The following is a 112,527-nucleotide window of genomic DNA, read 5'->3' as shown; positions in this document are numbered from 1 at the left end:
CCGGCACACACCACCGAGGTCTCGGTCGCCGTCGCGGTGACCGAGAAGATCGAGGACGACTCGGCCCAGGCCGGGATCTCGCTGCCGGGTCCGAGCCGGACGACGGCCAGGGTCTCGGGGAACTGGTTCAGCTTCACGGGGCGACTCCGATCGTCGTCAGGCCCAGGCCCTCGTCGAGGCCGAGGGCGAGGTTCATGCACTGCACCGCGGCGCCCGCGGTGCCCTTCGCGAGGTTGTCCACCGCGCCCACCGCCACCAGCCGGCCGGCCGCCTCGTCGACCGTCACCTGGACGTGGACGGCGTTCGAGCCCGTGACCGACTTCGTCTGGGGCCACTGGCCCTGCGGCAGCACGTGCACGAACGGCTCGTCGGCGTACGCCTTGCGGTAGGCGTCGTGGGCCTCGTCCGCGGTCAGCGGGCCGGCGAGCGGCGCCGAGCAGGTCGCCAGGATGCCGCGGGGCATCGGCACGAGCAGCGGCGTGAAGCTGACCCGGACCTCACCATCGACCAGGCCGGAGAGGTTCTGGACGATCTCGGGGGTGTGCCGGTGGGTGCCGCCCACGCCGTAGGCGCTCGCGTTCCCCATGACCTCGCTGCCGAGCAGGTGCGGCTTGGCCGCCTTGCCGGCCCCGCTGGTGCCGGACGCGGCCACGACCGTGACGTCGGGCTCGACCAGTCCGGCCGCGATCGCGGGGGCCATGGTCAGCGTGGACACCGTCGGGTAGCAGCCGGGGACGGCGACCCGGGTGGCGCCGGTCAGCAGGGCGCGCTGCCCGGGCAGCTCGGGCAGGCCGTAGGGCCAGGTGCCGGCGTGCGTGCCGCCGTAGAACTTGTCCCAGGCGGCGGGGTCGGCGAGCCGGAAGTCGGCGCCGCAGTCGATCACCACGACGTCGTCGCCCAGCAGAGCTGCGATCTCCCCCGACTGGCCGTGCGGGAGCGCCAGGAACACGACGTCGTGACCGGAGAGCGTCTCGAGGTCGGTCGGGTCCAGCACGCGGTCCGCCAGCGGCACCAGGTGCGGCTGGAGCCCGCCCAGGGGCTGTCCGGCGTTGGACGCGCCGGTGAGCGCTCCGATCTCGACCTCGGGATGCGCGAGCAGGTGCCGGAGCAGCTCGCCCCCGGCGTACCCGCTCGCGCCTGCGACGGCGACTCGTCTCCTCGTCATGTGCATGACTATACAGATTCATGCATGACCATGTAGACCCCGGCCGGCCCTGTTGGTGTGTCGGTCGTCACGACTACCTTGCGATCCATGGCCAAGCTCGAGTTCGCCGACTACCTGCGGCACATCCGTGACGAGTCCCGACGCTTCCGTGACGTGCTCGCGTCGTGCCCTCCCTCCGCTCGTGTACCCAGCTGCCCCGACTGGGAATCGTCAGACCTTCTCTGGCACCTCGCCGAGGTGCAGTGGTTCTGGGCCAAGGTGGTGCGCACCAGGCCCGCGGCCCCGGACGAGGGGGACGAGGGGCCGACGCGTCCGGACTCCCACGAGGGCCTGCTAGCAGCCTTCGACGAGCACTCCGCCGCGCTCCTCGCCGAGCTCGAGGCCGCCGACCCCGCGGAGACTGCCTGGACCTGGGCCACCGAGCAGTCGGTGGGCTTCATCTTCCGACGGCAGGCGCACGAGGCCCTGATCCACCGGCTCGACGCCGAGCTGACCGCCGGGACGGTCACCCCGCTGGACCGCGAGCTGGCGGCCGACGGGGTGCTCGAGTGCCTGGACGTGATGTTCGGGGGGTGCCCGCCCTGGGGCGAGTTCGCGCCGCTCCCCCACCACGTCCGCGTCGACATCACCGACACCGGGGAGTCGGTGTGGGTCCAGATCGGTCGGTTCACCGGCACCGACCCGCGGACCGAGGTCCACCACGACGAGGACGACGTCCGCGTCGTGGACGACCCCGGCACCGATCCCGACGCGGTGGTCGACGGGCCGGCCGGGGCACTGGACGCGTGGCTGTGGCGGCGTGGGGACGACAGCCAGGTCCGGGTGCACGGCGACCGGGCCGTCTACGACCACTTCCGGCTGGCGGTCAATCACCCCATCACCTGAGCCGCGCGCCCAGCCGGTCGTCCCGGCGATGTCCGCCCTGAAGCGGCCGAGCATGAGGCGATCCCGATGTCGACCGCGAACGAGGTACAGACCGCGGAGCAGACCCTCGCGTCGTAGGGCCGCCTGCTCCACGACCCGCACGGACGCCGCATCGGCCGGGTCGCACGTGGCAGAGGATCGCCCGCGGTCCAGGTGGTCCAACCAGGGCTCGACGAGCAGCCGCGACACTCCTGTCGCGTCAGCCCGACCCCAGCCGGCGCGCCGGATCGTGGTGTGCCCGTGAAGCGACACACCACCGGGTCCGAGACGAACGCGTGGACGGCCTCGACGTCGCCCTCACGAAACCGGGCGAGCACCACGCGCGATCCGCGACTCAGGACTTCCCCCGGGACGTCGGCAATGCGTCAGGAGGTCTTTGCCGGGTGCCACCCGGCCCCGCTCCACGACCCGGATCAGGCCCGCTGGACCGCGCCGGTGCGCTCGGCGGCCAGCGCCACCGCAGCATCGCGGGCAGCGGCCGTCTCGTGCTCGGTGAGCGTCCGGTCAGGGGCGCGGAACCGCAGCGCGAAGGCGAGCGACTTGTGCCCCGCACCGACCTGGTCGCCCGTGTAGACGTCGAACAGCCGGATCGTCTCGAGCAGCTCGCCGGCACCCTCGCGCAGCGCCGCCTCGACGGATGCCGCGGTGACGGTCTCGCCGACGACCAGGGCCACGTCCTCCTTGGCGACGGGATAGGACGAGAGCACCGGGCCCGCGACGACGTCGCGCGCGTGGCGCATCAGCAGGTCGAGGTCGATCTCGACGGCGGCCGTGCGCGGGGGCAGGCCGAAGGCCTGGCAGACCCGCGGGTGCAGCTCACCGGCGTGCCCGAGCTCCTGGCCGCCCACCGAGACGCGCGCGCACCGCCCGGGGTGCCAGGGCATCCGCGTGGCCGCGTCCACGGCGATGTCGACGCCGAGCTCGCCGGCGAGCCGGCGCACCAGCTCGATCGCGTCGGACCAGCCGGCCTCGCGACCTGCGCCCCACCAGCCGGCCCGCTCGCGCTCGCCGGCGAGGACCACGGCGAGGTGCAGCGGCTGCTCCGGCAAGGCCTCGACCAGCCTGGCGATCTCGTCGTCGGTGGGCCGCGCCTCGACCCCGTAGATCGGCGCAGCGCCGCGATCGACGGGGAAGGCGACCGTGCCGGTCTCGAAGAGGGACACCCCGGGGGCTCCGCGGCCCACGTTGCGGGCCGCAGCCTTCAACAGCCCCGGCAGCAACGTGGTGGTGTAGCCCGGCTCCTCGCTGGAGAGCGGGTTCGCGAGGCGCACGGTGTGTCGCAGCGGGTCGTCGGCGGGCAGCCCGAGCGCGTCGAACGCCGCGTCCCCGATGAACGGGAAGCTCAGCACCTCGACGCAGCCCGCGCCGGCCAGCGTCCGACCGACCCGGCGACGCAGCCGCTGCTCGCGGCTCAGGCCCCGCCCGGAGGAGGCCGTCGGCAGCACCGACGGCACCTGGTCGTAGCCCACGATGCGCGCGACCTCCTCGACGAGGTCGTAGGGGTCGTTCAGGTCCGGGCGCCAGGACGGCGGGGTGGCGGTGAGCCGGTCACCGTCGACGTCCACCTGGCAGCCCACGGCACGCAGGTTCCCGATGGTCGTGTCGGGCTCGATCGCCATGCCGGTGACGCGCGCCGGGAGGTCGACGTCGATCTCGATGGCGGGGCGGGCGGGTGCGCGGCCCACATGGGTCACCCCGGGCTCGACGGTGCCGCCGCCGTACGTCGTCAGCAACTCGGCCACGCGGTCGGCGGCGTACGGCGGGAGCTCGGGGTCGACGCCCCGCTCGAAGCGCTTGGATGCCTCGGAGGGCAGCTTGTGACGCTTCTGCGTGCGGAAGACCGAGACCGGGTCGAAGTGCGCGGCCTCGATCACGACGTGGGTGGTGGTCGCGGAGAGCTCGGTGGTCTCGCCGCCCATCACGCCGGCCAGGCCGATCGGACCGGAGTCGTCGGTGATCAGCAGGTCCTCGGTCGACAGCACGCGGTCGACACCGTCGAGGGTGCGCAGCCGCTCCCCCTCCGTGGCGCGCCGGACGCGGATCGGGCCGGCGAGCTTGTCGCCGTCGTACCCGTGGATCGGCTGGCCGAGCTCGAGCATCACGTAGTTGGTGACGTCCACGGCGAGCGAGATCGGACGCATGCCCGCCAGGAACAGGCGGCGCGCCATCCAGGTGGGCGTGGGCGCGGCCGGGTCGAACCCGGTCACCGTGCGCGTCACGAAGACCGGGCAACCCCCGGCGTCGTCGACGACCACGGGGTAGCCGTCGTCGTTCGCCTCCGGGACCGTGCGCGACGCGGGGTCGGTGAACGGGATCGACAGGGCGAGGGCCGCCTCGCGGGCGATGCCGCGCAGCGAGAGCGCGTAGGCCCGGTCGGGGTTGATCTCGAACTCGATCACCTCGTCACGCAGGTGCAGCAGCTCGAAGACGTCGTCACCGGGCTTCCCGGCGTCGGCGGGCAGCACGATGATGCCGTCGTGGTCGTCGCCGAGGCCCAGCTCGCGGGCCGAGCAGATCATGCCGGCCGACAGGTGGCCGTAGGTCTTGCGTGCGGAGATCTCGAAGTCGCCCGGCAGCACGGCGCCCGGGAGCACGACGACCACCAGGTCACCGGGCGCGAAGTTGTGGGCACCGCACACGATGCCCTGCGGCTCGCCCGTGCCGTTGGCGTCGCCCACGTCGACGGTGCACCAGTTGATGGTCTTGCCGTTCTTCTGCGGCTCGGGCTCCATCGTGAGCACGCGGCCGACGACCAGGGGGCCGGTGATGTCGTGGCCGGGCCGCTCGAGCGCCTCGAGCTTGAGGCCCAGCGCGGTCAGCTCGTGCGCGAGCTGCTCGGCCGTGAGGTCCTCGGGCAGCTCGACGTGGTCACGGATCCAGGACAGGGGGGCACGCATGCTCAGATTTCCGTTCCGAAAGCGGTGGTGAAGCGGACGTCGCCCTCGAAGAATCCGCGCAGGTCCTCGATGGCGTGGCGGAACATCAGGGTGCGGTCGATGCCCATGCCGAACGCGAAGCCGGTGAAGCGCTCGGGGTCCACGCCGCAGGCCCGGAGCACGCGCGGGTTGACCATGCCGCAGCCACCCCACTCGATCCAACCCTCGCCACGGCAGGTGCGGCAGGTCTCGACGACGCCGGCGGCGCCACGGCACACGAAGCACACGAGGTCGACCTCGGCGCTCGGCTCGGTGAAGGGGAAGTACGACGGGCGGAAGCGGGTGGTGATGCCCTCACCGAACATCGCCTCGGCGAAGTGGTCGAGAGTGCCCTTCAGGTGCGCCATGGTGATGCCCTCGTCGACGACGAGCCCCTCGACCTGGTGGAACATCGGGCTGTGCGTGGCGTCGTACTCGTCGGTGCGGAAGACGCGCCCGGGGCAGACGATGTAGATCGGGGGCTTGCGCGTGAGCATGGTCCGGGCCTGGACCGGCGAGGTGTGGGTCCGCAGCACGACGCCCTGGTCCTGGGGGTCGGTCCAGAAGGTGTCCTGCATGGTGCGGGCCGGGTGGTCGGCGCCGAGGTTGAGGGCGTCGAAGTTGAGCCACTCGGCCTCGATGACCGGGCCCTCGGCGACCTCCCAGCCCATCGCGACGAACACGTCGGCGATCCGCTCGGAGCCGGTCGTGATCGGGTGCCGGGCGCCGGCGGGCGACCGGTCGCTCGGGAGGGTGACGTCCACCGTCTCCTCGACGAGCATCCGCTCCTCGTGCTCGACCTCGAGCACCGCCTGCCGCTCGGCAAGGGCCTTGTTGACCGCTCCGCGAGCCTGACCGATGCGCTGCCCCGCCTCCTTGCGCGCCTGCGGCGGCAGGGCACCGATCTCCCGGTTGGCGAGGGCCAGCGGTGAGCGGTCACCGGCGTGCTCGAGACGCGCCCGCTTCAGCGACTCGAGGTCCGCGGCCGCGGCGATGGCAGCCAGCGCGGCGTCCCGGGCGGCCTCGACCTCCTCGGGCTTCAACGGGGTGACCTCCACGGGGTCGTAATCGGTGTTCGGTCCCGACATGACTGCCTTTCGGGGCTTCGACTTCTGGGGCCGCGTCCGGCGGCTGCCGGTCGCGGGTGCCCGCCAAGTCTAGGAAGGCCGGGCAGCGGGTCGCGACCGGGTTCTGCCCGCCGGTCCCGGCAGCGGCGTGGCTAGGGTCGCCGGTCCTCGCTCGGCCAGGTGAGCGCGATCCGGGCACCACCGCCGGGCGCGTCGTCGATGACGACCGTCCCGCCGTGCGCACGGACCAGTCCGTTCACGATGTAGAGACCCAGCCCGGAACCGCCGCGGACGCTGTCCTTCCAGAACTTCGTGAACACCCGGCGACGCATCTCGGGCGGGATCCCGCTGCCCTCGTCGTCGACGACGAGGCGTACGCCGCGACTGCCGTCCGCGTCCTCCGTGCCGACTGCCTCGAGCGCGACGCGCACGGTGCCGTCACCGTGCCGGACGCCGTTCTCCACCACGTTGGTCACCACCTGCGTGAACTTGTCCGGGTCCACGCTGATCTCGGGCAGCTCACCGGCGATCTCCAGCTCGATCGGCCTGCTGGTGCTGGCGCGGACCGACTCGACCACGCGGGTGACCAGGACCGCTGCGTCCGAGGGCCGGGGGTAGAGCTGGAGCCGTCCGGTGTCGATGCGGGCCACGTCGAGCAGCTCGGCGATCAGCCGGCTGAGCCGGTCGGAGTCCGAGGCGACCGTGGTCAGCATCAGCTTCTTCTGCTCGTCGCTGAGCTTGTCCCAGCGGTTCAGGAGCGCCTGCACGAATCCCTTGACGCCCGTGAGGGGCGAGCGCAGCTCGTGCGCGACGGTCGCCACCAGGTCGGACCGCTCCCGGTCGAGCCGGGCGCGTCCGCGACCGGAACGGATGCTGACGGCCACCCGGTCCACCGGCGCGTCGAGGGAGGGGCGGTGGATCCGGGCCACCACGAGGACCTCGCTGCCGTCGGGGACCAGCCAGGGCTGCTCCGGCACCGCGGTGCGCGTGCGCAGCCCGCGATAGGGGCAGTTGGTGGAGAACCAGTCGCGGCCCTCCTGGTCCCGCAGCGCGAGGACCTCGCCGAGTGGCCTGCCCACCGCTTCCTCGGGGCGGACGCCGAGCAGCAGCCCGGCCGCCCGGTTGACGCCCGTCACCGTCCCGGCGCCGTCCGCGATCACGGCGCCGTCGGGCAGCGCGTCGAGGTCCGTGGAGGTCACGCGCTCACCTTAGGCCGTGGGCGAGGGCTCCGCGCCGACCCGACGGTCGACGCTCTCCTGCCCGGCCCGCTCCCCCACGACCGTCAGGGCGGACAGCCTCGCGGTCGGGACGACGGTCAGCGCGAGCAGGACCGCGACAACAGTCAGGGCGGCCTCGACTCCGGCACGCTCGGCGACCAGTCCCAGCACCGGCGTCGCCAGGAGCACGGGGCCGGTCTGCGCCAACCCCAGGAGCGACTGGAACCTCGCCAGCATGCCCGGCGGGGTCGAGGCCACGAACGCAGGGAGCAGGGACGTCGTGAGCAGTGACGTCCCGACGCCGACCAGAGCCTGGGCCACCAGCGCGACCACGAGGTTGCCGGCCACCGCGAACACGGCCACGCCGGCCGCGGCGACGACCAGCCCGGCCACCGCGAAGCGGCGGGGCAGGACTCCCCGGCGGGCGACGACGAGCGTGACCACGAGCCCACCGACCAGCCAGGCGGCCGACACGGCGCCGGTCTGGCCGGCGGTCCAGCCACGGTCCCGACCCGCCAACGGAACGCACAGCATCACCAGCGGGAGCACACTGGCGGCCAGCCCCACCACGGTGAGCAGCATCGCGGGGATGCCCGGCGTGCGTGCGGCCGCCCGAGCGCCGTCGGCCACGCCGCGCCACCCTCGCGAGGGCGTGGCGCCGGCGGACGTGTGCTCGTTCTCGTACGGCGGCCGAACCGCCAGGAGGGCGAGCAGGACGACGCCGTAGGTCGAGGCGTCCAGGAGCGAGGTCGTCGCCAACCCGCCCACCGCCACCAGGACTCCGCCCAGCGCCGGCCCAGCGAGCCGCGCGAGCTCCAGGCTGGTGCCGGTCGTGGCCATCAGCCTGCCCAGCTCCTCGGTCGACGCGAACAGCCGCGGGAACACCCCCTCGGCAGGGCGGCGCAGCGCCGCGACGGTCCCCGACAGCAGCCCCAGCGCCACCAGCGACCAGAACGGCACGCCGGCCAGCGACACGCAGCCGAAGACGGTCATCACCAGCAGCATCGCCGCGTCGCAGCCGAGCATGACGCGACGGGTGCCGTGCCGGTCGGCCAGCTGGCCGCCGACCAGGATCAGCAGGCACAGCGGCACCCCCTCGACCGTCAGCACCAGGGAGGCTGCGTCGCCACCGAAGCCGGCCGCCACCCAGCCGAGGGCGAAGAAGGTGATCGAGTCCCCCAGCGTCGACACCGTGGCAGCACACAGCCACACCGCGAACGGGTGACGCTGCACCGTTCGCGTGGAGAGCCGCACCATCAGGCCGGTCGGATCGGCATGACGACTGCCAGGAAGCCGGCCTGGTACGGCGAGCGCAGCACCACCGGGCGCTCCGGCGCCGACACCTCGACGACCACCTCGTCCCCGAGGCAGGAGGAGAGCGCACGCCGGGCCAGCGTGGCCCCGAGGACGACGGTGACCTCGTGACCGTCGACCACGCCGTCGACACGATGTCCGGGCACCGCCCCGCCCACATGAGCCTCGCCCTCCGGCACGCCGACGCCGGCCCCGCCGGCCGTCAACGCCAGGGCGACCTCGGCGCGCCCCACCCGGTCGATGCTGTCACGCAGGTCCATGGCCGACACGACGCCCCGGGTCATCGCCGGCTCCAACCCCTCGAGGACGATCCGGTGCGCGGGGTAGGCACCCGCGCGCCCCCGGACCACGTGCGGTCCCGCAGCGTCCGTGCGCACCGTCAGCGTGTTGCCGAGCACCTCCAGCGTCACCACGCCGGAGCTGTCCAGCAGGGCGACCAGGGCGACCAGGTCCGGGAGCGCCACGACCACGCGTCCGCCCTCGCCGGTGGACTCCGGGACGGCCAGGGTGCGGACCGCCATCCAGTACCGGTTCGTGGCGACCACGTCGACCGAGCCCTCGGCGAGGTCGACCAGGACGCCGCTCAGTGGCGACATGGGGTCGCTGTCAGCCGCGGGGCGCACCTGGCGCAGGGCCGCGGCGAGGACCGGCCCCTCCAGGGACACCGTCGCCGGCCGCGCGGGCCCGGAACCCGCCTCGATGGCCGCCTGCACCTCGCGCAGCGAGGCCTCTGCCTGCGCCAGGCCGGCGGCCCGCTCGTCGATGAAGGCCCCGAGGACTGCACGGGCGTGGGCCGGAGTCCCGTCGAGCACCGTGCGCATCGACTCGATGGGCACACCGGCCCCGCGCATGGCAACGATCAGACGGGCTCGCTGCGCGAGGTCGGGCGTGTAGTAGCGGTAGCCGGTCGTGTGGTCGACCTCGGCCGGCACGAGCAGCCCGCACTCGTCGTAGTGCCGCAAGGCGCTGGGAGTCAGTCCGACGGCGCGCGCGAAGGCGCCGATCGTGAGCAGTGGTGGTGAGAACACGCGCACCACGGTCCGGCTTCAGGTGACCTGAAGGTCAAGCCCGACGCTGCTGGCGCGCGGAGGCGTAGAGGCACAGCGCGGCCGCGGTGGACAGGTTCAGGCTCTCCGCCCGGCCGTGGATCGGGATGCGGACCCGGTGGTCGGCGAGCGCGGCGAGCTCGTCGGGCAACCCCCAGGCCTCGTTGCCGAACAGCCAGGCGGTCGGAGCGGCGAGCAGCTCGTCGGACTCGTCCAGATCGACCTCGCCCGACCCGTCGGCAGCCAGCACCGTCAGGCCGGCCGACCGGGCGACCCGCACGGCCTCGGCCGGGTCCGGCTCCACGGCCAACGGCAGGTGGAACAGGCTGCCGACGCTGGCCCGCACGGTCTTGGGGTTGTAGGCGTCGACCGACTGACCGGCGAAGACCACCGCGTCGGCGCCGGCCGCGTCAGCGCAGCGCACGACGGTGCCGGCATTGCCGGGGTCGCGGACGTCGGCGCAGATCGCGACGAGCCGGGGGCCGCGGTCCAGCACGTGCCCGAGGGGTCGGTCCACGAAACGGCACACGCCGACGACGCCGGCGGGCGACACGCTGTCGCTGAGCGAGGCGAGCGCCTTGTCGTCCACGAGCGTCCAGGCGGGCGCGGCGGCCGCCAGCTCGGCGTACTGCTCGGTGGCGGTCGGCGTCGCGAAGACCTCGACGACGCAACCGGGGACCGTCAGGGCACCCTCGACGGCCTTGGGACCGTCGGCAAGGAAAAGCCGCCGCTCGGCGCGAACCGAGCGGCGGCTGAGCTTGCGCGCCTCCTTGACCCTGGTGTTGCCCGAGGTCAGGGGAGCCACGATCAAGCAGAGACCTTGGGCGCGTTGACGTCCTCGGGGAGGGCGGCCTTGGCGGTCTCGACGAGCGCGTTGAACGCGGCGATGTCGTTGACGGCCAGGTCGGCGAGGATCTTGCGGTCGACCTCGACGCCGGCCAGGTTCAGGCCCTGGATGAAGCGGTTGTAGGTCATGCCCTGCGCACGCGCGGCCGCGTTGATGCGCTGGATCCACAGCTTGCGGAAGTTGCCCTTGTTCTTGCGCCGGTCGTTGTAGCTGTAGACCAGCGAGTGGGTGACCTGCTCCTTCGCCTTGCGGTAGAGGCGCGAACGCTGTCCGCGGTAACCGCTGGCGCGCTCGAGGACGACCCGGCGCTTCTTCTGGGCGTTCACTGCCCGCTTGACGCGTGCCACGTTGTTACTCCTTGTTGCTTGGTTCGGGGTGCGCTGGTCGCGACGGACCGGCGGTGGTTCAGGACGAGCTGGGTCAGAGACCCAGCATCTTCTTGGCGCGCGAGACGTCGGACTTGGCGAGCTCGGTGGTGCCCGTCATCCGACGCGTCACCTTCGAGGGCTTCTTCTCGAGGTTGTGGCGCTTGCCGGCCTTCTCGCGAAGGATCTTGCCCGAGCCCGTGACCCGGAACCGCTTGCCAGCACCGGAGTGCGTCTTGTTCTTCGGCATCTCTCTGCTCTCTATCTCGTGGTCAGGCCGCACAGGGGCGGCCGATCATGTCGTCAGCGTGGGTGACCCGGCCAGGCGCCGGATCAGGCCTCGATCTCGGGGTCGAGGTTCTCGGAGCGTCCGCGCTCCTTCTTCTGCGCCACCGGACCGGCGGCGTGCGCCGCGTCGCGCTCCGCCTTCTCGTCGGCCTCGAGCGCGGCACGCTCGGCGGCCTTGCTCTCCTTGGCGGCCTTCATCTCGACCTTGGCGTCGGCCTTCTTCTTGTGCGGGCCGAGCACCATGATCATGTTGCGCCCGTCCTGCTTGGGCGCGGACTCGACGAAGCCCAGGTCGGTGACGTCCTCGGCCAGGCGCTGCAGCAGCCGGAAACCGAGCTCGGGACGGTGCTGCTCGCGGCCACGGAACATGATCGTGATCTTGACCTTGTCACCGGCGCGGAGGAACCGCACGACGTGACCCTTCTTGGTCTCGTAGTCGTGCGCGTCGATCTTCGGACGAAGCTTCATCTCCTTGATGATGACGTTCGTCTGGTTCCGGCGCGCCTCACGAGCCTTCTGGGCGTTTTCGTACTTGAACTTGCCGTAGTCCATGAGCTTGCAGACCGGCGGACGCGCCATGGGAGCGATCTCGACCAGGTCGAGGTCGGCCTCCTGCGCAAGGCGCAGCGCGTCGGCGGTGGGAACGATGCCGACGGTCTCGCCACTGGGGCCAACGAGACGGACCTCGGAAACCCGGATCCGGTCGTTGATTCGAAGCTCGGTGCTGATGTGTCCTCCTGATGGGAATCTGGCCGGAGGTCTCTGCACGTCCGGGCACCCGCCCGGAAATCAACAAAGGCTTCCGCTTGTCATCAAGCGGAAGCCAGTCACGACACCTCTCCCGTCAGGGAAATGCATCACCGGGTGCCCTGCTCCGCGCGGTGCGCCGAACCTGGCTCTCGGGACCGGACCCGACGACCTGGACACCCGGAGGTGAGGCGGTCGATGCGGGTGGGAGAACGTCGTGCCTGATCTCCGCTTGTTGGATCAGCTCCCCTACCTGCACAGGGCGGACAGGAGAACTGATCGGTCAACACGGGATGTTAGCGGATCATTCCGCCTCAGGCCGAATCCAGGCAGGGCGACTCCCGACCAGGACCGGGCGCCAGCCGGCCGCCAGGCCCCGCAGGTCCTCTCCCTCGATCACGAGCGCGGTCGGGCCCGCGACGTCGACCAGGAGCGCAGCGGCGCCGTCCTGCACCGCCGACTGTGCCGCGACCTGGGTGGTCACCGGCACCGGCCGCGCCTCGGGGTTCCAGGCGGTCAACGACTCGGTGCCCGTGAACGCCAGCAGCGCGAGTCGGCCGTCGTTCCCCTGGAGCAGCACCGCCGCCATGTCGCTGGTCTTGTCGTGGGCGAGCCCGGCGTCGTCGTACTCGACCTCGCCGAGGACCGCGACGACCGGGACCAGGAGCCTCGCCTGCTGGAGCGCTGCCAGCACGTCGGTCCACGCGGCGCGCGGGTCGGCGGCGTACGCCGTGAGCGCGCGCGACACCTCCTCGGAGACACGGCCGTGGTCGCCTGCGAACCCGGAGTCCGGGATCCGGCGGCGCTCTCCGTCGCCAGGGGGCTCGATCACTCCTCCATTCTCCCCGACGCAGGATCGCGCCGGAGTGGGCCACCCGCGGCGGCCACCGCGACGTGATCCAGGACACCGGTCCAAAGTCGAGTGTTCCGCTTGATTTAAGTCTATTAAGTCCGTAGACATAGCCACCATGTCGACGACAACCGTGGCGGCTCCACCCGCCCCCACCCCGACCCGGCGTCGGTCGCGCCCCCGCGGCTCGCGCCTCTCGTTCCTGCGCAGATGGGTCTCACCGATCGTCCTGATCGCCCTCTGGCAGCTGCTCAGCAGTGCCGGGGTCATCGACCCGCGGACCATCGCCTCCCCGCAGCAGATCGCGGCGACGGCCGCCGACCTGGTGCGCGACGGCACCCTCGGCGCGGCCACCCTGGTGTCGGTCCAGCGCGTCGCGATCGGCTTCCTGGTCGGCGCCGTCATCGGACTGGTGCTGGCTGTCCTCGCCGGTCTGAGCGGGCTCGGCGAGCACACGATCGACCCGCCGATGCAGATGCTGCGCACCCTCCCGCACTTCGGCCTGATCCCGCTCTTCATCATCTGGATGGGGATCGGTGAGGCGCCGAAGCTCGCGCTGATCGCGATGGGTGTGGCGTTCCCGCTCTACCTCAACACGCTGGCCGGCATCCACGGGATCGACCGCAAGACCGTCGAGGCCGCCCGCGCCATGGGGCTCACCTGGTCCCAGCGGATCCGGCACGTGGTCGTCCCCGGAGCACTCCCCCAGACCCTCGTCGGGCTGCGCCAGAGCCTCGGCATCGCGTGGCTCTCGCTCATCGTCGCGGAGACCATCAGCGCCCACTCCGGGCTCGGCTACATGATCAACCACGCCCGCGACTTCCTCCAGACCGACGTCATCGTCGTCGGTCTCGCCGTCTACAGCCTCCTCGGTCTCGCGACCGACGCGGTTGTCCGATACCTCGAAGGCAGGGCCCTCACATGGCGCGGCTGAACACGACCCGCAAGCCCGGCACCACGGAGCCCGGCACCCCGACCACCGACGGCACCTCCGGCGCGTACGCCGCCCGGGTGACCGCGCACAACCGGTCGTTCGGCGACACCCACGTGCTGAAGTCGATCGATCTCGACATCCGCCCGGGCGAGTTCGTGGCCCTGCTCGGTCGCAGCGGCTGCGGCAAGTCCACGCTCCTGCGCAGCCTGGCGCGACTCGACGCCGTACCCGCCGGCGAGGTCACCATCTCCGGCCGCACCTCCGTCGCGTTCCAGGAGCCGCGCCTCCTGCCGTGGCGCCGGGTGCGCGACAACGTGGAGCTGGCACTCCTGAACACCCCGGAGCGCCGCTCGCGCGGCGAGCGGGCAGCCCAGACGCTCGCCGAGGTCGGCCTGTCGGAGAAGCTCGACAGCTGGCCGAAGGAGCTCTCCGGCGGGCAGGCCCAGCGCGTCTCGCTGGCGCGCGCCCTCGTCAGCAACCCGTCCCTGCTGCTCCTCGACGAGCCGTTCAGCGCCCTCGACGCGCTGACCCGCATCGAGATGCACCAGCTCGTGATCGACCTGTGGCGCCGCCACTCGATGGCGGTCCTCATCGTCACCCACGACGTCGACGAGGCACTCGCCCTCGCCGACCGCGTCGTGGTGATGGACGAGGGCCGGCTCGCGCACAGCTGGCAGATCACCCTCCCCCGCTCCGACCGGGCACCGTCCCAGCCGGAGATCGCCGGGGCGCGCGCCCAGCTGCTCGACGCGCTGGGCGTCAAGCCGACCCCGCCGAACCCGAACCGCAACCCCCTGAACCGGCAAGGAGCCGCATGAACACCCAACGCCTGCACCGTCTGCACCGTGGAAGGAGGCGCGCCCCACTGGCCGCCGTGGCGGGTGTCGTCGCCGGCGCCCTGCTCCTCGCGGGCTGCGGTGGCTCCGCCACCGGCAACGAGGGCGCCGTCAAGAGCGACGGCTCGGTCGACCTGTCGAAGGTCACCCTGATCGTGGGCGACCAGAAGGGCACCAGCGCCCAGGCGCTGCTGAAGGCAGCCGGGCTCGACGACACCGACTACAAGATCCAGTGGCAGGAGTTCACCTCGGGTCCGCCGCTCCTCGAGGCGCTCAACGCCGGCTCCATCCACGTCGGGATGGTCGGCAACACCCCGCCGATCTTCGCCGCAGCCGCCAAGGGCACCTTCAAGATGGTCCAGGCCGTCACCTACACCGGCAAGGGCGACGTGATCCTCGTGCCGAAGGACTCGCCCATCAAGACCGTGGCCGACCTCAAGGGCAAGGACGTCGCCGTCGCCGAGGGCAGCTCGGCGAACTACAACCTGCTGGCCCAGCTGGACGATGCCGGACTGAAGTACGGCGACATCAACGTCTCGAACCTCCAGCCCGCCGACGCACTGGCCGCCTTCTCGTCCGGGCACCTCGACGCCTGGGCGATCTGGGACCCGTTCACATCGCAGGCCGTCATCGACGAGGGGGCCCGCGTCCTGGCCGACGGCAACGACCTCGTCAACGGCCTCAACTTCCAGGTGGCCTCCGACGCCGCCCTCGAGGACAAGGCGACCAAGGCCGCGCTGCAGGACTACCTGGGCCGGATCACGCAGGCACAGCTCTGGGCCGGGCAGCACCAGGACGAGTGGTCGAAGGTGTGGGCCGAGCAGACCGGTCTCTCTCCCGAGGTCACCCTCGCGGCCGCGAAGCAGCGCCCGGTGAGCGTCGTACCGATCGACCAGGACGTCATCGACTCCGAGCAGGAGATGGCCGACGCGTTCACCGCGAACGACCTGCTGCCGGGGTCGGTCAACGTGTCCGACTACTTCACCGACGAGTTCAACGACTACATCGCCGAGCAGGCCGAGAAGAACGGAGGGGCAGCATGAGCGCCCACCGCACGAAGCGCACCCACCGCACGATCCTCGCCGCGGCGGCGGCCCTCCTCGGGCTGTCGGTCCTCGCGGGTTGCGGCGGCTCGGCCACCGGCAACGAGGGCGCCGTCAACGACGACGGCTCGGTCGACCTCGACCAGGTCACGCTCATCGTCGGCGACCAGAAGGGCGGCTCCAAGGCGCTGCTCCAGGCCGCCGGGCAGCTCGACGACGTGCCCTACAAGATCCAGTGGCAGGAGTTCACCTCCGGGCCGCCGCTGCTCGAGGCCCTGAACGCCGGGTCGATCCACATCGGGGGCGTGGGCAACACCCCGCCGCTGTTCGCGGCCGCCGCCAAGGGCACGTTCCAGGTCGTCCAGGGGGCGACGTACGGCGGCACCGGTGACGCGATCGTCGTGCCGAAGGACTCCCCCATCAAGAGCGTGGCCGACCTGAAGGGGAAGAAGGTCGCCGTGGCCGAGGGCAGCTCGGCCAACTACAACCTGCTCGCACAGCTGGACAAGGCGGGCCTGGGCTACGACGACGTCGAGGTCCAGAACCTCCAGCCCGCCGACGCGCTCGCCGCGTTCTCCTCGGGGCACCTCGACGCCTGGGCCATCTGGGAGCCCTTCACCTCCCAGGCGGAGCAGGAGGCCGGCGCCCGCGTGATCACCACCGGCAGCGGCCTGGTCAACGGCTACGTCTTCCAGGTGGCTTCGCAGGCCGCGCTCGACGACCCGGCGACCACCGCCGCCCTGAAGGACTACGTCGGCCGCATCGCCCGCGCGCAGGTGTGGTCGCAGACGCACAAGGAGGAGTGGTCCAAGGTCTGGTCCGAGGAGACCGGTCTGAGCGAGGACATCACCCTGGCAGCGACGAAGAAGCGCGAGGTCGCTCTGGTGCCGATCGACCAGAAGGTCATCGACTCCGAGCAGGGCATGGCCGACGCGTTCACCGACAACGGCCTGCTGCCCGGCAAGATCGACGTGGCGCCGTTCTTCACCGACGACTTCAACTCCGAGACGACGGGGAAGTGACATGGGCCTGAAGCTCCACTGGTTCCTGCCCACGTCCGGAGACAGCCGCTCCCTCGTCGGCGCCGGGCAGGGCGTACCCGGCGAGGTGCGCAACCTGCGCGAGACGTTCACCGGCGCCGACGGGTTCCGTGAGCCCAGCATCGACTACCTCGCCCAGGTGGCGCGGACGGCCGAGCAGCTCGGGTTCGAGGGCGTCCTCACCCCGACCGGGACGTTCTGCGAGGACGCCTGGCTGACCACCGCCGCGCTGCTGCGCGAGACGTCGCGACTGAAGTTCCTCGTGGCGTTCCGGCCGGGTGTGATCAACCCGGTGCTGGCCGCCCAGATGGCCGCGGCGTACCAGCGGATCTCGAACGGTCGGCTGATGCTGAACGTCGTCACCGGCGGGGAGCCGAAGGAGCAGGCGCGCTTCGGCGACACCGCTCCCAAGGACGTGCGGTACGCCCGCACCGAGGAGTTCCTGTCCGTCGTCCGCGGGACGTGGAACGAGGCGCCGTTCGACTACGACGGCGAGCACTTCTCGGTCCGCGGAGCGATGGTCAGCGGCGACATCTCCGCACCCGACATCTACTTCGGCGGGTCGTCCGGCCCGGCCGGACCGGTGGCCGCGAAGCACGCCGACGTGTACCTCACCTGGGGCGAGCCGCCCGCGCTGGTGCGGGAGAAGATCGACTGGATGCGCGACCTGGCCGCGGCCGAGGGACGCACCCTGCGGTTCGGGCTGCGCATCCACACGCTCTCGCGCGACAGCAGCGACGAGGCCTGGCGGCACGCGCAGTGGCTCCTCGACGGGCTCGACCCGGCCACCATCTCGCGGGCCCAGAGCGCGTTGAGCGCCAGCGAGTCCACCGGCCAGCAGCGGATGCTGTCGCTGCGTGGCGGCCGTTCGTCGTACTCCTCGGCGCGCGAGCTGGAGGTGGCTCCCAACCTGTGGTCCGGGGTCGGTCTGGTGCGTGGCGGCGCCGGCACGGCGCTGGTGGGGAGCCACGAGGAGGTCGCCGACCGGCTGGAGGAGTACCACCGGCTCGGCATCGACGAGTTCATCCTCTCGGGCTACCCGCACGTGGAGGAGGCGTACTGGTTCGCCGAGGGCGTGATGCCGCTCCTGCGCCGGCGCGGCCTGCTCGGCGGCACCCTGGCGACGCACCCGGTGGTCGCGTCGGCGTGACTCACCGTCCACGCCCCCAACGTTGTGCAACGCTGGGGGTGTGGACGACGTGACCTGGGCGGCACTCACGCTCACCCTGACCCTGCTCGGGGGGATCTGGACCTGGCTCTTCTTCCGCCGGCGCGGACTGGCCTCGGGGCTGCGCGCGGCGGCGTTCACCCTGCTGCCGATGGCGGCCTACCTGACCCGGACCCTGCGGATGTTCACCCGGATCGGCGAGGCGGTCGCCGACTGGGCCACCAGCCTCGTGCTCAACCCGTTCGTGTGGGTCGGCTTCGCCCTCGCCGGGGTCTCCGCGGCGCTCTTCGTGGTCTCCGGCATCCTCCGGGCCCGCGAGCTCGGCGGTCAGCCCGCCAAGCCCGCCAAGCCCGTGAAGCCCGGCAAGCGCGGCTCCGAGCTGCCGCCGGCCAAGCGCGGCGCCCCCGCCATCGACGACGACATGGCGGAGATCGAGGCACTCCTGCGCAAGCGCGGCATCTCTTGATGGCGCACTCCTTCGTCGACCGCAACCGGCTCTGGTCGCGGCTCGACCGGGCGATGGCCGGGCACGGGACTCCCCTGCCGACCCCGCTGATGGTGGTGGACCTCGACGCCTTCGACGCCAACGCCGCGGACCTCGTGCGCCGCGCCCACGGGACGCCGGTCCGGGTCGCCTCGAAGTCGCTGCGAGTGCCGGCGCTGCTGGGTCGGGCGCTCGACCACGACGGCTTCAGCGGCGTGCTGTCCTACACCCTGCGGGAAGCGCTCTGGCTCCACGAGCACGAGGTGTCGGACGACCTGGTGGTCGCCTACCCGACGGTGGACCGCGGCGCGCTCGCCGAGCTCGTCGCCTCGCCCTCCGCGGCCGCCCACATCACCCTGATGGTCGACGACGTCGCCCACCTCGACGTCGTCGACTCCGTCCGGGCGTCCCGGGCGGTGCCGGTGCGCGTGGCGATCGACGTCGACGCGGGGCTGCGGATGGGCGGCCAGCACGTCGGCCCGAAGCGGTCGCCGCTGCACGACACCGCGTCGGTCGTGGCCCTCGCCCGCACGGTCGCGAGCCGCGACGGCTTCCGGCTGGTCGGCGCGATGACCTACGAGGGCCAGGTCGCCGGGCTGGCCGACGACGTGCCCTCCCAGCGGGCCCGGTCGGTCGTCGTACGACGCATGAAGTCGCTGTCGCTGAACCAGCTCGAGGCCCGGCGACGGGAGATCGCCGAGGCACTGGCCGACGTCGCCGTGCTGGAGTTCTGGAACGCCGGCGGGTCGGGCTCGGTGGAGGAGTCGGCCCACGACCCCGTGGTCACCGAGGTGGCCGCCGGGTCGGGCCTGCTCGTCCCCACCCTCTTCGACCACTACCGGTCCTTCGACCCGCGCCCGGCGTCGTACTTCGGCGTCCCCGTCGTCCGCCGTCCCACACCGCAGGTGGTGACCGTGCACGGCGGCGGGCTGGTCGCCTCGGGCCCCGCGGGCGGGGACCGGCTCCCCACACCGTGGGCGCCGGCCGGGCTGGAGCTCACCGGGCTCGAGGGCGCGGGCGAGGTCCAGACGCCGCTCACCGGACACGGCGCCGCCCTGCTGGAGATCGGCGACCTGGTGTGGTTCCGGCACGCCAAGTCCGGGGAGCCGTTCGAGCACGCGAACGCCGTCCACCTGCTGAGCGGCGACTCGTTCGTCGACGCCGTCCCGACCTACCGCGGCCTCGGCCTGGCCTTCTGAGCCCCGCCGTGGACACCGCCGGGCTGCTGCTCGAGGTCGCCGAGTCGCGTCCCCCGACGCTGGGCGGCGCCAGGCTGGTCTGCATCGACGGTCCCGCCGGGTCGGGCAAGACCACGCTCGCGGCGGCGGTCGCCTCGCGGCGCCCGGGCACGCCCGTGGTGCACATGGACGACCTGTACGACGGGTGGGACGGCCTCCCCCGGCTCACCGACCAGCTCGCCGGACTGCTCCTGCCCCTGGCCGCCGGCCGGCCGGGCAGCTACCGGCGCTACGACTGGCACGCCGGGCACTACGTGGAGACGGTCACGGTCCACCCGGCCCCCCTGGTCGTGCTGGAGGGCGTGGGCTGCGGTTCCCGGCCGCACGCCGACCTGGTCACGCTGCTCGTGTGGGTGCACGCGCCGGCCGGTCTGCGGCTGCGTCGTGGGCTCGAGCGGGACGGCGTCGCGCTCGAGGGCCGGTGGCGGCAGTGGATGACCGACGAGGCCGTGCACCACGCGCTCGAACGGACCGAGGAGCGCGCCGACCTGCTCGTCGACGGGACCGGGGTGGAGCCGCCACAGGTCCGATGACCCTAGGGTTGGGTGCATGCTCCCTCCCAGTGGCGACCAGTTCGAGATCACCGGTGGCGGCTACCGCGCCGTCGTCACGGAGAGCGGTGGCGCGCTGCGCCTCCTCGAGCACGCCGGACGCCCGCTCCTCGACGGGTTCGCCGAGGACGAGATGGCGCCGGGCGGGCGCGGCCAGCTGCTGATGCCCTGGCCCAACCGGATCCGGGACGGGGCGTACGGCTTCGGCGATCGCGACCTGCAGCTGCCCCTGACCGAGCCGCGGCTGGGCAACGCCTCGCACGGCCTCGTGCGCTGGGTGGCGTGGAGCCTGGAGGAGCACACGACGCACTCGGTGTCGTTGGTCTACCGGCTGATGGCCCAGACCGGCTACCCATGGACGCTGGACCTGCACGTCCTCTACGACCTGTCGGCCGACGGGCTCACCGTCACCCAGACCGCCACGAACATGGCGGCCTCGCCCGCTCCGTTCGCCAGCGGGGCCCACCCCTATCTCGTGGTCGGCCAGGGTCGGATCGACGGGCTCGAGCTGACGCTGCCTGCCGCGAGCCGGGTGCTGGTCGACGACCGGTTGCTGCCGGTGGGCCGCGAGGAGGTCGAGGGCACGGCCTACGACTTCCGGATGGCACGACCGGTGCGCGAGACCCCCTTCGACGACGCGTTCACCGACCTCGAGCGCGACGAGCAAGGGGTCGCGACGGCCGTGCTGCGCGACCCCTCCAGCGGGCACGGCGTGGCCGTCTGGGTCGACGAGCGGCACCGCTGGCTGCAGGTCTTCAGCGCCGACGAGGTGCCGGGCACGGCGCGACGCTCGCTCGCCATCGAGCCGATGACCGCCCCGGCCGACGCGTTCCGCTCGGGCACCGACCTCGTGACGCTGGCACCCGCCGGCGAGGCGGGCGACGAGCACTCGGCGTCGTGGGGCGTGCGGGCGCTGGACTGACGCGTGGCCCCGCCCGCGCAGCGGGCCACGGGCCACGGGCCACGGGCCGCGGGCGCGTCAGCGGGCCGCGTCAGCGGTCGACGAGCGCCCGCAGCTGGCGGACCGCCGTGCGGGCGCGGGCACCGTCGGAGCCCTGGATGCCCAGCGCCGTGGCGGTGGTGCCGTCACTGAGGTCGAGGGTCACCCAGGGCGCTCCCGGGGGCAGGTGGACCGCCACGATCTCGGCCCAGGCGTACTCCCGGCGGCGGTAGCCGTTGACCACGACGAGGCGGTCCTCCTCGGCCACGACACGGGAGCGGACCAGCGCGAACCAAGCGGAGAACGCCAGCAGCCCGAGGAAGACCAGCGTCCCGCGCTGGAACATCGTGAACTTCGCGCGCGTCTCCGCGTCGAAGGAGAACCACGCGAACGCGCACACCACGAGCAGGGCGCCACCGAAGGCCACCCCGGCAACTCGGGCACCGAAGGGCCGCCACGTGTGCGGCAGGGTCACCTGGCCCGGCACGTCAGAGTCGGCAGGCATGGATGTCGGTGAGCAGGATGCCGCGCGCCCCGAGGTCGAAGAGCTCGTCCATCAGGCGCTGCGCGCCGTCGCGCGGGACCATGGCGCGGACCGCCACCCAGCCCTCGCGGTGCAGCGGGGAGACGGTCGGGCTCTCGATGCCCGGGGTGAGCGCGACCGCCGCGGCGACGTGCTCGCTCCTGATGTCGTAGTCCATCATCACGTAGCTGCGGGCCACCAGCACGCCCTCGAGCCGGCGCTGGAAGACCTCGAACCCTGCCGGGACGGAGCCGGTGCGGGTGATCAGCACTGCCTGCGAGTCGAGGATGACCTCGCCGAACGTCTCCAGCCCCGCCTGGCGCAGCGTGCTGCCCGTCTCGACGACGTCGGCGATCACGTCGGCGACGCCCAGCTGGATGCTGGTCTCGACCGCACCGTCGAGGCGGGTCACGGTCGCGTCGATGCCGCGCTCCTCGAGGAACGCTCGCACCACGCCGACGTACGACGTGGCGATGCGGGTGCCGGCGAGCTGGCCGAGGTCGGAGTACTTGCCGGCGGGGCCGGCGAAGTGGAAGCGGCTGCGACCAAAGCCCAGCTCGAGGACCTCGTCGGCCTTGGCGCCGGAGTCGCGGAGCAGGTCGCGGCCGGTGATGCCGACGTCGAGGGTGCCCTCGCCGACGTACAGCGCGATGTCGCGCGGGCGCAGGTAGAAGAACTCGACGCCGTTCTCGGCGTCGATGAGCGTGAGCTCCTTGGAGTCGTGTCGCTGGCGGTAGCCGGACTCACGCAGGATCTCGGACGCGGACTGGGACAGCGAGCCCTTGTTGGGGACCGCGACCCTCAGCAGGGGTGCACTCATGGAAGTCCTCAGAGGTGGGTGTAGACGTCGTGCAGGGAGATGCCGCTGGCGAGCATGAGCACCTGGGCGTGGTAGAGCAGCTGGCTGATCTCCTCGGCCGTGCGCTCCTTGCCCTCGTGCTCGGCCGCCATCCAGGACTCGGCGGCCTCTTCGACCAGCTTCTTGCCGATGGCATGCACCCCGGCGTCGAGCTCCTTGACGGTGCCGGACCCCTCGGGTCGCTCGCGGGCCTTCTCGGAGAGCTCCACCCAGAGCTCGTCGAACGTCTTCACGGTCGACCAGCCTACGGTGTCCGCCGACCCGTCGCTCCCCCACGTCCAGCGGCGCCGACCCGTCGTTACCTGGCCCACACCCGGGTGAAAGCGCGACAGGTCGGCGTCGTACGCCGTGAAGCTGCGACAGGTCGACGTCGTACGCCGTGAAGCAGCGACAGGTCGGCGTCAGGACTCGTAGCCGCGCTTGATGGTGCGCAGGGTCTGGGCGGTGAGCAGGGCGGCGGACGTGGCCTCGTAGCCCTTGTCCTCCTTCGAGCCCTCCAGCCCGGCCCGGTCGAGTGCCTGCTGGTCGTCGTCGCAGGTGAGCATCCCGAAGCCGACGGCGGTCTGGTGGTCCAGGGCGACCCGGGTCAGCCCGTCGGTCGCGGCGTTGCAGACGTAGTCGAAGTGGGGGGTGCCGCCCCGGACCACGACGCCGAGGGCGACCACGGCGTCGTACCCCTGGGCGGCCAGCGCCGCCGCGACGACGGGCAGCTCGAAGGTGCCCGGGACGCGCACCACGGAGGGCGCCTCGACCCGGTAGTCCTCACAGGCGCGCATCGCTCCCGCGAGCAGGCCGTCCATCACCTGCTGGTGCCAGCTGGCGGCGACCACCGCCACCCGCAGGTCGTGGCAGTCCACCGGCTTCTGGTCGGGGGCTCCGGCTCCGCTCATGTCAGGCTCCGTTCGCAGTCAGGTCGTCGGTCACGGTCTCGGTCAGGCCGGGCAGCACGTGGCCCATCCGGTCCCGCTTGGTCAGCAGGTAGGCGAGGTTGTGGTCGTTCGGGTGCGGCGTGAGGGGGACCCGCTCGGTCACCGCGACGCCGAAGTCCTCGAGGTTGCTCACCTTGTCGGGGTTGTTGGTCAGCAGCCGCACCCGGCCGATGCCGAGGTCACGGAGCACCTGGGTCGCCGTGCCGTAGTGGCGCGCGTCGGCCGGCAGTCCGAGGTCGAGGTTGGCGTCGACGGTGTCGCGACCACCGTCCTGGAGCTGGTAGGCCTGCAGCTTGGCCACCAGCCCGATCCCGCGCCCCTCGTGGCCCCGGAGGTAGACCACCACTCCCCTGCCCTCGGCGACGATGCGTTGCAGCGCCTCGTCGAGCTGTGGCCCGCAGTCGCACCGGTGGCTGCCGAAGACGTCGCCGGTCAGGCACTCGGAGTGGACCCGGGTCAGCACCGGCTCTCCCCCTTCACCGCCGGAGCCCGACACGTCGCCGTGCACCAGCGCGATGTGCTCGGAGCCGTCGACGGTGATGCGGTAGCCGTACGCCGTGAAGTCACCGTGGCGGGTGGGCAGCCGGGTCTCGGCGACCCGCTCGACGAGGTTCTCGTGGCGCCTCCGGTAGCGGACCAGGTCGTCGATGGAGATCATCGCCAGCCCGTGCTCGTCGGCGAACTCGCGCAGCTCGGGGCCGCGCTTCATGGTGCCGTCGTCGTTGACGACCTCCACGAGCACGCCGGCGGGCGTCAGACCGGCCAGCTTGGCCAGGTCGACAGCCGCCTCGGTGTGGCCGCGCCGGACCAGGACGCCGCCCTCGCGGTAGCGCAGCGGGAACACGTGGCCGGGCCGGGTGATCTCCCACGGCTCGGTGGCGGAGTCCGCGAGCACCCGGACGGTGTGCGCCCGGTCGGCCGCGCTGATGCCCGTGGTGACGCCGTCGCGGGCGTCGACCGAGATCGTGTACGCCGTGCGCAGCTTGTCCTTGTTGTGCGGGGTCATCAGCGGGATCTCGAGCCGGTCCAGCATGTCGGCCGGCATCGGCACGCAGATGACACCGCTGCTGTAGCGGATCGTGAACGCCATCAGCTCCGGCGTGGCCTTGCTGGCCGCGAAGATGATGTCGCCCTCGTTCTCGCGGTCCTCGTCGTCCACGACGACCACGGCCCTGCCGGCCGCGATGTCGGCGATCGCCCGCTCGACGGTGTCCAGGCGAACCTTCTCGCTCATGCGTGTGCTCCTTCGAGGGTGGCGACCTCCCGGGTCGCCGTACGGGTGTGCCGCCACCAGGCGGCGAGGCCGACGACGCAGAAGCCGCCGTAGAACAGGTACATGCCGGCCGTCGGGTAGTAGCCGGCCTGGACCAGGGTCGTCACGCCCACGGCGTCTACGGCGATCCACACCAGCCAGAACTCCACCCAGCCGCGGGCCATGCCGTAGGTGGCGAGCAGCGAGCCCGCGAGGATCCAGGCCTCGGTCGTGGGGTTCCACGATCCGATGCGCTGCAACATCTCGTACGCCGCGGCGTACCCCACGACCGCGAGGACCAGCAGCAGCACGCGCTCGGCACCGCTCGCCCACCGGGGCTCGATGGCACCGCCGTCGACCGCGTCGCGGGTGCGCGACCAGCGCCACCAGCCGTAGAGGCTGGCGACCGCGAACATGATCTGGCGCCCGGCCTGCCCCCACAGGGGTTCACCGCCGGTCTGGCCGCTGAGCTCGCCGCTGACGAACACCGTGAACAGCAGCACGTTGCCGACCAGGCCGACCGGCCAGGCCCAGACGCGACGCCGCATGCCCAGCAGGGCGCTGGCGAGGCCGAACAGGTTGCCGACGACCTCGCGCACCGAGAGGCCGGTGTCGCCGACGGGGATGGTCCCGTGCAGGAGCCAGTCGAGCATCAGGCGTCCTTCCGCTCGCGCGCGGCGAGGAACCGCTCGAGGTAGCCGCTCGTCACCAGCTTCTCCACGTGCTTGGCGATGACGTCGGTCTCCAGGTTGACGCGGTCGCCGGGCTGCCGGAAGCCGAGCGTCGTGCGGGCCAGGGTCTCGGGGATCAGGCTCACGGTGAAGCTCTCCTCACCGGCCGACACGACGGTGAGGCTGACCCCGTCGACGGTGATCGACCCCTTGTCCACGAGGTGGTGGGCGAGCTCGGCGGGCAGGCTGATCTCGACGACCTCCCAGTGCTCACTGGGGCTGCGACCGACGATCGTGCCGACCCCGTCGACGTGGCCCTGCACGATGTGGCCGCCCAGGCGCTTGTCGGCGGTGACGGCACGCTCGAGGTTGACCCGGTCGCCCGGGGCCACGCCGTATAGGCTGGTCTTGTCGAGGGTCTCCTGCATCACGTCGGCGGTCCACGTGTTGTCGGTGCGCGAGGCGACGGTCAGGCAGCAGCCGTTGACCGCGATCGAGTCGCCGAGCCCGGCGTCCTCGAGGACGGTGGTGGCCCGGACCGTGAGCCTGATGGCGTCACCCTGGTCCTCGACCGCCTCGACGGTGCCGAGCTCCTCGACGATTCCCGTGAACATCAGGCTCCTTCGTGGGTGGGGGTCATGGTGATGCGGACGTTGGGCTTCTCGCCGTCCAGGCCCGGTAGGACCGTGACGTCGGCGACGCGCGGGCGGAGGGCGTCGGCGATGGTGCCGATGCCGAGGTCCGCGACGGCGTTGCGGCCGCCGCCGAGCAGCATCGGCGCGACGTAGGCGACGATCTCGTCGACCAGGCCCGCCCGCAGGAACGCGGCGGCCAGGGTCGGGCCGCCCTCGAGGAAGACGTGCTGGCGGTCGCGGGCGAACAGCGCGGCCAACGCGGCGTGCGGGTCGCGGGTGCGGAGGTGGACCGTCTCGGCTCCGTTGGCGGGGGCGGGATCGAAGACACGGCGGTCGGGGTCGAGGTCCCGTTCCCCCATGATCGCGCGCAGGGGCTGCTGCGGCAGCGGCCGGTCGTGCTCGTCGCGGACGGTCAGGAGCGGGTCGTCGACCTCGACCGTGTTGGTGCCGACCAGCATCGTGTCGCAGAGAGCGCGCAGCCGGTGGGTGTCCCGACGGGCTGCGGTGCTCGACACCCAGCGGCTGGTGCCGTCGGCGGCGGCGCTGCGACCGTCGAGGGTCGCGGCGAACTTCCAGGTGACGAAAGGCCGGCCGTGCTCGACCGCGAACGCCCAGGTGCGGTTGACCGCGCGGGCCTCGTCGGCGAGCAGGCCGCCCTCGACCTCGACGCCGGCACCGACGAGGGTGTCCCTCCCGCCCGCCGCGACCGGGTTGGGGTCGGCCTGGGCGAAGACCACGCGGCGTACGCCGGCAGCGGCGAGCGCCTGCGCGCACGGACCGGTGCGGCCGGTGTGGTTGCACGGCTCGAGCGTGACGACTGCGGTGGTGCCGCGGGCCGCCGTACCCGCTCGGGACAGGGCGTCCGCCTCCGCGTGGGCGGTGCCGGCGCCGCGGTGGAACCCCTCCGCGACGGTGCGGCCGTCGTCGTCGAGGAGGACGCAGCCGACCCGCGGGTTCGGACCTCGGGGGACGCCCGGGGTCTGCGCGAGCTCGAGGGCGCGACGCATGGCGCGCTCCTCGGCGCAGCTGCTGGTCATCTCGCCCCTCATGTCCGGTCGCGGACTCCGGGGCGACGGCGGGTGCCACGCGCTGGCCCGTCACGGACGGACTGCGGGTCACCTACCTGCGTGCGCTTCCCATCCGGACTTTGACCGTCGGTCCAGGAATCTCACCTGGTCAACCGGTCACTGGCTGTGACCGGGTCGCGGACTTCCGGGCGAACAAGCTTCGCCCGGTCACCGCCGGCTCGGAATTGCACCGACCCCAGAGCACGCGAGTAATTGAACTCGTCGGGTCCAGTTTGCCACAGGCCCGAGCACGGGATCCGGTGAGGTGTCCCACTACTCGGTCGCTCAGGGCTCGTCGGGATCGGGGAAAGGGGTCGCGACGTGGGACGGGTGGGGCGTGGGGACCGCGGCCTGGACGAGGTGCTCAGCCTCCGGCTCCCGGAGCTCGTCGAGCTGGAGCAGGGTCTTCGGCAGCAGCGTCAGGAAGGCTGCCGCCAGCACGATCGTGGCGAGCGCGAGCGAGGTCGGCAGCAGCCCGAAGGCGTCCACGGCCGGTCCGGCGAGCACCAGCCCGAGCGGCCCCGCGGCGTACGTCGCCGACGTGATCACGCCGATCACCCGGCCGCGCATCGGCTCGGGGGTGAGCACCTGCATCGCGAGGTTGAGGATGGGCTGCACCGGCCCCCAGAACAGACCCGTCAACGTCGCGAGGCAGATCATCGCGCCCAGCGGCGGGAGCGCCGCCAGCCCCAGCAGGGCCAGGCACGCGGTGATGACGCTGACGACGAAGACCCGGTGCCGTCCCCACCGGTCGACGAACCAGGGGTGGCACAGCGAACCGACCACGCCGCCGCCGCTCATGGCGGTGACGACCAGGCCGAGCTGGCCGGGGCTGTCCAGGGCGGTGAAGTGGACGGGCAGGATCACCGACTCGAACGGCAGGTAGGCGGAGACCAGCAGGCAGCACAGCAGGGTCGTGTCCCGCAGCAACGGCTGTCGCCAGACGAAGACCAGCCCCTCGGCGGTGCCGCGCCAGACGCTGCCCGGGCGCTCGTGGTGGGTGGGCCGACCCGATCCGGGGATCCGGAGCAGCACGGTGCAGGTGACCGCCAGCCCGAATCCGGCGGCCGTCCCCCACAGCGCCGACTGGGGTCCGACCAGCCCGATGAGGAGCCCCCCGAGGCCGGGTCCGAGGAGGTAAGCGACACCGAAGACCGCCTCGTGGACGGCGTTGGCCCGGTCCCACGCCCAGCCCGCGGCCGTCGCGGCCCCGGGGAGCATCGCCTCGCGTGCGGTGTAGCCGGCCGGGTCGAGCGCGGCACCGACCACGGCCAGGCCGATCAGCCAGGCGGCGTTGAGCTGGTCGAGCAGCCCGAGGACCGGGATCGCCGCGACGCTGACACCGCTGAGCACGTCGGACAGGATCGCCACCCGCTTGCGGCCGACCATGTCGACGATCGTGCCGACGAAGAGGCTGGCGACCAGCAGCGGGAGCAGCGTGGCCGCGGCGACCGCTCCGGCTGCCGACGCGCTGCCGGTGATGTCGAGCACCAGCCAGGGCAGCACCACGATCGCCACGCCGTTGCCGATGCCGGACGCCAGGTTCCCGGCCTCGAGCAGGACCAGCGGCGTACGGCGCACAGCCCATGATCCCCCGGGACTGACGAGCTTGCGCCGACTCGACCCGTTCTCGCGCCGAGCTTGCGCCGACTCGACCCGTTTTCGCGCCGAACTTGCGCCGACTCGACCCGTTTTCGCGACGAGCTTGCGCCGACTCGACCTAGCGGACGGCGGCCTCGGCCCGGGCGCGCAGCTCGGAGACCATGCGGTCGGGGTCGTCGGCGGAGTAGACCGCGGAGCCGGCCACGAAGACGTCGGCGCCGGCCTCGGCGCAGCGCTCGATCGTCTCGAGCGAGACGCCCCCGTCGACCTGCAGCCAGGTCTCGACGCCGTGCTTGTCCATCAGCTGGCGGGCCCGGCGGATCTTGGGCAGGCACAGGTCCAGGAACTTCTGGCCGCCGAAGCCGGGCTCGACGGTCATCACCAGCAGCATGTCGAGCTCGGGCAGCAAGTCCTCGTAGGGCTCGATCGGGGTGGCGGGCTTGAGCGCCATGCTCGCGCGGGCGCCGTGGGAGCGGATCTCGCGGGCCAGGCGCACGGGTGCCTTGGCCGCCTCCACGTGGAAGGTCACCGACCCGCAGCCGGCCTCGACGTACGCCAACGCGTTGCGGTCGGGGTCCTCGATCATCAGGTGGGCGTCCAGCGGGGTGTCCGTGGACCGGGCCAGCGCCTCGACCATGGTGGGACCGAAGGTGAGGTTGGGGACGAAGTGGTTGTCCATCACGTCGACGTGCACCCAGTCGGCGCTGCCGATCCGGGCAACCTCCGTCCCGAGGTCGGCGAAGTCGGCGTTCAGGATGCTCGGCGTGATCTGGATACCCACGGGCCACGATCCTAGGGCCCCGCGTCAGGCCCGCCCATCGGGGTCGGCCGGGGGCTCGGCGCCGGCCCGCTCGTCACGCTCGGCCCACTCCAGCAGCGGAGCGATGTCGAAGACGTGGTCGTCGATGTCGGCGTGCAGGTCGCCGATCTCGGCGAAGCGCTGCGGCACCGTGAAGATCGTGAAGTCACGCGGGTCGACCGAGTCCACCTCGTCCCAGCGGATCGGGGTGGACACGCGGGCGTCGGGGAGACCACGAACGGAGTACGCCGCCGCGATGGTGTGGTCGCGGGCGTTCTGGTTGTAGTCCACGAACAGGTGGTGGGGGTCGCGGTCCTTCTTCCACCAGGTCGTCGTCACGTCGTCGGGTGCGCGCCGCTCGACCTCGCGGGCGAACGCGAGCGCCGCGCGGCGTACGTCCTTGAAGCCGTGGTCGGGCCGGATCCGGACGTAGACGTGCAGCCCCTTGCTGCCACTGGTCTTCGGGAAGCCGGTCGCGCCCAGCTCGTCGAGCACCTCGCGGGCCACCCCGGCGACCCGCTGGACGGTGGCGAAGTCGCAGGCCGGCCCCGGGTCGAGGTCGATGCGCCACTCGTCGGGCTTCTCGGTGTCGTCACGGCGGCTGTTCCAGGGGTGGAACTCCACCGTCGACATCTGCACCGCCCAGACCACGCTGCCGAGCTCGGTGACGCAGAGCTCGTCCGCGGTCCGGTTCCAGCGCGGGAAGTGCAGCTGCACCGTCTCCACCCACGGCGGCGCACCCGCCGGCAGCCGCTTCTGGTGGACCTTGTCGCCGGCCAGCCCCTTGGGGAACCGGTGCAGCATGCACGGCCGCTCGAAGAGCGCGTTGACGATGCCCGGGCCGACTGCCAGGTAGTACTCGACCAGGTCCAGCTTGGTCGCGCCCGAGTCGGGGAAGTAGACCCGGTCGGGGTTGCTCACCCGGACCACCCGGTCGTCCACCTCGATCTCCACGGCAGGCGGCTTGGCGGGCATGCCGTCAATCTAGGGGGTCGGCGGTCGTACGGTGCGGACATGCACTTCGACCAGCCGCCGGTCGTCCGGGTCTCGGTGGACCCCGAGCGGGCCCTGCCGCCCCGCCAGTGGCCGATGACGATCCCCGCCGTCACCCAGCTCGCGCGGGACGGGCTCGACCTGCCGAGGGGGGTGACGTTCCTGGTCGGCGAGAACGGCTCGGGCAAGTCGACGCTGGTCGAGGCCGTCGCCACGGCCTACGGGATGGCCCCCGAGGGCGGGTCCACCGGCAGCCAGCACGCGACCCGAGCCACCGAGTCGCCGCTGGCGGGCGCGCTCCGGCTGCAGCGCGGCATCGGTGCCGCGCGGTGGGGGTTCTTCCTGCGGGCCGAGACGATGCACGGCTTCTACAGCTACCTGGAGGACAACCCCGGCAGGCGGGACGCGGCGTACCACCGGATGAGCCACGGTGAGTCGTTCCTCGAGCTGCTCGAGCGCCGCTTCGACGCGCCGGGGTTCTACTGCCTCGACGAGCCCGAGGCCGCCCTGTCGTTCTCGTCGGTCCTCGGTCTCGTGTCCGTGCTGCACGGCGTCGTGTCCGCCGGCGGCCAGGTCCTGTGCGCCACCCACTCCCCCGTGCTCGCCGCGATGCCCGGCGCCACGATCCTCGAGGTCGGCGAGTGGGGACTGCGGCGCACGACGTGGGAGCAGCTGGAGCTCGTGCAGCACTGGCGGGCGTACCTGGAGGCGCCGCAGCGCTACCTGCGGCACGTCATCGAGGACTAGGCGGACCTGCGCAGCAGCGCCAGGAACATCGCGTCGGTGCCGTGCCGGTGCGGCCACAGCTGGACGGTCCCCGGGGTGGGGCCGGCGCAGTTCGGCACACCGGGGAGGAGCGTCGTGGCGTCCTCCAGGGTGACGTCGGAGCGGGTCTGCAGGATCGAGGCGACGACGCCCTGGGTCTCGGCCAGCACCGGGGAGCAGGTCGCGTAGAGCACGACACCACCGGGCCGGACCAGGTCGAGGGCCGACCCGAGCAGCGAGCGCTGCAGCAGGACCAGCGCGAGCAGGTCATCGGCCTTGCGCCGCCAGCGCGCCTCGGGCCGGCGTCGCAGCGCCCCCAGGCCCGTGCAGGGCGCGTCCACGAGGACGCGGTCGAAGGTGTCCGCGCGCCAGGGCGGGGCGGTGCCGTCGGCGGCGACCACGCCCAGGACGCCCTCGGCGCCCGCCAGCGAGCGGGTCACCAGACGGGCCCGGTGCGGCTGCCGCTCCCCCGCGACCAGGCGCGCACCGCGGCGGGCGGCGAGCGCGGCCAGCAGCGCCGCCTTGCCGCCCGGCCCGGCGCACAGGTCGAGCCAGGTGCGGTCCTCGCCCTCGACCGGCGCTGCGGCGAGCGCCATCGCGACCAGCTGCGAGCCCTCGTCCTGCACGCCCGCGCGGCCCTCGGCCACCGCGGGGACCGACCCGGGGTCGCCGCCCTCGAGGACCACGCCGTACGGCGACCACGGCGTCGGCGCACCGGGGAGCTCCTCGCGGGTCGCGCGCCCCGGGCGCGCCACCAGCGTGACCTTGGGTGGCTCGTTGTCGGCGGCGAGCAGGTCGTGGAGCTCGTTCCAGCCGACCGCGTTCCGCAGCTCCTCGACGACCCACTGCGGGTGGCTGTAGGCGATCGACGCGTAGCGCACCGGGGCGACCCGCGGGTCCGGCGCCACGCGGCCGATCCACTCCTCGAGGTCCTGCTCGGCGACCCGCCGCAGGACCGCGTTGGCGAAGCCGGCCGCTCCCGAGCTGACCTTGGCCCGGACCAGGTCCACGGTGGTGCTGATGGCGGCGTGCGACGGGACCCGCATCGAGAGCAGCTGGTGGGTGCCGAGCCGCAGCGCGTCGAGGACCTTGGCCTCCACCTTGCTCAGCGGCCGGTCCACGCAGGCCGCGAGGACGGCGTCGTACGTGCCCCGCCGGCGGATCGTCCCCGAGGCGAGCTCGGTGACGAACGCGGCGTCGCGCCCGCTCAGGCCGTGGTGCTTCAGGACAGCGGGCAGCACCAGGTTGGTGTAGGCCTGGTCGACGCGGACCGCCTTGAGCACGTCCAGCGCGGCCAGGCGGGCCGGGTCGACACCCGCCTTCGAGGGTCCTGAACGTGCGGAGGCGCGTCCGGTCCGGGTGGGCACGTCAGCCATCGAGGAACTTCCTGGCGAGGGCCTTGGGCGCCTTGGCCGCCCAGGCGTCGGTGATGATCTCGACCAGCTCGTCGCGGTCGATCTCCCCGAGGCGGGACTGTTGGACGAGCACGGCGTCGTAGCCGCGGAAGTGGTCGATGGTGAAGAACGGCAGCCGCTCGTCCTGGACCAGCGCCTCCTTCTCGACCGTGGAGGGGACCCGGATGACCAGCAGGTCGTCGTACATCTCGCCCGTCGCCGGGTCGACCGCGGTCCGGTGCGGGGCCCGGTGCATCAGGAATCCCTTGCCGCGCACCTTGTACGTCGGCCGGTCGCCCCAGGACGTGCCGAGCTCGACCTCCGGCAGAGACATGCAGATCTCGTGGATGTCGTCGGAGCAGGCCCGGCGAGTCATGCTCCCGACGGTATCGGGAGCGAGCACACCGATCATGCGAAACGGGAACCTGTGTCGAGCCGGACACCCCGTGCCCAGTCGGCCGCGGCCATCTGCTTCTTGCCGAACGCCTTGACCTCGCCCAACCGGACGGGGCCGGTGCCGGTGCCGACGTGGACGGCGTTCTTGGTGACGTGGAGGACGCCCGGTGGCAGCGGGTCGAGGTCACCGACCGGCGTCACGGGGCCGAGCTTGATCCGCTGGTCCTCGTGGGTCGACCAGGCGCCGGGGGCCGGGGTGCAGGCGCGGATCCGCCGGTCCACGGCCACCGCGGGCTCGGTCCAGTCGATGCGGGCGTCGTCCACGGTGATCTTCGGCGCGAAGCTGACCCCCTCGGCCTGCTGCGCCCGGGCCTCGAGCATCCCGTCCTCGATGCCGTCGAGGGTGTCGACGAGCAGTCCCGCGCCGCCCTCGGCCAGCCGGCCCAGCAGGTCGCCCGCAGTGTCGCGGGGGCGGATCCGCTCGGTCATCACGCCGAAGGTAGGGCCGGCGTCGAGCTCCTTGACGATCCGGAACGTGGTGGCGCCGGTGACCTCGTCGCCGGCCCACAGGGAGTGCTGCACCGGAGCCGCACCCCGCCAGGACGGCAGCACCGAGAAGTGGAGGTTGACCCATCCGTGCACCGGGATGTCGAGCGCCGACTGGGGCAGCAGGGCGCCGTAGGCCACCACCGGGCAGCAGTCGGGCGCCAGCTCGCGCAGGGCGGCCTGGAACGCGGGATCCCGCGGGTGGTCGGGCTTGAGCACCGGGATGCCGAGCTCCTCGGCGCGCTGCCCGACCGGGCTCGCGACCAGCTTGCGGCCGCGCCCGGCGGGCGCGTCGGGTCGGGTGACGACGCCGACCAGCTCGTGGCGGGAGGCCACGAGGGCGTCGAGCGAGGGGACGGCCACCTCGGGGGTGCCGGCGAAGACGAGTCGCATCTGCCGGGCCCCGTCAGAACCCGAGCCCGCGGGTCGCGTGCGGCGACACCTTCACGGTGGGCTTCTCCAGGCCGAACCACTCCGAGTCGCGGATCGCCTTCATGGCGGCCCTGCGTGCCTCGGGGTCGAGCCGGTCGACGAACAGGACGCCGTCGAGGTGGTCGGTCTCGTGCTGGATCGCCCGGGCGAGGTAGTCCGAGCCGCTGATCGTGACCGGCTCGCCGTACATGTCGAAACCGTGGGCGACCACGGTCAGCGCGCGACGGCAGTCGATGGTGAGCCCGGGGATCGACAGGCAGCCCTCCGGGCCGTCCTGGACCTCCTCGGAGAGCTCGAGTCGCGGGTTGACGAGGTGCCCGACCTCGCCGTCGACGTTCCAGGTGAAGGCGCGCAGCCCGACACCGATCTGCGGCGCCGCGAGGCCGGCACCGGGCGCCTCGAGCATCGTGTCGGTGAGGTCGGCGATGAGCTTGCGCAGCTCCTTGTCGAAGTCGACGACCTCGATCGCGGGCTTGCGCAGGACGGGATCGCCGAAGAGACGGATGGGCTGGACGGCCACGGGACTCCTTGCACTGGGGGATGCGAGGACAGTCTAGGGAGCCACCCGTCAGAGCGTCGGGGGGTCCACCTGGATCCGCACCGCGGTGAGCTTGCGGGCCGAACGCATGCGCTGCAGGTCGCCCAGCGCCCTCGACAGGGCGCTCCCCTGGGCCCGCGGGACGCGCACCACCACCCGGCACTCCCCCTCGTCGACGTCCACCGGCCCGAGGACCTCTGCCCCCGGCGGCGGCGACAGCAGCGTCAGCGCGTCGTCGACGGCTCCGGGCTCACCGGTCACCGTCGCGATCCGGCTGGCGGGCGGCAGGTGCGCCTCCTGGCGCTCCTGCATCTCCCGGGCCGCGAAGCCGCCCGGGTCCCAGCGCACCAGCGCCTGCAGCGCCGGATGGGCCGGGTCGCCGACCGCGATGACCTCGCCGCCCGCGCGGACCAGGCCGGCCGCGTTGCTCCACCGGCGCAGGGCCTCCTCGTGGGTGCGCAGGTCGGTCCGGCCGAGCAGCAGCCAGGTGTCGAGCAGCACCACGGCGGGGTAGCCCCCGTGCGCCACCGGCTCGGCCCCCGGCGTCGCCACCACGATGGCCGGGGTGTCGTCGACGTCGCTGAGCACGCGCTCGCCGCTGGAGGTGCGGACCCGGACCGCGGGGAAGGACCGTCCGAGCTCCTCGGCCGTCCGGGCATCACCCAGGACCGGCGCGCGCAGCCCCCGGTGGCCGCACTCCGGGCAGCGCCACTCCTCCGCCGCCGTCCCGCACCAGCGACAGGCGGGCGGGGTGGTGGAACCGGTCAGGGCCAGCGGTCCGGTGCAGGCCGCACACCGGGCCGGGGTCCGGCAGCGCTCGCAGGCCAGCGCGGCGGCGTACCCCGTCCTGGGGGTCTGCACCAGCACGGGGCCGGTCAGCAGTCCCGTGCGGATCGCGTCGTGGACCTGCCGCGGGACGCGCGCGCCGCGCGCCAGCGGGTCGCGGGCGAGGTCGCGGTCGGAGGCTCCGGCCACGCCGACGGTGACGCGTTCGCGCAACACGCCGCGGGGCGGCGCGAGCTCGCGGGCCCAGCCCGTGCGGAGGAGGTACTCGGCCTCGACGGTGCGTGCGAACCCGCCGACCAGGGCCGCGGCGCCCTCACGCTCGGCGCGCAGGAGCAGCGTCTCGCGGGTGTGGGGGTACGGCGCCCGGGGCTCGGCGTGCAGGTCGTCGCCGTCGTCCCAGACCACGACCAGACCCAGGTCGCGCACCGGGGCAAGCGCGGCGGCGCGGGTGCCGACCACGACCCGGCGAGCGCCGCGGCTGAGGGCGAGGAAGTCGCGGTAGCGCGCCGCGGGCCCGCTGTCGGCGGCCAGCAGCACGTGGTGGCCCTCCCCGAGCACCTGGCCGAGCGCGCGGTCGACGCGGGCGGCGTCCTTGCCGTCCGGGACGCAGATCAGGACGCCGCGGCCCGCCGAGTACGTCGCCGCGGCGGCGTGGGCCAGGGCGAGCGGCCAGTCGGTGGCCGGGGCGACCGACCAGACGGCCCGCGGGCTGCCGCCCTCGGCGAGGTGGTGCAGGAAGGCGGCCGCGGGCTCGTGGCCCGCCCAGGCAGCCGCGGCGGCGACCGGGTCCCACGCGCGGGGCTCCGGCGCGGCCGCGGAGGGCTGCTTCTCGGTGGTCGCGTGGCGGGGCGGGACGGCCAGGCGGAGCACGTCGGCCCGGGCGCCGGCGTACCGCCCGGCGAGATCGGCGGTGAGCCCGGCCACCTCCGGGGTCAGCACCTGCTCGGGGCTCACCACCCGGCGCAACGGGGCCAACCGGCCGGGGTGGTCGGACTCCGCGGCCCGCGCGACGAGGTAGCCGTCGACGTCCTGGCCGGCGAAGCGGACCTTGACGCGCGTGCCGGGACGCGCCGCCTCGGCCATCGCCGCCGGGACGGCGTAGTCGAAGGGCCGGTCGAGGTGGGCCAGCGGGACGTCGACGAGCACCCGAGCGACCGGGTCGACGTCGGTGAGCTCCTGCTCGGCGGCCTTCTTGGCGCGCGTGGCGCGCGCCTTGGCCCGGGACGCCCTGACCGTCGCCCGCACCATCCCGGGCAGCAGCTCGGGCTGCTCCTCGGGGTCGGTCATGGGCGCAGTTCTACCAGCGGGCGCCGACGGGCCGTGCGGCGACATCGGGCTCGTCGCGGCACGAGCAGCGGACCGGTCACGGGAGACCGGCACTGGTCAGGGGGCGCACCACCTGACCAGTGCCGGTTTCACCGGCTGACCGGCGAAACTGTCCGCCTCAGCGAACCGCTGCGGCCTTCAGCGCCTCGGCGCGGTCGGTCCGCTCCCAGGTGAACTCGGGGAGCTCGCGGCCGAAGTGGCCGTACGCCGCGGTCTTGGCGTAGATGGGACGCAGCAGGTCGAGGTCGCGGATGATCGCGGCGGGGCGCAGGTCGAAGACCTCGAGCACCGCCTGCTGGATCCGCTCGTCGGGGACCGTGCCGGTGCCGAAGGTCTCGATGAAGACACCGACCGGCTGGGCCTTGCCGATGGCGTAGGCCACCTGCGCCTCGCAGCGGCGGGCCAGGCCGGAGGCCACGACGTTCTTGGCCACCCAGCGCATGGCGTACGCCGCGGACCGGTCCACCTTCGACGGGTCCTTGCCGGAGAAGGCGCCGCCACCGTGGCGGGCCATGCCGCCGTAGGTGTCGACGATGATCTTGCGGCCGGTGAGGCCGGCGTCGCCCATCGGGCCGCCGACCACGAAGCGGCCGGTGGGGTTCACCAGCAGCCGGTAGCCCTCGGAGGGGATCTCGAAGGTCTCGAGCACCGGGTCGATGACGTGCTTCTTCATGTCGTCCTCGAGCGTGCCGAGCTCGATCTCCTCGGCGTGCTGCGTCGAGAGCACCACGGTGTCGATGCGCACCGGGCGGTTCTCGGCGTCGTACTCGATGGTGACCTGGGTCTTGCCGTCGGGACGGAGGTACTCCAGCGTCTTGTCCTTGCGGACCTCCGAGAGGCGCTCGGAGAGGCGCTGCGCGATGACGATCGGCAGTGGCATGAGCACGTCGGTGTCGTCGCAGGCGTAGCCGAACATCAGCCCCTGGTCGCCGGCACCCTGCTTGTCCATCGCGTCCACGGAGCCGGTGCGGCTCTCGTGGCCGGTGTCGACGCCCTGCGCGATGTCGCCGGACTGACCGCCGATGGCGACCATGACGCCGCACGAGTGGCCGTCGAACCCCTTCAGCGAGGAGTCGTAGCCGATCTCGAGGATCCGCTCGCGCACGACCTTCTTGATGTCGACGTAGCCGGTGGTGTCGACCTCGCCGGCCACCACCACGAGGCCCGTGGTGAGCAGCGTCTCCACGGCGACGCGGCTGGCGGGATCCTGCTCGAGCATCGCGTCGAGGACAGAGTCGCTGATCTGGTCGGCGATCTTGTCCGGGTGACCCTCGGTCACCGACTCCGACGTGAAGAGACGTCCAGGCACAGTGCTAACCCACTCCCGTTCGATGGCGATATCGCAACGATATCGATCGTCCCGAAACGCGGGACGAACGTCTCAATCTTGCAGCCTGCGGGCCACTTCGTCCCAAATGACATGCGCCAGGGCCGACTTCGATCCGTGGGGGACGTCGACGGCGGCACCGTCCGCACCCAGGATCACGGCCTCGTTGTCGGGGCTGCCGAACACCGCTCCCCCGCTCACGTCGTTGACGACCAGCAGGTCGCAGCCCTTGCGTGCGAGCTTGGCGCGGCCGAGCTCGAGGACCGAGCCGGTGTCGTCGCCGGTCTCGGCGGCGAACCCGACCACCACCGACCCGGGCCAGGCCCGGTCGGCGCTGATCTCGCGCAGGATGTCGGGGTTCTGCGCCAGCTCGATCGCGGGGGCCGACCCGTCGGCGGCCTTCTTGATCTTGGCGTCGCTGACGGCGATCGGGCGGAAGTCGGCAGGCGCTGCGGCCATCACGACGGCGTCGGCGGTGGCCGCCGCGGAGACGACCTCCTCCCGGAGCTGCGCGGTGGTCTCCACGCGCACCACCTTGACCCCGGCCGGGTCGGGCAGCGACACGTTGGCGCTGACCAGCGTGACCTCGGCGCCGCGAGCGGCGGCGACCCGGGCCAGGGCGTACCCCTGCAGCCCCGAGGAGCGGTTGCCGAGGAACCGCACGGGGTCGAGGTACTCGCGGGTCCCGCCCGCCGAGACGACGACGGTGCGGCCCGCGAGGTCCGGCACGGTGGCTCCCCGGGCCAGCACCTCGGTGCAGGCCTCGAAGATCTCCGCCGGGTCGGGCAGCCGCCCCTTGCCGGTGTCCTTGCCGGTGAGCCTGCCCTCGGCCGGCTCGATGACCACGCAGCCGCGCGAGCGCAGGGTGGCCACGTTGGCGCGGGTCGCGGCGTGCTCCCACATCTCGGTGTGCATCGCCGGGGCGAGGACGACCGGGCAGCGCGCGGTCAGCAGCGTGTTGGTGAGCAGGTCGTCGGCCAGGCCGTGCGCGGCCTTGGCCATCAGGTCGGCCGTCGCCGGCGCCACCACGACCAGGTCGGCGGTCTGGCCGATCCGCACGTGCGGCACCTCGTGCACGGCGCTCCACACGTCGGTCGCCACCGGCTTGCCCGACAGGGCCGCCCAGGTGGGCGCGCCCACGAACTCCAGGGCGGCCGCGGTGGGCACCACCGTGACGTCGTGGCCGGACTCGGTGAAGCGGCGCAGCAGCTCGCAGGCCTTGTACGCCGCGATCCCGCCGGAGACCCCGAGGACGATGGTTGCTGGTGAGGTCGTGCTGCGACCGTCCCGAAGTGCACGAGGCCGCCCCCCGGCTCGGGGGACGGCCACGTGGTCGTTGCTGGTCATGCGGGCCAGCCTGTCAGAGCTGGGTCACTCCGGCGAGCTGAACGACTGCTCGAGCGTGGCGGCCTTGGCGGCGGCCTCCTCGGCGGCGAGCTCGGCGGGGTCGATGTCCTCACAGGTCAGCAGGTCCTCGTTGATCTCGCGCAGCGCGATCGAGAGGGGCTTCTCCTGGACGTGGGTGTCGACGAGCGGGCCGACGTACTCCAGCAGGCCCTCGCCGAGCTGGGAGTAGTAGGCGTTGATCTGCCGGGCGCGCTTGGCGCTGTAGAGGACCAGCTTGTACTTGCTGTCGGTCTTGGTGAGCAGGTCGTCGATCGAGGGGTTGGTGACACCCTCGGCGGCGATGTTGGGGGCAGACACGCGTGAAGCCTCGCTGGGTCAGTAGGGGTCGGATCAGGATTCGGTGGGACGGAACGGAGGACGCTCTTCTCCCACCGTCATCAAGGTTACCAACTGCTCGGCTGCAGCGTGAACTTCGTGGTTGACGATCGTCACGTCGAACTCCGACTCGGCGGCCAGCTCCTCGCGGGCGGTCTCGAGGCGGCGCTCGCGCTCCTCCTCGGTCTCGGTGCCGCGCCCGACCAGCCGGCGCACCAGCTCCTCCCACGTCGGCGGCGCCAGGAAGACGAACAGCGCGTCCGGCATCGTCTCGCGGACCTGCCGGGCGCCCTGGAGGTCGATCTCGAGCATCGCGGGCCGTCCCGAGGCCAGGGCGAGGTCCACGGGCTGCCGCGGCGTGCCGTACCGGGCGGCCTTGTGCACGACGGCCCACTCGAGGAGGTCGTCCTCGGCGATCATCCGGTCGAACTCCTCGTCGGAGACGAACCAGTAGTGGACGCCGTTCACCTCCCCCGGGCGGGGCTTGCGGGTGGTGGCGGAGACGCTGATCCAGACCTCGGGGTGCGACTCGCGCACGGCCGCCGCCACGGTGCCCTTGCCGACGGCGGTGGGGCCGGCGAGGACGACGAGCCGGGAGCGGCGCTCCGGGTCAGTCACGCCCGGCGAACTCGCGCTCGAGCGCGGCCACCTGCTTGGTGCCGAGACCCCGCACGCGGCGGCTCTCGGCGATGCCGAGCCGCTCCATCACCTGGCGCGCGCGGACCTTGCCGAGACCCGGCATCGACTGCAGCAGGTCGACGACGCGCATCTTGCCGATGACCTCGTTCTCCTGGCCTTCGCGCAGGACGTCGACGATGGACCCGCCGGAGTTCTTGAGGCGGTTCTTCACCTCGGCCCGTTCCCGACGGGAGGCGGCGGCCTTGTCGAGGGCCGCCTGGCGCTGTTCGGGGGTGAGCGGGGGCAAGGCCACGTGCGTCAAGTCCTTCGGGTGGAGGGGGTGGAGACGGTGAGAGGTCAATCTAGTCAGAACTCTCGGCGCGCAGCAATCGCGGCCCGAACCACCGCCGGTCCGGCCTCGGGCTACAGGGTCAGCGGTGTCTGGCAGACGTCGCGCGCCTCCTGGTCGAGCGCCTGCAGCGCGGCCAGGGTGGGCCCGCTGCCGAGCTCACGAGCGGCCGCGTCGATGCGGGCCTTCTCCTCCCCGGTGAGCCCCGCGGGCGGGTTCTTGCGGTCGTACGACGCGGGGTCGACGCCCGCCGCCTGCAGGGCCTCGTCGAGGGCCTCGACCCGGCCGACGACCTGCTGCCACTCGTCGCTGATGTCGCTGGGCGACTTGTCCTGCAGGTCCTTGAAGATGTCCAGGGCCCGGATCAGCGAGTCCTGCCCGCCGTCGCTGGTGATGTCGGTGAGCTCCTGCTGGTGCTCCTCGACCGCCGAGCAGTAGTCGTCCTTGCTGTCGCCGCACCCGGCGGCCACCGGCAGCAGGGCGAGGGCGAGCAGCACCGACGCCAGCCTCATCCGCGCAGCCCCGCGAGCTCGTCGTTGGCACGGGCGGCGGCGTCGGCCAGCGACCGCGGCTCGGGACCCGCGCGCAGGATCTCGCGCGACGAGCTCGCCAGCACCGACCCGGCTGCCGTGCCGAAGATGCGGCGCATGTCGTCCACGGTGCCGCCCTGCGCGCCGTACCCGGGCGCGAGGAGGGGGCCGTTGATGTCCAGCCGCTCGCCGGTCTCCCCGATCGTGGCGCCGACGACGGCGCCGAAGGAGCCCAGCGGCTCGGCGCCCTCGTTGAGCCCGCGGAGCCGGTCCAGCACCAGCCCGGCGACGGTGCCGCCCTCGTCGGTGGTGGCGTGCTGCACCTCGGGGCCCTCCTTGTTGGAGGTGAGCGCGAGGACGAAGACGCCGGCGTCGTGACGACGGGCGGTCTCGATCATGGGGTCCAGCGACCCGAACCCGAGGTAGGGACTTGCGGTGATGGCGTCGGCCGCCAGCGGGGAGGTCGGGTCGAGGTAGGCGTCGGCGTACGCCTGCGAGGTCGAGCCGATGTCGCCGCGCTTGACGTCGAGCAGGACCAGCGCGCCCGCGGCGCGCGACTCGGCGACGACGCGCTCGAGCACCGCGACACCGCGGCTGCCGAAGCGCTCGTAGAAGGCGGACTGGGGCTTGACCACCGAGACGTGCGGCGCGAGGCCCTCCACCGCGGTCAGCGCGAACCGCTCGAGACCGGCCACGTCGTCGTCGAGGCCCCACTCACGCAGCAGCGAGGCGTGGGGGTCGATCCCTGCGCAGAGCGGCCCGCGCTCGGCGATGGCGGCGTGGACTCGGGTCCCGAAGGTCATGCGGCTGCCTCTCAGTGGGTGGTGGCTGAATGCGTGGTGGCGGGCTCGCGCAGGTCGGCGGCCAACCGGTGGGCGGTGGTGGGGTCGTGGAGCAGCGCCGCGCCGACCTGGACCGCGCGGGCCCCGGCAGCGAGGAAGCTGCGGGCATCGTCGACGGTCGTGATGCCACCCGAGGCCACCACGTGGGCGTCGGGCAGGTCCGCGCAGACCTCGGCGACGCAGCGCAGCGCCACCGGCAGGATCGCGGGTCCGCTGAGCCCGGCCTGGCGACCGTCGGGCATCGCGGCCGGGAGCGCGTTGCCGATCACCACCGCGGCCGCACCGGCGTCCAGCACCGTGCGGGCGCTCTCGACGACCCGCACCACGTCCGTGCGCAGCTTGGCCAGCACGGGCACCCCGCGGGGCAGGTCGCGGTGGACCGCGGCCACGACGCTCGCCGCGTGGAACGGCTCGCGGACATCGAAGACCCCGGTCGACGGGGCGTCCGGCGAGGAGAGGTTGACCTCGATCGCCGACACTCCCGGCGAGCCGCCGAGGCGCCGCGCCAGCTCGGCGTACTGCCCCAGCGAGCTGCCGGCGACGGAGACCACGACCCGGGTCCCCTGCTGCGCCAGCCACGGGAGCTCGGTGGCGAGGAAGCCCTCGAGGCCGGGGTTCTGCAGCCCCACCGCGTGCACCAGGCCCGACGGCGTCTCCACGATCCGCGGCTGCGGCCCGCCGGCGCGCGGGTTCAGGGTGATCGAGCGGGTGACGAAGCCGCCCAGCTCGGCGAGGGGGGAGTACGCCGCCAGCTCGCGGCCGGTGCCGCCGCACCCGGAGGCGACCAGCACCGGTCCGGTCAGCCGGAGCCCGGCCAGCTCGACGCTCACCCGATCTCCTCCAGCTCGGTCCAGCGCACCCGGTCACCGCGCAGCACCGGGCCGTCGGAGCAGACGCGGGCCGACCGGGCCACACCGGCCTCGCCCACGACCGGCACCACACAGCCCTGGCACAGCCCGGTGGCGCAGGTGAGGGGACGCTCGAGGGCGGTCTGGCTCCACGCACCGTGGGCCTCGGCGGCCGCGGCCACCGCGTGCAGGGTGCGGGCCGGCCCGGCGGCGTAGACGACCTCGGCGCCGGAACGGGCGAGCACGTCGTCGATCGCGTCGGTGACCTCGCCCCGTCGACCCACCGACCCGTCGCCGGTCACCACGGTCACGGCGCGCGCGGAGCGGCGGGCCTCGAGCGCGGAGAGCAGGTGCGCCTCGTCGGCGCCGGCGATCAGCAGGGTGACAGCGCAGTCGCGCTCGCGCAGCCGCTCGGCGAGCGGGAAGAGGGGTGCGGCGGCGTACCCCTCCCCCACGAGCAGGCAGCCGACCGGCTCCTTCGGCAGCGAGAAGGGCCTGCCGAGCGGTCCGGTCACCTCGAGGCGGGAGCCCGCGGGCAGCCGGGTCAGCCAGGTGGTGCCGGGTCCGGTGGCCTCGACGACCACCTCGAGGGCGGCGCCGTAGCCGCCGACGGGCCTGACCCGGTGGATCCAGAACGCCCGCCGGGCCAGTCGGGACTCGTTCACCGACCGCGCGACGAAGTTGCCGGGGCGGAACCCCTCGGCGACCCCGGGCGCGACGAGCGTGAGGTGGTGGTAGGCCCCGATCCTCTTCGTCGCCAGCAGCTCGCCGGTGACGTGCACCGGCCCGGGACGGGTGATCGGGGTCGCGGTCACCCCGCCACCCCGGTGAGGATCCGGCGCGGCCACAGGGGGCCCTCGTAGACGAAGGCCGTGTAGCCCTGGAGCAGGGTGGCGCCCGCGTCGAGCCGGGCCCGGGCGTCCTCGACGCTGGTGATGCCCCCGACCCCGACCAGCGCCAGGTCGGGTCCCACCCGGCCGCGGAGCAGCCGCAGCACGTCCAGCGAGCGCCCGGTCAGCGGCTGGCCCGACAGGCCGCCGGCGCCGACCCGCTCGACCTCGTCGCCCGGCGTTCGCAGCCCGTCGCGGGAGATCGTGGTGTTGGTGGCGATGATGCCGTCCAGCCCGGTGGCGAGCGCCAGGTCCGCGACCGCGAGCACGTCGTCGTCGCTGAGGTCGGGCGCGATCTTGACCAGCAGCGGGACCCGGTGGGTGGTCACCTCGTCGGCGGTGCGGCGCACGTGCTCCAGCAGCGGCCGCAGCCGCTCGACCGCCTGCAGGTTCCGCAGCCCGGGGGTGTTCGGCGAGCTGACGTTGACGACCAGGTAGTGGGCGTACGGCGCGAGCAGCCGGGCGCTCTTCCCGTAGTCGGCGAGCACCGCGGCCTCGTCGTCCTCGGGCACCACCTTGGTCTTGCCGATGTTCACCCCGAGCACCACGTCGCCCCGTCGCCCGGCCGCGCGCTCACGCTCGGCGAGCCGGCGGGCCACGACCTCGGCGCCGTCGTTGTTGAAGCCCATCCGGTTGACGATCGCCCGGTCCGCGGGCAACCGGAAGAGCCGCGGCCTCGGGTTGCCCGGCTGGGCCTCGCCGGTGACCGTGCCGACCTCGACGTGGCCGAAGCCGAGCGCCGCCAGGGCGTCGATGCCGACCGCGTTCTTGTCGAAGCCTGCGGCCATCCCCAGCACGTTGGGGAAGGTCAGCCCCATCGCCTCGACCGGTGAGGCCGCGACGGGTCGACGTCGTACCGCGCGAAGCCGCGACAGGTCGGCGTCGAGGACGCGACGGGTGAGCGGCTCGGCGGCCCGGATCGCCCGGAACGCGGCGTGGTGCGCGCGCTCCGGGTCGGTCCGGGTCAGGACGTGGTCGAACAGGAGGTGGTACGGCTTCACGCAGGCGTCCCGTCCGCGGCCGACGCGTCCGTGGTCGGGCCGGCCGTGCGCCGCAGCGCCCAGTCCTGCAGGCTGCGGACACCGATCTCACCGCGTTCGGTGGCCTCGATCCCCTGCACCGCGGCACCGAGCCCCTGGACGGTGGTGATGCACGGGATGTTGGCCATGATCGCGGCGGTCCGGATCTCGTAGCCGTCGAGCCGCGCAGACCCGCCGCCCGTGGAGCCGTGCGGGGTGTTGATGACCAGGTCGATCTCGCCGGCCAGGATCATCCCGACGGTCGTCTTCTCGCCGTCCGGCCCCTCGCCCTCGAAGTGCTTGCGCACCACCGACGCCCGGACGCCGTTGCGGCGCAGCACCTCGGCGGTGCCCTGGGTGGCGAGGATCTCGAAGCCGTGGTCGGCGAGCACCTTGATCGGGAAGATCATGTGCCGCTTGTCGCGGTTGGCCATGCTCACGAAGACCCGGGCGCCCCCCTCCTTCGTGGCCAGGGGCAGCGTCCCGAACGCCGCGGCCTGGGCCTTGGCGAACGCGGTGCCGAAGTCGGCGTCGAGCCCCATCACCTCGCCGGTGGACTTCATCTCCGGGCCGAGCACGGTGTCGACCTGGGCGCCGTCGGGGGTGCGGAACCGGTTGAACGGCATCACGGCCTCCTTGACCGCGATCGGCTGGTCGACCGGCAGCGTGCCACCGTCGCCCTCCGCGGGGAGGACGCCGGCGCGGCGCAGCTGCGCGACCGACTCGCCCAGCATCACCCGCGCCGCCGCCTTGGCCAGCGGCGTCGCGGTGGCCTTGGAGACGAACGGCACGGTCCGGCTGGCCCGGGGGTTGGCCTCGAGGACGTAGAGCACGTCGGAGCCGAGGGCGTACTGGATGTTCAGCAGGCCGCGCACGCCCACTCCACGGGCGATCGCTTCGGTGGCCTCGCGGATCCGCTGGATCTCCACCGCACCCAGCGTGATCGGGGGCAGGGCGCACGAGGAGTCCCCGGAGTGGATGCCGGCCTCCTCGATGTGCTCCATCACGCCGCCCAGGAAGAGCTCCTCGCCGTCGAAGATCGCGTCGACGTCGATCTCGACGGCGTCGTCGATGAACCGGTCGACCAGCACCGGGTGCTCCGGGCTGATCTCGGTGGCCCGGTCGATGTAGCCCTCGAGCGCGGCGTCGTCGTAGACGATCTCCATGCCCCGCCCGCCCAGGACGTACGACGGCCGCACCAGCACCGGGTAGCCGATCTCGGCGGCGATCCGCTGCGCGTCGCCGAAGCTGGTCGCCATGCCGTGCTTCGGCGCCGGGAGGCCCGCCTCGGCGAGGACCCGCCCGAAGGCGCCGCGCTCCTCGGCGAGGTGGATGGCGTCCGGGGACGTGCCGACGATCGGGACCCCGGCCTCCTGCAGCCCCTTGGCCAGGCCGAGCGGCGTCTGCCCGCCCAGCTGGCAGATCACGCCGGCGATCGGGCCGGCCTGCCGCTCGGCGTGCACGATCTCGAGCACGTCCTCGAGGGTGAGCGGCTCGAAGTAGAGACGGTCGGAGGTGTCGTAGTCGGTCGAGACGGTCTCGGGGTTGCAGTTGACCATGATCGTCTCGTAGCCCGCCTCGGCGAGGGCCAGGCTGGCGTGGACGCACGAGTAGTCGAACTCGATGCCCTGGCCGATCCGGTTCGGACCGGAGCCGAGGATGATCACCGCCTCCTTCTCGCGGGGGCGGACCTCGCTCTCCTCGTCGTAGGAGGAGTAGTGGTACGGCGTGGCTGCGGCGAACTCGGCGGCGCAGGTGTCCACGGTCTTGTAGACCGGGCGGATCCCGAGGGCGTGCCGGACGCCGCGGACGACGTCGGCGCTCATGTCCCTGATCTTGCCGATCTGGGCGTCGGAGAAGCCGTGCCGCTTGGCCCGGCGCAGCACCTCGGGGGTGAGCTCGGGCGAGGCCGAGATCTCCGCGGCCACCTCGTTGATCAGCAGCAGCTGGTCGACGAACCACGGGTCGATGCGCGTGGCCTCGAAGATCTCCTCGGGGCTCGCCCCGGCCCGCAGCGCGTCCATGACCTTCTTCAGCCGGCCGTCGTGCGGCGTCCGGATCTCCTCGAGCAGGGCCGCCTTGTCGAGATCCACCCACTCGTGGGTCCAGTCGAAGACGGCGCTCCTGCTCTCCAGGGAACGCAGCGCCTTCTGCAGCGCCTCGGTGAAGTTGCGGCCGATCGCCATCGCCTCACCCACCGACTTCATGTGGGTGGTCAGCATCGGGTCGGCGCCCGGGAACTTCTCGAACGCGAAGCGCGGCACCTTCACGACGACGTAGTCGAGCGTCGGCTCGAAGGCCGCCGGGGTGCTGGAGCCGTCCTCGCGGGTCGTGATGTCGTTGGGGATCTCGTCGAGCGTGTAGCCGACCGCCACCTTGGCCGCGATCTTCGCGATCGGGAAGCCGGTGGCCTTCGACGCCAGCGCGGAGGACCGGGACACCCGCGGGTTCATCTCGATGACGATCACGCGGCCGTCTGCCGGGTTCACGGCGTACTGGATGTTGCAGCCGCCGGTGTCGACGCCGACCTCGCGGATGATGCCGATCGCGAGGTCGCGCAGGTGTTGGTACTCGCGGTCGGTGAGCGTCATCGCGGGGGCGACCGTGATCGAGTCGCCGGTGTGCACGCCCATCGGGTCGAGGTTCTCGATCGAGCAGACGATGACGACGTTGTCGGCCTTGTCGCGCATCACCTCCAGCTCGTACTCCTTCCAGCCGATGATCGACTCCTCGAGGAGCACCTCGGTGGTCGGGCTGGCCGCGAGCCCGGCGCCGGCGATCCGCTCGAGGTCGGACTCGTCGAACGCGATGCCCGAGCCGGTGCCGCCCATGGTGAAGGAGGGTCGGACCACGACCGGGTAGCCGAGCTCGGCGACGGCCTTCTCGCAGTCGTCGAGCGAGTGGCAGACGAAGCTGCGGGCGACCTCGCCGCCCACCTTCTCCACGATCGCGTTGAACAGCTCGCGGTTCTCACCGCGGTGGATCGCGTCGAAGCTGGCGCCGATCATCTCCACGCCGTACTTCTCCAGGATGCCGCGCTCGTGCAGCGCGATCGCGGCGTTCAGCGCGGTCTGGCCGCCCAGGGTCGGGAGCAGGGCGTCGGGGCGCTCCTTGGCGATCACCTTCTCGACGAACTCGGGCGTGATCGGCTCGACGTACGTCGCGTCGGCGAACTCCGGGTCGGTCATGATCGTGGCCGGGTTGGAGTTCACCAGGACGACCCGGATCCCCTCGGCCTTGAGCACGCGGCAGGCCTGGGTGCCGGAGTAGTCGAACTCGCAGGCCTGGCCGATGATGATCGGGCCGGAGCCGATCACCAGCACGGACTTGATGTCATCACGCTTGGGCATCTCAGGCCTCCTGTCCGTGGGTCGAGCCGATGAGGTCGCAGAACCGGTCGAAGAGGTACGCCGCGTCGTGCGGCCCGGCGGCGGCCTCGGGGTGGTACTGCACGGAGAAGCTCTTCAACCTCCCCTCGGGCGAGCGGAGCTCGAGCCCCTCGACGACGTCGTCGTTCAGGCAGACGTGGCTCACCGTGGCCACGCCGTACGGCGTCTCGGTCGCCCGGTCGAGCGGAGCGTCCACGGCGAACCCGTGGTTGTGCGCGGTGACCTCGACCTTGCCGGTCGTGCGGTCCATCACCGGCTGGTTGATGCCGCGGTGGCCGTACTTCAGCTTGTAGGTGCCGAAGCCGAGCGCGCGACCGAACAGCTGGTTGCCGAAGCAGATCCCGAAGTAGGGCAGGTCGCGCTCGAGGGCGCCGCGCAGCAGCTCGACCTGGCCGGTCGTGGCCGCCGGGTCACCGGGTCCGTTGGAGAAGAAGAGCGCGTCGGGCTGCACGGCGAGCACGTCGTCGAGGGTCGAGGTCGCGGGCAGCACGTGCACCTCGATCCCGCGCTCGGCCATCAGTGCGGGGGTCATCCCCTTGATGCCGAGGTCGAGGGCCGCGACGGTGAAGCGCTTCTCGCCGACGGCCGGGACGACGTAGGCCTCCTCGGTGGACACCTCGCCGGCGAGCTCGGACCCGGCCATCGTGGCCGAGGACCGCACCCGCTCGAGCAGCACCGAGGGGTCGGTGCCGGTCGAGGAGATGCCGACCCGCATCGCCCCGCGCTCGCGCAGGTGCCGGGTCAGGGCGCGGGTGTCGATGCCGGAGATGCCGACGACGCCCTGCTCGCGCAGCTCGTCGTCGAGGCTGCGCCGCGAGCGCCAGCTCGACGGCACCCGGGCAGGGTCCCGGACGACGTAGCCGGCGACCCAGATGCGCCGGGACTCGAGGTCCTCGTCGTTGATGCCGGTGTTGCCGACGTGCGGCGAGGTCATCACCACGACCTGGCGGTGGTACGACGGGTCGGTCAGCGTCTCCTGGTAGCCGGTCATGCCGGTGTTGAAGACCGCTTCGCCGAAGGTCTCGCCCTCGGCGCCGTAGGCCTCGCCGTGGAAGATGCGTCCGTCCTCGAGGACGAGGACCGCGGAGCGGCGCGAGGGCCGGGTGGACGCGGGGTGTGCGGGGGCATGCGGTGGCACGCCGTACCTCCTTCTCCGCCTCACGGGACGGATCGTTAAAGGATGCAGAGCTGGACCGACCCTACCAGCGGGGCCGGCCGTACCATCGAGGCGTGTCCGAGGGCCGGGTGCTCGAGCGTGAGACCGAGATGGCGACGTTGGCCGACGCCGCCCGGCGGGCCGCGGCGGGATCGGGGTCGGTGGTCCTTGTCTCGGGTGAGGCCGGCATCGGCAAGTCCAGCCTGGTCCGCGAGCTGCGCCGGGCGCTGCCGCCCGACGGGCGCGTGCTGGTCGGGCACTGCGACGACCTGGCCACGCCGCGGGTGCTGGGCCCGATCCGCGACCTGGCCGGGAGCGTGGGCGCTGACCTGGCCCGGGCGCTACGCGATCACGGCGACCGGGACGCGCTCTTCGCCGCCCTGCTCGACGAGCTCGACTGGTCGGGACACCCGACCGTGCTGGTCGTGGAGGACGCGCACTGGGCGGACGAGGCGACCCTCGACGTGCTGCGCTACCTGGTGCGCCGGGTCGCGGAGCTGCCCGCGGTCCTGCTGCTCACCTATCGCGACGACGAGGTCGACGGCAGCCACCCCCTGCGTCGGCTGCTCGCCGGGACGGCCACCGCGGCGTCGGTGCAGCGGTTGCCGCTGCGCGCGCTCTCCCGGACCGCGGTGCGGGACCTGAGTGCCGGCACCGGCGTCGACCCGGGGCTGGTCCACTCACTGACCGGCGGCAACCCCTTCCTCGTGCACGAGGTCCTCGCCTCGCCCGAGCGGGTGCCCTCCAGCGTGGTCGACCTGGTCCTGTCCCGCCTGCACCGCCTCGACGATGCCTCGCGGGACGGGGTCGAGCGGCTCAGCGTCGTCACGTCCACGCTGGACCGCCGGCTGGTCGACGCGCTGGTCCCCGGCGGGCTGGGCGCGCTCGCTGCCGCCGAGGAGCACGGGCTGCTCGTCGTCGAGCCACGTCAGGTGTCCTTCCGGCACGAGCTGACCCGACGCGCGGTCGTCGACGCGCTGCCCGCGACCCGGCGTACCGCACTCAACGCCGTGGCACTCGCGGTCTTCGAGGAGATCGACGCCGACCCGGCCCAGCTCGTCCACCACGCGACCGAGGCCGGCGACGTCCCTGCCCTGGTGCGGTACGGCCCGGCCGCCGCGCGGGCCGCCTCCGCCGCCGGCGCCCACCGGGAGGCAGCCGCGCACCTGCGCCTGCTGCTGGGCCAGCGTGAGCAGTTCCGGCCGGCCGAGCTCGCCGACCTGCTCGAGGCCTCGGCCATCGAGTGCTACACGGTCGGAGACCAGGGCCGCAGCGCCCTGGCCGACCAGCGCGAGGCGGTCGAGCTGCGCCGCGGGACCGGTGACGCGCTCGCGCTCGGCAGCAGCCTGCGGTGGCTGTCCCGGATCAGCTGGTGGTGCGGTGACCGCGCCGGGGCCGAGCGGGCTGCGGACGAGGCCGTCCGGGTGCTGGAGCATGCCGGAGACCGACGCGAGCTGGCGCTCGCGCTCAGCAACATCTCCCAGCTGGCGATGCTCGGCGAACGCCTCGAGGAGGCTGCCGGCGCCGCCGAGAGCGCGATCGTGCTGGCCCGGGAGGTCGGGGACCCCTCGGTCCTCTCGCACGCGCTGAACAACCTCGGTGCGGCGCGCTGGAAGTCCGACCCGGCCACCGGGCGGCCGATCCTCGAGGAGGCCCTGAGCGTCGCGCTGCGCGAGGGGCTCAGCGAGGACGCCAGCCGGGCCTACTGCAACATGGTCTGGCAGCTCCTCCTCGACCTCTCCCCCGCCGAGGCGGCACGGCACGTCGCCGCCGGCATCAGCCACGCCGAGCAGGCCGAGCAGGTGGTGTTCTGGAAGTACCTCCACGTCGAGAAGGGCATGGTCGCCCTGGCCCAGGCCCGGTGGGAGGACGCGGTGCGCGACGCCCGCCACGGGCTCGACGCCACACCACCGATCCGCTGCGCGGCCCTCCAGGTGCTCGGCCGCGCCGCGCTGCGCACCGGGGGTGACGCGGACCCGTTCGTCGTGGAGGCCTGGGAGATGGCCCAGCAGCTCGACGAGCTGCAGCGCACGGCACCGGCCGCCGCGCTGGTCGCGGAGCTCGCCTGGCTGGTCGGAGACCTCGACCGCGTCCGTGCGGTCGTCGAGCCGGTGCACGCGGACGCGGAACGGTTCGGTTCGCGGGAGTGGCGGGCCGAGCTCGGGCACTGGCTCACCCTGGCCGGCGTCGCTGTCGACCTCGAGGGCCTCGACCACCCGTACGCCGTGCTCGCGCGCGGGGACTGGCGCGCCGCGGCTGACGCCTGGTCGACCGCGGGCTACCCGTACGAGGAGGCGATGGCGCTGACCCTCGCCGACGACGTCACCACCGTCCTCGAGGGCCTGGGTCGGCTGGACGCGCTGGGTGGCGTCGCCCTCGCGGCCCGCGTCCGCGAGGAGCTGCGCGACCGCGGCGTACGCGCCCCGCGGGGTCCCTCCGCCGCCACCCGCGCGAACGTCGGCGGGCTCACCCCGCGCCAGCTCGACGTCCTCTCGCTGGTCGCCGAGGGCCTGTCGAACGCCGAGATCGCCGACCGGCTGGTGCTGTCGGTGCGGACCGTCGACCACCACGTCGCCGCCATCCTGGCCAAGCTCGGCGCCGCCACCCGCACCGACGCCGTCGGCAGGGCCGGGGAGCTGGGCTGGGTCGCCGGCTGAGCGGGTCCGCTCAGACGCCCAGGGCGTCGCGGACGTCCCGCCGCTCGAGCATCCGCACGCACCACGCGAAGTGACCGTCGCTGCCCGAGGCGCTGAAGCAGCAGCTCGTGGCCAGGGCGTACGCCGCCCGGTGGACCGCCAGCCGCTCGGGTGCGTGACCGAACCTCTCGCGGAAGGCGGCATCCAGGACCCCCTCGGTCCGGGCGGCTCGAGGGCCGTACATGTCGAAGATGCTCGCGGTGATCGCGGCGTCGAACGCAAGGTCGCCGACCGTGGTCAGGAAGCCGAAGTCGACGACGGCGCGTGGGTGCCCGCTCCCGTCGACCAGGATGTTGGCCGGGATGAGATCCCCGTGGACAACGCTGTCGGTGCCGGGCTCCAGCGCGCGCAGCCGTTGGACGACGGCCGTCGCGACCCGGTCGAGGTCGGGCAGGTGCGCCTCCAGGGGCCGGCGGAACCTCTCGACCCGCCGCTCCACGAGTGACGCCAGGTTGTCGGCGAACGGTGTACCCGTCGTGTCGAAGGCGGGCTCGTCCTCGAGCACCGGCAGCATGCCCATCTCAGGCGTGGTCTCCACGGCCGCGAGCGCGGCGAGCACGTCCGAGACCGCTGCCACCTGCTTCTCCCTCAGGTCCGGCGAACTGCCGTCCACCACCCACAGCGGCGTGCCGGTCAGCCGCGGCTCGACCGAGGCCACCGCGCCGTCGAGCTCGAGCACGTCGAGGATGCGCGGGGTCTGCAGAGCGAGGCCGGCGGCCGCGACCGCGTCGTAGAACCTCGTGAGCGTCTCCAGCTCCGCGCGGGAGCGGCGGTGCCACACCTTGGCGACGCGGTCGCCCTCCAGCTCGACGACCGTGCCCTCCATCCCGGAGCCCAGGACCCCGCCCGGGGTGAGGCCCGCTCGGCGCAATCGATCGAGCCAGCGTGTGGTGAGTGCCGAGGTCACGTCGGGAGCATGTCATGCGTCCGGTTTCTTGCGGCTTTGTCCGGCTTCGTTCCGGCGGTGGCTGGTTCCGGCGGTGGCTGGTTCCGGCGGTGGCTCGTTCCGGCGGTGGCTCGTTCCGGCGGTGGCCGGGCTCTCCCGGGCTGCGTCTCGGTGCTGACGCTGCGTACCCTCCGCCGCGGATCGCGCGCCGTCGCTGGGCTCGCCGCGTCGCCGCCCCCGGCTGCTCCCGATCGACGTCCGCTGGCGGCGCCGCGCCGCGCTTCTACGCTCCTTGCGCGCGATGCGCGGCTGCGGGCACACCCGTCGGCCACCCTCGTCCTTCGCCGTTCTCTGCTGGTGGTTGTTGTCGATCCCCGGCAGGCCCTTCGGAGTGGCCGGGCGGCCGCCGAGTGGTCAGAGACCTCACCAGATCGGCCCGGATCCATGCGGTTGGTGACCAAACCGCACACCCCGACACCAGCGAACCCCACCCACACCCCGACCACCCCCGAATGGTCAAAGACCTCACCAGATCGGCCCGGATCCATGCGGTTGGTGACCAAACCGCACGCCCCGAAGCCGGGAGCCGACCCCCGATTTGAGCCCACCTCCCCCGTAGCTGCCAGAGCCGCACGCCGAAGCAGTCCCGAAGCCGGGTGCCGGCCGCAACCGAGGCCCGCCTCCCCGTAACTGCCCCCACCGCAACCCGAAGCTGTCTGAAGCCGGGAGGATCCTCAGGCGAGGCGGACCTACCGCGCCTCGGGGTCGGGCTGATGGATGCCGAAGGTGTTGCCCTCGGTGTCGAGGTAGTACCCCTGCCACGCCATGCCGGTGAGTGCCATCTTGGGCAGCGCGACCTGGCCGCCGGCGGCGAGGATGCGCCGCTCGGTCTCGTCGTAGTCACCGACACCCACGGTGCACACGAAGGCGTTGGTCCCCTGCTGGGGTGCGGGGGCGGGAGCCGGGCGCTGGAGCAGGCCGCCGTTGATGCCCATCTGGTCCTCCGGGCCGGTCACGATCCCCCAGTACGTCGAGCCGGTGACCTCGCCGTAGTCCTGGAAGGACCAGTCGAAGACGGCGGCGTAGAACGACTTCGCGCGCTCCACGTCATCGGCCTGGATCTCGAAGTGCACCACACGGGACATGTCCGTCCTCCTCCGTCGGGATACCGCTCCAGTCTCACACCGGGGGCCGCGTATCGGCAGTCGTCGGAGCCAGATCTGGGCAACCGGCGGCGCCGACATGGGCAACGGTTGCGGATCCCCCGCACCGCCGAGCCGGCATAGGAAGGGAGCAGTGCGGCTCAGGAGGGAGCCGCCGACCCGAGGAGCAACGCATGACCCAGACCACGCAGACGAGTACCGCCGAGCTGGAGGCAGACCGGGCACTCAAGGCCAGGCACCGCACGATGTGGGCGCTCGGTGACTACCCGGCCGTCGCGTCCGAGGTGATCCCGTCGTTGGGACCGGTGCTCGTGATGGCGGCGGACGTCGGCCCGGGCGACCGGGTCCTCGACGTCGCCGCCGGCTCCGGGAACGTCGCCGTCCCGGCCGCCCGCGCAGGCGGCCACGTGATCGCCTCCGACCTGACGCCCGAGCTGTTCGAGGCCGGACGTGCCTTCGCGGCCGCCGAGGGCGTCGAGGTCGAGTGGCGTGAGGCCGACGCGGAGGCGCTGCCGTTCGCCGACCACACCTTCGACAAGGTGCTGTCCTGCGTCGGCGTGATGTTCGCGCCGCACCACCAGGCCGCCGCGGACGAGCTCGTGCGCACGTGTCGGCCGGGCGGCACCATCGGCCTGATCAGCTGGACGCCGGAGGGCTTCATCGGCCGGATGTTCGCGACCATGAAGCCGTACGTCGCCACGCCGCCGGCCGGGGTCCATCCCCCGCCGCTGTGGGGACGCGAGGAGCACGTGCGCGACCTCTTCGGCGACCGCGTCGAGGTGATCGGGGCCGAGCGTCGCACGCTCACCGTCGACGGGTTCGCCACTGGCGAGGAGTTCCGTGACTACTTCAAGGCCTGCTACGGCCCCACCATCGTGGCGTACAAGGGCATCGCCGACGACCTGGAGCGGGTGGCCGCCCTCGACCGGGAGCTGGCCGCGCTCGGGGACGACGCGCTGGGCGCGGACGGCACGATGGAGTGGGAGTACCTCCTGCTCACCGCGCGAAAGCGCGCCTGAAGCAGGCGCCTGCGCGGCCGGACCGGCGTGCCTTCGGGTGCGCCGATCCGTCGGCGCGGTCAACCGCGAGGGACGCGGAACGAGTCAGGCGGATCGGGCAGGAAGTCCCGCCCGGCGCCGGTCTGGACCTGCACCCAGGCGCCCCTGCGCAGAGGGGCGTGCCGACGCAGGCACCGCTGGGGCACCGACACCCGCAACACGTCGGAGGAGCGGTCCGAAGACGTCCTCAGCCCTCCACACCCGACCCGGACGAACCCTGCCGCCTCACCCTCCGCGAACGCGAGGAAGCCACCGGTCGTCCCGTCGGCGCGCTGCCGTGCCTTCAACGAGAACTGGCCACCTGCGTGGAGCCGGCCGGGGTCGAGGTTCGCGAAGAAGACCGACCCGTGCCGCAGCGTCGCGAACCTCGTCGCGACCCGGACCCGACGGTCGTAGGTCACACGCACCGAGACGATGTCCTGCTTGGCCGAGGTCGAGTCGCCGACCGGGTCATGGCGGACCACGGTGTCGGCGCGGGCGACCGTGCCCAGCTGCAGCACCACCAGCGCGATCACCACCGCAGAGGTCCTCACCAGTCCCCGCATGCGCCCATGCTGGCTCCTCGCGCACGCCGCGACATCCCCGAGGCGCGGTATCTGCCGGCGGGGCCTCGCGGGGTCAGGCCGGCTTGCCGTCGAGCACCGTGGCCCGGCCGCGCAGGAAGGTCGCCACCACGCGGCCCGGCAACTCCATCCCGGCGTACGGCGTGTTCCGCGACAGCGACGCGGTCTCCGAGGCGTCGACCGCGCGTCGCACCGAGGGGTCGTAGAGCACCACGTTGGCGGGCTCTCCGACCTCGATCGGGCGGCCGTGGTCGGCGACCCGGCCGATCCGGGCGGGTGCGTACGACATCCGCTCGGCGACCCCGGCCCAGTCGAGAAGCCCGGCGTCGACCATCGTCTCCTGGACGATCGAGAGCGCGGTCTCGAGGCCGAGCATGCCGAACGCGGCGGCCGCCCACTCGCAGTCCTTGTCCTCGTGCGGGTGCGGCGCGTGGTCGGTGGCGACGATGTCGATCGTGCCGTCGGCCAGGCCGGCCCGCAGCGCCTCGACGTCGGTCGCGGAGCGCAGCGGCGGGTTGACCTTGTAGATGGGGTCGTACGTCGCGGCCAGCTCGTCGGTGAGCAGCAGGTGGTGGGGGCACGCCTCGGCGGTGACGTCCCAGCCCTTCGACTTGGCCCAGCGGACGATCTCCACGGAGCCCGCGGTCGAGACGTGGCAGACGTGCAGGCGGGAGCCGACGTGGGCGGCCAGCAGGCAGTCGCGGGCGATGATCGCTTCCTCGGCGACGGCCGGCCAACCGGCCAGGCCGAGGCGTCCGGAGAGCTCGCCCTCGTTCATCTGCGCGCCCTCGGTGAGCCGGGGCTCCTGCGCGTGCTGGGCCACGACGCCGTCGAACGCCTTGACGTACTCCAGCGCGCGACGCATCAGCACCGCGTCGCTCACGCACTTGCCGTCGTCGGAGAAGACGCGGACCCGGGCAGCCGAGTCGGCCATCGCGCCGAGCTCGGCCAGCCGCTCCCCCTGCAGGCCCACCGTCACGGCACCGACCGGGTAGACGTCGCAGTGCCCCGCCTCGCGGCCCAGCCGCCAGACCTGCTCGACGACGCCCGCGGTGTCGGCGACCGGCTCGGTGTTGGCCATCGCGTGCACGGCGGTGAAGCCGCCCAGCGCCGCCGCCAGGGTGCCGGACTCCACGGTCTCGGCGTCCTCGCGGCCCGGCTCGCGCAGGTGGGTGTGCAGGTCCACGAGGCCGGGCAGCGCGACCAGTCCGGTCGCGTCGACGACCTCGGCGCCGTCGGCCGACAGCCCAGGTCCGATCTCGCGGACGACGCCGTCGGCGAGCAGCAGGTCCGTGGGCTCGCCGCCCAGGATCGAGGCGTTCTTGATCAGGTAGTCACTCATGCGCTTACTCGCTTCGCTCCGTGCGCGCATGAGGCACATGGCGCCTTGTATGGACTGGTGAGCTCGCTTCGCTCGCTCACTCTTCTCCTCCGACTGCGGGTTCGCTGCCACCCAGCAGCAGGTACAGGACGGCCATCCGGACCGCGACGCCGTTGGTGACCTGCTCGACGATCACGGAGCGGTCCGAGTCGGCGACGTCGGCGGTGATCTCCATGCCGCGCACCATCGGCCCGGGGTGCATGACGATCGTGTGGTCCTGGAGGGTCGCCATCCGGCGCCCGTCCAGGCCGTAGCGGCGGGAGTACTCCCGCGCGGTCGGGAAGAACCCGCCGTGCATCCGCTCCCGCTGGACGCGCAGCATCATCACCACGTCGGCCTTGGGCAGCACGGCGTCGAGGTCGTACGACGTCTCGACCGGCCAGCTCTCGATGCCGACCGGCAGCAGCGTCGGCGGGGACACCAGCGTCACGTCCGCGCCCAGCGTGCGCAGCAGCAGCGCGTTGGAGCGCGCGACCCGGCTGTGCAGCACGTCGCCGACGATGGCGATCCGGCGCCCGTCGAGGGCGCCGAGGTGCCGCCACATGGTGAAGGCGTCCAGCAGTGCCTGCGTGGGGTGCTCATGGGTGCCGTCGCCGGCGTTGACCACGCTCGAACGCACCCAGCCCGAGTTGGCCAGCCGGTGCGGGGCGCCGCTCGCGGAGTGGCGTACGACGACCGCGTCGGCGCCCATCGCCTCGAGGGTCAGCGCGGTGTCCTTGAGGCTCTCGCCCTTGGAGAGCGAGGAGCCCTTGGCGGCGAAGTTGATGACGTCGGCCGAGAGCCGCTTGGCGGCGGCCTCGAAGGAGATGCGGGTCCGCGTGGAGTCCTCGAAGAACAGGTTGACCACGGTGCGGCCGCGCAGCGCGGGCAGCTTCTTGATCGGTCGGTCCGCGAGCGAGCGCAGCTCCTCGGCGGTCTTGAGGACCAGCTCGGCGTCGTCGCGGCTGAGGTCGGCCGCGCTCAGCAGGTGGCGCTTCATGCGTCCTCCCCCTCGCCCGTGCCGGTGCCCTGGATGGTCACCGCGTCGACGTCGTCCACGCCCTGCAGGCGGACCCGCACCCGCTCCACGAGCGAGGTGGGGAGGTTCTTGCCGACGAAGTCGGCGCGGATGGGGAGCTCCCGGTGCCCGCGGTCGACCAGCACGGCGAGCCGGACCGCCCTCGGGCGGCCGATGTCGTTGAGCGCGTCCAGCGCGGCGCGGATGGTGCGGCCGGAGAACAGCACGTCGTCGACCAGGACGACCGTGCGGCCGTCGATGCCGCCCGGCGGGATCTGCGTCGGCAGCAGCGCGCGGGCCGGCTTCATCCGCAGGTCGTCGCGGTACATCGTCACGTCGAGCGAGCCGACGGGCACGTCGTACCCCTCGACCGAGGCGATGCGCTCTGCGATCCGCTGGGCGAGCGGGACGCCCCGGCTGGGGATGCCGAGGAGGACGAGGTCCGAGGCCCCCTTGTTGCGCTCGAGGATCTCGTGGGAGATGCGGGTGAGGGCCCGCCCGATGTCACGGGCGTCGAGGACGGTGCGACCTTCGTCGGTCGCCGCCTCGGGAACAGCGTTGGGCGCAGGCATCGAGTGCCGGACCTCCTTCTCCGCCTCACGGGACGGCTCGTTAAAGGATGTCGATCGGCACCGACCCTACCAGCGCCCGGGACCTACGGCCGTAGACAGCCGGCGCCGACGGGCGGACGGTGGGAGGACACCGTCCGGCACGACCGACACCCCGTGAGCGGGTCCAGCTGATGAGCACCAGGTTCGCCCTCGCCTACCGCTTCGGCATCACCCCGTGGGACAAGAGCGGCGCCGCCCTCGCCGGCCAGTTCCAGCACCTGATGGAACGCGAGGAGGAGGGGCTGACCAAGCCGTTCGGGCGCGTGCTCGACCTCGGCTGCGGCACCGGGGAGTACACGCGTGAGCTCCAGGACCGCGGATGGGACGCCGTGGGCGTGGACAACGTGCGCCGCGCGGTGGACACCGCGATCAGCCACGGGAGCTCCGACACGCTCTACGTGATCGGCGACGTCACCTCCCTGCAGGGCTGTGGCGTCGGCACGAACTTCGCCCTCTTCCTCGACGTCGGGTGCTTCAACAGCCTCGGCGACGCGCAGCGGACCGCCTGGGGTGAGGGCGTCACGATGCTCGCAGGTCCGGGCGCGACCATGCTGGTGCTCTGCACCGAGCCCCGAGGCTGGCCGAGGAAGCACGGAGGGGACCGCGAGGCGCTCCTGGGGGCCCTGCCCGGCTGGCACGTCGTCTCCGAGGAGGAGGCCGACGTCGCCGGGCTGCCGGCCACCCTGCGTCACAGCTCACCCACCTGGTTCCGGCTGACCCGGGACTGACGGCCCCGGCCCGGCGACCACCCGGCGTCGATCCGGCTCAGCCGACGTCCACGAGCACCTTGCCGACGGCGCCGTTCTCGACGGCGTCGTGCGCCTGCGCAAGGTCCTCGAGCGCGTAGTGGTGCAGCGGCACGCCCCGCTCCTCCCCCACGTCCAGTGCGCCCGCCGCCACCGCGGCGTTGATGTCCTCCGCTGCCGCGTCGACGAGGTCGCGGCCCAGCGAGTAGAGCAGCACGAACTGGTAGCGCAGGTTCCTAGAGAAGGTCGCCCGCACCGAGAGCGTGACCTCGTCGCCACCGTTGTTGGCGTAGATCGCGATGGTGCCGCGGACGCGCGTCACCGCCAGGTCGAGCTCGTTGTTCTGCGCCGGCGCGACCTCGACGACGATGTCCACCCCGTCCGGGGCGAGCGCGAGGATCTCCTTCTCGGCGTCCTGCTGGCGGTAGTTCACGGTGTGGTGGGCACCCGCAGCCCGGGCGAGCGTGGCCTTCTCGTCGCTGCTGACCGTCGTGATCACGGTGGCACCGGCCCAGCGGGCCAGCTGGATCGCGGCGTTGCCGACGGCACCGGCCCCGCCGGCGACCAGGACCGTGCGGCCCTCCAGCGCCCCGGGGCCGAGACGGCTGGGGCCGCCGTCGGAGGCGGTCAGGGCGCGGTGCGCGGTCACCGCGGGCACGCCCAGGCCGGCGCCGAGGTCGTACGACGCCCCTTCGGGCAGCTTCTTGACCCGCTCCACCGGCTGGACGGTGTGCTCCGCGGCCGAGCCGTACGGACGGCCGTGCTGGGCCAGGACCAGCCACACCCGGTCACCGACCGCGAGCCCCTCCACGCCCTCCCCGACGGCGTCGACCACACCGGAACCGTCCTGGCCGGGCGTCACCTCGTCGTGGCCGGTCATCATCCCGGCCCGGAACTTCCAGTCGGTCGGGTTCACGCCGGCACGCACGACGCGCACCCGGACCTCGCCCGGCCCGGGCTCCGGCACCTCCCGGTCGACGACCTCCAGCACCGAGGACGGCCCGGTCTCGCGGTACACCACTGCACGCATGCGTTTCACTCCTTCGTGTCGAGTCCCTAGGTTGGGGTAACCCACTTCCAGGAGGATCCATGCCCGAGCTGCCCTTTCCCGACCACGTGCGTGAGCTGTTGAACCGGCCCAACCCGGCCGTGGTGAGCACGCTGCGCTCCGACGGTCAGCCGGTGTCGGTCGCCACCTGGTATCTCCTCGAGAAGGACGACCGCGTGCTCCTCAACATGGACCACACCCGGGTGCGCCTCAAGCACCTGCGCCGGGACCCGCGGCTGACCCTCACCGTGCTCGACGAGTCCAGCTGGTACAACCACGTCTCCCTGATCGGGCGCGTGGTCGAGATGACCGACGACGAGGGACTCGTCGACATCGACCGGCTGAGCACGCACTACGGCGGCCGCCCCTACCCCAACCGCGAGAGCCCGCGCGTGAGCGCGTGGATGGAGGTCGACCGGTGGCACGGCTGGGGCGCCACCAAGGAGTGAGCACAGGGCGCCGGTCGCCGACCCTGCCGGTCAGAGGGCGGCAGCCATCCCCGCACACGCCTTGAGCCACTGCATCCGGGTGTTGGCCGACAGCTGCGCGTAGGGCACCACCGAGCCGGCCACGAGCGCCGGGTCGTACGGCACCCGGTAGACCCCGCGGGTGCGCTGCTGGTAGACGTCGACGAGGTCGTTCGCCAGCTTGGTGTCGACCTGGGCGGAGGGATCCGACAGCACGGTCACGGTCTTGTACTTCAGGTTCTGGTAGCCCGCGTCCTGGAGCGCGTCGAGCATCCACAGCCCGCTGTAGCCGGTGTCCTCACGGACCGTGCTGGTCACGACCAGCAGGTCCGCGGCGTCCGCGGCCGCCAGCCAGTTCTCCGCGCGCATGTTGTTGCCGGTGTCCACGAGGATGATCCGGTAGAAGCGCTCGAGCAGCTTGTGCACCGCGTCGAAGTCCTGGGCCTTGATCATCCCGGTCACGTCGGGCCGCTCGTCGGACGCCAGCACGTCGAAGTGCGCGTCGCCCTGGGATCGGACGAACGCGCCGAGGTCGCCGATCCGCGACTGGTAGACGTCGCTGAAGCGCTCGAGGTCCTCGAGCAGCTCGCGGGTGGTGTTGCGGTGGGTGCTGCGGGTCCCCCGGATGCCGAGGGTGCCACGGGTCTCGTTGTTGTCCCATGCGACCACGCCCCCACCCCGGACGGTGCCGAAGGTGTAGCCCGCCGCGAGCACGCCGGTGGTCTTCGCGGCGCCGCCCTTGGGGTTGATGAAGGCGATGGTGCGGGGACCGTCGAAGTCCTTCTGGATCATCGCGCGGTCCTGCTCGTAGGCCACCTCGGCCGGGCCCATCCGCGGACTGATCAGGCCGCCGCTCCAGCGGCGCACCGTGCCCCGCCACCCCCACGTCGCGGGGCCGTTCTCCTTGGAGTCGGCCCGGCGGTCCAGGAAGTCCGTCGCGGTCATGAACCGGCGCGGGTCGGCAGCCTGCTCGTCCTCGCTCGGCGCCGCGTCGGCGGGTGCGGGCTCGACGACGGTGGCGGTCGCCGCCTGCGTCGGGGCCGGCGGTTGGGCCGGGGCCGGCGGTTGGGCCGGCGCGACGGGCTGCTGGCGCTCGGGCGACCACGGCGCCGGGGCGGGCTGCGGCGCAGCGCCCCACGCCTGGCCGGCCGGCGACCCCTGCGGTGGACCCTGCGGCGGGCCGGACGGCGGGGCCGGACGGCGAGCCGGGGTGGTCCCGGGGTTGGTGTGGTGGTGCACCGGCTGCGCCGCCTGCCCCGGCAACGGGTCGGTGAGCGGGTCGCCGTACACCGAGGGCGGCGCGGCCGGCGGCTGCGGCGAGCGCGGCTGCTGGTCCGCGGCGTACGCGCCGAGCTCCTCGGGGGTGTAGAGCCGGTCGCTGGTGTCCGACAGGTCGTCGGCGCGCTGACCGGCGGGGGCGTGGTGCGACGGGTCCTGCGGTGACTGGCTCATGGGGGTACCTCCGAAAGACGGGTGAGCGGTGGGACCGGGGTCCCGCGGTAGTCCTACCCAGCAGGGCGTTGTTTCACTCGCAGGCGCGGTCGTCCGCGTGCCGGGCGATGGGGCCGGGGTGGGGCGGCAGCACCCCGCAGACCGCGGTTCGCGACGGCAGCAGCTTCCCGATGGTCCGGTAGGTGCCGGAGATCGTGGCGACCGTGGTGCCGTCGTTGTAGGGCGCGCCGCAGACCCGCATCCGCCAGCTGCCCGACCAGGCGAGGGCTCCCCGGTAGACCAGGTAGGCGCGGTTCTCGTCCTCGGTCTTGTTGCTCAGCCGGTACGGGAGCGGCACCTCATCTGCGATCCTGCCGTCCTCGATGGGTCCGCCCGCCGAAGCGAGGATCGACTGGCGGTCGGCGGCGGTCGGACGGGCGCCGCCCGCCGAGGTGGTCCTGACCCGGAGCGGCAGGTAGTCGAGGCGCTCGCCCACGTCGTCGGGGCTGCTCATGCTGCTCGTCGGGGCCAGGGTGTGCCTGGAGGCGTAGACGATCGCGGGCTCCGCGTGTCGGGCCGTGATCCTCGTCGATGGGTGGAAGCCCCGGACGGCGCAGCTCGCGGCCGGGGACGAGTCGGACGACGGCTCGTCCGACGAGGACGAGGACGACGGGGAGCTCGTCGCGGGAGCCGCGGCAGCCCGGCCGTCGTCGGAGGAGCATCCGGAGACCAGGAGCATGCCCGACAGCGAGCCGAGCACGGCGAGGACGAGCGCGGGGCGGGACGGCATGGGCGCACCATGCCCCACACGCGTCACACCGAAACCACGACCTCTTCAGGCGTCGAGGTCGACGAGGGCCGCCAGCACCACGCGGTGGAACGTCGGGTAGGCGAAGTGCATCCGGCACAGCGTGGCGAGCGGGATCTCGGCGTGCACCGCCGCGGCCAGCAGGCCGAGCACCTCCCCGCCGCTGGGGCCCACGGCCGAGGCACCCACCAGGACCTCGCGGTCGGCGTCGGCGACCAGCTTCACGTGGCCGGCGCCGCCAGGTCCGTGGATCCACCCGCGGCTCGAGCCCGCCACGTCGGCGCGGCCGACCCGGACCCGCAGGCCCTGGCCCCTCGCCTGCTGCTCGGTCAGCCCCACGGACCCCACCTCGGGGTCGGTGAAGGTGACCCGGCTGACGGCCCGGTAGCCGGCCCACGGGCCGTCCTCACCGAGGAGGTCGCGCACCGCCACCCCGGCCTGGTAGAGCGAGACGTGGGTGTACTCCCCCCGGCCCGTGATGTCACCGACGGCCCACAAGCGCTCCCCGGCGCGCATTCGCTCGTCGGTGTCGAGGCGCTCGACCCCCGGGTCGAGGCCGAGCGTCTCCAGCCCCACGTCCGCGAGGTTCGGTCGACGGCCGGTGGCGACCAGCAGCGCCGCAGTGCTCAGCTCGCCGCCGTCGGTGCGCAGCCGGAAGGTGCCGTCGTGGTCGACCCGGTGCACCCGGGTGCCGGCTCGCACGTCGACCCCGTCGGCGCACAGCGCATCGGTCAGGATCCGGCTCGTCTCCGGCTCCTCGGATGCCAGGATCCGGTCCGCGGCCTCGACGAGGGTCACCCGGACGCCGAACCGCGCGAACACCTGCGCGAGCTCGCAGCCGATCGGGCCGCCACCGAGCACCACCAGGCTCTCCGGCAGCTCGGTGAGCCGGACGACCTCGCGATTCGTCCAGTACGGCGTGTGCTCCAGGCCGTCGACCGGGGGCACGGCGGGCTCGGTGCCGGTGTCCAGGACCACGCCGCGCTTCGCGACGTACTCCTCCCGGCCCTCGGCCGTGTCCACCACGACCCGACCGGGGCCGGCGAGCCGGCCGTGGCCGCGGACGACGGTGACTCCGGCGTCCTGCAACCGGCGGACGTGGGAGGCGTCGTCCCAGTCGTGGTTGGCCTCGCGGATCCGGGCCGCCACGGGCGCCCAGTCGGCTCGCACGTCGACCCTGCCGGCCAGGCCGTCGACCCGCCGCGCCTCGGCGAGGGTCCCGGCGGCCCGGATCGCCAGCTTGGAGGGGGTGCAGCCCGCGAACGGGCACTCGCCCCCGACGAGGTCGCGTTCGACGGCGACTACGTCGAGTCCGGCCTGCGCCAGCCGGGCCGCCGCGAGCTCACCGCCCGCGCCGAGCCCGACCACCACGACGTCCACGCCCCCGCTGCTCACGACCACCACCCTGACAGACGCGTGGGGAACGGCCGGGGGTCGGTCAGCGCGACAGGTGGCGCGCCCGGGCGAAGCAGAAGAGCCCGTAGCAGGCGATGCCCACCGCGATCAGGCCCAGCAGGAACGGCCCGAACGGCTGCTGCAGCACCTTGTGCAAGGCCACGTCGAGCCCACCCGACTTCTGGGCGTCGTGCGTCACCGCGGCGTAGCAGAACAGGCCACCGATGATCGCGAACGCGACACCCTTGGCCATGTAGCCGGCCTTCCCGAATGAGATGTAGGCCCGGCCCGTCTCACCGCTGTTGCCCTCGGCGTCCAGGTGCTTGCGGAACTTCTCGGTCCACGCCATCCGGGCCTGGTTGAGTCCGTACGCGATGATCGCCAGCCCGATCAGCCCGACGATGAACTGACCACCGGGCCAGCCCATGATCGTCGCCGTGGTGTCGTCGGTGCTGCTCTTCTTCGAGCTCGACCCGGCACCGAGGGCGATCTTGAACGCGCTGAGGGCGATGGCTCCGTAGAGCACCGCCTTGCCGGCGGACGCGGCCCGCTTGCGCAGCCTCTTGGAGTCGTCGGTCTCCTCCTGGTGGCCCATGACGGCATCGAGCACGCGCCACAGGACCAGGAAGAGCATCCCGATCGCGACCAACCAGATGAGGATCGCTCCGAATGAGCTCTTCGCGAGCTTGTGCAGGGCGCCGGTGCTGCTCGCCGAGCCCGACTGGTCACCGAGCGCGAGCTGCAGCGCCAGCCAGGCGATGACGAGGTAAACGACCCCGTAGACCACGAACCCGAACCGGATGCCTCGCTCGAACCACGGATCGTTGTCGGCCCGTCTCCCCACGGACTCCGCTGCCTGCTTCATGTCTCCCATGAGTGTTCTTTACCCATTCCATGAGATACCGAATCAGGAAAGATCGCCGATCGCGGTCTCGATGGCGCGATGGAAGGTCGGGTAGGCGTAGATCATCGAGCGGAGCGTGTCGGTCGTCACCCCGGCGTGCACCGCCACCGCGAGGAACCCCAGGATCTCGCCGCCGGCCGGCCCCATCGCGGTCGCCCCGACCAGCACGCCGCGGTCGGCGTCCTCGACGACCTTGACCAGCCCCCGGGCGCCCGGGCCGTGGACGAAGCCGCGGGAGGACTCCTCGAGCGGCGCGCTCCCGACGCGCACCCGCAGGCCCGCGTCCCGGGCCGCCCGCTCGGTCAGCCCGACCCCGCCCACCTCGGGATCGGTGAAGGTGGTGTGCGGCACCGCGTGGTACCGGGCCGGCGGTCCGTCGACGCCGGTGATGTCGCGCAGCGCGATCGCCGACTGGTACATCGAGACGTGGGTGAACGCCCCCTTCCCGGTGACGTCCCCGATCGCCCAGAGAAGCTCCCCTGCCCTCATCCGCTCGTCGACCTCGATGCTGCGGGCAGCCGGGTCCAGCCCGACCGTCTCCAGCCCCAGGTCGTCCAGGTTGGGGGTGCGGCCGGCCGCGACGAGGAGCTTGTCGGCCGTGACGGCCTCGTCACCGAGAGCGACGGTGAAGGCGCCCTCGGCGTACGCCACCGACTCGATCCGCACGCCCGTCAGCACCCGGATGCCCTCGCCGACGAACACGTCCTGCAGGATCGCCGAGGCCTCGGGCTCATCCGGCCCGAGGAGCCGCGGTCCGCCCTCCAGCACGGTCACCCGCACGCCGAACCGCGCGAACACCTGCGCCAGCTCGCACCCGATCGGCCCGCCGCCGATGACGGCCAGGGACGAGGGCAGCTCGGTGACCCGCACGGCCTCCCGGTTCGTCCAGTACGGCGTGCCGGCGAGGCCCTCGATCGGCAGCTCGGCCGGGCGCGTGCCGGGGTTGATCACCACACCGCGGCGCGCCTCGTAGGCGACAGCGTCGCCGCCGGCCAGCTGCACGCGGACACGGCCGGGCCCGTCAAGGCGGGCCACGCCGTGGTGGACGGTCGCACCGGCGTCCTCGAGACGCTCCACCGCGATCGTGTCGTCCCAGCCCGAGGTGGCCTCCTCGTCGAGACGCCGTGCCACCGGCGCCCATGACGGGGTCACGACGGCGTCGCCGGCCAGGGTCGGGACCCGCCCGGCCTCGGCGAGCGCGTCGGCCGCCCGGATCATCATCTTCGAGGGGATGCAGCCGTAGTAGGGGCACTCCCCTCCGACGAGGTGCTTGTCGACGACGACGACGTCCAGACCGGCCCGCGCGGCCCCGGTGGCGAGGGACTCACCACCGGGGCCGGCGCCGATCACGACGAGGTCGACGGTGCGCTCGGAGTCATCGCTCATGCCTCACAGCATGGCGGTCCGGGTCAACCCGGTGCTCAGGCCAGCGAGGAACGGTTCCGCACGATGTTGCCGAGGATCCCGTTGACGAAGGCCGGGGACTCGTCGGTGGAGAGGTCGCGGACCAGCGCCATCGCCTCGGAGACGGCAACTGCGTCCGGCACGTCGTCGGCGTACAGCAGCTCGAAGACGCCGAGCCGCAGCACGTTGCGGTCGACCGCCGGCATCCGCTCGAGGGTCCACCCCTCGGCGTAGTCGGCGAGGATCTCGTCGATGCGGGACTGGTTCTCGACGACGCCACGCACCAGTGTCACGGTGTAGGCGTTGGTGGGCGCGTCACCCTCGGCGATGGCCCGGTCGAGGGCGTCGTTGGCCGACTCACCCCGCACGTCGGAGGCGAAGAGGACGTCGAGGGCGCGCTTGCGCGCCTTGGAACGGGCAGCCATCAGCTGGTGACGCGCCCGAGGTAGGAGGAGTCGCGGGTGTCGACCTTGATCTTCTCGCCCGTCGTGATGAACAGCGGCACCTGCACGGTGGCGCCGGTCTCGACGGTGGCCGGCTTGGTGCCGCCGGTGGAGCGGTCGCCCTGCAGGCCGGGCTCGGTGTAGGTGACCTCGAGCTCGACCGAGGCCGGGAGCTCGATGTAGAGGACGCGGCCGTCGTTGGTGGCGACGATCGCCTCCTGGTTCTCGAGCATGAAGTTGGCGGCGTCGCCGACGATGTCGGGGGCGACCTCGACCTGGTCGTAGCTCTGCACGTCCATGAAGACGTACGACGTGCCGTCGTTGTAGAGGTACTGCATCGACCGCTTGTCGACGTTGGCCACGTCGACCTTGACGTCGGCGTTGAAGGTCTTGTCGACGGTCTTGCCGGACTCGACGTTCTTCAGCTTGGTGCGGACCACCGCGCCACCCTTGCCGGGCTTGTGGTGCTGGAACCAGATGACCTGCCAGAGCTGGCCGTCCAGGTTGAGAACCATGCCGTTCTTCAGGTCGTTCGTCGTTGCCATGCGCGCGTGTCAGCCTTACTGCGTCGTGGGGTCCGGGTGCCGGGCTGCCTCTGAGCCCGGCAGCAGCGTCCGAGTCTATAGGCCCGGCGCTCCCGGGACCGAACCCCGCGTCAGCCGAGCTCCCAGACGACCTGCACCGTCACCTTCATCCGGTCCTTGCCCGCCCGGACCGGGAGGGCCGCGGGCATGTCAGCCGAAGCCTTCACGCCGTGCAGGAGGTAGCCGCGGTCGATGCTGCGGCGCTGGGGCGCCCCGACCTCGCGCAGGGTGACCACGTCACCCAGGGTCTGGCCGGCCGCTGCGGCGTACTGCTCGGCCTTGGTCCGGGCCTGCTCGACCGCGGCGTCCCGAGCCTTCTCCATGGCGCTGTCGGGGTTCCCGACCCCCAGCCTGATGTCGTTGACGCGGACGTCGTTGCCGCCGGCCGCGACCGCCGCGCTCACGGCCCGGCCACCGTCCCGCAGCTCCTTGACCAGCACGGTCGCCCGTTGCGAGACCCGGTAGCCGCGGATCGTCGGCGGTGAGTACTGGTGGTAGTCGTAGACGGGGTACATCGAGAGCCCGGTGGTCTGCACGTCGCTGCGAGCGATCCCGAGGTCGGCGAGCCGGGCGAGCACCCGGTCCATCACCCGGCTCGAGTCGTCGAGCGCGGTGTCGAGGTCGGGGCGGAGCAGGCCCACGGCGAGCTCGAACGACAGCTGGTCCGGCACCACGCTGGCCTCACCGGTGCCCGCCATCGTCATCACGCGAGGTCTGCCCTGTGGGGCGTCGGCCGCCGGGGCCGCGGCGGCCGTCGGACCTCCCCCACCGCCGGCACCACCGACCAGGTAGGCGCCCAGCAGGCCCAACAGCACCACCGCCGTGAGCAGGAGGCCCCGCACGCTCACCGTCACCGTCTTCTCGCCCATGTCTCCACGCCTTCCGCCCGCTGCACCTGTCGGCCGCTTGGACGGGAGACGAGGTCCCGAGGTTCCGCGAGTCGGGTCAACCAGCGCCGACTCGGGGTCTAGGGACGGGCGGGGGCGGCCAGGTGCTCGAGCGCCATCCGGTAGCCGTCGATGCCGTGGCCGGCGACCACCGACGCGGCGTGCGGAGAGACGACCGAGGTGTGCCGGAACTCCTCGGGTCGCTGGAAGGGGTCGGAGATGTGCACCTCGACGAGCGGCGCGACCAGCTGTGCGCAGGCGTCGTAGATCGCGTACGAGTAGTGCGTCCACGCCGCGGCGTTCAGCACGACCGGGATCCCCTCGTCGGCCGCGGCGTTGAGCCAGTCGACCATCACGCCCTCGTGGTTGGTCTGCCGGACCTCCACCTCCAGCCCGAGCTCGCGGCCCCAGGCGACGCAGCGGTCGGCGAGCTCGGCATGGGTCGTGGTGCCGTAGATCTCGGGCTGGCGGCGCCCGAGCCGCCCGAGGTTGGGACCGTTGAGGACCAGGACCTTCATGCGTCCACCTCCCGCCCGCGGCCACGCGCGAGCACGTCGTAGGCCCCGCGCAGGGCCGCCTCCGACGGACCGGCGAGGACCGTCGGTCGTGCGAGGTCGCTCAGGACCACGAACCGCAGCTGGGAGCCGCGGGACTTCTTGTCGACCTTCATCGCGGCGTGCAGCTCCTCGAAGCCCGCCCCGGAGTACGTCGTGGGCAGCCCGACGTGCGCGAAGGCCGTGTGGTGCCGGTCGGCGACCGCGTCGGCGAGGGTTCCGGCGCGGCGCGCCAGCTCGGCGACGTACACGCAGCCCATCGCCACGGCCTCGCCGTGCCGCACGGAGTAGTCCTCCGCGCGCTCGATGGCATGGCCCATGGTGTGCCCGTAGTTCAGCGCCTCCCGGCCGGGGTGGCCGGCCACGCCGCCGGTCTCCTTCAGGTCGGCGACGACCACGTCGATCTTGACGCGGATGGCGCGCTCGACCAGCTCGCGGAGCACGGGCGAGCCCGCCGTGAGCTCCGAGGCGTCGGTGCCCTCCACGAGGGCGAGGATCTCGGGGTCGGCGATGAAGCCGCACTTGACGACCTCGCCCAGCCCGGCGACGAGGTCGGCGCGCGGGAGCGACTCGAGGGTGGCGAGGTCGCACAGCACACCGGCCGGCTCGTGGAAGGACCCGACGAGGTTCTTCCCGGCGGCGGTGTTGATGCCCGTCTTCCCGCCCACCGCCGCGTCGACCATCGCCAGCAGCGTGGTGGGGACGTGGACGACCCGCACTCCCCGCAGCCAGGTCGCCGCGACGAAGCCGCCGAGGTCGGTCGTGGCGCCGCCGCCGAAGGTCACGATCGCGTCGGAGCGGGTGAACCCGGCCGCACCCAGCGTGTCCCAGCAGGACGCCGCCACGGCCGCGGTCTTGGCCCGCTCGCCGTCCGGCACCGGTAGCAGGGTCACCTCGTGGGTGCCCGTCAGCTCGTCCAGCAGCGGCCCGACCAGGTCGCGCAGGGACTCGGGGTGCACGAGGCCGACGCGCTGGACGGACTCCCCCAGCATGCCGGGGAGGCGGTCGGCCAGGCCGTCGCCGACCACCACGTCGTACGGCGCCGCGCCGGTCACCGGCAGCACGGTGTCGCTCATGCCGGGGCCTGCGCGTCGAGCGCCTCGCGGACCTCGGCGGCCACGTCCTCGGCGCTGCGGCCGTCGGTGTCCACGACGAGGGTGGCCACCGACTCGTAGACGGGGGTCCGCTCGTCGAGCAGCGTCTTGATCCGGCCGCGCACGTTGCCCAGGAGCAGCGGACGTGAGCTGCCCAGCCCGACCCGCTTGACCGCGTCGCTGAGCCCCACCTTCAGGAACACCACGGTGTGCCCGGCGAGCTGTTCGCGGGTCTCGGGATCCAGCACCGCTCCGCCGCCCAGCGCCAGGACTCCGTCGTGGGAGGTGAGCGCCTCCGCCACGGCCTCTCGCTCGAGGCGCCGGAACTCCGGCTCCCCGGACTCCACGAAGATGTCGGCGACCGTGCGACCCTCGGCGGCCTCGACGTCGGCGTCGGTGTCGCGGGCGTCGAGGTCCCAGGCGTCGGCGAGCAGGCCCGCCACCGTGGTCTTGCCGGCCCCCATGGGCCCGACGAGCACGACGCGCGGCCGGTGCCCGGCCGTCACGTGAACCTCAGGGTGTCCAGGTAGCTCTCGGCGTTGCGCCGCGTCTCCTGCACCGAGTCGCCACCGAACTTCTCCAGCACCGCATCGGCGAGCACCAGAGCCACCATCGCCTCGGCGACGATGCCGGCTGCCGGTACCGCGCACACGTCCGAGCGCTGGTGGTGGGCGACCGCCTCCTCCCCGGTGGCGACGTCGACGGTGCGCAGCGCCCGCGGCACCGTCGCTATGGGCTTCATCGCGGCGCGCACCCGGAGGATCTCGCCGGTGGTCATGCCACCCTCCGTGCCGCCGGAGCGACCGCTGGTGCGCCGGATGCCGTCGGCGGTCGGCACGATCTCGTCGTGGGCGCGCGAGCCGGGGGTGGCGGCCAGCTCGAAGCCGTCACCGACCTCGACGCCCTTGATCGCCTGGATGCCCATCAGGGCCCCGGCGAGCCGCGAGTCGAGACGCCGGTCCCAGTGCACGTGCGAGCCGAGACCCGGGGGCAGTCCGTGGACGACGACCTCGACCACGCCGCCGAGCGTGTCCCCGTCCTTGTGCGCCTGGTCGATCGCGGCGACCATCCGGCCACTCGCCTCGGGGTCGAGGCAACGGACCGGGTCCTCGTCGAGCCGGGCCACGTCCTCGGGCTGCGGCCACAGGCCACCCGGCGCCCGCTCGCCGCCGAGCTCGACGACGTGGGACACGATCTGCGCGCCGACCGACTGCTCGAGGAAGTTCGAGGCCACCCGCCCGAGCGCGACACGGGCGGCGGTCTCGCGGGCCGAGGCCCGCTCGAGGATCGGCCGGGCCTCGTCGAAGTCGTACTTCTGCATGCCGGCCAGGTCCGCGTGGCCCGGGCGCGGTCGGGTGAGCGGGGCGTTGCGGGCCAGCGCCTCGAGCTCGACGCGGTCCACGGGGTCGGCCGACATGACCTTCTCCCACTTGGGCCACTCGGTGTTGCCGACCTCGATCGCGACCGGGCCACCGAGGCTCCGGCCGTGCCGGACCCCGCCCACGATGGTGACCTCGTCCTGCTCGAACTTCATCCGGGCGCCGCGACCGTGCCCGAGACGTCGTCGGGCCAGTGAGTCCTGGATGTCGGAGGTCGTGACCTCCACGTGGGCAGGGAGCCCTTCGAGGATCGCGACCAGGGACGGTCCGTGGGACTCGCCCGCGGTGAGCCAACGCAGCATGCGGCCAGTCTTTCACGACCGATCCGCTCCGGATTCAGGCTCCCCAGTCGCCGAGATGGCCCCCGAGCAGCGGCGCCAGGACCACGCCGATCACGGCCCCGACGAGCATGGCGGGACCGAACGGGTAGGCGGTGCGCATCATGCTGCGGTCACGGCGCGCCAGGGCGACCAGCAGCCCCGGCAGACCGAAGACGAGGAACGACGCGTAGGTGCCGAGCAGCACCTCGGTCCATCCCAGGTAGGCCAGTGCGAACCCGAGCAGCGCCGAGAGGCGTACGTCGCCGAATCCCATGCCCGCCGAACGGATCCACCACAGGACCCAGAACACCGACCGCACCACCACCAGCCCGACCAGTCCGCGCACGAACGCGTCCCGGTCGCCGGTGAGCGCGGCGCTCACACCACCCAGGGCGACCACGAGCAGGGTCGCCGGGCGGACGACCACGCTGGGCAGCAGCTTGGTGCGCAGGTCGACGTAGCCGAGCAGGACTCCGACGGGGACCAGCGGCAGCCAGACGAGCAGCGGCCAGGACCAGCCGAGCACGCCGCCGACCACACCCCCGGACACCGCCGCCACACCGGCCGTGACCCGCGTCAGCCCGCGTCGCGCGGCGATCTCGGCGTACGGCCGCTTGGGCTCGTCGCCGGGCTCGGGCTCGGGCAGCCGCGCGATCACCGAGGGCACGAACGCACCGGCCAGCCCGCAGGCGACGGCAGCGAACGCGGCAGCCGCGCCCTCCGCGGCCAGGCTGCTCACCCTGCCGCCCGGGGCCCGGTGAGCGCCTCGAGCCCGGCCGACCGCATCGCCTCCAGCGGGGCCGGCCGACCGGTGAACATCTCGAACTGCAGCGCCGCCTGGTGCACCAGCAGGTCCATGCCGCCGACCAGCACGCCGGCGCGCGGGGCCGCAGCCAGCGGGGTCGGCCACGGGTCGTAGAGGACCTCGAAGAGCACCGGCGCATCCGCGCAGCGACGGACGAGCGACGCGTCCTGGGCCGCGGCGGGGACGGTGGAGACGACGACCTCGCCGGTGACGGGATCGTCGGTGAGCGAACCCACCTCGACCTGCGGGCCGGCGGGGTGGCGCCGGACCGCCTCGGCCGCCTCCGCGGCACGGTCGGGCGAGCGGACCAGCAGCGTGACCGAGCGGGCTCCCAGCTCGCACAGGGCCAGGCCCGTCGAGGCCGCAGTCGCACCCCCGCCCAGCACCGTGCCGGCGGTCACCGGGCCGTCGTACCGCTCCCGGACCGCGGAGACCGCGCCCGGGAGGTCGGTGTTGTCGGCCAGCACCGCCACCCCGTCCTCGAGCACGAGCGTGTTGGCGGCCCCGGCCATCCGGGCCCGGTCCGTCGTCGCGCGGGCCAGGGTGAGCGCCACCCGCTTGAGCGGCATCGTCAGCGACAGCCCGCGCCAGGTCGCGTCGAGTCCGGCCACGAAGTCCGGGAGGCCGTCCTCCCCCACCCGCACCGGGTCGTAGGACCAGTCCAGGCCGAGCGCGGCGTACCCCGCCCGGTGGAGCACCGGGGAGAGGGAGTGGGCGATCGGGTCGCCCAGGACGGCACACCTCATCGACGGCGTCTCAGCAGGCGCCCGCGGACTCGGTCGCGCAGTACTTGCGCAGCTCGTCCTTGTAGGTCAGGAACTCGTCGTAGGTCTCGGCGAACTTGGTCTCGCCGGTCTTGAGGTTGACCGTGACGTAGTAGTACCAGCCGCCGTCCGCGGGGTGGGTGGCCGCGCGCAGCGCGTCGTCCCCGGGCGCCTCGATCGGGGTCGGCGGCAGGCCCGGGTTCTGGTAGGTGTTGTACGGCGAGTCGAGCCTGGTGTCGTCGGTGGACGGGACCGCCCGCAGGTCGTTGCCGGCGGCGTAGTTCACCGTGGCGTCGATCTGGAGCAGCCCGTCGGTCTCGTCACCCTCGAGCCGGTTGTAGATCACCCGCGCGATCTTGGGCATGTCGTCGCCGCGGCCCTCGGCCTGGACCAGGCTGGCGATCGTCATCAGCTGTGCCGGGGTGTAGCCGAGCTTCTCGGACGCACCCTCGAGGTCGGCGTCGTCGGCGGCCTGCTGCCAACGGTCGACCATCGCCTGCAGGATCGTCCGGGGGGTCGCGTTGGGTCCGAAGTCGTACGTCGCCGGGAAGAGGTAGCCCTCGGCGTTCCCGTCGGCATAGTCCGGCAGCCCGAGCGAGTCCGGCGAGTCGAGCACCTTCTGGAACTGCGCCGCCTTGAAGTCGGTCCTCCGGGCCAGGGTGTCCACGATCTCGTCGACGGTCAGCCCCTCGGGGATGGTGACCGCGTCCTTGACGAGGTTCGCGGGGTCGACGAGCACGTCGAGGGCGTCGGATGCCTTCATCTGCTTCTTCAGCCCGTAGAACCCGACCTGGATGCCGGTCGAGTCCGGGTTCGCCGAGGCGGCGTCGGTGAACGCCTCGACCGAGGCGACCACGCCGGCGGTCTTCAGGTTGCGGCCGATCGCGGCGACGCTGTCGCCCTCGTGCACCTCGAAGCTGACCTGGCCGCGTCCGGGGCCTGCGTAGTCCTCCGGGTCGGCGAACTGGTCCTTGAGCGCGGTGAGTGCCTTGTTGCCCAGGAAGGCGGCGCCGCCCACGACGACGAGGAGGGCGACGAGCACGGCGAGGCAGCCCTTGAGGCCGTGGCCCCGCTTGCGGCGTCGGCCGCCCTGCATGGGCACGACCTCCTCGTGGTGCTCCTCGGGGTCGTGCTCGGGCGGTGCCTCGTTCGTCGTCACTCGTGCGTCTCCTCGACGGTCTCGCCGGGCGCGGCCCCCGTCGCGCGTTCGGTGTCCAGTGCGTGCTGCAGGATCAGGACGGCGGCCGCCTGGTCGACGACCTCCCGCCGCTTGGCTCCCTTGCGGCCACGGTCGCGCAGCATAGCCTCCGCCGACACCGTGGTCAGCCGCTCGTCGACGAGGCGCACCGGAACCGGCGCGACGCGTGCGGCGAGGCGTGCCGCGAACTCGCGGGTCTTGACCGCGGCCGGGCCTTCCCCGCCCGACAGCGAGCGCGGGAGCCCGACCACGACCTCGACGGCCTCCTCCTCGGTCACGAGCTGGGCGATCCGCCGCAGGTCGCCCTTCCCGCGCCGCACCGTCTCCACGGGCGTGGCGAGGAAGCCGGTCGGGTCGCTGCGCGCGACGCCGATGCGGGCGTCGCCGGGGTCGATGCCGAGACGGACGCCGAACCTCAACCGTTCGCCTGACCGGTCGCCCGCGCCACCTCGGCGCGGACCTGGTCGAGCGCTTCGTCGATGCGGGACGCGTCGGTGCCGCCGCCCTGGGCCACGTCGTCCTTGCCGCCGCCGCGGCCGCCCACGAAGGGGCCGACCGCACGGACCAGCTCGTTGGCGCTGACCCCGCGGCCGCGGGCCTCGTCGTTGACCGCGGCCACGACCGAGACCTTGCCGTCGGCGCCCGCCCCGATGATGACCACGGCACCGGGCTGGCCCTGCGGCAGCCGGCCGCGCACGTCGAGCGCGAGCGTGCGCACGTCACCGCCACCCGCACCGTCGGCACGGTGGGCCACCACCTTGACGCCGCCGACGTCGGCCGCGGACGCGGCGAGCTCGCCACCGGCCGCCAGCAGCTGGCCGAGGCGGACCTTCTCGATCTCCTTCTCGGCGGTCCGGAGCTTCTCGACGATGTCGTGCACGCGCTCGGGGAGCTGCTCGGGGCGCACCTTGAGCGCCTCGGACAGCTGCGCGACGAGCACGTGCTCGCGGGCCAGGAAGCGGTAGGCGTCGCCGCCCACCAGCGCCTCGACCCGGCGTACGCCGGAGCCGATGGACGACTCGCCCAGCAGCTTGACCACGCCGAGCTGGCCGGACCGGTGCGCGTGCGTGCCTCCGCACAGCTCTCGCGCCCAGTCGCCCACCGAGATCACCCGGACCTCGTTGCCGTACTTCTCGCCGAAGAGCGCCATGGCACCGCTCTTGACCGCCTCCTCCTGGGTCATCACCTCGGCGTGCACCGCGAGGTCGGCGAGCACCAGGTCGTTGACCCGCTCCTCGACGTCGCGCATGACCGAGGTCGGCACCGAGCCGGTGGCGGAGAAGTCGAACCGGAAGCGTCCTGGCGAGTTCTCCGAGCCGGCCTGCGTGGCGGTCTCGCCGAGCGCCTCGCGGAACGCCTTGTGGACCATGTGGGTCGCGGTGTGGGAGCGCGAGATGGAGCGTCGGCGCTCGACGTCGACCTTCGCCTGGGCCGCGAGCCCGGGCGTGACCTCGCCGGAGAGGACCAGCGCCTGGTGCACGATCAGGCCGGTCACCGGCGACTGGACGTCGCGGACCTGGAGCAGCGCGCCGTTGTCGAGCTCGATGACGCCCTGGTCGGCCAGCTGGCCGCCACCCTCGGCGTAGAAGGGCGTCCGGTCCAGGACCAGCTCGATCTCGTCACCCTCGCGCGCCGAGGGCACGACGCCGCCGGCGGCGACGATGCCGCGGACGGAGCCCTCGCTGACGATGTCGGAGTAGCCGGTGAACTCGACCGCGCGGCCGAGCGAGTCGGCGACCTCGCGGTAGGCGCGGGCGTCGCGGTGCTGGCCCTTCTTGGCCTTCGCGTCGGCCTTGGCCCGCTCCCGCTGCTCGGTCATCAGGCGGCGGAAGCCCTCCTCGTCGACGCTGAGCCCCTGCTCGGCGGCCATCTCGAGGGTCAGGTCGATCGGGAAACCGTAGGTGTCGTGCAGCGCGAACGCCTTGTCGCCCGAGACCTGCGTGCCGCCCGAGCGCTTCAGCTCGCCGGTGGCGAGGTCGAAGATCGCGGTGCCCGCGCGCAGCGTCTGGCGGAACGCGTCCTCCTCGGCGAACGCGACGCTGGAGATCCGCTCCCAGTCACGGTGCAGCTCGGTGTAGGTCTCCCCCATCTTGTCCCGGCTGACCGGCATCAGCTCGGGCAGCGCCCGGTCCTCGAAGCCGAGCAGGCGCATCGAGCGCACGGCGCGACGCAGCAGCCGGCGCAGGACGTAGCCGCGGCCGTCGTTGCCCGGCGTGACGCCGTCGCCGATGAGCATCATCGAGGAGCGGATGTGGTCGGCGACCACGCGGAAGCGGACGTCGTCCTCGGGACTCGCGCCGTAGCGACGGCCGGTGAGCTCCTGGGCCTTCTCGATCACCGGGAACATGACGTCGATCTCGTACATGTTCTCCTTGCCCTGGAGGAGGAACGCGACACGCTCGAGGCCCATGCCGGTGTCGATGTTCTTCTTCGGCAGCGAGCCGGCGATGTCGAAGTCCTCCTTGGACCGCACCGCGCTGAGCTCGTCCTGCATGAAGACGAGGTTCCAGAACTCGAGGTAGCGGTCCTCGGCGCCGAAGTCACCGTCGGCGCCGTACGCCGGGCCGCGGTCGATCAGGATCTCCGAGCAGGGTCCACCGGGGCCGGGGACACCCATGGACCAGTAGTTCTCCTTCTTGCCCAGGCGGATGATCCGGTCGTCGGGCAGGCCGGTGATCTTGCGCCAGAGGTCGACCGCCTCGGGGTCGTCGTCGTAGACGCTCGGGTAGAGCTTGTCCTCGGGGAGCCCGAAGCCGCCGTCGGCGACCGGGCGGGTGACCAGTTCCCAGGCGAGCTCGATGGCGCCGTCCTTGAAGTAGTCACCGAACGAGAAGTTGCCGCACATCTCGAAGAACGTGCCGTGCCGGGTGGTCTTGCCGACGTCCTCGATGTCGGGCGTGCGGACGCACTTCTGCACGCTGGTCGCGCGACGGTACGGCGGGGTCTCCTGGCCCAGGAAGTAGGGCTTGAAGGGCACCATGCCGGCGTTGACGAAGAGCAGGTTCGGGTCGTCGAGCAGCAGCGAGGCTGACGGCACCGCCTGGTGTCCGTTGCGCTCGAAGTGAGCGACGAACCTCCGGCGAATCTCCGCGGTGTCCATCAGTTGCTGCCTTCCTCGTCGGTGTCGGTGCTGATGTCGGTGTTCATGTCCGTGCCGGTGTGACTGGTGGTGAGCGTGGGTGCCTGCGCCCGGTGGCGGCCGCCCTCGAGCTGTGGCCTCCCATGAGGCACGAGGCCGAAGCGCTCCCGCAACTCGGTTTCCTTCTCGTGCTGGCCGGCGGCGACCTCCTCACGGAACATCCGGGCGCCGACCTCGAGCCCGCTGAGGCGGTCCCGGAGGCCGTCGGCGGTGAACGCCTCCGCGGCGCGACGGCCGCGCACCACGGCGTACACACCCGCGCCGGCGCCGGCGAGGAACCAGAAGCCGCGCCTCATGCGGTGCCCTCGGCCCGCTGCCGCGCGGCCCAGTCGCGCCGCGCCTCGCGGGTGTCGGCGCGCCGCTGCTTGCGCGCCCGCTTGACCTCGCGGCGCACCTCGAACCGGATCCGGTTGCGGGCCTCGGGGGCCAGGGCGCGGCGTACGCCGTGGGTGAGCGACGCCGCCTTGACCACCGTCTCGCGCAGCACGAGGTCGGCGAACAGGGCCCGGTCGATCTCGGGCGGCGTCCGGTCGACAGCGGTGTCCGGATCGGGGTCCCCGAGGTGGGTGATGACGTACTCGTGGGCCTCGCGGTCGTCGACGTCGCGGCGGGGCGCCTGCTCGTCGGCGGTGAGGCGGTGCTCGATCTCCTCGACCCGCGCCCGCAGGGAGGAGGCCTCCGCGCGGGCCGTGGCCAGCTCACGATCGGTCCGCGAGCGCAGCCGCAGCAGCGTCACGGTGAGAGCGAGCACGAGCAGGGCCAGCACGCCCGTGACCACGGGCTCGATCCACTGCAGCATCACAGTGCCCGACCCTATCGCGGGCGGTCGGAGCCCCGGACCAGCCGTCTGATGCGCTCCCAGCGCTCCTTGATCGCGCCCTCCGCCCCCAGCGCCGTTGGCTGGTAGTACTCCGCGTCGGCGACCACGTCGGGGGCGTACTGCTGCTCGGCGACGCCGTACGGCTCGTCGTGGCTGTACTTGTACGTCGCGCCGTGGCCGATCTTCTTGGCACCGGAGTAGTGGGCGTCGCGCAGGTGTGCCGGCACCGGCCCGATCTTCCCGGCCTTGACGTCCGCGATCGCCGCTCCGATCGCGGTCGTGACGGCGTTCGACTTCGGGGCCACCGCGAGCGCGATGCTGGCGTGCGCCAGCGTCAGCTGGGCCTCGGGCATCCCGATCAGCTGGACGGTCTGGGCCGCCGCGACCGCGGTGGTGAGCGCGGTCGGGTCGGCGAGGCCGATGTCCTCGCTGGCGAGGATCATCAGTCGACGGGCGATGAAGCGCGGGTCCTCCCCCGCCTCCATCATCCGCGCCAGGTAGTGCAGGGCCGCGTCGGCGTCGGACCCGCGCACCGACTTGATGAAGGCGCTGGTGACGTCGTAGTGCTGGTCGCCCTGCCGGTCGTAGCGCACCGCCGCCTGGTCGACGGCCGTCTCCGCGGTCGCCAGGTCGACCACGTCGAGCCCCTTGGAGGTCGCCGCACCCGCAGCGGCCTCGAGGTAGGTCAGGGAGCGCCGCGCGTCGCCGCCGGCGAGCCGGACCAGGTGGTCGAGGGCGTCGTCGTCGACGGCAAGCTTCCCGGCGAGGCCGCGCTCGTCGGTGACCGCCTGGGCCAGCACGGCACGCACGTCGTCGTCGGTCAGCGACTCCAGGCGCAGCAGGAGGCTGCGGGACAGCAAGGGCGAGATGACCGAGAAGAACGGGTTCTCGGTGGTCGCGGCCACGAGCGTGACCCAGCGGTTCTCGACGCCGGGGAGCAGGGCGTCCTGCTGGGCCTTGCTGAACCGATGCACCTCGTCGACGAAGAGCACCGTCTCACGACCGCCTCCGACCAGCTCGGACCGAGCTGCGTCGATAGCGGCCCGGACCTCCTTCACGCCGGCGGAGACCGCGGAGACCTCGACGAAGCGGCGGTCGGTCTGCTGGCTGACGATCGAGGCGATCGTGGTCTTGCCCGTCCCGGGCGGCCCCCACAGGAGCAGGGACATCGACTGGTCGCCCTCGATCAACCGGCGCAACGGAGCGCCCGGGGCGCGCAGCTGCTCCTGGCCTACGAGCTCCTCGAGCGTCCTGGGCCGCATCCGCACGGCCAGGGGCGCTGAGGAATGGGTGTTGACGGCCAGCGAGCCCCCGCCCCGCGCTGCGGGGGCGGGGGCTCCGCCGATGTCGAACAGTCCGTCCACGGACCGGGGTCAGCCCTTCGCCATCGTCCTGCGCTCGAGGTCGAACCACGTGTCCGAGAACCCGGAGCCCGTGGGCAGCTCCTCGGCCGGGCTGGCACCCGGGTCCGGGGCGCCGGTGTCGTCGACACCGAGAAGGCTCGCGGTGATCGGCTTCTCCGGCGCGTGCCCGAGCTCGCCCGGGAAGTGGCAGGCGACCTTGTGGCTCTTGCCGATCTGCAGGAGCGGCGGCTCCACCCGGGCGCAGATCTCCTGCGCCATGGGGCAGCGGGTGCGGAACCGGCAGCCGGACGGCGGGTTGATCGGGCTGGGCACGTCGCCCTGCAGCCGGATCCGCTCGCGTCGGCCGCCGATGGCGGCCTGCTTCACGTCGGGCACCGCGGACAGCAGCGCCTGCGTGTAGGGGTGGTGCGGGCGGGAGTAGAGCGTCTCGCGATCGGCGATCTCCACGATCTTGCCGAGGTACATCACCGCGACCTCGGGGCAGAAGTGGCGCACCACCGCGAGGTCGTGGGCGATGAAGAGGAACGCGATGTTGAACTCGTGCTGCAGGTCCTTGAGCAGGTTGATGACCTGCGCCTGGATCGACACGTCGAGCGCGGAGACCGGCTCGTCGGCCACGAGCACCTTAGGCTGCAGCGTCAGCGCCCGGGCGATGCCGATGCGCTGGCGCTGGCCGCCCGAGAACTCGTGCGGGTAGCGGTTGTAGTGCTCCGGGTTGAGGCCCACGATCTCGAGGAGCTCCTGCACGCGCGGCAGGATCTTGTTCTTCGGCAGGATGTTGTGGATCGCCAGCGGCGCCCCGATGATCGCGCCGACGCTGTGGCGCGGGTTCAGCGAGGTGTAGGGGTCCTGGAAGATCATCTGGATCTCGCGGCGCAGCGGCTTGAGGCTCCGCGAGGAGATCTTGGAGATGTCCCGGCCGTCGAAGTTGATCGTGCCGCCGGTGGGCTCGTAGAGCCGGGTCACCAGGCGTCCGGTGGTGGACTTGCCACAGCCGGACTCGCCCACCAGGCCGAGGGAGCCACCAGCCGGGAGCTGGAACGAGACGCCGTCGACCGCCTGGACGTGACCCACGGTGCGCCGGATGATCCCCGACGACTTCACCGGGAAGTACATCTTGAGGTTCTCGACGTCGAGGACCGCCTTGGTGTTCTGCGAGGTCGTCTCGACCGGCTGCGCCAGTGTCGTGGCACCCGCAGCGGTGGACGAGTCGCCCTCACGCACCTCGTCGGACTTGGGGGTGTGGTCCATCACTTCTCCTCGACCAGCTCGGGAGCGATCTCAGGGAGGATCTCCGTCGCGTAGATCTCATCGGGGTTGGCCAGGTGGCAACGCTTGGTGTGCAGGCCGCCGCGCACGCCGGGGAGCAGCTCGGGCAGCTCGGTCCGGCACAGGTCACCGGGGACCTTGTCCTTGTGCGTGCACCGCGGGTGGAAGGCGCAGCCGGGCGGCGGGTTCAGCAGGCTGGGCGGGTTGCCCGGGATCGGGATCAGCTGTGCGTTCACGTCGCCGGACACGTCCGGGACGCTCGAGAGCAGACCCCAGGTGTAGGGCATCTCGGGGTGGGTCAGGATCTCCTTGCAGGCGCCGTACTCGACCGCGCGGCCGGCGTACATCACCAGCACGTCGTCGGCCATCTCCGCCACGACGCCGAGGTCGTGGGTGATGATGATGACGGCGGAGTCGAACTCGCGCTGGAGGTCCTGGAGCAGGTCCAGGATCTGGGCCTGGACGGTCACGTCCAGAGCGGTCGTGGGCTCGTCGGCGATGAGCAGGCTGGGGTTGTTGATCAGCCCCATCGCGATCATCGCGCGCTGCCGCATGCCGCCGGAGAACTGGTGCGGGTAGTCGTCCACCCGGCGGTCCGGCTGCGGGATCCCGACGCGGTCGAGCATTTCGATGGCGCGCTTGCGGGCGGCCTTCTTGCTGACGTTGTGGTGGACGCGGTAGGCCTCACCGATCTGGTTGCCGACCGTGTAGTACGGGTGCATCGCGGAGAGCGGGTCCTGGAAGATCATGGAGACCTCCTTGCCCCGCTTCTTGCGCATCTCCTCGTCGCTGATCTGCAGCAGGTCGACGCCGTCGAGGATGATCTCGCCCGACACCCTGGCGCTGGTCTTGCGGTGCAGGCCGAGGATCGCCGAGCTCGACACGGACTTGCCCGAGCCGGACTCGCCCACGATGCCGAGGGTCTTGCCCTTCTCGAGGTCGAAGGAGAGACCGTCGGTCGCCATCACGACGCCGTCGACGGTCGGGAAGTGGACCTTCAGGTCACGGACCGAAAGAAAAGACACGGTTCTCCCCTCAGCCCACGCGCACGCGCGGGTCAATGACGGCGTACAGCACGTCGACGATGATGTTGGCGACGATCACGAACGTTCCCAGGAGGAGCACCAGCCCGATGATCGTCGGGAGGTCGTAGGTGAGGTTTGCGTCGAGGGCGAGCTTGCCCAAGCCATTGTAGTTGAACACGGTCTCGGTGATGATCGCGCCACCCATCAGGGCCGCGAAGTCCAGGCCGACCAGCGTGACCAGCGGGGTGAGCGCGGCACGCATGCTGTGCTTGACCAGCACGCGGCGTCCCTTGAGGCCCTTGGCCCGGGCGGTGCGGACGTAGTCCTCGCTCATGGACTCCAGCACGAACGCGCGCGTCATGCGGACGTAGCCGGCCATGTAGAGCAGGGCCAGGGTGAGTCCGGGCAGGAACAGGCCCTGCAGCCAGGTCCCCAGTCCCCCGTCGGCGATGGAGACGTACTCGGGGATGGGCACGAACTGCCACTTGATGGCCAGGAACTTGAGCAGGAAGATGCCGATGAAGAAGGCGGGGAACGCATAGAACACCAGCGACAGCGCGACGATCCCGCGGTCGGTCAGGGTGCCCTTGCGGACCGCGGCTATGACGCCGAAGAAGACGCCGCCGAGCAGCCACATGAACAGGGCTGCGAGCGAGATGGAGAGCGAGACGGGGAACGCTTCCTTGATCTCCGCGTTCACGGTGGTCGTGTTCACGACCGAGTAGCCGAAGCACGGGGCCGGGCACTCCGCGATGAGCTCGGGCGCCTTCGCCTTCAGCTCGGGGTCATCGGGGTACTCGCGGCCCTTGACGACGCCCTGGAGGAAGTCGGTCCACTGGACGACGGTCGGCTTGTCGTATCCGAGCGCCTTGCGGGTCTGCTCTCTCAGCTCGGGCGAGCAGTTCTTGCCGCACGCGTAACGCGCCGGGTCGACGGGCGACGCGAAGAACAGCAGGAACGTCACCAGGCTCATCACGATGAGCATGATCACGCCGACGAACACGCGTCGGACGACGTAGGCGAACATGGGTGGGACCACCTCGGGGGTACTGATCGGGGTCTGCGCTGTCTCAGCTCGTGGCGGCGACAGCCGGACGGAGGTGAGGGTGAGGACCTCGGTACGAGGCCCTCACCCCCCGGAGTCGGACGGCCGCCGAAGCGGCCGCCCGACCATTGAGTGTTGCGGGAACTACAGGTGCGTCAGTTCTCCACGCCGATCGGGCCCAGGTCCGGGTACCCGTTCGAGGAGGGAGTGTTGGTGTAGCCGGTCACCTTCGAACCGTGCAGGAAGTAGAAGTTCGCAACCTCCAGCGGAATGTAGGCGACGTCCTCGCCGAGGACCTTGTCGGCCTCCTGCAGAGCGGCGGTCTGGTCGTCCAGCGACGAGGCCTGCTGGGCCTGGTCGACGAGCGAGTTGAACTTGTCGCTCTTGTAGGCACCGTAGTCCTGGCCGTCGGAGTTCGAGGTCAGGTTGATACGGCTGTCGAACAGCGGCGCGGTGACGGTGATGGCGGAGGGCCAGTCAGCACCCCAACCGCCCCAGATGACGTCGCTGTCCTTGGTGGGCTTCTGGATGACGTCGTAGTAGGTGTCACCCAGGCCGTCGAGGGTCACGTCGAAGCCGGCCTGGTCCCAGGTCTCCTTCAGCGCCGCGGCCTGCTTGTCAGCGGTCTCGGTGCTCGGGTAGGTGAAGGTGATCGGGTAAGGCATCTTGACGCCGGCGTCCTCGAGCATCGCCTTGGCGGCCTCGGGGTCGCCCTCCTGCGGGCCGTCGAAGGCCGGGTTGGCCTGGTAGCCGACCACAGCCGGGTTCACGATCGACTCGGCGGGGCCGTAGGCCTTCTCGCCACCACCGGCGTCGATCCACGCCTGGGCGTTGGTCGCGACCTTGAGGGCCTCACGGACCTTCGGGTCGGTCATGCGACGGAAGTTCGGCACCAGGTAGTCGACGTAGGGCGACTTCACCAGGGTCGAGCGGTCCGCGACGGCGCCCTCGATCTGGGTGTAGTAGGCCGGGGGAACGCGCTGCGGCGTCACGGCGTACTGGTCGTCACCGTTGTCGGCGATGAGACGGTCGTAGATCGTCTCGGAGGTCTGACCCACGTCGAAGTTGATCTGGTCCGGCAGCGCCATGCGCAGGTCGGTCGTGTCGGTCGACGGGTCGTAGTTGTCGTTGCGAACAAAGGTCGCGCCCTTGTTCTTGTTCCACATGTTCCCCTCGATCTTGTACGGACCGTTGGAGAAGATCATGTAGTTGGACTTCGGACCCTGGTCCTTGTCCTGGCGGTACGGGTCCATCATGTGCAGACCGGCGATGGCCAGCGGGAAGTCCGGCCACGGCTGCTTGAAGTGGTACGTGATGGTGTTGCCGTCGCAGGTGATCGCCTTGTCGAACAGCTCCTGGCCGTCACCCTTGTAGGGACCGTTGTAGGCCGGCAGGCCGGTCTTCGAGTCCGTGGGGATGTCGAGGTAGCTCAGCAGGTAGTTCGGGCCACCGGTGATGACGTCGGTCGCGAACACGCGGGAGGCGCCGTACTTGAAGTCCTCACAGGTGATCGGCTTGCCGTCCTCCCACTTCACGCCGTCCTTGACGGTGAAGGACCAGACCTTGCCGCCCTCCGAGGAGGTGCCGGTGTCGGTGGCGAGGTCGGGAACCGGGGTGTTGGCCTTCTCCGGGTCGTTCGAGATCGGGAACGACACCAGCTGGCGGTAGACGGTGCGGGCAAAGTTCGTGATCTCGACGCCGAGGTAGGTGCGCTGCGGGTCCACGTGCTCATAAGGCGCGTAGATGTAGTACTGCAGCGTACCGCCGGCCTTGCCGGGCTCCGAGGAGTTGTCCCCACCGTTGCTGTCCGAGCCGCCGCCACAGGCGGCGAGGCCAGCAGCCATTGCCACCGCAGCGGTGCCAGCAAGCAACCGCTTTCGATAGTTGACCATTACTTCTCCTTGTGTGTGTGTCGCGCCGGAAGCGGCGGCACCATCGGTGACTCTGTGTCACCGAAATTCGTGAGGGCCGGTTAGCGGGCCGTCTTGGGGTCGAGCGCGTCGCGGATGCCGTCGCCGAGCAGGTTGAAGCTGACGACGATGATCATGATCAGGAAGGCCGGCACGAAGAAGAAGAAGAAGTCGGCCGACGAGTAGTTGATCGATCCGCGCAGGATGTTGCCGAGCGTGGGCGTCGGGGGCTTGATGCCGACACCCAGGTAGCTGAGCGCTGCCTCGGCGGAGATGTAGGCCGGCATGGTCAGCGTGAAGGTGACCAGCAGCGGGGCCCACAGGTTGGGCAGGATCTCCTTGAAGTAGATCCGGTAGCGCGAGGCGCCCAGCAGCACCGCGGCGTCGACGAACTCACGCTCGCGGACCGAGAGCACCTGGCCGCGGATGATGCGCGCGACGCCCGGCCAACCGAACAGCGCCAGCACGAACACCACGTAGGCGCCGTTGGGCAGCGGGTCGGAGAACTTGCCGGGCAGCGCGTCCGCAGCGAGCTGGATGCCGATGCTCGAGAGCGCCAGCAGCATCAGGGTCGAGGGGAACGACAGCGTCAGGTCGATGGCGCGACCGATGATCGAGTCGACCCAGCCGCCGCTGAAGCCCGAGATGATGCCGAGCACGGCGCCGATCACGATCGCGATCATCGTCGCGGTGAGGGCGATGGCCAGCGAGAACGTGATGCCGTACCAGAGGCGGGACATCACGTCGCGGCCCGTGGCCGGCTCGACACCCAGCGGGTGGTCCCAGCTGACGCCGCCCATCTTGCCGTAGGGGATGCCGCCCGTGGACGGGTCCGTCAGGTTCTGGTGGTAGCTCGTCGGGTCGAGGACCCCGAACTTCACCAGGAAGGGAGCGATGATCGCCGCTGAGATGTAGAGGACGACGACGACGAACGAGATCATCGACAGCTTGTCGCGACGGAAACGACCGATCGCGAGCTTCGTCGGGGACTTGCCGGCGATCTTTGCGAGATCGCCCTCGGGCGCCGAACCGGCGTCGGGGAGGTGCTCGCTCTCCAGGTTGGAGGCCTGAACCGTCATGGTACCTCTGTCTTCTCGGATCTGATGCTGGTCTGAAACCCGGTCGACCCGGGTCGTGGACGGCCCCCTGAGGGGCTGGCAGCCGCAGTGACTCTATGTGATGCGGCCCTCACCCGGGATCACCGACGCGTAACGATCTGGTCTCGACCCCCGCCGGTGATCCTGCGCGAAATCACCCCGCGGACGGGACGTCCTTCGGCGGCCTGGCGTCGACGCCGGCCTCCTTGCGCTGCTCGGGCGTGATCGGCGCCGGCGCGGCCGTGAGCGGGTCGAAACCGCCGCCGGACTTGGGGAACGCGATGACGTCGCGGATCGAGTCGCTGCCCGAGAGCAGGGCCACGATCCGGTCCCATCCGAACGCGATGCCGCCGTGCGGGGGCGCACCGTACTTGAACGCCTCGAGGAGGAAGCCGAACTTCTCCTCGGCCTCGGCCTCACCGATGCCCATCACCTCGAAGACGCGCTTCTGGACGTCCTCGCGGTGGATACGGATCGAGCCGCCACCGATCTCGTTGCCGTTGCAGACGATGTCGTAGGCCCAGGCCAGCGCGTTGCCCGGGTCCTGGTCGAACGTCTCGAGGTCCTGGGGAGAGGTGAACGCGTGGTGCACGGCCGTCCAGGCGCTGTAGCCCAGCGCCACGTCGCCGGACTCGGTCGCGTCGGCCGTCGGCTCGAACAGCGGGGCGTCGAGCACCCACAGGAAGCTCCAGGCGTCCTCGTCGATCAGGCCGCAGCGGCGCCCGATCTCGAGGCGTGCGGCGCCGAGCAGGGCGCGGCTGGACTTCACCGGTCCGGCGGCGAAGAAGATGCAGTCGCCCGGCTGGGCGCCCGTGTGGGCGGCCAGGCCGGCCTTCTCCTCGTCGGTGATGTTCTTGGAGACCGGCCCGGTGAGCTCGCCGTCCTCCTGGACCAGGACGTAGGCCAGCCCCTTGGCGCCGCGCTGCTTGGCCCACTCCTGCCAGGCGTCGAGCTGCTTGCGGGGCTGGCTCGCCCCGCCGGGCATCACGACGGCGCCGACGTACGGCGCCTGGAAGACGCGGAACGGGGTGTCCTTGAAGTACGCCGTGCAGTCGACGAGCTCCTGGCCCATCCGCAGGTCGGGCTTGTCGCTGCCGTAGCGGGCCATCGACTCGGCATAGGTCATCCGCGGCAGCGGCGTGGGCACGTCGTGCCCGATCAGCTTCCAGAGGGCGACCAGGATCTCCTCGGCGACGGCGAGGACGTCGTCCTGCTCGACGAAGCTCATCTCGATGTCGAGCTGGGTGAACTCCGGCTGCCGGTCGGCGCGGAAGTCCTCGTCGCGGTAGCAGCGCGCGATCTGGTAGTAGCGCTCCATGCCGGCGACCATCAGCAGCTGCTTGAACAGCTGCGGGCTCTGCGGCAGGGCGTACCAGCTGCCCGGCTGCAGGCGGGCCGGCACCAGGAAGTCGCGGGCGCCCTCGGGCGTGGACCGGGTCAGCGTCGGCGTCTCGATCTCGACGAACCCGTGCTCGTCGAGCACGTCGCGGGCGGCCTTGTTGACCTTGCTGCGCAGGCGCAGCGCCTGGTTCGGCCCGGGCCGGCGCAGGTCGAGGTAGCGGTGCTTGAGGCGCGCCTCCTCCCCCACCTCGACGTGCTCGTCGATGGGGAACGGGAGCGGGGCCGAGGCGCTGAGCACCTCGACGTCCTTGGCGATCACCTCGATCTCGCCGCTGGGCAGGTTCGGGTTGGCGTTGCCCTCGGGGCGCAGGCTCACCTCGCCGGAGACGAGGATGCAGTACTCGCTGCGCAGGTGGTGGGCCACCTCCTCGTCGCGGACGACGACCTGGACCACGCCGCTGGCCTCGCGCAGGTCGAGGAACGCGACCCCGCCGTGATCGCGACGGCGGCCCACCCACCCGGCGAGGGTGACGGTCTGGCCGACGTGGTCGGCGCGAAGGGCGCCGGCGTCATGGGTGCGGATCACTGCTTCTTCTCCTCGTTCGATTCGTTGGTCGAGCTCGTCGAGACCACGCGGGGTCTCAGGTCGGCCTCGGGAGGCGCCCAGGTGGCCGGGTCGGCCGTCACCTGGTCCCCCGACCGGATGTCCTTGACCTCGTGGTCACCCTCGGCGGAGGGGAACCAGACGTAGGGGATGCCCCGGCGCTCGGCGTACCGGATCTGCTTGCCGAACTTCTGGGGGCTGGCGGCGACCTCGCAGGGCACGCCGTGCGCACGCAGGGCCTGGGCCACCGCGTCGCTGGCCGGACGGCTGTCCTCGTCGGCGAGGGCGACCAGCACGGCGCTGGGGACCTTGCGGTCGCTGCTGAGGAGGCCGCGGCTCATCAGCGGCACCAGCGACCGGGAGATCCCGAAGGAGATGCCGACACCGGGGTAGGTGCTGCGCCCGTCGGAGGCCAGGGCGTCGTAGCGCCCGCCGCCGCCGACCGACTTCAGGAACTCGAAGCCGACCATGTAGATCTCGAAGACGGTGCCGGTGTAGTAGTCCAGCCCGCGCGCCAGGCTCAGGCTCGCCTCGACCTCGAAGCGGTCGGTGCGGACCGTGGCGCAGCCGTCGATGACCGCGGCCAGCTCCTCGAGACCCGTGTCGAGCAGCTCGTGCTTGACCCCGAGGGCACGGACCTGCTCGACGAAGCCGGTGTCGGTGCTGCTGATGGTCGCGAGTTCGAGGCACTGACCGGCCTGGGCCTCGGAGAGCCCGGCGTCGCTGACCAGCAGCGCGGCGACCTGGTCGGAGGGGAGCTTGTCCAGCTTGTCGATGATCGTGATGACCGCCGCGGGGTCCTCGGCGCCGATCCCGCGGTAGAACCCCTCGATCAGCTTGCGGTTGTTGACCCGCAGCCGCAGCGGCGGCAGCGGCAGCGCGGAGAGCGCCTCGGCCATCACCCGGGCCACCTCGACGTCGAAGTGGGTCGGGAGCACGTCCTTGCCCACGACATCGATGTCGGCCTGGGTGAACTCGCGGTAGCGCCCCTCCTGCGGTCGCTCGCCGCGCCAGGCCTTCTGGATCTGGAAGCGGCGGAACGGGAACTCCAGCTTGCCGGCGTTCTCGAGCACGTAGCGGGCGAACGGCACGGTGAGGTCGAAGTGGAGGCCCATGCCGGAGTCGGCGCCGTCGGCATCGGCCTGGAGGCGGCGCAGGACGTAGACCTCCTTGGAGGTCTCCCCCTTGCGCAGCAGCTGGTCCATCGGCTCCACGGCGCGCGTCTCGATCCCGGCGAAGCCGTGGAGCTCGAAGGTTCGCCGCAGGGTGTCGGTGACCTGCTGCTCGACGAAGCGCTGCTCCGGGAGCAGCTCGGGGAACCCGCTCAGCGGGGTGGGCTTGTTGCTCATGTTCCTCAGAGACCTCGGGTGACTCGCCCCGCTCGTCCCTCGGACTGGAGGTCGAGCAGGAAGGGGTTGGTCGCGCGCTCGCGACCGATGGACGTCTGCTCGCCGTGGCCGGGGAGCACCACGATGTCGTCGGCGAGCGGCAGTACCTTCTCGGTGAGGCTGCGCAGCATCGTGGCGTGGTCACCGCCCGGCAGGTCCGTGCGACCGATGGATCCCGCGAAAAGCAGGTCGCCCGAGAACATGACCTCGGAGACGTCGGCCGCTTCGTAGGGCGAGCGGAAGGTGACCGACCCCTCGGTATGGCCCGGGGTGTGGTCGACCACGAAGCGGAGCCCGGCCAGCTCGAGCACCTGGTTGTCGGAGAGCTCCTGCACGTCGTCGGGCTCGGCCCACTCGTAGTTGCCGCCGAGCAGCATCTGGGTGGTCTCGCGCGACATGCCGGCCATCGGGTCGGTCAGCAGGTGCCGGTCGCTGGGGTGGATCCACGCGGTGGCGTCGTACGTGCCCGCGACCGGGGCGACGCACCACATGTGGTCGACGTGCCCGTGGGTGACCAGGACGGCGACCGGCTTGAGCCGGTGCTCCCGGACGACCTCGGCCACGCCCGCGGCCGAGTCCTTGCCGGGGTCGATGACCACGCACTCGCTGCCCGCGGCGGTGGCGGCGACGTAGCAGTTCGTCCCCCAGGGACCTGCGGGGAAACCGGCGATCAACACCCCCGCACACTATCGAGCCGCAGTGGGCGACGTCTCACCGGTGCTGGGCCGCCGGGGCGGCGCCCTCCGGCGTCGTGACTAGCATGGGACCCTGAGGCACCCGCCGCCACGCGAACAGATCGATCGGGGTACATGCAGTGACGAGTCATCAGTGGGGTCGAGTCGACGACGACGGGACCGTCTACGTGACGACCGCCGACGGCGAGCGCTCCGTGGGCCAGTACCCCGAGGGCACCCCCGAGGAGGCCCTCCGCTTCTTCACCGAGCGCTACGACGCGCTGGCGTTCGAGGTCGAGCTGCTGGAACAGCGGATCAAGTCGGGCGTGCTCTCCCCCGAGGAGGCCGCCGGATCGGTGGACACCGTCCGCGCCCAGGTGACCGACGCGAACGCCGTCGGCGACCTCGCCGGCCTCCTGGCCCGCCTCGACGCCCTGACGCCCGTGATCGAGGGCCAGCGCGAGGCACGGAAGGTCGAGAAGGCGCAGCGGGCCGCCGCCTCGCGCGCCGAGAAGGAGAAGATCGTCGCCGAGGCCGAGAAGCTGGCCGAGGGCAATGACTGGCGCAACGGCGCGAACCGGCTCCGCGAGCTCCTCGACCAGTGGAAGGCGCTCCCCCGCATCGACCGCTCCTCCGACGACGCGTTGTGGCGCCGGTTCTCGACCGCGCGCACGGCGTACACCCGGCGTCGCAAGGCGCACTTCGCCGAGCAGCACGAGAAGCGGGACGCCGCCCGTGTCGTCAAGGAGCGGCTCGCCACCGAGGCGGAGGCGCTCGCCGACTCCACCGACTGGGGCCCGACCGCGGGCCGTTACCGCGACCTGATGCAGCAGTGGAAGGCCGCCGGCCCGGCCCCCCGCGACGTCGACGAGGCGCTCTGGCGCCGCTTCCGTGGCGCGCAGGACGCGTTCTTCGGTGCCCGAGACGCCGCCAACGCGGAGCTGGACAAGGAGTTCGCCGCCAACGCCGAGGTCAAGGAGAAGCTCCTGGTCGAGGCCGAGGCGTTGCTGCCGGTCACCGACGTCGAGGCGGCGAAGCGGGCCTTCCGTGACATCGCGGACCGGTGGGACGCGGCCGGCAAGGTCCCCCGGGACCGGATGAAGGAGCTCGAGGGCCGGATCCGCAAGGTCGAGCAGGCCATCCGCGGGGTCGAGGACGAGCAGTGGCGCCGATCCGACCCGGAGAAGTCCGCCCGCGCCGACGACATGGTCAGCAAGCTCGAGGCGGCCATCGCCGACGTCGAGAACGACCTCGCGAAGGCCCGCTCGGCCGGCAACGAGAAGAAGGTCAGGGAGCTCGAGGAGAACCTCGCCTCGCGCCAGTCCTTCCTCGAGATGGCCAAGAAGGCCTCTGCGGACTTCTCCTCCTGACGCCGAACCCGGCTCGCCGCCGTTGGTCGAGGTGCGAGGCGCCCCGGCGCCGAGCCTCGAGACCCCGCTGGCGGCTCTCGGGCTCCTCAGACCTCGCCGATTGGTCACACACCGCATGATTTCGGCCGGCGGGTTCAAGGGCGGGACGCAACACCTCCTGACTGAGGAGGCTGTGGTGACTCGTCATGTGACGCGGGAGGACCTGCGTAGGTTCTGGCTGGCGGTGCGTAGCGGTGACGGCTATGGGGACGCTGCTCGGCGCGTGGGGCATGCGGAGGGTGCTGGCTTCGCGTGGGTCCGTCAGGTTGGTGGGGTGATGCCTTCGTTCGTGATGCACCGGCCCTCGGGTCGGTACCTGTCCTTGACGGATCGAGTCGAGATTCAGATCGGGATCAGGTGTGGTTGGTCGATCCGCAAGATCGCGCGAGGTATGGGTCGTCATCCCTCGACCGTGCTGCGCGAGATTCGACGCAACTCACCGGACCGGTACCGCAGCCGGAGGGTGCGCCGGCTGGCAGCGGCCACGGCCGGCCGACGCGGCTACTGCCCACTGCGGGCCCAGCGACGGGCCGAGCGGGTGGCACACGCCGCGGCCGCTGGTCGGCCACGCAAGATCGCGGCCAACCCGCTGCTGCGCGAGCGGATCCAGGAGCTGCTGGAGGAGGACTACTCACCCGAGCAGGTCGCGGCACAGTTGAGACTGGACCATCCCGACGAAACGGAGTGGCAGGTGTCGCACGAGACGATCTACCAGGCGTTGTACGTGCAGGGACGCGGTGAACTACGCCGTGACCTGCACAAACGACTGCGGACCGGCCGGGCGCTGCGCAAGCCGCACCGTCGAGGCGACCAGCGCCGGGGCCGGATCCCGGGCATGGTCCACATCAGCGAGCGCCCCGCCGAAGCCGAGGACCGCGCGGTGCCCGGTCACTGGGAGGGCGACCTGATCATGGGCAGCACCGCGTCGAGCTCCGCGATCGGCACTTTGGTCGAGCGCGCATCACGGTTCGTGATGCTGCTGCACCTGCCCAAAGGAGAGTACGGCGCGGACGCGGTCGAAGAGGCCATGATCACCGCGATGAGCCAACTGCCGGCGACCCTGCGCCGGACCCTGACCTGGGACCAGGGCAAGGAGATGAGCAACCACATCCAGATCGCCCAAGCGCTGGACCTGCAGATCTTCTTCTGCGACCCCCACTCACCCTGGCAGCGCGGCTCGAACGAGAACACCAACGGACTGCTGCGTCAGTACTTCGCCAAGGGCACCGACCTGAGCATCTACCCACCCGACTACCTCGACTACATCGCCATGAAACTGAACCGACGACCCCGCAAGACCCTCGGCTGGAAGACCCCCGCCGCGGTCCTCGACGAACTACTGTCCAACCCGACCGATCCAAACGGTGTTGCTTCCGTGGCTTGAATCCGCCGCCAGAAATCATGCGGTTGGTGACCAATCGGCGGCGTTCTTCCGGGCGTGGGCCGGGAATGGGCTACTGAGTGACCCGGTAGGCGTCGAAGACGCCCGGGACGCCGCGGACTGCCTTGAGGACCGTGTCGAGGTGCTTGGCCTCGGCCATCTCGAAGGTGAAGCGGCTCTTGGCGACCCGGTCGCGGGTGGTGGAGAGGTTCGCGCTGAGGATGTTCACGTGGGCGTCCGAGAGGACCATCGTGATGTCGGAGAGCAGCCGGGCCCGGTCGAGCGCCTCGACCTGGATGTTCACCAGGAACGTCGACTGGCCGGTGGGGGCCCACTCGACGTCGAGCAGGCGCTCGGGCTGGGACTCGAGGCTGGCGGCGTTGGTGCAGTCCTGACGGTGGACCGACACTCCCCCGCCCTTGGTCACGAAGCCCAGGATCGCGTCCGGCGGCACCGGCGTGCAGCACTTGGCGAGCTTGACCCACACGTCGGGCGCACCCTTGACGACCACGCCCGCGTCGCCGCCCACCGGCATCTTCGGCTTGCCGCGACGCCCGGTGATGGTGACGCCCTCGGCGAGGTCCTCCTGCGCCCCCTCGTCGCCGCCGTGCAGGTCGATCACGCGGCGTACGACGGCCTGCGCGCTCAGGTTGCCCTCGCCGACGGAGGCGTACAGCGCGGAGACGTCGGCCAGCTTGAAGTGGACCGCCGCGAGCATCAGCGACTCGTGGGAGAGCAGTCGCTTGAGGGGCAGGCCCTCCTTGCGCATCAGCCGGGCGATCTGGTCCTTGCCCCGCTCGATGGCCTCCTCGCGGCGCTCCTTGGTGAACCACTGGCGGATCTTGGAGCGGGCACGGGGCGACTTCACGAAGGTCAGCCAGTCCCGTGACGGGCCGGCGGTCGGCGCCTTGGAGGTGAAGACCTCGACGACGTCGCCGTTCTCGAGCGTCGACTCCAGCGGCACCAGGCGGCCGTTCACCCGGGCGCCGATGGTGTGGTGGCCGACCTCGGTGTGCACGGCGTAGGCGAAGTCCACCGGGGTGGCACCCGTCGGCAGCGCGATCACGTCGCCGCGCGGGGTGAAGACGTAGACCTCGGCGCGGTTGATCTCGAAGCGCAGCGACTCCAGGAACTCCCCCGGGTCCTCCACCTCGCTCTGCCAGTCCAGCAGCTGCCGCACCCAGGTCATGTCGTCGAGGTCGGCGCGGCGCTCGGTGTCGACGCCGTTGCGGCCGTCCTCCTTGTACTTCCAGTGCGCCGCGACGCCGTACTCGGCACGACGGTGCATGGCGAAGGTGCGGATCTGCAGCTCCACCGGCTTGCCCTGCGGCCCGATCACCGTGGTGTGCAGCGACTGGTACATGTTGAACTTCGGCATCGCGACGTAGTCCTTGAACCGCCCGAGCACGGGGTTCCAGCGCGAGTGCAGCACGCCCAGGACGGAGTAGCAGTCACGGTCGTCCTCGACGAGGATCCGGATGCCGACCAGGTCGTAGATGTCGGAGAAGTCCCGACCGCCGACGATCATCTTCTGGTAGATCGAGTAGTAGTGCTTCGGGCGCCCGGTCACGGTCGCCTTGATCTTCGCCTCGCGCAGGTCGTTCTCGACCTGGGCGATCACCTCGGCCAGGAACTGGTCGCGCGAGGGCGCGCGCTCGGCGACCATCCGCACGATCTCGTCGTAGATCTTGGGGTGCAGCGTTGCGAAGGCCAGGTCCTCTAGCTCCCACTTGAGGGTGTTCATGCCCAGCCGGTGGGCCAGCGGGGCGTAGATGTCGAGGGTCTCGCGGGCGGTGCGCTCCTGGCTGGCCTGCGGCACGTAGCGCAGCGTCCGCATGTTGTGGAGCCGGTCGGCGAGCTTGATCACCAGCACCCGGATGTCGCGCGACATCGCCACGATCATCTTGCGGATGGTCTCGGCCTGCGCCGAGTCGCCGTACTTGACCTTGTCGAGCTTGGTCACGCCGTCGACGAGCCGCGCGACCTCGTCGCCGAAGTCGCCGCGCAGCTGGTCGAGGGTGTACGGCGTGTCCTCGACCGTGTCGTGCAGCAGCGAGGCGACCAGGGTCGGCTCGGTCATGCCGATGCCGGCCAGGATGGTGGTCACCGCGAGCGGGTGGGTGATGTAGGGGTCGCCGCTCTTGCGCATCTGGGTGCCGTGCATCCGCTCCGCGGTGACGTAGGCGCGCTCGAGCAGCGCCAGGTCGGCCTTGGGGTGGTTGGCGCGCACGGCGCGGAAGAGCGGCTCGAGGACAGGGTTGCCCGTCTGGCCGCTCCGGCCCATCCGGGCCAGGCGCGCCCGCATGCTGCGGGTCGAGCCCGGGTTCTCCGGTGCGCGTTCCCGCGTCGGCTGGGCGGCGCGGTCCTCGGTCACGTCACCAGTCTAGGGGTGGCGGTGCGAGGGTTCAGACCGTCATCAGGGTCGAGACCGGCAGGTCGCCCACGGTCTCGCGCCCCGGCAGGAAGCCGAGCTCCATGAGCACGGCCAGCCCGTGGGCGGTGCCGCCACAGCTCTCGATGAGCTCACGCGTCGCCCGGGCGGTGCCGCCGGTGGCCAGGACGTCGTCGACGAGGAGCACGCGGTCGCCCGGGGCGATGGCGTCCTGGTGCAGCTCGAGCGTCGCCTGGCCGTACTCCAGGGAGTAGGAGACGGCGTGCGTGCCGCGGGGCAGCTTGCCGGCCTTGCGGACCGGAACGAAACCGGTGCCGAGGGCCAGGGCGACGGGGGCGGCGAGGATGAACCCGCGCGCCTCCATGCCGACGACCTTGTCGACGACCGGGTTGCCGTCGGCGTCGCGGCCGACCGCCGCGAGGGCGGCGATCACGGCCGCGAAGCCGCTGTGGTCGGCCAGGAGCGGGGTGATGTCCTTGAAGACGACGCCGGGCTCCGGGAAGTCCTGGACGTCGACGACCAGGCGCTCGAGGGCCGCACGCGCCGCAGCCGCCCCGTCCGTCACTTCTTGCCCCGCTTGGAACGGGTCTGCCGCGAGGGCTGCTGACGTCCCGACGCGCCGCTCGGGCGGACCGGGCCGCGCGACGGCGGCGCCACCCTCCCCCGGCCGGCGGCCTCGGGAGCGCGCCGGGTGGTGGGGGTGCCGGCGACCGACGCGTCGTCCGCCTCGTCGCCGAGGTCGGGACCGTCGGTGCCGGGCTCGGCCTGGACCGGCATGTCCTCGCTGAACGTCGGCACGGCGGCGTACGGGTCGGCCTGACGCGCCCGGGCCGCGGCACGCTTCTCGGCGAGCTGGACGTCGGACTCGTTCGACTTCATCTGCACCAGCAGCGGGGTCGCGATGAAGATCGAGGAGTAGGCGCCTGCGGCCATGCCGACGAACAGCGCGAGCGCGAGGTCCTTCAGCGAGCTCGCACCCAGCTGGACGGCACCGACGTAGAGGATCGCGCCGACGGGGATCAGGGCCACGATCGAGGTGTTGATCGAGCGGACCAGGGTCTGGTTGACCGCGAGGTTGGCCTCCAGGGCGTAGGTCGTGCGCCGGTCGCGCAGGCCCCTGGTGTTCTCACGCACCTTGTCGAACACGACGACGGTGTCGTAGAGGGAGAAGCCGAGGATCGTCAGCACACCGGTGACGGTCGCCGGGGTGACCTCGAAACCGGACAGCGCGTAGACACCGACGGTGATGACGAGGTCGTGGGCGAGCGCCACGATGGCGGCGACCGACATCTTCCACTCGCGGAAGTAGGCCCAGATGAAGAGGACGACGAGGACCAGGAAGACCACGAGGCCGATCAGGGACCGCTTGGCGACCTCCTGGCCCCAGCTCGCGCCGATCGAGTCCTGGGAGATGTCCTTGTCGGCGTTCACGCCGGTCTCCTGGACGATGGCGTCGACGACCTTCTGGCTCTCGGCGCTGGAGAGCGGCTCGGTCTGGATCAGGATCGCCTTGTCACCCGAGGTCGTCACCACCGGGGACGCGGCACCGTCGATGCCCGTGGCCGCCACCGTGTCGCGCAGGTTGTCGGCGGTGTCCTGGGTCACCTGGCTGGAGTCCATCGAGACGCGGTACTGCGCGCCGCCGGTGAACTCGATGCCCATGTTGAGGCCCTTGAGCCAGAGCCCTCCGACGGCCAGCACGATGATGACGCCGGACAGGGCGTACCAGAGCCACTTGCGGCCGACGAAGTCGATGGACCGGCGACCGGAGTAGAGGTCGTTGCCGAGACGCGAGAACTTGCCCATCAGGCCCTCCCTCCCACGGTGATGCGATCGATGCCGAGGCTCTCCGCGTCGAGGCCGGAGAGCTTGTGCCCGCGGTTGAAGAACCGGAACCGGGACAGCCAGACGACCATCGGGTGGGTGAACCAGAAGAAGATCGCCAGGTCGATGAGCGTGGAGAGGCCGAGCGCGAACGCGAAGCCCTTCACCACACCGGCGGCGAAGATGTACAGGACGACCGCGGCGAGCAGCGAGACGGTGTCGGCGGCCAGGCAGGTGTTCCGGGCGCGCTTCCAGCCGGACTGCACGGCGACCCGCATCGACTTGCCGTCGCGCATCTCGTCACGGATGCGCTCGAAGTAGACGATGAACGAGTCGGCGGTGATGCCGACCGCCACGATCAGGCCGGCGATGCCCGGGAGCGAGAGCGTGAAGCCCGCGCCCTTGGACAGCAGCAGGACCATGGCGTAGGTCACGGCGCCCGCCACGATGAGCGACGCGATGACCACCAGACCCAGGCCGCGGTAGTAGATGAGGCAGTAGATCATCACGAGCAGCAGGCCGATGATGCCTGCGGTGATGCCCGCGGAGAGCTGGTCACCCGCGAGCGAGGGGCCCACCGTCTCGACCTGGGTGCCGCCCTTCTCGAAGGCGAGCGGGAGCGCGCCGTACTTCAGGCTGGTGGCCAGGCTGTTGGCGGTGTCCTCGGTGAAGTTGCCCGTGATCTGGGCGCTGCCGTTGGGGATCACGCCGTCGAACGTCGGGGCGGAGATCACCTTGCCGTCGAGCACGACCGCGAACTGCTTCTCCGAGCCGGCCATCGCCCGCGACAGGTCGGAGAACACCTGCTTGCCGTCGCCGCCGAGGGTGAGGTTGACCTGCCACTGGACCTGGCCCTGCGCCACGCCGGCGCTGGCGCTCTTGAGGTCGGTGCCCTCGATCGCGGCCGGCGAGAGGAGGTACTTGGTGGCGGCGTCGTCGCCGGTGCCACAGGTGACCAGCGGCTTGGTCGGGTCGTCCACGACCGTCCCCTTCGAGGGGCAGGTGAACTTGTTGAACTCGGCGACCGACGCCTGGTCGGGGTTGTCGATGTACGCGAGCGCCGACGTGGCGTCACCGCTCCCGGCCGGGGCCTCGGACGGAGTCGCGGACGGGCTCGTCGAGGTGGACGCCGAGGGCGACGCGGTGTCGCTCGGCGAGGCCGACGGCTTGCTCTTGTCGCCCTTGTTGTCCTTCATCAGCAGCGGCGGGCGGTTCTTGGCGCCCTTGCTGGCCTTGCCCGAGGGCTGCGAGGAGGGCGCGGTCGACGTGTTCGGCTGCGTGGGGGCCGTGGGCGCGGTGGGCGCGGTGGCCGAGGAGGCACAGCTGCCGGTCACGCCGTTCGGTCCCTCGCTGCACGCGACGGTGCGGAAGCGCAGCTGCGCCTGCCGCTTGACGGTGTCGACCAGGTCGCTGCGGGTCTTGCCCGGGATCTCGACGACGATGAGGTTGCCACCCTGGGTGGTCACCTCGGCCTCGGTGACGCCGGTGCCGTTGACACGTGCGTCGATGATGCCGCGAGCCTCGTCGAGGTTCTCCTTGCTCGGGCTCCCCTGCGCGGTCAGCGTGATCCGGGTGCCGCCCTGAAGGTCCAGGCCGAGCTCGGGCTTCCAGGTTCCCCCGAGCGCAACCAGTCCGTAGGCGATCGCCAGACCGAGGAAGAACACCACGACGGTGCGCCCCGGGCGAGCGGTCTTGCGTGCCATGTCAGTTCTCCTCCGGCTCGTCGTCCACGAGCCCTGGCTGTACGACGGTGCCGACGGCGCCGCGCGCGACCTTGATGGTGATGCCCTCGGCGATCTCGACACGGACGTGGTCGTCGGCGGTCTCCCGCAGGATGCCGAAGATGCCGGAGGTCAGCATGACCTCGTCACCGATGTTCAACGAGCCCTGCATGCGGGCGAGTTCCTTCTGACGCTTCGAGGCCGGTCGGATCAGCAGGAGCCAGAACAGCAACGCGATGGCGACCAGGGGCAGCAGGGAGGCGAGCTCCGGCACGAAAAAACCTCTCGAGCGTGCAGAAAATGGGTGTGGTGGGCCGGGACAGGGCCGACCGACGGGCAAGCATAGCCGCGACTGTGATCTCGGCCGCTATCGGTGGGGACCCGTTGCCGAGTCGTTGCGAAACCGCCGGCCGGGCAGCTCCGGGTCTGCTTCCGGGTCTGCTCTCGGGGTCTACTCAGCGTCGTCGAACAGCATGGCCTCGCCGGCCTGCTGCGCGAGCCCCGGCGGCACCGCCAGACCGAGGTGCTGCCAGGCAGCCGGCGTCGCCACCCGCCCGCGTGGGGTGCGGGCGAGGAAGCCGTTGCGGACCAGGAACGGCTCCGCGACCTCCTCCACGGTCTCCCGTTCCTCCCCCACGGCCACGGCGAGCGTCGAGACGCCCACCGGTCCCCCGCCGAACCGGCGGCAGAGCACGTCGATGACGGCCCGGTCCAGGCGGTCGAGGCCGAGCTCGTCGACCTCGTAGAGGTCGAGGGCGGCCTGCGAGACCGGACGGGTGACGACCCCGTCGGCGCGGACCTGCGCGTAGTCGCGGACCCGGCGCAGCAGCCGGTTGGCGATGCGGGGCGTCCCGCGGGAGCGGGAGGCGATCTCGGCCGCTCCCTCCCCGGTCAGCTCGACGCCGAGCAGGCCGGCCGAGCGGTGCACGATCTTGTCCAGCTCGTGGGGCTCGTAGAACTCCAGGTGCGCGGTGAAGCCGAACCGGTCACGCAGCGGGCCGGGCAGCAGGCCGGCCCGCGTCGTCGCCCCGACCAGGGTGAACGGTGGGATCTCCAGCGGGATCGCGGTCGCCCCCGGCCCCTTGCCGATGACGACGTCGACCCGGAAGTCCTCCATCGCCATGTAGAGCATCTCCTCGGCGGGGCGGGACATCCGGTGGATCTCGTCGACGAAGAGGACGTCGCCCTCGTTCATGCCGGACAGGATGGCCGCCAGGTCGCCGGCGTGGGTGATGGCCGGTCCGCTGGTCAGGCGTAGCGGGGCCGTCATCTCGGCGGCGATGATCATCGCGAGCGTGGTCTTGCCGAGACCGGGCGGGCCGGAGAGGAGCACGTGGTCGGGTGCCCGGCCCCGGCGACGGGCCGCCTCGAGCACGAGCCCGAGCTGGGCCCGCACGCGGGACTGGCCGACCACCTCGTCGAGGGTGCGGGGCCGCAGCGCCGCCTCGACGGCGCGCTCGTCGCCCTCGGCCTCGGCGGCGGTCAGGGAGCGCAGGTGCTGCTCCTCCGCGGCCTCCAGGTGGTGCTCGTGCACGCCGATCAGGCCTTGCTCAGCGTGCGGAGGGCGGAGCGCAGCAGGGAGGCGACGTCGGGCGCGTCACCGGCCTCCGGGGCCACCGCCTCGACCGCCTTCTCGGCGTCCCGGGCCGGCCAGCCGAGACCCACCAGCCCCTGGTGCACCTGGTCGCGCCACGGCGCGGTTGCGGCCGAGCCCGGGGTCGACGCCCGGCCACCGACGGGGGCGCCCAGCCGGTCCTTGAGCTCGAGAATGATCCGCTGCGCGCCCTTCTGGCCGATGCCGGGCACCCGGGTGAGGGTCTTGACGTCGTCAGCGGCCACGGCGCGGCGCAGGTCGTCCGGCGAGAGGACCGCGATCATCGCCTGGGCCAGCTTCGGGCCGACGCCGGACGCGGTCTGCACCAGCTCGAAGCAGGCCTTCTCGTCCTCGTCGAGGAAGCCGAACAGGGTCAGGGAGTCCTCACGCACCACCATGCTGGTGGGCAGCGTGGCCTGGTGACCGGTGCGCAGGGTCGAGAGGGTGCCCGGCGTGCACATCAGCTCGAGCCCGACTCCCCCGACCTCCAGCACCGCGCTGGACAGGGTCACGGCGGCCACCTGGCCGCGCACGAACGCGATCATGCTTGTCTCCTCGGTGGTCGAGCCTGTCGAGCCCCGGCGAGCGCCGCGTCGATCCGGGCCTGGGCGCCTCCGCGCCAGATGTGGGTGATGGCCAGCGCCAGCGCGTCGGCGGCGTCGGCGGGCTTGGGGGGTGCGTCGAGCCGGAGGATCCGGGTCACCATGGCGCCCACCTGCGCCTTGGCGGCGCGCCCGCTGCCGGACACGGCGGCCTTGACCTCGCTGGGCGTGTGGAGCGCGACCGGCAGGCCCCGTCGGGCGGCGCACACCAGGGCGATGCCGCTGGCCTGGGCGGTCCCCATCACCGTCGACACGTCGGACCTTGCGAACACCCGCTCGACCGCGACGGCGTCGGGGGCGTACTCGTCGAGCCAGGCGTCGATGCCCTTCTCGATGGTCACCAGCCGCTGGGCGACCGGGAGGTCGGACGAGGTCCGCAGGACGTTGACGTCCACGAGGCTCAGCGGCCTGCCGACCTGGCCCTCGACGATCCCCATGCCGCACCGGGTCAGGCCGGGATCGATCCCGAGCACGCGCATGAGCAGCCTTTCGTCCGAACACCTGTTCGGAGCAACGCTAACCGGGCACCCCGCCGTGAGACGGGGCGACACGCGGTCAGGCGTCGATGGCCTCGAGCGCCTCGTCGGAGATGTCGGCGTTGCTGAAGACGTTCTGCACGTCGTCGAGGTCGTCGACCGCGTCGACCAGGCGGAAGACCTTGCCGGCCACGTCGGCGTCACCGACCGGGATGTCCATGGTCGCCACGAACTGCACCTCGGCGGACTCGTAGTCGATGCCGGCGGCCTGCAACGCCGTACGCACCGCGACCACGTCGGAGGAGTCGGACTGGATCTCGAAGGTGTCCCCGAGGTCGATGACGTCCTCGGCCCCCGCGTCCAGGGTGGCCTCGAGGATGTCGTCCTCGGTGAGCTCCCACGGCTTGCCGGCGCGCTCCTGGCTCTTGGACACCGCGACGACGCCCTTGCGGGTGAAGAGGCGCGAGACCGAGCCGGGGTCGGCCATGGTGCCGCCGTTGCGGGTGACGGCGGTGCGGACCTCCATCGCGGCGCGGTTGCGGTTGTCGGTGAGGCACTCGACCAGCAGCGCCACGCCCTGGGGCCCGTAGACCTCGTACATGATCGTCTCGTAGTCGACGCCGCCGCCGTCGAGGCCGCCCCCGCGCTTGACCGCGGAGTCGATGTTCTTGTTGGGGACCGACTGCTTCTTGGCCTTCTGGATGGCGTCGTAGAGCGTCGGGTTGCCGGCCGGGTCGGGCCCGCCCATCTTCGCGGCGATCTCGATGTTCTTGATCAGCTTGGCGAACAGCTTGCCGCGCTTGGCGTCGATGACGGCCTTCTTGTGCTTGGTCGTCGCCCACTTGGAGTGCCCAGACATCAGTCCCTCTTCGTCGTTCGGTGGTCGAGCCTGTCGAGACCACGTCGTGCCGTCACGCCCCGGCGCCTCGCACCAGGTCCACGAACAGCTCGTGGATGCGGGAGTCGCCCCCCACCTCGGGGTGGAACGACGTCGCCATCAGCGGGCCCTGTCGGACCGCCACGATCCTACCCACGGCCGGTCCGTGCTCGACGCGGGCGAGCGCCTCGACGTCCTCCCCGACGGACTCGACCCAGGGCGCGCGGATGAAGATCGCGTGCACCGGGCCGGCCAGCCCCTCGAAGGAGAGGTCACCCTCGAACGAGTCGACCTGACGGCCGAAGGCGTTGCGCCGCACCGTGATGTCCAGCCCGCCGAGGGTCTCCTGGCCCGCGGCGCCGTCCTCGATGCGGTCGGCGAGCATGATCATGCCCGCGCACGTGCCGAAGGTGGGCATGCCCTGCTTGATCCGGTCGCGCAGCGGTTCGAAGAGCTCGAACGTGCGGGCCAGCTTCGACATCGTCGTGGACTCACCACCCGGGATCACGAGGCCGTCGCAGGCCTCGAGCTCGGCCGGACGGCGTACGGCGAGCGGCGCGACACCGAGCTCGCCGAGCATCCGCAGGTGCTCACGGACGTCACCCTGGAGCGCGAAGACTCCGACGCGGGGTCGCGCCCCGGTCACCAGCCGCGCTCGGCGAGCCGGTGCGGCTGCGGGATCTCGTCGACGTTGATGCCGACCATCGCCTCGCCCAGGCCGCGGGAGACCTTGGCGACCACGTCGGGGTCGTCGAAGAACGTGGTGGCCTTGACGATCGCCTCGGCCCGCTGGGCCGGGTTGCCGGACTTGAAGATGCCCGAGCCCACGAAGACACCCTCGGCGCCGAGCTGCATCATCATCGCCGCGTCGGCCGGGGTCGCGATCCCGCCCGCGGTGAAGAGGACCACCGGCAGCTTGCCCTTCTCGGCGACCTCCTTGACCAGCTCGTAGGGCGCCTGCAGCTCCTTGGCCGCGACGTACAGCTCGTCGGCCTCCATCGAGGCCAGGCGACGGAGCTCGGCGCGGATGGTGCGCATGTGCGTCACCGCGTTCGACACGTCACCGGTGCCGGCCTCGCCCTTGGAGCGGATCATCGCCGCACCCTCGGTGATCCGGCGCAGCGCCTCACCGAGGTTGGTGGCACCGCACACGAACGGGACGGTGAACTGCCACTTGTCGATGTGGTTGGCGTAGTCGGCCGGGGTCAGCACCTCGGACTCGTCGATGTAGTCCACCCCGAGGGACTGCAGCACCTGCGCCTCGGCGAAGTGACCGATCCGGGCCTTGGCCATCACCGGGATCGAGACCGCCTCGATGATGCCGTCGATCATGTCCGGGTCGGACATCCGGGAGACCCCGCCCTGGGCGCGGATGTCGGCGGGGACCCGCTCCAGCGCCATCACGGCCACCGCGCCGGCGTCCTCGGCGATCTTCGCCTGCGCAGGCGTGACGACGTCCATGATCACGCCGCCCTTGAGCATCTCGGCCATGCCGCGCTTCACGCGCGAGGTGCCGGTGCCGTCAGCGGGGGTGGAGGGGGTGTTCTCGGGGGTCTCGACCATGGCTCAATCGTACGGCGACACGCCCGGGACCCTGCATTCGGGACCGGTCAGTGACCGGGCTCGGCCGGGGGCTCGGTCGGCGACGGGGCGAGCGCCTGCTGGCGCACCACCCAGACCCGCTGCACCACCGTGACGGTGCTCGCGACCGCCAGCGCCCAGAGGGCGACGTACATCAGGACCGGGAGGTCGAAGATCGCGCCGAGGCCGGTCATCACCAGGATCGCCACGAGGCGGTCGGCGCGCTCGGCGATGCCGACCTTGGCCTGGAAGCCGAGGCCCTCGGCGCGGGCACGAGCGTAGGACGTCACCCCGCCCATCACCAGGCAGACCAGGCTCAGCACGAGGTAGAGCCGGCTGTCCCCGTCGCCGGCGAAGTAGAGCGCGAGGCCGGCGAAGATCGCGCCGTCGCCGATCCGGTCCAGCGTGGAGTCGAGGAAGGCGCCGAACGGGCTCGACTTCCCCGTCAGGCGCGCCATGTGGCCGTCGATGAGGTCACTGAAGACGAACGCGGTGATCACCAGCACGCCGGTGAGCAGCTTGCCCTGCGGGAAGAACACGAGGGCACCGGCGCACACGCCGAGGGTGCCGACGAGCGTCACGGCGTCGGCGCTCACACCGAGCCTGATGAGGAGGTGGGCGACCGGGGAGATGACCTTCGTCCAGAAGGCGCGGAAACGATCCAGCATGGTGGCCGCAGGCTACCGGCCCCGGGGCCGGTGCCTGCGGCGGCGCCCCGAGGGTCAGACGAGCTCGGGCACGCGGAGGTGCGCGAGGACGAGGTCGCACTCGGCCACGTCGAGGACGTCGACCCCCGCGTCGCGGACCCCGGCATCCCGGATCGCCCAGGCCCGGTCCCGGCTCGCATCCATGGCCGTACCGGAGTCGTACGTCGTGGTGCTGCAGGCCCGCCCCGTCGCCCGGTCGACGAGCAGGCTGGCGCTGCAGAACCCGGTGAGCCCCTCCATCTCGGGCAGCAGGGCCGAGCGGTAGAGGTCGATCCCGCGCTCGATCTCACCGTGGCTCAGCCGGAGCCACGTCACCCGGCAGCACGCCCCAGGAGGCGCAGCGTGGTCGCGGTGCATCACCGCGACCTCCCACTCGGCGACCTCCGGTGGGGCGCCCATGATCTCGCCGCTGCGGTGCCGCAGCGGCGCCAGGTGCAGGTTGCTGGCCCGCATCTCGTCCTCGGAGGTCCACGAGCTGGTGACGATGCACTGGCCGGTCTCCCGGTCCACGAGCATCGAGAGGCCGAGGCAGCCCCCGAGCTCGGTCACCGTCGGCATCACCACGTCGCGCACGTAGGCGATGCCCTCGTCGAGGCGCCCGAGGTCGCCCATGATCGTGCTGGAGCGTGCGTGCACGGCAGGCCTCCTCGGCTCAGACCAGCTCGGGCAGTCGGAGGTGGGCGATCTCCAGGTCGAGCTCGGCCACGTCGAGGATCTCGACGCCCATCTCCCGGACGGCCCGCTCACGGATCGCCGCGGCGGCCTCGCGGCTCGACTCCAGCGCGGCCCGCGAGTCGAACGTGACCGTGCCACAGGTGCGCCCGGTCGTCCGGTCGAGCAGGAAGCTGGCGCTGCAGAAGCCGTCCATGGCCTCGACGCGCGGCAGCACGTGCGCTCGCCACGAGTCGGTGACCGTGCCCGGATCGGTCGCGTGGGTCCAGGTGATGCGGCAGCAGCAGCCGTCGTGGCTGGTGTGGTCGCGATGCATGGCGCCGACCTCCCACTCCTCGACCTGGGGGCTGCCACCCAGGACCTCGCCACCGCGCTCACGCATGGGCGCGATACCGGCCCGGCTGGCCACCATGGCCTCCTCGGTCTCCCAGGAGGTGGTGGCGATGCACAGCCCGGTCTCGCGGTCGACGACCAGGGACAGTCCCAGGCAGCCGTCGAGGGCGGTCACGGCCGGCATGACCTCGTCACGGATGTAGCGGATGCCGTCGTCGATGGCGCCCGGGTCGCCCTTGACGGTGGTGGAACGCGCGAACATGGCGCGCCTCCTTCGGATCGGGGGCAGCGTCCCGGCGGCGCTGCCGCTCACCCCACCCTCCTGCCGCCCGGAACGACTGGCAATCCCCAGGTCGGGTCAGCCCGCGTCCAGGGCCGCGCACACCTGGGTGACGGCCGTGGGGGCGCCGACCACCGACCAGAGGACGCCGCCGGCGGTCGTACGCCGCGCGACGCCGCCGACCCCGCGGATGATCGCGGCACCGGGGAGCCGGTCCCAGTCGGCCACGCCGTGCTGGAAGCTGACCCCGAGCTGGCCCTGCGCGACCGCCGTGGCGTCCATGCTCGCCGAGCCGAGCATCCGCAGGGTCGCGACGCGGGAGGCCACCCGGGAGAAGGCATCGACGCGGTCGCGGTCGTCGTACGGAGGGTGCAGGTAGGTGGCCGCGCAGGTCTCCGCCAGCGAGACATCGGGCAGCGCCGGCAACGGCTCGCCGTTGCGCGTCGACGCGAGCCCCGGCCCACCGACGAAGACCATATCGTCGTGCGGGTGGTAGATCGCGCCGAGGATGACGTCGTCGGCGTCGACCAGCGCGATCGCCGAGCACCACCAGGTGAGCCCCCGGTGGAAGTTGTAGGTGCCGTCGACGGGGTCGATCACCCAGGTCCGACCGCTGGTCCCGGTCCGGTCGGCGCCCTCCTCGCCGAGGATGCCGTCCTCGGGGCGCTCGGCGGCCAGCCGCTCGACCACCAGGCGCTCGGCAGCGTGGTCGGCCGCCGTCACCAGGTCGGAGATCGAGGTCTTCTGCTCGGCGTCGATCCCCCCGGCCCGCATCCGGGCGGCGAGCCGACCGGCCTCGCGGACCAGGTCGGCCGCGAGTGCCGCGTCCTCGGCCAGTGTCGGGCCCGGGACAGTCACCCGGCGCTCCCCCACGCCTTCGCCAGCAGCTCGCGGGTGTCGCCCAGCAGCTCCGGCAGGGTCTTGGTGCGCCCGATGATCGGCATGAAGTTCTGGTCGCCGGGCCACCGGGGAACGACGTGCTGGTGCAGGTGGGCGGCGATGCCGGCCCCGGCGATGTGGCCCTGGTTCATGCCGATGTTGAAGCCCTTCGCGCCCGAGACCAGCCGCACGACCCGCATCGCCTCTCGGGTGAGGTCGGCGATCTCGGCGGCTTCCTCGTCGGTGGTCTCGGTGTAGTCCGCGATGTGGCGGTAGGGGCACACCATGAGGTGCCCCGGCGCGTACGGGTACAGGTTGAGCACGGCGTACGCCAGGTCCCCGCGGTGGACGACGAGGCCCTCGGCGTCGTCGAGCCCCGGGATCCGGCAGAAGGGGCACTCCCCCGGAGTCTCGTCGGCCGGCTTGTTCTCGCCGCGGATGTAGGCGATCCGGTGGGGTGTCCAGAGCCGATCCAGCCCGTCGGACGCACCGATCCCGTCCTGGTGCAGCACCTCGTCGCTCATGGTGCCCGATCCTAGGGTGAGCCCATGACGACCCCGACCCTGCGGCCCGCGACCCCCGGCGACATGGCCACCGTGGCGGACATCTGGCACGCGGCCTGGCACACCAGCCACCCCGGCCACGTGCCGGACGGGCTGACCGCGGCCCGCACCCTCGAGGCGTTCCACGCTCGGACCCCGGCGCGGGTCGCCGACACGACCGTCGCCGAGGTGGACGGGGTGGTGGTCGGCTTCATCATGATCGACGGCGACGAGGTCGAGCAGGTGTTCGTGGACCCCGAGCGGCACGGCAGCGGCGTGGCCGGCCTTCTGCTCGACGAGGCCGAGCGCCAGGTCGCGGCCGCCGGCCACGACGTCGCCTGGCTGGCGGTGGCGATCGGCAACACGCGGGCCCGCGCCTTCTACGAGAAGCGCGGCTGGGCCAACGCCGGGGACCTGCCCTACGAGGTGACGGCGGCCGGCGAGACGTTCATCTCGCCGTGCCGCCGCTACACCAAGCGCGTTCGCTGAGCACTCGCGCAGAGGGTCGTCAGACCTGCTCGCGGGACTCGACGGCCGCGACCACCCGGGCGATGGCGTCCGCGACCGGGACACCGTTCTCCTGGTGGCCGTCGCGGTAGCGGAAGGACACCGCGCCCGCCTCGACGTCGTTGTCACCCGCGATCACCATGAACGGCACCTTCTGGAGCTGGGCGTTGCGGATCTTCTTCTGCATCCGGTCGTCGGAGTGGTCGACCTCGACACGGAGACCGGCCGCGCGCATCTGTCGGGCCACGTCGTCGAGGTAGTCGTTGTGCCGCTCGGCGACCGGGATGCCCTGCACCTGGACCGGGGCGAGCCAGGGCGGGAAGGCGCCGGCGTAGTGCTCGACCAGCACGCCGATGAACCGCTCGATGGACCCGAACTTGGCCGAGTGGATCATCACCGGCTGCTGGCGCGAGCCGTCGGCCGCGACGTACTCGAGGTCGAACCGGTCGGACGAGGGCTGGTTGAAGTCGTACTGGATGGTCGACATCTGCCAGGTCCGGCCGATCGCGTCCCGCGCCTGCACCGAGATCTTCGGGCCGTAGTAGGCCGCACCGCCCGGGTCGGGCACGAGCTCGAGGCCGGACGCGGTGGCCACGTCCTCGAGCACCTTGGTCGCCATCGCCCAGTCCTCGTCGGAGCCGATGAACTTGTCGGGCTTGGAGTCGTCGCGCGTGGACAGCTCGAGGTAGAAGTCGTCGAGGCCGAAGTCGCGGAAGAGGCCGAGGCAGAAGTCCAGCAGGTGCTGGATCTCCGCCGGCGCCTGCTCGGGGGTGACGTAGGAATGGGAGTCGTCCTGGGCGAAGCCCCGGACCCGGGTGAGGCCGTGGACCACGCCGGACTTCTCGTGGCGGTAGACAGAGCCGAACTCGAAGAGCCGCAGCGGGAGCTCGCGGTAGGAGCGCTGGCGCGAGCGGTAGATGAGGTTGTGCATGGGGCAGTTCATCGCCTTGAGGCGGTAGTCCATGCCGTCGACGTCCAGCGCCGGGAACATGCCCTCGCCGTAGTACGGCAGGTGCCCGGAGGTGTAGAACAGCCCCTCCTTGGCGATGTGCGGAGTGCCGACGTACTCGAACCCCTCCTCGATGTGGCGCTGCCGGACGTAGTCCTCCATGACCCGCTTGATCACACCGCCCTTGGGGTGGAAGACCGGCAGGCCGGACCCGATCTCGTCGGGGAAGGAGAACAGGTCGAGGTCACGCCCGAGCTTGCGGTGGTCCCGGCGCTCGGCCTCCTCGATCCGGTGCAGGTGCTCCTCGAGCGCCTCCTTGGACTCCCAGGCGGTGCCGTAGATGCGCTGGAGCTGCTTGTTCTTCTCGTCCCCGCGCCAGTACGCCGCCGCCGAGCGCATCAGCTTGAAGGCGGGGATGCGCTTGGTGGTGGGCAGGTGCGGCCCGCGGCACAGGTCCTTCCAGGCGACCTCGCCCTTGCGGTTGAGGTTGTCGTAGATGGTCAGCTCACCGGCGCCGACCTCGACGTTCGCGCCCTCGGCGGCACCATCCGCGTGCCCCGAGCCCTTGAGGCCGATCAGCTCGAGCTTGTAGGGCTCGTCGGCCAGCTCGGCGATGGCGTCGTGGTCGGTGACCACGCGGCGGGAGAACTTCTGCCCCTCCTTGACGATCTTGCGCATCCGGGTCTCGATCTTCTCGAGGTCCTCCGGCACGAACGGGGTCTCGACGTCGAAGTCGTAGTAGAAGCCGTTCTCGACCGGCGGCCCGATGCCGAGCTTCGCCTCCGGGAAGAGCTCCTGCACGGCCTGGGCCATGACGTGCGCGGTGGAGTGCCGCAGGATGTCCCGGCCGTCGGCGCTGTCGATGGCCACGCCCTCGACCTCGTCACCGTCGGCGAGCTCGTGGGCGAGGTCCTTGAGCTGGCCACCGACGCGCGCCGCGATGACCGTGGGGTCCTCGGCGAACAGCTCCCAGGCCCTGGTGCCCGTCGTGACCGTCCGGTCCTCACGCGCGTCGGCGTGGGCGAGGACGACCTTGATGTCGGACACGGGAGTGCTCCTTGGGGCAGGGATGTACGGACCGGTCGATCGTATCCGTCGGCCCGCCGCTTCCGCGCCCGGGTTTCGCTGTGCCGGCACCGACCGCCCGCCGGGCCGGCCCCCGGCGCAACGCCGTGTGTGCGTACCCAATCCGGGGGACCCGTACCGCATTGCCCCGGCCCCGCCCCGGGATCCGCTGCGACCCTCGAGCTGCTGCCTCGATCGCAGGCAGCGAGACCCGGAGGGGGTGCGCAGATGTTCGGAGCAGGAGTGTCCAAGAGATCGCCGCGACGGCCGCGTACGACGTGCGGGGTGTCCCGCCGCTCGCGCCGGGAGTCGCTGCTGGCCGCGTTCGAGGCCGCGCTCGACTCGATGCACGGCGATTCACGAGGGCGTCAGGCCCTGCGCGTGTGAGGGCGCTGACCGGTCCGGCCGGCCTCCGTGGCACCGGAGGCCGGCCGGTCCCTCACATGTCACGGTAACGCTTGGCCCGCGACAGCAGCTCCCGGACCCGCGCGGCGTCGCCCGCGCGTGCCTTCATGTCCGCGGTCCCCCAGCCCTCGGTGTACGGCGTGCCGTAGGCGGCCGTGTCACGCTGGAAGCGCCACCCCTCGGCCAGCGGACCGGCGTCGACGGTGTCGTAACCGATGGAGTCGAGGAAGTCGGCGACCTGCTTCTTGGCGTCCGCCTCGTCGCCGGCGATCGCGAGGGCGCTGCGGTCCTCGCTGCCGGCGGGGCGGGCCAGCTCGAGGAGGTGGCCGAAGTAGATGTTGTTGAACGCCTTGACGACGTGCGACTCCGGCAGGTGCGCCTGCAGCAGCTCGCTGACGGTCGTCGACTCGTCGTCGAGCTCGGGGATCTGCTCGTCACGCTGCGGGTAGTAGTTGTTGGTGTCGATGACGACCTTGCCGCGCAGCGGCTCGACCGGCACCTGGCGGTAGTTCTTGAGCGGGATCGTCACCACGACGATGTCACCGGCGGCCGCCGCCTCGGCGGCGGTACCAGCCCGGGCGTGGTCGCCGAGCTCGGCGACCAGGTCGACGAGGGTCTCGGGTCCCCGGCTGTTGCTGACGACGACGTCGTGGCCGGCGGCCACCGCCAGCCTCGCGACGGTGCTACCGATGTGTCCTGCTCCGATGAGTCCGATGGTGGTCATGGGAGTCCGAACGGCGTGGCCGGGCGGATCATTCCGACCCGGCCGCGCGGATCACCCGTTCGGCACGAAGATCGCGCGGTACTTCCAGGTCCCGTCAGCGCTGACCACCGTCGGGGAGCCGGTCACACGACCCCCGCCGCTGAAGGCCACCGAGCGCAACGACCCGTCGGCCGAGGACCCGTAGAGGATCCGGCCACCGGCGAGCGTCATCCCGGCCACCGACCCGAAGTCGACGCCGTTACCGTCGGCGTCGAACGTCTGCGCGCCGACCACCTCGCTCTCCGGCGTGAAGTAGCGGTAGTGCAGGCGGCCGTCCCCGAAGATCGAGTAGTAGATCCGGTGCGTGCCGGGGTCGTAGAACGTCCCGGTCAGGTTCGCGATCGCGAACGGGATCCGCGCGCCGTCGTCGGGGTCGTCGTACAGGTTGACGGTCCGCTGCGCCCCGACGACGCCGGTCGCCGGGTCGAAGGTCCGCTTGTAGAAGCCGCCGTCGGCCAGGCCGTAGTAGAGGGTCCCGTTCAGCAGGAACCCGCCGCGCACGGTCGACCAGTCCAGGGCCGTGTTCACCGTGCTCGGTGCTCCGGTGGGGGCGCCCGCGGCGTTGACCGCGCGCTGTTGCAGGACACCCTGGGATCCGGTGCCCCCACCCGCGTCGTCGTCCACGATCTCGACCCCGTTGATCAGCGGGTTCTCGGTGACGGCCCGCAGGTCCACGTCGACCCCGTCGCCGTCACTGGTGATGGTGAAGGCACGCATGGTGCCGGTCTTGTTGCCCGCGGCCGCCACGATGTCGAAGTTGTCCAGCCTCGTCACGCCGTCGACGAGCACGTCGAAAACCCGCTGGCCGACCTGGGAGGTGCCGTCATACTGGTTGGCGAAGTAGAGCCGCACGGTGAGGTGCCTGCCCGCCGGGACGGGGAAGTTCCAGTCCTGCTCACCCCACCGCTCGGTCGCGAAGATGTCGGGCGCAGTGCCGGCCGGAACCGTGGAGTCGCGGGGCACGGTGCTCCCCCAGTCGGCGGTGTTCCCACCGCTGACGAGCCCGGAGTCGGTCGTCCAGTCCGGCCCTCCGTCGGCGGCCTGCAGCGCCGGGCCGCCGGCGTCGACCCGGTAGAGCACGTTGCTGCCGGCTCCGGTCGTGCGCTGGGCCACGAAGAGGTCGT

Annotated in this window: 112 protein-coding genes and 1 riboswitch (2 of these 113 running past the window's edge); of the genes, 18 read left to right on the top strand and 94 right to left on the bottom strand. The window is 72.0% G+C overall.

The genetic code is table 11. From position 1 onward, the window contains the following. Both ACZ43H_RS06890 and argC read right to left on the bottom strand, forming a co-directional pair. On the bottom strand, positions 1-137 hold the start of the coding sequence (locus tag ACZ43H_RS06890) for an ACT domain-containing protein (protein WP_464588831.1). 280 nt of this gene lie to the left of the window's left edge; only the first 137 of its 417 coding nucleotides appear in the window; it begins with the start codon at positions 135-137; its stop codon lies off the left edge, out of view. Further along, positions 134-1,171: an N-acetyl-gamma-glutamyl-phosphate reductase gene (argC, locus tag ACZ43H_RS06885; RefSeq protein ID WP_464588829.1), complete on the bottom strand. Its 1,038-nt coding sequence runs from the start codon at positions 1,169-1,171 to the stop codon at positions 134-136. Before argC ends, ACZ43H_RS06890 begins: the two co-directional genes overlap by 4 nt. 81 nt (positions 1,172-1,252) lie before the next feature. Here argC and ACZ43H_RS06880 point away from each other — a divergent pair, with 81 nt between their 5' ends. Next, positions 1,253-2,050 (top strand): maleylpyruvate isomerase family mycothiol-dependent enzyme, encoded by a 798-nt coding sequence (locus ACZ43H_RS06880; protein ID WP_464588827.1) that lies wholly within the window; start codon positions 1,253-1,255, stop codon positions 2,048-2,050. A 452-nt stretch (positions 2,051-2,502) separates the two neighbouring features. On the opposite strand, the gene pheT is transcribed toward ACZ43H_RS06880, so the two are convergent. From pheT to ACZ43H_RS06830, 10 genes are all read right to left on the bottom strand, one after another. After that, positions 2,503-4,986, bottom strand: coding sequence for a phenylalanine--tRNA ligase subunit beta (gene pheT / locus ACZ43H_RS06875; RefSeq protein ID WP_464588826.1), 2,484 nt, complete (start codon positions 4,984-4,986; stop codon positions 2,503-2,505). Positions 4,987-4,988: 2 nt separating this feature from the next. Beyond that, positions 4,989-6,092: a phenylalanine--tRNA ligase subunit alpha gene (pheS, locus tag ACZ43H_RS06870; RefSeq protein ID WP_464588824.1), complete on the bottom strand. Its 1,104-nt coding sequence runs from the start codon at positions 6,090-6,092 to the stop codon at positions 4,989-4,991. A 131-nt stretch (positions 6,093-6,223) separates the two neighbouring features. Continuing rightward, positions 6,224-7,270: a sensor histidine kinase gene (locus ACZ43H_RS06865; protein ID WP_464588822.1), complete on the bottom strand. Its 1,047-nt coding sequence runs from the start codon at positions 7,268-7,270 to the stop codon at positions 6,224-6,226. Positions 7,271-7,279: 9 nt separating this feature from the next. Beyond that, a complete protein-coding gene (locus ACZ43H_RS06860) occupies positions 7,280-8,479 on the bottom strand; it encodes an MFS transporter (protein WP_464588820.1) in 1,200 nt (399 codons plus the stop codon). Positions 8,480-8,544: 65 nt separating this feature from the next. Further along, positions 8,545-9,630 carry a DNA polymerase III subunit beta family protein gene (locus tag ACZ43H_RS06855; protein ID WP_464588818.1) on the bottom strand — a complete coding sequence of 362 codons (1,086 nt, stop codon included), beginning with the start codon at positions 9,628-9,630 and terminating at the stop codon, positions 8,545-8,547. 34 nt (positions 9,631-9,664) lie between these two features. After that, complete coding sequence (locus ACZ43H_RS06850) at positions 9,665-10,453, bottom strand: TrmH family RNA methyltransferase (RefSeq protein ID WP_464590753.1); 789 nt, start codon at positions 10,451-10,453, stop codon at positions 9,665-9,667. Between the two features lie 2 nt (positions 10,454-10,455). Then, the gene (gene rplT / locus ACZ43H_RS06845; protein WP_180933407.1) at positions 10,456-10,842 is read right to left on the bottom strand and encodes a 50S ribosomal protein L20; all 387 of its coding nucleotides are present in this window, start codon (positions 10,840-10,842) and stop codon (positions 10,456-10,458) included. 73 nt (positions 10,843-10,915) lie between these two features. Then, positions 10,916-11,110: a 50S ribosomal protein L35 gene (rpmI, locus tag ACZ43H_RS06840; RefSeq protein WP_464588817.1), complete on the bottom strand. Its 195-nt coding sequence runs from the start codon at positions 11,108-11,110 to the stop codon at positions 10,916-10,918. Between the two features lie 83 nt (positions 11,111-11,193). Next, positions 11,194-11,916, bottom strand: coding sequence for a translation initiation factor IF-3 (gene infC / locus ACZ43H_RS06835; protein WP_464588815.1), 723 nt, complete (start codon positions 11,914-11,916; stop codon positions 11,194-11,196). Between the two features lie 283 nt (positions 11,917-12,199). Further along, positions 12,200-12,727, bottom strand: a complete 528-nt coding sequence (locus tag ACZ43H_RS06830; protein WP_464588814.1) for an SseB family protein — start codon at positions 12,725-12,727, stop codon at positions 12,200-12,202. Between the two features lie 136 nt (positions 12,728-12,863). Here ACZ43H_RS06830 and ACZ43H_RS06825 point away from each other — a divergent pair, with 136 nt between their 5' ends. The 9 genes from ACZ43H_RS06825 to ACZ43H_RS06785 are packed head-to-tail and all read left to right on the top strand — an operon-like array spanning position 12,864 to position 20,961. After that, a complete protein-coding gene (locus ACZ43H_RS06825) occupies positions 12,864-13,679 on the top strand; it encodes an ABC transporter permease (protein ID WP_464588812.1) in 816 nt (271 codons plus the stop codon). Continuing rightward, complete coding sequence (locus ACZ43H_RS06820; protein WP_464588810.1) at positions 13,667-14,497, top strand: ABC transporter ATP-binding protein; 831 nt, start codon at positions 13,667-13,669, stop codon at positions 14,495-14,497. The genes ACZ43H_RS06825 and ACZ43H_RS06820 overlap by 13 nt, the downstream gene beginning before the upstream one ends. Further along, entirely contained in the window at positions 14,494-15,558 is a 1,065-nt protein-coding gene (locus tag ACZ43H_RS06815; RefSeq protein ID WP_464588809.1) for an ABC transporter substrate-binding protein, read from the top strand. The genes ACZ43H_RS06820 and ACZ43H_RS06815 overlap by 4 nt, the downstream gene beginning before the upstream one ends. Beyond that, the gene (locus tag ACZ43H_RS06810) at positions 15,555-16,580 is read left to right on the top strand and encodes an ABC transporter substrate-binding protein (protein ID WP_464588807.1); all 1,026 of its coding nucleotides are present in this window, start codon (positions 15,555-15,557) and stop codon (positions 16,578-16,580) included. The genes ACZ43H_RS06815 and ACZ43H_RS06810 overlap by 4 nt, the downstream gene beginning before the upstream one ends. A 1-nt stretch (position 16,581) precedes the next feature. Beyond that, positions 16,582-17,748 carry an LLM class flavin-dependent oxidoreductase gene (locus tag ACZ43H_RS06805; protein ID WP_464588806.1) on the top strand — a complete coding sequence of 389 codons (1,167 nt, stop codon included), beginning with the start codon at positions 16,582-16,584 and terminating at the stop codon, positions 17,746-17,748. Between the two features lie 40 nt (positions 17,749-17,788). Beyond that, complete coding sequence (locus ACZ43H_RS06800; RefSeq protein ID WP_464588804.1) at positions 17,789-18,232, top strand: hypothetical protein; 444 nt, start codon at positions 17,789-17,791, stop codon at positions 18,230-18,232. Continuing rightward, positions 18,232-19,449: an amino acid deaminase/aldolase gene (locus ACZ43H_RS06795; RefSeq protein ID WP_464588803.1), complete on the top strand. Its 1,218-nt coding sequence runs from the start codon at positions 18,232-18,234 to the stop codon at positions 19,447-19,449. The genes ACZ43H_RS06800 and ACZ43H_RS06795 overlap by 1 nt, the downstream gene beginning before the upstream one ends. Before the next feature lie 8 nt (positions 19,450-19,457). Then, positions 19,458-20,021, top strand: coding sequence for a uridine kinase family protein (locus tag ACZ43H_RS06790; RefSeq protein ID WP_464588801.1), 564 nt, complete (start codon positions 19,458-19,460; stop codon positions 20,019-20,021). A gap of 16 nt (positions 20,022-20,037) precedes the next feature. After that, entirely contained in the window at positions 20,038-20,961 is a 924-nt protein-coding gene (locus tag ACZ43H_RS06785) for an aldose 1-epimerase family protein (protein ID WP_464588799.1), read from the top strand. 70 nt (positions 20,962-21,031) lie between these two features. On the opposite strand, the gene ACZ43H_RS06780 is transcribed toward ACZ43H_RS06785, so the two are convergent. The 11 genes from ACZ43H_RS06780 to ligD all read right to left on the bottom strand — a co-directional run bounded on the left by ACZ43H_RS06780 (position 21,032) and on the right by ligD (position 30,291). Beyond that, complete coding sequence (locus tag ACZ43H_RS06780) at positions 21,032-21,484, bottom strand: PH domain-containing protein (protein ID WP_464588797.1); 453 nt, start codon at positions 21,482-21,484, stop codon at positions 21,032-21,034. Next, positions 21,468-22,322, bottom strand: coding sequence for an ATP phosphoribosyltransferase (hisG, locus tag ACZ43H_RS06775; protein WP_464588795.1), 855 nt, complete (start codon positions 22,320-22,322; stop codon positions 21,468-21,470). The genes ACZ43H_RS06780 and hisG overlap by 17 nt, the downstream gene beginning before the upstream one ends. A gap of 8 nt (positions 22,323-22,330) precedes the next feature. Continuing rightward, on the bottom strand, positions 22,331-22,594 hold the full coding sequence (locus tag ACZ43H_RS06770) for a phosphoribosyl-ATP diphosphatase (protein WP_464588793.1): 264 nt from the start codon (positions 22,592-22,594) through the stop codon (positions 22,331-22,333). A gap of 168 nt (positions 22,595-22,762) precedes the next feature. After that, the gene (gene ribH, locus ACZ43H_RS06765; RefSeq protein ID WP_464588792.1) at positions 22,763-23,251 is read right to left on the bottom strand and encodes a 6,7-dimethyl-8-ribityllumazine synthase; all 489 of its coding nucleotides are present in this window, start codon (positions 23,249-23,251) and stop codon (positions 22,763-22,765) included. 1 nt (position 23,252) lies between these two features. After that, positions 23,253-24,524: a bifunctional 3,4-dihydroxy-2-butanone-4-phosphate synthase/GTP cyclohydrolase II gene (locus ACZ43H_RS06760; protein ID WP_464588790.1), complete on the bottom strand. Its 1,272-nt coding sequence runs from the start codon at positions 24,522-24,524 to the stop codon at positions 23,253-23,255. Then, positions 24,521-25,195 (bottom strand): nicotinamide riboside transporter PnuC, encoded by a 675-nt coding sequence (gene pnuC, locus ACZ43H_RS06755; RefSeq protein WP_464588788.1) that lies wholly within the window; start codon positions 25,193-25,195, stop codon positions 24,521-24,523. Before pnuC ends, ACZ43H_RS06760 begins: the two co-directional genes overlap by 4 nt. Next, entirely contained in the window at positions 25,195-25,827 is a 633-nt protein-coding gene (locus ACZ43H_RS06750; protein ID WP_464588786.1) for a riboflavin synthase, read from the bottom strand. Before ACZ43H_RS06750 ends, pnuC begins: the two co-directional genes overlap by 1 nt. After that, the gene (ribD, locus tag ACZ43H_RS06745) at positions 25,827-26,885 is read right to left on the bottom strand and encodes a bifunctional diaminohydroxyphosphoribosylaminopyrimidine deaminase/5-amino-6-(5-phosphoribosylamino)uracil reductase RibD (protein ID WP_464588785.1); all 1,059 of its coding nucleotides are present in this window, start codon (positions 26,883-26,885) and stop codon (positions 25,827-25,829) included. Before ribD ends, ACZ43H_RS06750 begins: the two co-directional genes overlap by 1 nt. Positions 26,886-26,971: 86 nt before the next feature. Next, positions 26,972-27,124: riboswitch (FMN riboswitch) on the bottom strand. 76 nt (positions 27,125-27,200) lie between these two features. Further along, positions 27,201-28,496: an MFS transporter gene (locus ACZ43H_RS06740; protein WP_464588783.1), complete on the bottom strand. Its 1,296-nt coding sequence runs from the start codon at positions 28,494-28,496 to the stop codon at positions 27,201-27,203. 139 nt (positions 28,497-28,635) lie between these two features. Continuing rightward, entirely contained in the window at positions 28,636-29,298 is a 663-nt protein-coding gene (gene rpe / locus ACZ43H_RS06735) for a ribulose-phosphate 3-epimerase (RefSeq protein ID WP_464588781.1), read from the bottom strand. A 24-nt stretch (positions 29,299-29,322) separates the two neighbouring features. Next, positions 29,323-30,291: a non-homologous end-joining DNA ligase gene (gene ligD / locus ACZ43H_RS06730; protein WP_464588780.1), complete on the bottom strand. Its 969-nt coding sequence runs from the start codon at positions 30,289-30,291 to the stop codon at positions 29,323-29,325. Positions 30,292-30,330: 39 nt separating this feature from the next. On the opposite strand from ligD, the gene ACZ43H_RS06725 reads away from it, so the two are divergent. Then, on the top strand, positions 30,331-31,056 hold the full coding sequence (locus ACZ43H_RS06725) for an AAA family ATPase (RefSeq protein WP_464588778.1): 726 nt from the start codon (positions 30,331-30,333) through the stop codon (positions 31,054-31,056). Here ACZ43H_RS06725 and ACZ43H_RS06720 read toward each other — a convergent pair. The 17 genes from ACZ43H_RS06720 to carA form a co-directional block, all read right to left on the bottom strand. Continuing rightward, a complete protein-coding gene (locus ACZ43H_RS06720) occupies positions 31,053-32,450 on the bottom strand; it encodes an RsmB/NOP family class I SAM-dependent RNA methyltransferase (RefSeq protein WP_464588776.1) in 1,398 nt (465 codons plus the stop codon). The genes ACZ43H_RS06725 and ACZ43H_RS06720 overlap by 4 nt on opposite strands. Further along, on the bottom strand, positions 32,443-32,844 hold the full coding sequence (locus tag ACZ43H_RS06715) for an MmcQ/YjbR family DNA-binding protein (RefSeq protein ID WP_464588774.1): 402 nt from the start codon (positions 32,842-32,844) through the stop codon (positions 32,443-32,445). Before ACZ43H_RS06715 ends, ACZ43H_RS06720 begins: the two co-directional genes overlap by 8 nt. Before the next feature lie 32 nt (positions 32,845-32,876). Next, positions 32,877-33,803, bottom strand: a complete 927-nt coding sequence (fmt, locus tag ACZ43H_RS06710) for a methionyl-tRNA formyltransferase (protein ID WP_464588773.1) — start codon at positions 33,801-33,803, stop codon at positions 32,877-32,879. 13 nt (positions 33,804-33,816) lie between these two features. Beyond that, positions 33,817-34,362, bottom strand: coding sequence for a peptide deformylase (gene def / locus ACZ43H_RS06705; protein WP_464588771.1), 546 nt, complete (start codon positions 34,360-34,362; stop codon positions 33,817-33,819). A gap of 48 nt (positions 34,363-34,410) precedes the next feature. Next, positions 34,411-36,453: a primosomal protein N' gene (locus tag ACZ43H_RS06700; protein ID WP_464588770.1), complete on the bottom strand. Its 2,043-nt coding sequence runs from the start codon at positions 36,451-36,453 to the stop codon at positions 34,411-34,413. Between the two features lie 157 nt (positions 36,454-36,610). After that, positions 36,611-37,801: a methionine adenosyltransferase gene (gene metK, locus ACZ43H_RS06695; RefSeq protein ID WP_464588768.1), complete on the bottom strand. Its 1,191-nt coding sequence runs from the start codon at positions 37,799-37,801 to the stop codon at positions 36,611-36,613. Between the two features lie 72 nt (positions 37,802-37,873). Then, positions 37,874-39,076 carry a bifunctional phosphopantothenoylcysteine decarboxylase/phosphopantothenate--cysteine ligase CoaBC gene (gene coaBC / locus ACZ43H_RS06690; protein ID WP_464590751.1) on the bottom strand — a complete coding sequence of 401 codons (1,203 nt, stop codon included), beginning with the start codon at positions 39,074-39,076 and terminating at the stop codon, positions 37,874-37,876. A 114-nt stretch (positions 39,077-39,190) separates the two neighbouring features. Further along, the gene (rpoZ, locus tag ACZ43H_RS06685; protein ID WP_379182903.1) at positions 39,191-39,523 is read right to left on the bottom strand and encodes a DNA-directed RNA polymerase subunit omega; all 333 of its coding nucleotides are present in this window, start codon (positions 39,521-39,523) and stop codon (positions 39,191-39,193) included. A gap of 33 nt (positions 39,524-39,556) precedes the next feature. Continuing rightward, entirely contained in the window at positions 39,557-40,159 is a 603-nt protein-coding gene (gmk, locus tag ACZ43H_RS06680) for a guanylate kinase (protein WP_464588766.1), read from the bottom strand. Then, entirely contained in the window at positions 40,152-40,472 is a 321-nt protein-coding gene (gene mihF / locus ACZ43H_RS06675) for an integration host factor, actinobacterial type (RefSeq protein WP_379183649.1), read from the bottom strand. Before mihF ends, gmk begins: the two co-directional genes overlap by 8 nt. Before the next feature lie 110 nt (positions 40,473-40,582). Then, a complete protein-coding gene (locus ACZ43H_RS06670; RefSeq protein ID WP_464588764.1) occupies positions 40,583-41,020 on the bottom strand; it encodes a hypothetical protein in 438 nt (145 codons plus the stop codon). After that, positions 41,017-41,841: an orotidine-5'-phosphate decarboxylase gene (pyrF, locus tag ACZ43H_RS06665; protein WP_464588762.1), complete on the bottom strand. Its 825-nt coding sequence runs from the start codon at positions 41,839-41,841 to the stop codon at positions 41,017-41,019. The genes ACZ43H_RS06670 and pyrF overlap by 4 nt, the downstream gene beginning before the upstream one ends. Before the next feature lie 11 nt (positions 41,842-41,852). Next, positions 41,853-42,710: a tRNA-dihydrouridine synthase gene (locus ACZ43H_RS06660; RefSeq protein ID WP_464588760.1), complete on the bottom strand. Its 858-nt coding sequence runs from the start codon at positions 42,708-42,710 to the stop codon at positions 41,853-41,855. Then, complete coding sequence (locus ACZ43H_RS06655) at positions 42,707-43,543, bottom strand: iron-sulfur cluster-binding protein (RefSeq protein ID WP_464588758.1); 837 nt, start codon at positions 43,541-43,543, stop codon at positions 42,707-42,709. Before ACZ43H_RS06655 ends, ACZ43H_RS06660 begins: the two co-directional genes overlap by 4 nt. Continuing rightward, on the bottom strand, positions 43,540-44,619 hold the full coding sequence (locus ACZ43H_RS06650) for a quinone-dependent dihydroorotate dehydrogenase (RefSeq protein ID WP_464588756.1): 1,080 nt from the start codon (positions 44,617-44,619) through the stop codon (positions 43,540-43,542). Before ACZ43H_RS06650 ends, ACZ43H_RS06655 begins: the two co-directional genes overlap by 4 nt. Next, on the bottom strand, positions 44,616-47,987 hold the full coding sequence (gene carB, locus ACZ43H_RS06645; protein WP_464588754.1) for a carbamoyl-phosphate synthase large subunit: 3,372 nt from the start codon (positions 47,985-47,987) through the stop codon (positions 44,616-44,618). The genes ACZ43H_RS06650 and carB overlap by 4 nt, the downstream gene beginning before the upstream one ends. A gap of 1 nt (position 47,988) precedes the next feature. Next, positions 47,989-49,164, bottom strand: a complete 1,176-nt coding sequence (gene carA / locus ACZ43H_RS06640) for a glutamine-hydrolyzing carbamoyl-phosphate synthase small subunit (RefSeq protein ID WP_464588752.1) — start codon at positions 49,162-49,164, stop codon at positions 47,989-47,991. A gap of 92 nt (positions 49,165-49,256) precedes the next feature. Between carA and ACZ43H_RS06635 the strand changes: the two genes are divergently transcribed. Next, a complete protein-coding gene (locus ACZ43H_RS06635) occupies positions 49,257-51,839 on the top strand; it encodes an ATP-binding protein (RefSeq protein ID WP_464588750.1) in 2,583 nt (860 codons plus the stop codon). Between the two features lie 10 nt (positions 51,840-51,849). Here ACZ43H_RS06635 and ACZ43H_RS06630 read toward each other — a convergent pair whose 3' ends face one another. Then, positions 51,850-52,785, bottom strand: coding sequence for an aminoglycoside phosphotransferase family protein (locus ACZ43H_RS06630; protein ID WP_464588748.1), 936 nt, complete (start codon positions 52,783-52,785; stop codon positions 51,850-51,852). Between the two features lie 728 nt (positions 52,786-53,513). After that, the gene (locus ACZ43H_RS06625) at positions 53,514-53,909 is read right to left on the bottom strand and encodes a VOC family protein (protein ID WP_464588747.1); all 396 of its coding nucleotides are present in this window, start codon (positions 53,907-53,909) and stop codon (positions 53,514-53,516) included. Positions 53,910-54,100: 191 nt separating this feature from the next. Between ACZ43H_RS06625 and ACZ43H_RS06620 the strand changes: the two genes are divergently transcribed. Continuing rightward, on the top strand, positions 54,101-54,946 hold the full coding sequence (locus tag ACZ43H_RS06620; protein WP_464588746.1) for a class I SAM-dependent methyltransferase: 846 nt from the start codon (positions 54,101-54,103) through the stop codon (positions 54,944-54,946). 59 nt (positions 54,947-55,005) lie between these two features. On the opposite strand, the gene ACZ43H_RS06615 is transcribed toward ACZ43H_RS06620, so the two are convergent. The 4 genes from ACZ43H_RS06615 to pyrR all read right to left on the bottom strand — a co-directional run bounded on the left by ACZ43H_RS06615 (position 55,006) and on the right by pyrR (position 58,498). Then, positions 55,006-55,530, bottom strand: coding sequence for a hypothetical protein (locus ACZ43H_RS06615; RefSeq protein WP_464588745.1), 525 nt, complete (start codon positions 55,528-55,530; stop codon positions 55,006-55,008). 73 nt (positions 55,531-55,603) lie between these two features. Then, positions 55,604-56,890 (bottom strand): dihydroorotase, encoded by a 1,287-nt coding sequence (locus ACZ43H_RS06610; protein WP_464588743.1) that lies wholly within the window; start codon positions 56,888-56,890, stop codon positions 55,604-55,606. A gap of 76 nt (positions 56,891-56,966) precedes the next feature. Further along, on the bottom strand, positions 56,967-57,908 hold the full coding sequence (locus tag ACZ43H_RS06605) for an aspartate carbamoyltransferase catalytic subunit (protein WP_464588741.1): 942 nt from the start codon (positions 57,906-57,908) through the stop codon (positions 56,967-56,969). Next, a complete protein-coding gene (gene pyrR / locus ACZ43H_RS06600) occupies positions 57,905-58,498 on the bottom strand; it encodes a bifunctional pyr operon transcriptional regulator/uracil phosphoribosyltransferase PyrR (RefSeq protein ID WP_464588740.1) in 594 nt (197 codons plus the stop codon). The genes ACZ43H_RS06605 and pyrR overlap by 4 nt, the downstream gene beginning before the upstream one ends. A gap of 170 nt (positions 58,499-58,668) precedes the next feature. Between pyrR and ACZ43H_RS06595 the strand changes: the two genes are divergently transcribed. Beyond that, on the top strand, positions 58,669-59,265 hold the full coding sequence (locus ACZ43H_RS06595; protein WP_464588738.1) for a class I SAM-dependent methyltransferase: 597 nt from the start codon (positions 58,669-58,671) through the stop codon (positions 59,263-59,265). Between the two features lie 37 nt (positions 59,266-59,302). Here ACZ43H_RS06595 and ACZ43H_RS06590 read toward each other — a convergent pair whose 3' ends face one another. Continuing rightward, the gene (locus tag ACZ43H_RS06590) at positions 59,303-60,313 is read right to left on the bottom strand and encodes an NADPH:quinone reductase (protein ID WP_464588737.1); all 1,011 of its coding nucleotides are present in this window, start codon (positions 60,311-60,313) and stop codon (positions 59,303-59,305) included. Positions 60,314-60,372: 59 nt separating this feature from the next. Here ACZ43H_RS06590 and ACZ43H_RS06585 point away from each other — a divergent pair, with 59 nt between their 5' ends. After that, positions 60,373-60,780, top strand: coding sequence for a PPOX class F420-dependent oxidoreductase (locus tag ACZ43H_RS06585; RefSeq protein WP_464588735.1), 408 nt, complete (start codon positions 60,373-60,375; stop codon positions 60,778-60,780). A 30-nt stretch (positions 60,781-60,810) separates the two neighbouring features. Here the strand turns inward: ACZ43H_RS06585 and ACZ43H_RS06580 are convergent, their stop codons facing one another. From ACZ43H_RS06580 to ACZ43H_RS06445, 28 genes are all read right to left on the bottom strand, one after another. Further along, on the bottom strand, positions 60,811-62,250 hold the full coding sequence (locus ACZ43H_RS06580; RefSeq protein WP_464588733.1) for a MinD/ParA family ATP-binding protein: 1,440 nt from the start codon (positions 62,248-62,250) through the stop codon (positions 60,811-60,813). 73 nt (positions 62,251-62,323) lie between these two features. Then, on the bottom strand, positions 62,324-63,019 hold the full coding sequence (locus tag ACZ43H_RS06575; RefSeq protein WP_464588731.1) for a hypothetical protein: 696 nt from the start codon (positions 63,017-63,019) through the stop codon (positions 62,324-62,326). Positions 63,020-63,064: 45 nt separating this feature from the next. Next, positions 63,065-64,432, bottom strand: coding sequence for a dihydrolipoyl dehydrogenase family protein (locus tag ACZ43H_RS06570; RefSeq protein ID WP_464588729.1), 1,368 nt, complete (start codon positions 64,430-64,432; stop codon positions 63,065-63,067). A gap of 43 nt (positions 64,433-64,475) precedes the next feature. Then, positions 64,476-65,297 carry a DUF1206 domain-containing protein gene (locus ACZ43H_RS06565; protein ID WP_464588727.1) on the bottom strand — a complete coding sequence of 274 codons (822 nt, stop codon included), beginning with the start codon at positions 65,295-65,297 and terminating at the stop codon, positions 64,476-64,478. A gap of 42 nt (positions 65,298-65,339) precedes the next feature. Then, a complete protein-coding gene (locus tag ACZ43H_RS06560; RefSeq protein ID WP_464588726.1) occupies positions 65,340-66,722 on the bottom strand; it encodes a dihydrolipoyl dehydrogenase family protein in 1,383 nt (460 codons plus the stop codon). A gap of 35 nt (positions 66,723-66,757) precedes the next feature. Beyond that, positions 66,758-67,165 carry a transcription antitermination factor NusB gene (gene nusB, locus ACZ43H_RS06555; RefSeq protein WP_464588724.1) on the bottom strand — a complete coding sequence of 136 codons (408 nt, stop codon included), beginning with the start codon at positions 67,163-67,165 and terminating at the stop codon, positions 66,758-66,760. Further along, entirely contained in the window at positions 67,165-67,728 is a 564-nt protein-coding gene (gene efp, locus ACZ43H_RS06550; protein WP_464588723.1) for an elongation factor P, read from the bottom strand. The genes nusB and efp overlap by 1 nt, the downstream gene beginning before the upstream one ends. Before the next feature lie 110 nt (positions 67,729-67,838). Continuing rightward, positions 67,839-68,636, bottom strand: a complete 798-nt coding sequence (locus ACZ43H_RS06545) for an SIMPL domain-containing protein (protein ID WP_464588721.1) — start codon at positions 68,634-68,636, stop codon at positions 67,839-67,841. 98 nt (positions 68,637-68,734) lie between these two features. After that, positions 68,735-69,172, bottom strand: coding sequence for a type II 3-dehydroquinate dehydratase (locus ACZ43H_RS06540; RefSeq protein WP_464588719.1), 438 nt, complete (start codon positions 69,170-69,172; stop codon positions 68,735-68,737). After that, a complete protein-coding gene (aroB, locus tag ACZ43H_RS06535; protein WP_464588718.1) occupies positions 69,169-70,284 on the bottom strand; it encodes a 3-dehydroquinate synthase in 1,116 nt (371 codons plus the stop codon). Before aroB ends, ACZ43H_RS06540 begins: the two co-directional genes overlap by 4 nt. After that, on the bottom strand, positions 70,281-70,808 hold the full coding sequence (locus ACZ43H_RS06530) for a shikimate kinase (RefSeq protein ID WP_464588717.1): 528 nt from the start codon (positions 70,806-70,808) through the stop codon (positions 70,281-70,283). The genes aroB and ACZ43H_RS06530 overlap by 4 nt, the downstream gene beginning before the upstream one ends. Further along, positions 70,805-71,983 carry a chorismate synthase gene (aroC, locus tag ACZ43H_RS06525; RefSeq protein ID WP_464588715.1) on the bottom strand — a complete coding sequence of 393 codons (1,179 nt, stop codon included), beginning with the start codon at positions 71,981-71,983 and terminating at the stop codon, positions 70,805-70,807. The genes ACZ43H_RS06530 and aroC overlap by 4 nt, the downstream gene beginning before the upstream one ends. A gap of 34 nt (positions 71,984-72,017) precedes the next feature. After that, entirely contained in the window at positions 72,018-72,740 is a 723-nt protein-coding gene (locus ACZ43H_RS06520; protein ID WP_464588713.1) for a prepilin peptidase, read from the bottom strand. Then, positions 72,737-73,552 (bottom strand): shikimate dehydrogenase, encoded by an 816-nt coding sequence (locus tag ACZ43H_RS06515; protein ID WP_464588711.1) that lies wholly within the window; start codon positions 73,550-73,552, stop codon positions 72,737-72,739. The genes ACZ43H_RS06520 and ACZ43H_RS06515 overlap by 4 nt, the downstream gene beginning before the upstream one ends. 10 nt (positions 73,553-73,562) lie before the next feature. Then, complete coding sequence (gene mltG, locus ACZ43H_RS06510; protein WP_464588709.1) at positions 73,563-74,729, bottom strand: endolytic transglycosylase MltG; 1,167 nt, start codon at positions 74,727-74,729, stop codon at positions 73,563-73,565. Then, complete coding sequence (ruvX, locus tag ACZ43H_RS06505; protein WP_464588707.1) at positions 74,726-75,187, bottom strand: Holliday junction resolvase RuvX; 462 nt, start codon at positions 75,185-75,187, stop codon at positions 74,726-74,728. Before ruvX ends, mltG begins: the two co-directional genes overlap by 4 nt. Further along, the gene (gene alaS, locus ACZ43H_RS06500) at positions 75,184-77,868 is read right to left on the bottom strand and encodes an alanine--tRNA ligase (protein WP_464588705.1); all 2,685 of its coding nucleotides are present in this window, start codon (positions 77,866-77,868) and stop codon (positions 75,184-75,186) included. Before alaS ends, ruvX begins: the two co-directional genes overlap by 4 nt. Next, entirely contained in the window at positions 77,868-78,203 is a 336-nt protein-coding gene (locus tag ACZ43H_RS06495) for a DUF6167 family protein (RefSeq protein ID WP_464588704.1), read from the bottom strand. The genes alaS and ACZ43H_RS06495 overlap by 1 nt, the downstream gene beginning before the upstream one ends. Next, positions 78,200-78,706, bottom strand: a complete 507-nt coding sequence (locus tag ACZ43H_RS06490; RefSeq protein WP_464588703.1) for a hypothetical protein — start codon at positions 78,704-78,706, stop codon at positions 78,200-78,202. The genes ACZ43H_RS06495 and ACZ43H_RS06490 overlap by 4 nt, the downstream gene beginning before the upstream one ends. A gap of 14 nt (positions 78,707-78,720) precedes the next feature. Further along, entirely contained in the window at positions 78,721-80,091 is a 1,371-nt protein-coding gene (locus ACZ43H_RS06485; RefSeq protein ID WP_464588701.1) for a replication-associated recombination protein A, read from the bottom strand. A 9-nt stretch (positions 80,092-80,100) separates the two neighbouring features. Then, positions 80,101-81,342: an ABC transporter ATP-binding protein gene (locus tag ACZ43H_RS06480; protein ID WP_464588699.1), complete on the bottom strand. Its 1,242-nt coding sequence runs from the start codon at positions 81,340-81,342 to the stop codon at positions 80,101-80,103. Further along, positions 81,342-82,385 (bottom strand): ABC transporter ATP-binding protein, encoded by a 1,044-nt coding sequence (locus ACZ43H_RS06475; RefSeq protein ID WP_464588697.1) that lies wholly within the window; start codon positions 82,383-82,385, stop codon positions 81,342-81,344. The genes ACZ43H_RS06480 and ACZ43H_RS06475 overlap by 1 nt, the downstream gene beginning before the upstream one ends. Positions 82,386-82,395: 10 nt before the next feature. Further along, positions 82,396-83,412, bottom strand: a complete 1,017-nt coding sequence (locus ACZ43H_RS06470; protein ID WP_464588695.1) for an ABC transporter permease — start codon at positions 83,410-83,412, stop codon at positions 82,396-82,398. 173 nt (positions 83,413-83,585) lie between these two features. Then, positions 83,586-85,322 carry an ABC transporter substrate-binding protein gene (locus ACZ43H_RS06465; RefSeq protein ID WP_464588694.1) on the bottom strand — a complete coding sequence of 579 codons (1,737 nt, stop codon included), beginning with the start codon at positions 85,320-85,322 and terminating at the stop codon, positions 83,586-83,588. A gap of 80 nt (positions 85,323-85,402) precedes the next feature. Beyond that, positions 85,403-86,419, bottom strand: a complete 1,017-nt coding sequence (locus tag ACZ43H_RS06460; protein ID WP_464588692.1) for an ABC transporter permease — start codon at positions 86,417-86,419, stop codon at positions 85,403-85,405. 172 nt (positions 86,420-86,591) lie between these two features. Continuing rightward, complete coding sequence (gene aspS, locus ACZ43H_RS06455; RefSeq protein WP_464588690.1) at positions 86,592-88,364, bottom strand: aspartate--tRNA ligase; 1,773 nt, start codon at positions 88,362-88,364, stop codon at positions 86,592-86,594. Next, positions 88,361-89,731: a histidine--tRNA ligase gene (gene hisS, locus ACZ43H_RS06450; protein WP_464588688.1), complete on the bottom strand. Its 1,371-nt coding sequence runs from the start codon at positions 89,729-89,731 to the stop codon at positions 88,361-88,363. The genes aspS and hisS overlap by 4 nt, the downstream gene beginning before the upstream one ends. A gap of 5 nt (positions 89,732-89,736) precedes the next feature. Further along, on the bottom strand, positions 89,737-90,447 hold the full coding sequence (locus ACZ43H_RS06445) for an MBL fold metallo-hydrolase (protein WP_464588686.1): 711 nt from the start codon (positions 90,445-90,447) through the stop codon (positions 89,737-89,739). A 137-nt stretch (positions 90,448-90,584) separates the two neighbouring features. Between ACZ43H_RS06445 and ACZ43H_RS06440 the strand changes: the two genes are divergently transcribed. Together ACZ43H_RS06440 and ACZ43H_RS06435 are read left to right on the top strand one after the other, a co-directional pair. Continuing rightward, the gene (locus ACZ43H_RS06440; RefSeq protein ID WP_464588684.1) at positions 90,585-91,814 is read left to right on the top strand and encodes a DUF349 domain-containing protein; all 1,230 of its coding nucleotides are present in this window, start codon (positions 90,585-90,587) and stop codon (positions 91,812-91,814) included. 115 nt (positions 91,815-91,929) lie between these two features. Further along, positions 91,930-93,237, top strand: a complete 1,308-nt coding sequence (locus tag ACZ43H_RS06435; RefSeq protein ID WP_464588682.1) for an IS30 family transposase — start codon at positions 91,930-91,932, stop codon at positions 93,235-93,237. Positions 93,238-93,307: 70 nt separating this feature from the next. Here ACZ43H_RS06435 and ACZ43H_RS06430 read toward each other — a convergent pair whose 3' ends face one another. From ACZ43H_RS06430 to ACZ43H_RS06355, 16 genes are all read right to left on the bottom strand, one after another. After that, positions 93,308-95,539 carry a RelA/SpoT family protein gene (locus tag ACZ43H_RS06430; RefSeq protein ID WP_464590749.1) on the bottom strand — a complete coding sequence of 744 codons (2,232 nt, stop codon included), beginning with the start codon at positions 95,537-95,539 and terminating at the stop codon, positions 93,308-93,310. Positions 95,540-95,639: 100 nt separating this feature from the next. Then, positions 95,640-96,191, bottom strand: coding sequence for an adenine phosphoribosyltransferase (locus tag ACZ43H_RS06425; RefSeq protein WP_464588681.1), 552 nt, complete (start codon positions 96,189-96,191; stop codon positions 95,640-95,642). Beyond that, positions 96,188-97,432 carry a protein translocase subunit SecF gene (gene secF, locus ACZ43H_RS06420; protein WP_464588679.1) on the bottom strand — a complete coding sequence of 415 codons (1,245 nt, stop codon included), beginning with the start codon at positions 97,430-97,432 and terminating at the stop codon, positions 96,188-96,190. Before secF ends, ACZ43H_RS06425 begins: the two co-directional genes overlap by 4 nt. Beyond that, on the bottom strand, positions 97,432-99,153 hold the full coding sequence (gene secD, locus ACZ43H_RS06415) for a protein translocase subunit SecD (protein ID WP_464588677.1): 1,722 nt from the start codon (positions 99,151-99,153) through the stop codon (positions 97,432-97,434). The genes secF and secD overlap by 1 nt, the downstream gene beginning before the upstream one ends. Before the next feature lies 1 nt (position 99,154). Continuing rightward, on the bottom strand, positions 99,155-99,445 hold the full coding sequence (gene yajC, locus ACZ43H_RS06410; protein ID WP_464588676.1) for a preprotein translocase subunit YajC: 291 nt from the start codon (positions 99,443-99,445) through the stop codon (positions 99,155-99,157). Positions 99,446-99,622: 177 nt separating this feature from the next. Further along, on the bottom strand, positions 99,623-100,666 hold the full coding sequence (gene ruvB / locus ACZ43H_RS06405; protein WP_464590747.1) for a Holliday junction branch migration DNA helicase RuvB: 1,044 nt from the start codon (positions 100,664-100,666) through the stop codon (positions 99,623-99,625). 44 nt (positions 100,667-100,710) lie between these two features. After that, the gene (gene ruvA / locus ACZ43H_RS06400) at positions 100,711-101,310 is read right to left on the bottom strand and encodes a Holliday junction branch migration protein RuvA (protein WP_464588674.1); all 600 of its coding nucleotides are present in this window, start codon (positions 101,308-101,310) and stop codon (positions 100,711-100,713) included. Next, positions 101,307-101,846 (bottom strand): crossover junction endodeoxyribonuclease RuvC, encoded by a 540-nt coding sequence (gene ruvC, locus ACZ43H_RS06395; RefSeq protein WP_464588673.1) that lies wholly within the window; start codon positions 101,844-101,846, stop codon positions 101,307-101,309. The genes ruvA and ruvC overlap by 4 nt, the downstream gene beginning before the upstream one ends. Positions 101,847-101,922: 76 nt before the next feature. Continuing rightward, complete coding sequence (locus tag ACZ43H_RS06390) at positions 101,923-102,702, bottom strand: YebC/PmpR family DNA-binding transcriptional regulator (protein WP_464588671.1); 780 nt, start codon at positions 102,700-102,702, stop codon at positions 101,923-101,925. A gap of 52 nt (positions 102,703-102,754) precedes the next feature. Beyond that, a complete protein-coding gene (pdxT, locus tag ACZ43H_RS06385; RefSeq protein WP_464590745.1) occupies positions 102,755-103,300 on the bottom strand; it encodes a pyridoxal 5'-phosphate synthase glutaminase subunit PdxT in 546 nt (181 codons plus the stop codon). Positions 103,301-103,362: 62 nt separating this feature from the next. Next, on the bottom strand, positions 103,363-104,283 hold the full coding sequence (pdxS, locus tag ACZ43H_RS06380) for a pyridoxal 5'-phosphate synthase lyase subunit PdxS (protein WP_464588670.1): 921 nt from the start codon (positions 104,281-104,283) through the stop codon (positions 103,363-103,365). Positions 104,284-104,330: 47 nt separating this feature from the next. Beyond that, complete coding sequence (pgsA, locus tag ACZ43H_RS06375) at positions 104,331-104,969, bottom strand: phosphatidylinositol phosphate synthase (protein ID WP_464588668.1); 639 nt, start codon at positions 104,967-104,969, stop codon at positions 104,331-104,333. Between the two features lie 54 nt (positions 104,970-105,023). Continuing rightward, on the bottom strand, positions 105,024-105,644 hold the full coding sequence (locus tag ACZ43H_RS06370) for a hypothetical protein (RefSeq protein ID WP_464588666.1): 621 nt from the start codon (positions 105,642-105,644) through the stop codon (positions 105,024-105,026). Between the two features lie 16 nt (positions 105,645-105,660). Continuing rightward, positions 105,661-106,275, bottom strand: a complete 615-nt coding sequence (locus ACZ43H_RS06365) for a hypothetical protein (RefSeq protein WP_464588664.1) — start codon at positions 106,273-106,275, stop codon at positions 105,661-105,663. A gap of 96 nt (positions 106,276-106,371) precedes the next feature. Beyond that, a complete protein-coding gene (locus ACZ43H_RS06360) occupies positions 106,372-107,151 on the bottom strand; it encodes an inositol monophosphatase family protein (RefSeq protein WP_464588662.1) in 780 nt (259 codons plus the stop codon). Further along, entirely contained in the window at positions 107,148-107,696 is a 549-nt protein-coding gene (locus ACZ43H_RS06355; RefSeq protein WP_464588660.1) for an HIT family protein, read from the bottom strand. Before ACZ43H_RS06355 ends, ACZ43H_RS06360 begins: the two co-directional genes overlap by 4 nt. 24 nt (positions 107,697-107,720) lie before the next feature. Between ACZ43H_RS06355 and ACZ43H_RS06350 the strand changes: the two genes are divergently transcribed. Further along, positions 107,721-108,203, top strand: a complete 483-nt coding sequence (locus tag ACZ43H_RS06350; protein WP_464588658.1) for an N-acetyltransferase family protein — start codon at positions 107,721-107,723, stop codon at positions 108,201-108,203. A gap of 19 nt (positions 108,204-108,222) precedes the next feature. Here the strand turns inward: ACZ43H_RS06350 and thrS are convergent, their stop codons facing one another. From thrS to ACZ43H_RS06335, 3 genes are all read right to left on the bottom strand, one after another. Next, on the bottom strand, positions 108,223-110,217 hold the full coding sequence (gene thrS / locus ACZ43H_RS06345; protein WP_464588656.1) for a threonine--tRNA ligase: 1,995 nt from the start codon (positions 110,215-110,217) through the stop codon (positions 108,223-108,225). 457 nt (positions 110,218-110,674) lie between these two features. Beyond that, entirely contained in the window at positions 110,675-111,364 is a 690-nt protein-coding gene (locus tag ACZ43H_RS06340; RefSeq protein ID WP_464588654.1) for an NADPH-dependent F420 reductase, read from the bottom strand. 51 nt (positions 111,365-111,415) lie between these two features. Beyond that, positions 111,416-112,527, bottom strand: partial view of a malectin domain-containing carbohydrate-binding protein gene (locus tag ACZ43H_RS06335; protein ID WP_464588652.1) — the 3' end only. It continues 1,372 nt past the right edge of the window; only the last 1,112 of its 2,484 coding nucleotides appear in the window; its start codon lies off the right edge, out of view; it ends in the stop codon at positions 111,416-111,418.

The sequence above is a fragment of the Nocardioides sp. DN36 genome (assembly GCF_055380375.1).
This window is presented reverse-complemented; position numbering and strand designations above follow the sequence as displayed.

Excerpts from the sequence above, each read along its gene's own strand:
- argC (WP_464588829.1), bottom strand. The coding sequence starts at position 1,171 with ATGCACATGACGAGGAGACGAGTCGCCGTCGCAGGCGCGAGCGGGTAC.
- ACZ43H_RS06880 (WP_464588827.1), top strand. The coding sequence starts at position 1,253 with ATGGCCAAGCTCGAGTTCGCCGACTACCTGCGGCACATCCGTGACGAG.
- pheT (WP_464588826.1), bottom strand. The coding sequence starts at position 4,986 with ATGCGTGCCCCCCTGTCCTGGATCCGTGACCACGTCGAGCTGCCCGAG.
- pheS (WP_464588824.1), bottom strand. The coding sequence starts at position 6,092 with ATGTCGGGACCGAACACCGATTACGACCCCGTGGAGGTCACCCCGTTG.
- rpmI (WP_464588817.1), bottom strand. The coding sequence starts at position 11,110 with ATGCCGAAGAACAAGACGCACTCCGGTGCTGGCAAGCGGTTCCGGGTC.
- ACZ43H_RS06825 (WP_464588812.1), top strand. The coding sequence starts at position 12,864 with ATGTCGACGACAACCGTGGCGGCTCCACCCGCCCCCACCCCGACCCGG.
- ACZ43H_RS06820 (WP_464588810.1), top strand. The coding sequence starts at position 13,667 with ATGGCGCGGCTGAACACGACCCGCAAGCCCGGCACCACGGAGCCCGGC.
- ACZ43H_RS06815 (WP_464588809.1), top strand. The coding sequence starts at position 14,494 with ATGAACACCCAACGCCTGCACCGTCTGCACCGTGGAAGGAGGCGCGCC.
- ACZ43H_RS06810 (WP_464588807.1), top strand. The coding sequence starts at position 15,555 with ATGAGCGCCCACCGCACGAAGCGCACCCACCGCACGATCCTCGCCGCG.
- ACZ43H_RS06805 (WP_464588806.1), top strand. The coding sequence starts at position 16,582 with ATGGGCCTGAAGCTCCACTGGTTCCTGCCCACGTCCGGAGACAGCCGC.
- ACZ43H_RS06795 (WP_464588803.1), top strand. The coding sequence starts at position 18,232 with ATGGCGCACTCCTTCGTCGACCGCAACCGGCTCTGGTCGCGGCTCGAC.
- ACZ43H_RS06785 (WP_464588799.1), top strand. The coding sequence starts at position 20,038 with ATGCTCCCTCCCAGTGGCGACCAGTTCGAGATCACCGGTGGCGGCTAC.
- ACZ43H_RS06780 (WP_464588797.1), bottom strand. The coding sequence starts at position 21,484 with ATGCCTGCCGACTCTGACGTGCCGGGCCAGGTGACCCTGCCGCACACG.
- hisG (WP_464588795.1), bottom strand. The coding sequence starts at position 22,322 with ATGAGTGCACCCCTGCTGAGGGTCGCGGTCCCCAACAAGGGCTCGCTG.
- ribH (WP_464588792.1), bottom strand. The coding sequence starts at position 23,251 with ATGAGCGGAGCCGGAGCCCCCGACCAGAAGCCGGTGGACTGCCACGAC.
- ACZ43H_RS06760 (WP_464588790.1), bottom strand. The coding sequence starts at position 24,524 with ATGAGCGAGAAGGTTCGCCTGGACACCGTCGAGCGGGCGATCGCCGAC.
- pnuC (WP_464588788.1), bottom strand. The coding sequence starts at position 25,195 with ATGCTCGACTGGCTCCTGCACGGGACCATCCCCGTCGGCGACACCGGC.
- ACZ43H_RS06750 (WP_464588786.1), bottom strand. The coding sequence starts at position 25,827 with ATGTTCACGGGAATCGTCGAGGAGCTCGGCACCGTCGAGGCGGTCGAG.
- ribD (WP_464588785.1), bottom strand. The coding sequence starts at position 26,885 with ATGACCAGCAGCTGCGCCGAGGAGCGCGCCATGCGTCGCGCCCTCGAG.
- ligD (WP_464588780.1), bottom strand. The coding sequence starts at position 30,291 with ATGCCCGCCAAGCCGCCTGCCGTGGAGATCGAGGTGGACGACCGGGTG.
- ACZ43H_RS06725 (WP_464588778.1), top strand. The coding sequence starts at position 30,331 with ATGCACTTCGACCAGCCGCCGGTCGTCCGGGTCTCGGTGGACCCCGAG.
- ACZ43H_RS06720 (WP_464588776.1), bottom strand. The coding sequence starts at position 32,450 with ATGGCTGACGTGCCCACCCGGACCGGACGCGCCTCCGCACGTTCAGGA.
- ACZ43H_RS06715 (WP_464588774.1), bottom strand. The coding sequence starts at position 32,844 with ATGACTCGCCGGGCCTGCTCCGACGACATCCACGAGATCTGCATGTCT.
- fmt (WP_464588773.1), bottom strand. The coding sequence starts at position 33,803 with ATGCGACTCGTCTTCGCCGGCACCCCCGAGGTGGCCGTCCCCTCGCTC.
- ACZ43H_RS06700 (WP_464588770.1), bottom strand. The coding sequence starts at position 36,453 with ATGACCGACCCCGAGGAGCAGCCCGAGCTGCTGCCCGGGATGGTGCGG.
- ACZ43H_RS06670 (WP_464588764.1), bottom strand. The coding sequence starts at position 41,020 with ATGAGGCTGGCGTCGGTGCTGCTCGCCCTCGCCCTGCTGCCGGTGGCC.
- pyrF (WP_464588762.1), bottom strand. The coding sequence starts at position 41,841 with ATGACCTTCGGGACCCGAGTCCACGCCGCCATCGCCGAGCGCGGGCCG.
- carB (WP_464588754.1), bottom strand. The coding sequence starts at position 47,987 with ATGCCCAAGCGTGATGACATCAAGTCCGTGCTGGTGATCGGCTCCGGC.
- ACZ43H_RS06625 (WP_464588747.1), bottom strand. The coding sequence starts at position 53,909 with ATGTCCCGTGTGGTGCACTTCGAGATCCAGGCCGATGACGTGGAGCGC.
- ACZ43H_RS06620 (WP_464588746.1), top strand. The coding sequence starts at position 54,101 with ATGACCCAGACCACGCAGACGAGTACCGCCGAGCTGGAGGCAGACCGG.
- ACZ43H_RS06615 (WP_464588745.1), bottom strand. The coding sequence starts at position 55,530 with ATGCGGGGACTGGTGAGGACCTCTGCGGTGGTGATCGCGCTGGTGGTG.
- ACZ43H_RS06610 (WP_464588743.1), bottom strand. The coding sequence starts at position 56,890 with ATGAGTGACTACCTGATCAAGAACGCCTCGATCCTGGGCGGCGAGCCC.
- ACZ43H_RS06605 (WP_464588741.1), bottom strand. The coding sequence starts at position 57,908 with ATGAAGCGCCACCTGCTGAGCGCGGCCGACCTCAGCCGCGACGACGCC.
- pyrR (WP_464588740.1), bottom strand. The coding sequence starts at position 58,498 with ATGCCTGCGCCCAACGCTGTTCCCGAGGCGGCGACCGACGAAGGTCGC.
- ACZ43H_RS06595 (WP_464588738.1), top strand. The coding sequence starts at position 58,669 with ATGAGCACCAGGTTCGCCCTCGCCTACCGCTTCGGCATCACCCCGTGG.
- ACZ43H_RS06590 (WP_464588737.1), bottom strand. The coding sequence starts at position 60,313 with ATGCGTGCAGTGGTGTACCGCGAGACCGGGCCGTCCTCGGTGCTGGAG.
- ACZ43H_RS06585 (WP_464588735.1), top strand. The coding sequence starts at position 60,373 with ATGCCCGAGCTGCCCTTTCCCGACCACGTGCGTGAGCTGTTGAACCGG.
- ACZ43H_RS06580 (WP_464588733.1), bottom strand. The coding sequence starts at position 62,250 with ATGAGCCAGTCACCGCAGGACCCGTCGCACCACGCCCCCGCCGGTCAG.
- ACZ43H_RS06575 (WP_464588731.1), bottom strand. The coding sequence starts at position 63,019 with ATGCCGTCCCGCCCCGCGCTCGTCCTCGCCGTGCTCGGCTCGCTGTCG.
- ACZ43H_RS06565 (WP_464588727.1), bottom strand. The coding sequence starts at position 65,297 with ATGAAGCAGGCAGCGGAGTCCGTGGGGAGACGGGCCGACAACGATCCG.
- ACZ43H_RS06560 (WP_464588726.1), bottom strand. The coding sequence starts at position 66,722 with ATGAGCGATGACTCCGAGCGCACCGTCGACCTCGTCGTGATCGGCGCC.
- nusB (WP_464588724.1), bottom strand. The coding sequence starts at position 67,165 with ATGGCTGCCCGTTCCAAGGCGCGCAAGCGCGCCCTCGACGTCCTCTTC.
- efp (WP_464588723.1), bottom strand. The coding sequence starts at position 67,728 with ATGGCAACGACGAACGACCTGAAGAACGGCATGGTTCTCAACCTGGAC.
- ACZ43H_RS06545 (WP_464588721.1), bottom strand. The coding sequence starts at position 68,636 with ATGGGCGAGAAGACGGTGACGGTGAGCGTGCGGGGCCTCCTGCTCACG.
- ACZ43H_RS06540 (WP_464588719.1), bottom strand. The coding sequence starts at position 69,172 with ATGAAGGTCCTGGTCCTCAACGGTCCCAACCTCGGGCGGCTCGGGCGC.
- aroB (WP_464588718.1), bottom strand. The coding sequence starts at position 70,284 with ATGAGCGACACCGTGCTGCCGGTGACCGGCGCGGCGCCGTACGACGTG.
- aroC (WP_464588715.1), bottom strand. The coding sequence starts at position 71,983 with ATGCTGCGTTGGCTCACCGCGGGCGAGTCCCACGGACCGTCCCTGGTC.
- ACZ43H_RS06515 (WP_464588711.1), bottom strand. The coding sequence starts at position 73,552 with ATGAGGTGTGCCGTCCTGGGCGACCCGATCGCCCACTCCCTCTCCCCG.
- alaS (WP_464588705.1), bottom strand. The coding sequence starts at position 77,868 with ATGGACACCGCGGAGATTCGCCGGAGGTTCGTCGCTCACTTCGAGCGC.
- ACZ43H_RS06495 (WP_464588704.1), bottom strand. The coding sequence starts at position 78,203 with ATGAGGCGCGGCTTCTGGTTCCTCGCCGGCGCCGGCGCGGGTGTGTAC.
- ACZ43H_RS06490 (WP_464588703.1), bottom strand. The coding sequence starts at position 78,706 with ATGCTGCAGTGGATCGAGCCCGTGGTCACGGGCGTGCTGGCCCTGCTC.
- ACZ43H_RS06480 (WP_464588699.1), bottom strand. The coding sequence starts at position 81,342 with ATGGACCACACCCCCAAGTCCGACGAGGTGCGTGAGGGCGACTCGTCC.
- ACZ43H_RS06470 (WP_464588695.1), bottom strand. The coding sequence starts at position 83,412 with ATGTTCGCCTACGTCGTCCGACGCGTGTTCGTCGGCGTGATCATGCTC.
- ACZ43H_RS06465 (WP_464588694.1), bottom strand. The coding sequence starts at position 85,322 with ATGGTCAACTATCGAAAGCGGTTGCTTGCTGGCACCGCTGCGGTGGCA.
- ACZ43H_RS06460 (WP_464588692.1), bottom strand. The coding sequence starts at position 86,419 with ATGACGGTTCAGGCCTCCAACCTGGAGAGCGAGCACCTCCCCGACGCC.
- hisS (WP_464588688.1), bottom strand. The coding sequence starts at position 89,731 with ATGAGCAACAAGCCCACCCCGCTGAGCGGGTTCCCCGAGCTGCTCCCG.
- ACZ43H_RS06435 (WP_464588682.1), top strand. The coding sequence starts at position 91,930 with ATGATTTCGGCCGGCGGGTTCAAGGGCGGGACGCAACACCTCCTGACT.
- ACZ43H_RS06430 (WP_464590749.1), bottom strand. The coding sequence starts at position 95,539 with ATGCGGGCGCGCCTGGCCCGGATGGGCCGGAGCGGCCAGACGGGCAAC.
- secF (WP_464588679.1), bottom strand. The coding sequence starts at position 97,432 with ATGGGCAAGTTCTCGCGTCTCGGCAACGACCTCTACTCCGGTCGCCGG.
- secD (WP_464588677.1), bottom strand. The coding sequence starts at position 99,153 with ATGGCACGCAAGACCGCTCGCCCGGGGCGCACCGTCGTGGTGTTCTTC.
- ruvA (WP_464588674.1), bottom strand. The coding sequence starts at position 101,310 with ATGATCGCGTTCGTGCGCGGCCAGGTGGCCGCCGTGACCCTGTCCAGC.
- ruvC (WP_464588673.1), bottom strand. The coding sequence starts at position 101,846 with ATGCGCGTGCTCGGGATCGATCCCGGCCTGACCCGGTGCGGCATGGGG.
- ACZ43H_RS06390 (WP_464588671.1), bottom strand. The coding sequence starts at position 102,702 with ATGTCTGGGCACTCCAAGTGGGCGACGACCAAGCACAAGAAGGCCGTC.
- pdxT (WP_464590745.1), bottom strand. The coding sequence starts at position 103,300 with ATGCTCGGCGAGCTCGGTGTCGCGCCGCTCGCCGTACGCCGTCCGGCC.
- pdxS (WP_464588670.1), bottom strand. The coding sequence starts at position 104,283 with ATGGTCGAGACCCCCGAGAACACCCCCTCCACCCCCGCTGACGGCACC.
- pgsA (WP_464588668.1), bottom strand. The coding sequence starts at position 104,969 with ATGCTGGATCGTTTCCGCGCCTTCTGGACGAAGGTCATCTCCCCGGTC.
- ACZ43H_RS06365 (WP_464588664.1), bottom strand. The coding sequence starts at position 106,275 with ATGTTCGCGCGTTCCACCACCGTCAAGGGCGACCCGGGCGCCATCGAC.
- ACZ43H_RS06355 (WP_464588660.1), bottom strand. The coding sequence starts at position 107,696 with ATGAGCGACGAGGTGCTGCACCAGGACGGGATCGGTGCGTCCGACGGG.
- ACZ43H_RS06350 (WP_464588658.1), top strand. The coding sequence starts at position 107,721 with ATGACGACCCCGACCCTGCGGCCCGCGACCCCCGGCGACATGGCCACC.
- ACZ43H_RS06340 (WP_464588654.1), bottom strand. The coding sequence starts at position 111,364 with ATGACCACCATCGGACTCATCGGAGCAGGACACATCGGTAGCACCGTC.